Consider the following 82,026-nt stretch of genomic DNA (forward strand, 5'->3'; position numbering starts at 1 on the left):
GGCTACTTCGGTCGTCTAATCTTCCAATACGCTTCTTTCAACAACAGCCGTTCACTGCACTTCTTCCTCGCAGCATGGCCTGTAATCGGCATCTGGTTCACCGCCTTGGGTGTAAGCACAATGGCGTTCAACCTGAACGGTTTCAACTTCAACCAATCAATCATTGATTCTGAAGGTCGTGTAATCAGCACTTGGGCTGATGTAATCAACCGCGCTAACCTGGGTATGGAAGTAATGCACGAGCGTAATGCTCACAACTTCCCTCTCGATTTGGCTGCTGGTGATTCTGCTCCTGTAGCAATAAGCGCTCCTGCTATCAACGGTTAATTCTGAAGTTTAGCTAAATAAGAAAGCGCCCTCCTGTTCGGGAGGGCGCTTTTTAGTTTGAATTGTAAAGATAAACAGCGCTTTCCAAAGGGAGGCGCTTGTCTTTATAAACCAGAACAGAATCCATGATTAAATAAATTAAACCACCAGGTAAACCGTATTAGGCTGCTTCTATTTACATTCGATATTGTCCTAAAAATGTCATCATAGTTAAGGTAAAAACAATTCTGGAGACAAGACAACGGTTTACGCACGCCCTTTAGCACGGTTAATTGAGCAATTGCAACGCCTGCCGGGAGTTGGCCCCAAATCCGCCCAACGACTGGCTTTGCATATTTTGAAGCGACCAGAAGCAGAAGTAGAAGCTTTGGCACAAGCTTTAATTGAAGCAAAAAAACAGATAGGCTTGTGTTCTGTTTGCTTTCACTTATCTGCTGAACCTGTTTGTGAAATTTGCCGCAATGCCAACCGTGACAGCAACACCATCTGTGTTGTTGCAGATCCTCGTGATGTGATTGCATTAGAAAAAACCCGCGAATACAAAGGCAAGTATCACGTTTTGGGCGGGGTGATTTCGCCAATTGATGGAATTGGCCCAGATCAGTTGAATATACTGGCTTTGCAGCGCCGAGTGAGTCAGCAAAAACCTCAAGAAGTAATTCTGGCAATTAGTCCGAGTGTAGAAGGGGAGACAACAACCCTGTATATCGGTCAGCTACTAAAACCATTTACTAAGGTGACGCGGATTGCTTTTGGTTTACCTGTCGGTGGCGATTTAGAGTATGCAGATGAAATAACTTTGGCGAGGGCGTTGGAAGGACGCCGGGAGTTAGATTAAATTTTGTTATTTTGCTGGTTAATGACTTTCTAAACTATTGACTATACATAACATCCGATCGCAAAACGTACTTTCGTCCCTGGATAATAGCAGCGCCCTCATGTACTAGTTCGTGAACAAAGCACAAAGCCATACCTGTTACTGGAAGCACAGCTAGATTAGATAAATCTTCGTAGTATTGAGGAAGATAAAAGCGGGTTTCGCCGCCTTCAAAGCCTTCATTCAGATAAATCATGAAAGTCAATAGGCTTTCCTCACCATTAGGTCGCCGATAAGAACCATCATGGTGAGGTGCAAACCTCTGACCTGGATCGTAGCGATAAAAACGAAAACGCTCATTCAGCCCAACTGGATGCCATCTACCAATGGTGCTGGGAATATAATTTGATACACGCTGCCATAAATCAAAAGCACGCTCCCGGTCATCTAGAATAACGCGCTGATTATTGCGTATGTCAGGACGCATTTCAAAACCTCGGTGGGTAGTAATAGGAGCATCTGCATAGCCAATGTTTTCTGTTAAAGTAATATACTCAACACATTCTGCTGGCGAAAGAATATTTTCCAGCGTAAAAATTTGGTTACGAAGCAAATCTTTCTTGGTCATCTAACATTCCACAGTTACGTAAGTGAGAAATACATTTTTTGACTTGCGGCAGTTGACGGTGTGCTTCTGGTAAGTCAATGTTGTTGAGGGTTTCACGTTGAGAGTGCCGTCATGAATCTCAACTTACTTCTAGAGTAACAATCGCCAAGGGCAACAGCGATCGCACCCGCTTCTTCTACTGCGGTTTCTCACACCTGGCACTGTTGTAGCTCTAACTTAGTCATGATGATCAGTTAGGGGTAAGTAATAGACCTTTTGGCAAAAGTGCTTTTTGCAAGAGAGGGGAAAAGGGTAAAGGTTAAAGGGGAAAGGGGAAAGGGAAAATAACAAACCTTTCCCCCTTTTCCCGACTTTTGCCAAGAAGTCTAATCTCAATAAAAAGCGAGGTAACAATTAAATTTAGGTTTTATAACTTGTAAGAAATTAATAGGTAGTTATAATCCAATGATTACAGTACACAAATAACTTGGTGTGCTTTCAGCAAAAGAGCGTGACAAGATTAAAGAAGACCGAATTCCTCTTAAACTTGGGAGCCGGTTTGGCTAAAGCAAGTAAAAATGATGACTTGAATGTTTTCGGCAGACGCACGTTGCCTCTGAAGTGGTATCTTGTGTTACTCGTGGCAGGGGCTTTACTCCCAGTTGTCCTTTTTGCTGTTGCTGTTGTACACAGACTCTCGCTCAACGAGCGTGCGGCATCAGAGCGCCGCTTAGTTCTAGCGGCACGCAATCTCACCGAAGATATAGAGCGCGAGGTTTCCAGCACAACCAGGACTCTCCAAGCACTAGCAGCCTCTGACCGACTCGACCAAAGTGAATTAAAAAACTTTTATAACGAAGCACAGCGCACAGTGCAGACGCAGCCGACTTGGTTGGGTGTGATCCTCTTAACGCCGGATGGGCAACAGGTCGTGAACACCTCTGTTCCCTTTGGCATTTCGCTACCCCCAGCAAACGAGCTTAAGAGCCTGCGACGTGTTGTCGCTATACGTCAGCCGACAGTGGGGTATCTCGCCCTTGGAAATCTCAAGCGAAAATGGGCTTTCCCCATCCGCGTCCCAGTAATTCGCGGCGGCGAGCTACGGTATGTGCTGACGGCTGTTATCACCCCGAAAGCACTCGCTAGCGTCGTCAAGACTCAGACACCGATCAATGGGGAGTGGACACGTACTGTCGTTGACGGTCAGGGTGTTGTTGTAGCCCGGACTCGCAATCCTGAGCGCTTTGTGGGGCAACGGGGTACGCCATCTTTTCTGAAGCGAATTGCGTTAACAACTGAGGGAATCTACCGCGATACCACCTTGGAGGGAGCGCCAGTGTACGTTGCTTTTAGGCGAGCCAATTTTTCTGACTGGACGACCGCCGTCGTCGTTCCCATTGAAGTCATTGAAAGTCCAGCTCGCCGCGCGATGTGCCTCGTTGTTGGATCTGGCTTGGTATTGCTTGTGGTAAGTGGTGTGGGTGCGCTCATCCTCTCGCAGTGGATTTCTCAAGGCATAGCCTCGGCTGCTTGTGCCGCAGAAGCACTCGCCAAAGGTGAATATCCGCGCATCAGTCCCTCACCTATTAAGGAAGTAGCCTTGTTAGGCCAAGCCTTAGAATTTTCGGCTGACCTTCTTCAAGAGCGTGAGCGTGAGCGGGACGAACACTTAAGGCAGTCTGAAGCAGCCCGAACTGAGGCTGAGGCCGCTAGCCGCCTCAAAGACGAGTTCTTAATTACCGTCTCGCACGAACTCAGAACTCCTCTCAATGCCATCTTCGGCTGGGCCCAGTTGCTGCGTGCTGGAAAGCTCGACCAAGAAAAGACACAGCACGCAATCGAGACCATCGAGCGGAACGCTAAAGCCCAGACACAACTTGTGAATGACCTCCTCGATACATCGCGGATCATCATTGGGAAACTCCGTCTTGAACCACAGCCGCTAAACTTAGCGATCATAATCGTCAATGCGCTCGATTCGGTACGCCACGCTGCTGAAGTCAAAGGCATCGATTTACAGCTACAACTTGCCAATGTGGAACCTGTCTTAGGAGACCAAAATCGGCTTCAGCAGGTATTATGGAACCTGCTCTCGAACGCGGTTAAATTCACGCCTCAGGGTGGACGGGTTGAAGTGCAGCTTCAGCAGGCTAACTCATTTGTTGAGGTTATAGTGCGCGACACTGGTGTGGGTATCAACGCAGAATTTCTGCCACACGTCTTTGAGCGCTTCCGCCAGGCCGACGGCTCAACTACAAGGAAGTTTGGCGGTTTGGGGCTAGGTCTGGCGATCGTCCGTCACTTAGTTGAGCTTCACGGTGGGACAGTGCAGGCCGATAGTGATGGTCAGGGCAAGGGCGCAACTTTCACTATTAAACTTCCCGTGATTGCCCACCAGGAGAGCATTAGCGTTCCACCGATGACATTTGCGGATGGCACGTTTTCACCGTATAAAAGCCTGCACGGACTTCAGAATGTGCGAGTACTTGTGGTTGATGACGAACCTGATGCTCTATGTCTCGTTTCAGCAGTACTTATGCAGCAGGGAGCAGAAGTGCGCGCCTGTGCTTGTGCAGCACAGGCGCTAAAAGAGGTGTTAGCTTGGAAACCCACCGTGATCCTTTGCGACATCAGTATGCCACAAGAGGACGGCTATGATTTTATCCGAAAAGTCAGAGAGTGGGAGATTGAAGTAGGTGGTCAGATACCTGCCGTAGCGGTAACAGCCTTTGCACGGGAAGAAGATAGGCTCAAGGCGATTTCCGCCGGCTATCAAACACATTTCCCCAAACCAATTGAAGCAATACAGTTGGCTGCTGTAGTCACTAGCCTCGTGGAGAAAATTAAGCGGTAAGTACAAGACAACAATTAATTCACACTCAACGAACGCAAACAAGCTGAGGAAGAATTCCGATGCAGTGAAACGCTGTTAGCTACTGCTAAAAATGAGTCTCAAAAACAAATTTGGTCAGCCGAAACCTTCCGCATATTTGGTCTAAATCCGACTCAATCAGCACCGAGGCAAACTGCATTTCTCCAGATAGCCTTTTGATTTTAAATAAAAAACAGTTTTTTCAACATCATCAACTTAAAAAGTAAGGTCTCCTAAACCACAATCCTCTGGATTACTAACATGTTCTGAAGGAGCCTTTTATAAATTTTGTATTTATCAATTTAGGGCAGATTTATTAATTAGCTACCTGCCTTATTTAGCAGTGCCTTTTTTTAGAATTTATGCAGTTTAAAGATACTAAGGGTACGAAAGTTAATCCCCAAATATACGGTTGCAGGATTGATTATTCCTATACCAAAATCTGCAACTGAACTTGATACGATAGACGACTACGAGCAGCTACTATATATTTTGTAAATTGGACAGGATGCTTAACATACAATAATAGTGCTATACCTTCGTAGTTAAAAATTTTCATAAACTACGAAGGCTTAAAATAATCACAAAGCCGACTTTTGCAACACAACCGTATTTGATGGCTAATTCAATTGTTTCAACAAAACGGCTCAGTAGCCAGTTAATCCACTGGTTGCTTGAAGAAGACCGACGACGAGAGAAGAAAGGGCCTTACCGCAAAGAAGAACCACATCGCCAGCATTCTTGGTGGCAGGTGATGTGCTTGACTGGTGTAGATTATTTCTCCACCCTTGGCTATCAACCTGGGATTGCAGCACTGGCGGCTGGCGCTCTTTCTCCTATAGCTACCCTGATTCTGGTTTTGCTGACGCTCTTTGGAGCATTGCCAATCTATCGGCGCATTGCTGCTGAAAGCCCTCATGGTGAAGGGTCGATCGCAATGTTAGAGCGTTTACTTCCCTGGTGGCAAGGTAAATTACTTGTACTGTGCTTACTTGGCTTTGTGGCAACTGACTTTATTATTACCATTACCTTGTCAGCAGCTGATGCCACAGCCCATATCATCGAAAATCCGCTTACACCAATTTGGCTTCACAATCAGACGATCGCAATCACCCTGATATTAATTGCATTACTAGGTGCAGTTTTCTTGAAAGGTTTCCGAGAAGCCATTGGGATTGCAGTAGTTTTGGTGGCAGCTTATCTGCTGTTAAACTTTATTGTCGTTGGCGTCGGTGTGTATCAAATATTAACTCACACAGAAGCGATCGCAAACTGGGAAACTGCACTTTTTGCCCGCCATTCCAATCCTTTGATCCTAATCGGCATCTCTCTTTTGATATTCCCTAAATTAGCGCTGGGATTGTCAGGCTTTGAGACTGGTGTTACCGTTATGCCTCTAGTTAAAGGTAGCAGTAACAGCACTCCGCAGCATCCCAAGGGGCGGATTCGGAATACACGCAAGCTGCTTACCACTGCGGCTCTGATTATGAGCTTCTTTTTGCTTACCACTAGCTTTATAACCACTCTACTAATTCCAACGGCAGAGTTTGCATCGGGAGGCAAAGCTAACGGCCGGGCCCTTGCTTATTTAGCACATCTGTACTTAGGTAATGGCTTTGGCACAATTTACGATTTAAGTACTATTTCTATTTTGTGGTTTGCAGGTGCATCTGCAATGGCAGGGCTGTTGAATATTGTGCCTCGCTACCTACCACGCTATGGTATGGCACCCAATTGGGCACGAGTAACGCGACCTTTGGTGTTAGTCTACACAGCGATCGCTTTTGTTGTCACAATTATCTTCAGAGCAAGTGTAGAAGCCCAAGGTGGGGCTTACGCAACTGGTGTGCTTGTATTGATCACCTCAGCCGCCTTTGCCGTCACCTTATCAGCCCACCGTCACAGACAGAAGCGGGCAAAACTCGTCTTTGGCATCATTACACTGTTATTTTTATATACCACTATTGTCAATATCATTGAAAGACCAGAAGGGATTAGGATTGCTGGGTTTTTCATCGGTGCGATCATTTTTACCTCGTTGGTTTCTCGGGTTTGGCGTTCAACGGAACTGCGAGCAGAGCGGATTGAAGTTGACGAACTTGCTAGCCAATTCCTTGCCGAAGAGAGCCAGGGAGCAATCCGACTGATTGCAAATCGGTTGAATAAGGGTGATGTCCTAGAGTATTTTATGAAAGAGAAAGAGGTACGCGAGGATAACCATATTCCCCCCAACGATCCAATTCTGTTTCTAGAAATTCATGTATCCGATGCTTCAGAATTTGCAGATGTAATCAAAGTAAAAGGGGTGCAAGTTGGTGATTATCGCATCCTCCGAGCTGAAAGTGCAGCAGTACCTAATGCGATCGCGGCTTTACTACTTTATATTCGCGATCAAACAGGTAAAATTCCCCATGCTTATTTCGGCTGGGTTGAGGGAAATCCCATACAATACCTACTGCGTTTTATCTTGTTTGGTGAAGGTGACATTGCTGTAGTTACCCGTGAAGTACTGCGTCGAGCTGAAAAGAATCCCCAGATGCGTCCTGGTATTCATGTTGGAGGTTGAGTCACAGAGGCGACAAGTTTACCCTTGTCCTATAAAGGTGTGGCAAATAAACCAGTCATAGAAGTAGCGATCGCGATCAAGTCTTAGCAGCTTAACTGGTAGGAATTCATAACTAATTATTCAGACATATATAACGCCCCACCCCCAGACCTTTGCAGGCTGGATGGGGTTCTTTTTTTGATTTATCCAAGAAGTCTATTGGATTTTAGGCTTAACTCAACTAAATATAAAAATTTACCTTGTGCTTTTTCTAAAATCAATAATACTGGAAAAAAGAAAGAGCCTGTCCAATCATCAATCTAATCACTACTATAGGACTCATATCAATACTACTCACTCGGGTTTTGCATTTTCAACTCAGAATTTGGTTTGGGGAAAAGGTTACTGGGTTTGGGTTAAAAGTTTTTTATTTCCCTTTTCCCCTTCCTCTTTCCCCCAAAACCCGACAAGTATTGGGACTCATATTTGATTGCGTGAAAAAATTCAGTACAACTCAAAGAGGCTTCTTGCCTATTGCCTATTGCCTTTTACGCAAGCCAATCAATAAATAATCGGTGCAGGCTGACTGCACCGATTATCAAGTGTCACTCGAATTGAACATCCCATTGTTTCACGCCAATGCTGAAGCTTGGGGTTTGGCAAAAATCATTCTTCCTGCTGTAGTTTGCAAAGCACTGGTGACTACTACTCGCAGTTCACCACCCACATAACTGCTACCTTCTTCAACAACTACCATTGTGCCGTCATCTAGATAGCCAATGCCTTGACTTGGTTCTTTGCCTTCCTTGAGAATTTTCAAATCCAGGTTATCACCAGGTAAATAACTGGGACGGACGGCATTCACTAAATCATTCACATTCAAAACAGGTACTTTCTGAACACTGGCAACCTTAGACAAGTTGTAGTCGTTGGTTAGCAATGTACCGCTAATTTCTTGAGCAAAACGCACTAACTTGGCATCGACTGTGGGAATATCTTCGTAGTCAATTGTATTAATCAGGATGCGATCGGGGTATTGTTCTTTAATGCGGTTAAGAATTTCTAGTCCTCGTCTTCCCCGCACCCGTTTTTGGTCTTTGCTAGCATCCGCTACTTGTTGGAGTTCTTGCAAAACAAACTGTGGTACAAGAATTTGCCCTTCCAGAAACCCTGTTTCTAGTAAGGCTTCAATACGACCATCAATAATGCAGCTAGTATCTAAAACTTTGGTATTGGCTGGTTTTAGCGTTCCTTCCACTACCATCGATTCGACGGTGTTGGGATTAATGAACCGCAATAAACCTCGCCCGTGGGTATCTGCCAAATTCATACCAGTGACGGAGAGGATAATACTGCCGACAACTGCCACCAGTGGCTTAATAAATCCAAAATCTGCCGGGATCGGTAGCAAGAATAGTGGGGCTAGCATCAGGTTAGCTAGTAATAGCCCAATCACTAAGCCGATGGCACGAGTTAAAATAACCTCTAGAGGCATTTCTTTGACTTGTGTCTCCAAGCGACGATATGTCGTCTGGAAACTCAGCCCGATCGCACCACCAATAATAGCGGCAAAGACGGCAACAACTAAGCGTAAAGCTTCTAGATTTGTTACTTGATCTAACGTGCCATTGGGTAGTAGTTCAATGCTGTAGAACCCTATTCCCGACGCTGCTAGGATGAATGAAAAAATTATAATGGCGTCAAGCATGGTTGTCTTGTTTTCCTGCAACTGTGTTCACCGATAAAGTTAAGTATTTTTTATTTCATCGGTAAGATAAACTCATCAATATTGACTTACACTAAGGGTTTAGTAGGACAATATCTGCAATTATTATAACCAAAGGCTTTTATCTTAATATTTTTCATTGTTTCGTTGTAAAACAACAAAAACTCGTAAATAAACTACTCATTTTGTAAGAATTCAGAATCCAGAATCCAGAAGTCAGAATTAAGAAGACTTTGATACCCAAACTTAATAATTTTCATAAAATCAAGAAGTTATTGCAGGCTTGATCTGACAATTATTCTGGCTCCTGACTCCTGATTTCTGAATTCTTTCTTCATTTTCATTGTCTGGAATTTGCAGTTGGTTAACTTAAAACTTTTCTCCAAATGAGTCAAAAATTTCGGATTTCTGGAATTGCGAGTTCTGCTTATGTGCATATTCCCTTTTGCAGACGGCGGTGTTTTTATTGTGATTTCCCGGTGTCTGTTGTAGGCGATCACTTGCGCGGCGAAACATCTGGTACGATCTCCCAATACGTTGAGGTGCTATGTCAAGAAATTGCCATTACATCAGCATTTGGTCAACCCCTAAAGACAATTTTCTTCGGTGGTGGGACTCCTTCGCTACTATCAACGGAGCAGCTACAACGTATACTCAGAGAGCTAGAGAAGCATTTTGGTATTGCGTCTGGGGCAGAAATTTCTATGGAAATTGACCCAGCCACCTTTGATTTAGCCCATCTAGCAGGCTATCGTAATGCAGGCGTAAACCGGGTAAGTCTGGGTGTACAAGCCTTTCAAGCAGAATTATTGCAAAGGGCTGGGCGATCACACTCAGTTGAAGATATTTTCGCAGCTGTAGAACTAATCCACCAAGTCGAGATTCCCGAATTTAGCTTAGACTTAATTTCTGGGTTGCCGCATCAGTCTTTGGAGCAATGGCAAGATTCTCTCTTAAAAGCGGTGGCGATTTTACCTACTCACATCTCCATTTACGATCTTACCATCGAACCAGGTACAGCCTTTGGTCGTTACTACAAACCTGGCGATACTCCTTTGCCTACGGATGAAGCCACAGTCAAAATGTACCAGATGGGGCAGCAAGTTTTGACTAGTGCTGGTTATGAGCATTATGAAATTTCCAATTATGCCCAACCTGGTCATCAGTGTCGGCATAATCGAGTTTATTGGGAGAACCGCCCTTATTATGGCTTTGGCATGGGTGCTGCAAGTTATGTTGAAGGAAAACGCTTTACTCGTCCGCGTAAAACTAAGGAGTATTATCAGTGGGTACAAGCTGGTGGTCTGATTGATTGTGATGTGACTCCCCTAAAGGAAGTATTGTTAGAAACATTAATGTTGGGGTTGCGTTTGGCAGAGGGTGTAAGTTTGGCGGCGTTGGCGGAAGCTTATGGCGAAGAGAAGGTAGAGGAAATTTGCAGCTGTTTGCAAGAGTATTTTGATAAAGGTTGGGTGGAAGTTGTAGGGGGAAGGTTGCGTTTGATTGATCCCCAAGGGTTTTTGTTTTCTAATGTAGTGTTGGCGGAGTTGTTTGAAAAGTTGGGAGAATGAATCACAGAGGCACAGAGAGAAGAGAGATTAGGGACTTCCAACTAAAAAAATATCCTATCGTGGTGTGGGCAGGGGGCAGGGGGGGAAAGAAAAATTTTCCTTTCACCCCACTGTCAATATGGTTCGGATAAGCAGGGCAGGAAAGAGGGTTATTGTTCAGCAATTCTTCTCTTCCCCTGCTTCTCTTCTCCCCCCGCCCCCCTGCCTGCCTCAACCAAAAAATTCCTTAACCCAACGGTATTGTCCCCACTCCCTACTCCTCTAAAACGGACTAATAATTTATGCAGAAAAATAAAGTTAGAAAAGCTGTGATCCCAGTAGCTGGTTTCGGTACTCGCTTATTTCCAGCTACCAAAGTTGTGAAAAAAGAACTTTTTCCGATTATTGATCGAGATGGCAGGGCAAAACCTGTCATTCTCGCAATTATTGAAGAGGCAATCAGTGCTGGAATAGAAGAAGTGGGGATCGTAGTGCAGCCGGACGATCAAGAAATATTTGAATATTTGCTAAAAAATCCACCCAAAAAAGAACTTTTAGATAAACTTTCACCGCAAAATCAAGAATATAGCCGATATCTCGAAGATTTAGGTAGCAGAATTACTATCCTATTGCAAGAGGAGCAATTAGGCTATGGCCATGCGGTATTTTGTGCCAAAGATTGGGTGCAAGATGAGCCGTTTTTGCTAATGTTGGGCGACCACATTTATGCATCTGATATTGACAAATCTTGTGCTAGTCAACTTTTAGATGTTTATGAACAAGTTAATCAAAGCGTTGTTAGCTTAACTACAACGCCAGCAGAAAATCTTCATACATCTGGATGTATAACAGGAGTTTGGCAAGAGTTAAACTCGATTCTGGAAGTTACACAACTCTATGAAAAACCTACCATTGAGTATGCACGACAACATTTTCGTGTACAGGGAATGGCACAAAATGAGTTTTTATGTATATTTGGTTTGTATTTATTAACGCCAAAAATTTTTGATTTTTTAGGAGAACATATCAACCAAAATTTCCGAGAACGAGGCGAATTTCAGTTAACATCCTGTCTTGATAGATTACGTCAGGAAGAGGGGATGACAGGATACGTTGTCAAAGGTAAGTGTTTTGATACAGGATTGCCAGATACCTATCGCCAGACAATGATTGATTTTAGAAATTTCTAAATAAATCTTAGTTCCAAAAGTCAATACGCTTGGGTTAAGCATTTTTCTTTCCCTCTGCCTGCCCTGCCTCCCTCAACAGATTATTTTCTTAACTGAATTGTATTCGGGTCTAGGGGGTTAAGTTTGGTAACATTTAAGGTTCCCAAAAATACTTTTCAAACATCCCCTAAAGAGCGTCTTGATTTTGACTCCTGAATTTTGACTTCTGAATTATTCTTTAATGAAATTTTATATAAGGATATCTAAGTTTTCCCGGCTTAGATATCCAATAGCAACATAACCTACTTTAAATAGATTGTTAACTCTATTCTAATTACTAATTTTGATTTTTCAATGCTTCTTGGGATAGTTATAAATTCATCCTTAAGCAGGATGTCAAAATTAGATAAAAGTTTTACTTTTCTGAAAGTATATTTTGGATAAAAAATCTAGTTCTGCAATGGGGTATTTTTTGCTAGTCACTGACTATACCATATTTAACTGTTACCAGAGAAATTCATCTTATTTTTCCCTGAAAGTTTTTTATTGAGCCTAACTTATAAAAAGAATGAATTATCACAATAATGGAATAGAAGCTATGTGTAGGTGCGTTAACGCAGTGTAACGCACGCTACTTTCTAAGATAACTTAGCAACGCTAGACTTTTCTAAAGTCGCTACTAATTTCACTCCAAATTCTTCCTCAAACACTGCTTTTTTATAATCTAAGCTCCAGAGTTCTAAAGCACAGTCATCATCAGATTGAGATGGATGAATTAGTAGATTGACCTGGCGAAATTGTGGATAATACTCACATTGGACTTGAGCGATCGCACCAATTTGTCGTCTATCTAATGCCACTGCCAATCTTAAAATTGCACTCAATTGACTGACCATTTGTCGCTGTTCTTTAGTCAGCAAACTCTGGTAATTCTCATGTTTTTTCTTGGGCGGCGATTTGCGATGATAACGTGCTAAATTGGCAATAATTTCAATCTCGGTTTCTGTATAACCGAGTAATTCACCATTGCGAATTAGATAGTAAGAATGCTTGTGGTGAGAGGAATGGCTGATATAGTGACCACAATTGTGTAATATTGCAGCTGCCCACAGTAGTTGTCGCTCATCGCTTCCCCAGTGGTGTAGAGTACCTTGAGTTTGGTCAAATAAACTCTCGGCAAATTTTGCCACGCGATCGCTATATTCTAAGTTAATGTGGTACTTATTAGCGAGTTTAAGAACATTCCGTTCCCGAACTGAACTTTGGTAGCGTAGCTTGTCTTCAATTAAACCGTGGGTGAGCATCCAGTCTACGATTACGCCTTCTCTGAGAGAACGCTCACAAACTGTTACCGATTCACTACCCAAGAGGGTCATTGCTTCCTGTAATATTACTGCCCCAGCGAGTATAACTTCAGCCCGCTTATCTGGCATACCGGGAATAGTAGCCCTTTCGGAATTACTCAGTTTCCGCAAGCGATTCACCAACTCTCGCAAGTCTTTAAGACTAAACTGGTAGCCATTGAGGGTAGAAGGAATAACACCCGATTTTTCTCGTGCATGAATCATCGCCAGGGTTTCAATTGTACCCGCCGTACCCACTAAACGCGGAGATTCCCCAAACTCTAGGTTGGCTAACACTTCTTCTACAGAACGTTCCAGCATCCCGCGTGCATAAGCTTGCAGATACTGAAACTCGGTGTGGCTGATCGGGTCAGTGGTAATTAACTCGCCAGTGAGTCGCACTGCACCAACTTTGGTACTGGTGAGAGTGCGCGGTTGTTGACTGTCGCCCAAAATTAACTCTGTGGAACCACCACCAATATCAATAATGGTATGGGGCTGGTTGTGAAATTCCATCCCTGACAGCACGCCAAGATAGATTCGTCGCGCTTCTTCTTGACCAGAAATCAAGTCAACGCTTAAACCCAACTCCGTTTCTAATCTGGACAAAAAATCTTTACCATTGGGGGCTTCGCGCACAGCACTAGTTGCCACAGCGATGATCGTTTCAGCGTTGATAGTTTTGGCAACTTCTTGGAAACGTCCACAAGCCGCGATCGCCTTTTCAATTATCTCTGGTTTGAGTTCCCCAGTTTTAAGATTGCGATCGCCAAGTCTTACAGTTTCTTTTTCTCTAGCAATAATGCTGAAAGCTGGTAGTGTGGGGTCAATTTTCACTACTACCATGTGTAGAGAATTTGTTCCCAAGTCAATGGCAGCAATAATCCGATCTTGCTTAGGTGGTTGAGTTGGAACACTCTCCCAGTTAGCCGAAGCTACTGAATTCAGCATCTAGTTTTCTCTCTTTATTAAGAAATGATGACAAACGGTGGTATGTCGGGGTAGCTGGCACTGATATTTGTTGCAACACACTTGCTCAGACTGAGTATTGAGTACTCAGCACTGAGTAATTAATACTCTTTATCTTTGGTCGAGGCTAACTGAGCTAAGTATATTCGCCCTACTGCTTCTAACCGAAGTGACTATTTAAAGATATTTAAAGTTGCCACTTGAGGTTATGTTTTTACAAATAACAAATAACGTTATTCTATAGATGTAAAGATGTGTGAACTAAAGAATGGGGTATGGGGCATAGGAACAAAGAAGCAAGGCGAGAAATAACTAATTCCTAATTCCCAATACAACTTTTGGAGAGGCTGCGCCCGAAGCGTAGCTATGCCGCAGGCTTTACGCCAACACTTAGTACAAGTGCCCCATGCCCCATCCCCCATACCCAATGCCCCTTGCCCAATCACTATGTTAACAACGCCAGAACGCCCCCATTCACCAATTTGGCTTGTAATTATCCGGCTTTTGCGCTGGCATAAACCAGAAGGACGGTTAATTTTAATGATTCCTGCCCTTTGGGCTGTGTTTTTAGCAGCTTCTGGGAAACCGCCTTTACCTCTGGTTGGTGTAATTATATTGGGTACTCTAGCCACAAGTGCGGCCGGGTGTGTTGTCAATGATTTGTGGGATCGAGATATTGATCCAGAAGTGGAGAGAACACGCGATCGCCCCCTCGCTTCTCGCGCCTTATCGGTGAAAGTTGGGATTGTAGTCGCGATCGTATCGCTAGCATGTGCAGCGATCCTGGCTTTTTATCTTAACCCCCTAAGTTTCTGGTTATGTGTGGCAGCAGTACCCGTGATTCTCCTTTATCCAGGCGCAAAGCGGGTGTTTCCTGTACCGCAACTGGTACTTTCTATCGCTTGGGGCTTTGGGGTATTGATTAGCTGGAGTGCAGTAACACAAACGATCTCCCAAGCCACTTGGTTACTTTGGGGCGCAACTGTACTGTGGACATTGGGATTTGATACAGTTTACGCCATGAGCGACAAGGAAGACGATCGCCGCATTGGTGTTAATTCTAGTGCCCTATTTTTTGGTAATTATGCCCCTACAGCCATTGGAATTTTCTTTGCTGGCACAATCTTGTTATTGGCTTGGTTAGGCGTACTTATACATCTGCATTTAGCCTTCTGGATTAGCCTTGCAGTTGCAACTATTGGCTGGGTTTGGCAATCTCTACGATTAAGAAAGCAAGACTTACCAAATCCTGTTTATGGTCAGATGTTCCGGCAAAACGTGTGGATTGGTTTTATTTTACTTGCTGGGATGATTGCAGGATCTTTTTAACTTCACCAGATATCTAATGCGTGCTTGTACTGGATAATTGAATCGCAATCTAAAATTTGCATGAATGTCAAACATTTTGGAAGTTAGCAAACCACTTCGCATTTGCTGACTTGCTTGTGCGATCATTTTCAGGATAGAATCTGCTTGCATATAGGAATAATATTTGATTTCTGAAAAAATTCAGTACAACTCAAAGAGACTTCTTCCCTAATTGCCTATTGCCTCTTCCCTATTGCCTCTTGCCTCTTGCCTCTTCCCTATTGCCTCTTCCCTCTTCCCTCTTGCCTATTGCCTCTTCCCTATCTACGCAAATAAATTCAGAAATCAAATCGGATTGCTATATTATAATACCGATTCTCTCTGTACCCTTCATGTAAGAGATTGCCGTTTGAGACGCTTCTGTGCGTACATTAATTCGTCAGACCTGGCGATTAGTTCTTCTAGTGACATATTGCTTTCTGGTGAGCAACACTCTATTCCCATACTCATCGAAAGTTTATAGCTACGGTTTTGCTGTTGATTGAAGTTGGCGATATTTGCTTGCAGATACGCTTGGATGCTATCAGCATCCTTAAAGTAGCTGGAACTGAAAACAATAAACTCATCTCCACCCAAGCGGGCAACAATATCTGAGTTGCGAAAACTTTGCTTGAGTAATCGACCAGCATCAATAATCAAGGAATCTCCCATATCATGACCAAGGGTGTCGTTAATCTGTTTTAGCCCATCCAAATCAATGAAAATAACCCAGCACAACGTTTTCATCCGGTAAGCAATTTTTAACTCTTGTTCTGCGATCGCAAAGAAACCACGTCGGTTATGCAAACCTGTTAGTTCATCAGTCAGCGATGCTTGTTTGCGGTTGCGAACTTCCTGAATCAGTTCCATCTGAGCGATCGCCTGACGACCCAGGCGGCGCAGTGCATCTAACTGCTGGTAACTTAGGTGATGAGGAATGGTATCTAGAACACACAACGTCCCAATCGGAAGACCATCGGGGGTAATTAAAGGCACACCAGCATAAAAACGAATTTTGGGATTGCCTTTGACTAAGGGATTGTTATTAAAGCGATCGTCCTTGATCGCGTCGGGAATCACTAATATATCTTCTGATTGAAGAATCGCATGAGAGCAAAAAGCCCAATCTTTGGTTGTTTCACTACCTTTTAGTCCAACCTTAGATTTAAACCATTGGCAATCGGCATCAACTAAGCTAATTAAAGCAATTGGAGTCTTACAAATGTATGCAGCCAAAGCAGTCAGGTCATCAAATGCTTGTTCGGGTAGAGTATCCAGAATATTGTAGTCCGCCAGGGCTTTGAGCCTTTCTGCTTCATTGTCAGGTAGAGGAACAGGTTGGATTTTCACAGATGGGTGTCTGAGTTTTAGCCAAGAAAGTCTGGGACGCTGAAAATGTTGCAACAACCACAGGATTACTTTTCCAGCAGCAAGCCTGCATGACATAAACATCTGTGCAACGAAAATCAACGTTCGCTTGGATATACAGAAAAATTGTATTACATGATGTTGTTCATGCCTTTGGTTTGCTCTGTTGTTCATGTCACCCTAGCTTTCACTGTGCAAATTCCCTGAATATGTAGATACTTACAAGGTCTTTTGCCCAAAGCCAGGTTGAAAATTATCAATATCAGGTAAAATTTATCAAAACTTATCATACTATCAGAGTCATTTGTCAATCCTTAATTTTTTATACTTATAAATTAAATATATACACATAAGTACCGAGAGCTGGCTTCCAACCCTCGGTACTTTTTTTGCTACCAGCAACGATTTCAATAGACTTCTTGGCATTTGTCGGGAAAAGGGTAAGGGGGAAGGGGAAAAGGTTCTGTATTGTCCCCTTCGCCTTTAACCAAAACCTTTTCCCCAAGAGTGCAAAAAGCACTTTTGCAAGAGGTCTAATGTTTCCTTTGGCGAGTGCTTCTAGTGCTTCGCCTTGGGAATTTTCTGATCGTCTGCTTGAGCGATCACGTGTAGTGGAGGCAATCGCTTAATTTTGCAGCACAGTTTCGATTGTCTCTGCGCGTCTGTGCAGAGATGAGCCGATAAAGCCGTAGCGGATTTAACTAAATCTACCAAGGCAAAAGCAGAATCTTTGAATGTATACCATTTTTACTCAAAGATATTTTGTGCGATGGCGTACCCGCCCGTCGTAGGCGATCGCACTCTTGATTGCCTCTAAAACCAGAATATCATAAATATTGCAAATTATCTTGCTACCTGCAAATATTTTTGCTGTAAGTCATCTGTCGCTTGCACAAGAGTCATTCTAGCTGCTGAATTCTTTTTTCAGTAACTTTGCTTTATACCAATTAATTTGGTTGAAAGCAGCGATTGATACAGTTTTAGCAATCGGTTTCAGCTTTGATGCTTGATAGGAAAGTAACATCAGCCGTAGAAAACTTACGAACAAATTCTGCCGCATGGGGAAATTTTAGCCAAACTAAAAATTGTTAATTTTACTCAGATAAAAATGCATACAGCATTAACAATGCTGCGTCACCTTTACTATGCAGAAATGAGATGAAATTACAGTTTTTAGGTAAGAATTCAGCATCCAGTAGTCAAAAGCCAGAATTTATCAAGAATCTAGAATGATTGGTATATTGCATCAAATATTATCTTGATTCTTTAAGTATTCTGAATTCATAATTCTGACTCCTGAATTCTTACATTTTTAGCACAATAATAATGGAGAAAGTAATGATTACCGAAGAAGACTTAGCCCGACAATTTACCCTTATTATTGAGCAAGCTCACCCAGAAGTGTGGAAATTACTACGGTACTGCTATGTAAAAGTGCTAAATTCTAGCTCAAAAGGAGCATATATCCCTCATGCCAAATATATAAAGATTTATTGTCCCGACAGGCTGATTGCTGCTGTAGTAGCAGAAAAAAAATTACTGATAGAAGTGGCAGAATATATGGGACTAGTTAAAGTTGTTTGCGTGAATGCTACAAATTTGTTGCACGACCCCAAATTGCAGATTAAGAAGGTTTATCCTCAATTGTGGTTAGATTTGATGTGGATTGTTACGCAAAAGCAAGAATTATGAAAATGGGAATATCATGTAATATTAAACCTGCAAATCCATCAGTTTTTTAATGTCTGAAAGCACTAAATAATATTATGAATCAGCCGTATCTTTCTCCAGACGATTTGCCTTCAAATCTGACAATTCAATTGAGTGAAATTCTCTTTAGACAACTAGAAGAAGCAACGAAACAAAAATTTTTTCTAGCAGGCGATCGCATCACCCGTATTTTGTTGTCAAGTTGCCATTGGTATTTCAAAATTAATAGTGGGATTTTAATGTTAATCATGATTTGCCCTGATATAGAAAGTTATCAGAACATCATGACAACTGTTCCCCAATTCACCGAGATGTTGAAAAGATTTACTAACAGAGGTAGGATTACTGTCAGCCCTCCACCTGGCAAAGGTATACCTTGGGTACTCAGTATAGATGAAATCTTGCCTGAAGAAGATTCACCTACTGGCTGATACAGCAGAATTCAGAATTCAGAATTCACGAGTAAAACACGCTTTCTACCTGGAAAACAGACGCAAGCTTGTGTACCTCATTTTCCTTGAAATTTGCTGTATACAAACTGGAAATTATTCCAGGAAAACCGCTAGATCAGCAGTATTAATTGCTAAATAAACTTTGCTGCTATATCTCTGAACACGGCGGAATAATTTTCTCTACCTGGAGTAATTTCCAGTATTACATCAAGCTTAAACTACTCTTTATACGATTCTAAAATTCCACTGCGAATCATTAGTTGTGGCCAAAACAACACAAAAAATACCATCCACGTTCCTATCGGGATGGAAACGAGAACTGTTAGCCAGATAGTTTTAAATAGTAACCAGCTACCACCAATCAGTGTTACACCTGTGAGAACTATAGACCAGGGTTGACACCACCAAGGTTTGTAGTTCCAAGGATTTATGGGCTTTTGTTCAGACATTAGTTTTATTTAATCAAACTCCAAATATTATTTTAAGAATTATGATTTGTTTTGCCAGATTAAGTTTTATCGTACTCTATTTTGCCATAGTCAAGTTTGATAATTCGGTCTGCTAAATGAAAATAGCGATCGTCATGGCTAATTACCAGCACTGTTTTACCCTGCGATCGCAGTTCTGGGAGAAGTTGAGTGTAGAATATTTCTTTGAATACTGGATCTTGATCGGCTGCCCACTCATCAAACAGATAAATTGGTCGATCTTCCAAGTAGGCTGTGAGTAAAGCTAGCCGTTTTCGTTGTCCTTGAGAAAGAGCGGTGGTAGAAATTTGTCCATTTTCAACTTTCACTTTATGGTCTAGTTGCAGTTTTTGTAAATATTTTCTGGCTTGAGCATCCAAGTAAGAATTTTTTAATCCTAAAAGTTCTTCAAATAAATAAAAGTCGGAAAACACTACGGAAAAATGCTGGCGATACCATTCTCGATTCTTGTCGCTAATTAACTCATCATCAAACCATATTTCGCCGTTATCTGGGATATAAAGCCCAGTAATTAATTTAGCTAATGTAGATTTACCGCTACCATTCCCGCCAACAATGAAGACTAATTCTTGAGGATAAAGTGTTAAATCGACGGAGCCAAAAATAAAGCTATTGTCTTCTTGCTCTGTGTAGTAAGTGTGGGTAACACTTTGAAACTTTAACTTTTGCCAGTCAGATTTCAGAGCAGGTGGAACAGTGGATATTTCCGTTCGACTAGCTAGAGATAAACCCAGTGATTCGATTTTTTGTAAGGCAATGCTAGCTTTGCTTAATAGAGGAAGTTTACTGATGATGTTATCCATTGGTAACACCAAGTAAGTGAAGGTCAAAATGTAGCCAGAGAGAGTTTCGGGATTGATAGTAAACAGATTAGGCAACACGAATAATACAAAACCGAGAGCAAAAAAGAATATGAGTTGACCCCAACTTGAAGTTATGGCAAAAAGGCTTAGACCGTGAACGTTATGATGACGGAACTCGTTAGCAGTTGATTGTAATTTCTCTTCTAAAAAATCTTCACGCCGCTTGTAATTTAGTTTAAGTTCCTTGACTCCTTCGGTAATAGTGCGAAAATGTTTAAACAACTGATCTTCATCTTCACGAGCTAAAGTAAGTAATTTACCGCCTCTGTTGAGTAACCACTGACAACTAGCGATCGCAACTACTGAAATCCCACAAACCATCAACAATACTAACCAAGAAAGCCAGGTTATATATGTTATACAACCAAGGACGATCGCTAAATTAATAAAGATAAAAGGCATCTGATAAACAGCATTAGCAACCGCCTGAATATCTTCTGTTAAAGTTGCCAATAATCGAGGATTCCCTAAGCGTTCCAGATGACTCAACTCGGAAGCGAGAATCTGGCGACTCAAACGCATCCGTAATTGCAAGACTGCATTCTGAGAAAGGCGAATCAGCATCACTTGAGAAACGATACTGGTAATTAGTGCAACTATAGCCAGCCCCGCAAAACCCCAAATTATCGATGTGAGGCGGGAAGCATTACCGTTACTTGCAGCATGGCTAATTAAGGCAATCAAGCCAGCACTACTACCGCCGCTCAAAAATCCGGTAGCGATCGCGATCGCCACCATCCCCCACGAAGAACGCAAAAGAAAGTAAATCAAATTCATGACAGATGCCTATACCCAGTTGCACACAACCAAAAATGAAAATCTTTCTTTTTATGTCCCATGCGCGATTTCCATAATAGTTGTTTGCCAACCAATTAAATTTGCATTGCTAGGGTAGATTTTATCAAACAGAATTCAGGAGTCAGTCGTCAGAATTCAGTATAAATTCTGTGCAACTGGCAGATGAATAAACGGCGTTTTTGCACCCCGCTAAATTTTTAATTTAGCAGTCTACAATTAGTGGCGGGTCTGAATCCCCCATTTTCTTGTTCTGACTCCTGAATTCTGACTTCTGGATTCTTCTTCAAATTTTACCAGTTAAACACCCTTTCAAATATGACGATGAATCAGGCAGAAGGCAACATTGGGCGATCTGTAATCTTTAGGACTTTGTTTTGAGCAAAAATACATTTATAATTCCTTCTGCCTTCTGCCTTTCTTTGGTAAGCTAGTTGGAATTACAGCTAATTCTGTCAAGAAACTGTCAAATTACCTGCTCAGTTTTCCAGGGTGAAATTTGCAATGACTGTGAATTTAAAGTCTTTAGAGAATCAAATTAATGTAGCCGGCAATTCTCAAACCGCTTCTGTCACTCAAGGAACCCGCTACGTTCCTTCGCACCATCGACGTATTCTGTGTATTTTTCCCAAGTACAGCCGCTCCTTTGGTACTTTTCATCATGCTTACCCACTTATGGGTAGTGTCCGGGCTTTTATGCCACCCCAAGGTATTTTAATTGTGGCTGCTTACTTACCTAAAGAATGGGAAGTGCGGTTTATTGATGAGAATGTCAAATCAGCAAGTAGGGCTGATTACCAATGGGCTGATGTGGTGATTGTGAGTGGAATGCATATCCAAAAACCACAGATTAATCAAATTAATGAACTTGCCCATCGAGCGGGGAAAATTACCGTTGTCGGTGGCCCTTCGGTATCTGGGTGTCCAGAATATTATCCTGATTTTGACATTTTACACTTGGGTGAGTTGGGAGATGCTAGCGATCGCATGATCGAATATCTAGACCAAAACCTCGAACGTCCGCAACAACAAATTCGCTTTGAAACCAAGGAACGCCTACCCTTAACAGAGTTTCCCACCCCAGCTTATCATTTGCTGAATATCAATGATTATTTCTTGGCAAATGTGCAGTTTTCTAGTGGTTGCCCTTATCGCTGCGAGTTTTGCGATATTCCCGAACTCTATGGCAACAGTCCCAGGATGAAAACACCAGAGCAAGTAGTCGCGGAGTTAGATGCAATGCGACAATCTGGCAATTTGGGGGCAGTATATTTTGTCGATGATAACTTTGTTGGCGATCGCCGCGCCGCCATGAAGTTACTTCCTCATCTGATTGACTGGCAAAAACGCAATGGCTATCCTATCCAGTTTGCCTGTGAAGCAACGCTCAACCTAGCTCAAAGTCCAAAGCTGCTGGAAATGATGCGCGAAGCTTATTTCTGCACAATCTTTTGCGGTATCGAAACACCAGAACCAAATGCCCTTCATGCGATTTCCAAAGACCAAAATCTGAGTATGCCAATCTTAAAAGCGATTCAGGTTTTAAATAGTTATGGTATGGAAGTAGTTTCAGGAATCATCATCGGGTTAGATACAGATACACCAGAAACAGCAGACCGAATTATCGAATTTATGCGGGCATCGCAAATTCCCATGTTGACAATTAACCTGCTTCATGCATTACCGAGAACTCCATTATGGCGGAGATTAGAAGCAGAAGGGCGACTCGTTTTTGATGAAAGCCGGGAATCAAATGTTGAATTTTTGATGCCCTACGAGCAAGTTGTTGAGATGTGGCGGCGCTGCATTACAACTGCTTATGAGCCAGAATTTTTATATCAGCGATTTGCCTACAACATGGAACACACCTATCCAAATCGCATCGAAGTTCCTAACAGCCCCTCTCGAACTTCTGCGGCTAATATTCGCAAGGGTTTAACTTATTTAACTAATATTTTGGTGCGGATAGGCTTATTTAGTAACTATCGTCAGACTTTCTGGAAAATGGCCAAGCCAGCACTAAAAGCAGGTAATATTGAAAACTTGGTTCACGTTGGACTTGTCGGACATCATTTGATTAAGTTTGCCCAAGATTGCGCCAAAAATGAAGAATCGGCTTCATTTTATTCCCAAAAAATCGTGACGAAAGTTCGTAGCTAAGGTATAGCAGGGGACAGGGGACAGGGGACAGGGTCAAAAGTCGCTTGTTGTCTAGGTTTTATATTAGGTTTATGTCCTAAACTACTTGGCGACAGCTATAACAATTAAAATAAGTTTTGAGAGCTTGAAAGTCTGTTAGAGGTATATACAGAACTGTAAAAAAGTAACCTTGAAGATACACTCGCGATACTTCCTGGGAAAGACGCGATCGCACTGCTACCTACCTAAGATTGTAAGGGTTGAAAGCCCACAGTCCATGCAATTATTTGGTAGTGAGAAAACTATCGCCAGCGAGTGTGGAGCAGTTACATAGGAATTTTAGATGGTTATGAACAGTTCAGTGACCCGACCCTTGGCTGTCGTGACAGGTGCCTCTAACGGCATCGGTTATGAACTTGCAAAACAGTTTGCTCAAAACGGCTTCGATCTTCTAGTTACAGCCACCGGATCGAGCATTGACGAAGCGGCTCAAGCTTTTGAGGAGCTGGGTGCTAAAGTTGAGACGGTGCAGGCCGATCTGGCTAGCTATGACGGAGTTGAGACACTCTACAACCAGATTAAAGCAACTGGGCGACCAGTGGATGCGATCGCCATCAACGCAGGTGTTGGTGTCGGCGGTGATTTCGCCCGTGAAACCGACCTAAAGGACGAACTCAATCTGATCGATCTAAATGTCGTATCCTCTGTACATCTTGCCAAACGAATGGTAAAGGATATGGTTGAGCTTGGCAAGGGTCGAATCCTTTTCACGTCGTCGATTGCCGCTCTGATGCCCGGCCCGTTTGAGACAGTTTACGCCGCCTCCAAGGCTTTTGTGCATTCCTTTTCAGAAGGGTTACGTAACGAATTGAAGGACACAGGCGTTACCGTCACCGCCCTGATGCCGGGGCCCACCGATACCAACTTCTTCCACCGCGCGGGTATGGACGACACAAAAGTGGGCACGGATCAAAAGGACGATCCGGCTGAGGTCGCCAAGCAGGGTTTTGAGGCTTTGATGGCAGGAAAGGATCACATCATCGCCGGTTCCCTCACAACGAAACTTCTGGCGAATGTTAGTAAGGTTTTACCTGATACAGTCAGTGCTGAACAGCACCGCAAGCTCAGTGAGCCGGGGTCAGGCAACAACTAATTTGCACCTAGTCAAAACTCATTTTAAGCGGGGTGCGATCGCCTGGGCTAACAGACTTGCAAAAAAGAAATTATCCCAAATTATTTGCACATCTGTAGGGGCGCACAGCTGTGTGCCCCTACTTACTTTCACCGTCAAAGTCGTAACGGAGGATTCATGCAAATTCATCATCTCAATTGCGGCTGTATGTGCCCGATTGGCGGGGCCCTGTTCGATGGCTTCAGTCGCGGCCCGAAGGCTCACCTCGTCTGCCACTGTCTGCTGATCGAGACAGAGCAGGGACTTGTTCTGATTGATACCGGCTTCGGGCTGCGCGATATCAACTCGCCTTACTCCCGCCTCAGCCCGTTTTTCATTCATTTCAATGGCATCCAGTTTGATAAAAAATACACAGCAGTCGATCAAATTGAAAAGTTGGGATTTTCCGCGCAAGATGTGCGTCATATTGTGCTTACCCACCTTGATTTCGATCATGCCGGTGGTCTGGAAGATTTTCCAGAAGCAACCGTACACGTAATGCAAACTGAGATGGAAACCGCCCAGGATCGGCGCGGATTCATTGCCAAAAGGCGCTTTCGTCCACAACAGTGGGATGAGGTTAAGCATTGGAAGTATTATTCAGCCGGAGGCGAACCTTGGTTCGGCTTTGAAGCAGTACGTAACCTCGACGGACTACCGCCAGAAATTCTCCTGATCCCCCTTGTCGGTCACACACGAGGTCATGCTGGTATCGCCATTGATACACCAGAGGGTTGGCTTTTGCACGCAGGTGATGCCTATTTTTATCGGCACGAGATGGACTCAGCCAAAAAAAGTTGCACGCCAGGTTTACGCGCCTACCAATGGATGATGGAAGTGGATCGCAAAGCTCGATTGCTCAATCAAGATCGGCTACGCGCATTATCAAGCGATCGCAATAAAGATGTACGCTTGTTCTGTAGTCATGATGCTGTCGAGTTTAAAGCATTCGCTGACCAAAGAGGGGGGAAGGAGGAAGGGGGAAAGGGGAAAGGGGAAGGGGGAAATTAGTTATGGAATTCCCTTTCCCCTTTCCCTTTAACCTTTTCCCTGCCCGAAGGGCTTGACGAGAGAGAAATAGAAAATTTAATGAATGATTTAGAACTGCGATCGCATCTGTTGCCCTTTAGGTTTTATCCTAAAAAAGTGTTAGCTAAAACCTGCAAAGGGAAATCTACCTGTGAAAAAAACTTTGTTTCTCAGTCCTCCTTCCTTCGATGGGTTTGATGGTGGTGCAGGTTCCCGATACCAAGCCAAGCGCGAAATTACTTCTTTCTGGTATCCGACATGGTTGGCGCAACCCGCAGCCCTTGTGCCTGGTAGCAAACTTATTGATGCACCCCCACACGGTCAAACAGTAGAAGATGTCATCGAAATTGCTCAAGATTACGAGCTAATTATCATGCACACCAGCACGCCTTCGCTGGCTAATGATGTCAAGTGTGCCGAGACAATCAAAGCTCGAAACCCTAATGTCAAGATTGGCTTGATTGGAGCGCACGTTGCAGTATTACCAGAACAGACGTTGCTTGAAAACCCAATTATTGACTTTGTTTGTCGTCACGAATTTGACTATACCTGCAAAGAAATAGCCGAAGATAAATCTTGGGAAGAAATCACAGGTTTAAGCTACCGCGATCGCCAGGGTAATATCCATCATAATCAAGATCGTCCCTTAATTCACGATTGGGATTCGATGCCCAGTGTATTGCCGATTTATCATCGCGATCTAGATATTACCAAATACTTTATTGGCTACTTATTGCATCCATACATTTCCTTTTATACTGGGCGGGGCTGTCCGGCAAAATGTACTTTTTGCCTTTGGCCGCAAACAATTGGCGGACACTTATACCGCACAAAAAGCCCCGAAGCTGTTGGCCGCGAGATGGAAGAAGCGAAAGCGATCTTCGGTGACAAAGTGCGGGAATATATGTTTGATGATGACACATTTACTATAGACAAACAGCGAGCGATCGCCATTAGCGAACATCTGCGGCGACTCAAACTAACTTGGAGTTGCAACGCTCGCGCCAATCTAGATTATGACACCCTGAAAAAACTACGCGATAATGGCTTACGCTTACTTTTAGTCGGGTTTGAATCTGGAAATCAGCAAATTTTAGATGGAATTAAAAAAGGAATCAAGCTGGAAGTAGCGCGAAAGTTTATGGAAAATTGTCATAAGCTTGGCATTACCGTACACGGCACATTTATCATTGGTTTACCCGACGAAACTCCACAAACAATTGAAGAAACAGTCCGGTTTGCTTGCGAGATTAGTCCGCATACAATTCAGGTTTCGATCGCAGCTCCATATCCTGGAACAGAACTTTATCGTCAAGCACAAGAAAATAATTGGTTTAGCAACACTTCTTTAGTTGCTAGTTCTGGAATTCAAATGTCTACACTGCAATATCCAAATCTCTCCAGCGCTGAAATTGAGGATGCAGTTGAAAGGATGTATCGGAAATTTTACTTCCGTCCCAGAGCGATTATTCCAATTGTTGGTGAAATGCTCACCGATCCCCAAATGTTAGTGCGCCGCTTGCGTGAAGGGCGGGAATTTTTCTCTTACTTAAAAGACCGTCGCACCCAAGCAACTGCGAAAGCCGAATCAGTAGTTGTTGGTTAGTTGTTGGTTATTTTTATGGAGGAATTGACGATAACCCAGCCAAATAAGTAAATGCACAAAAATAATTTACTGCGATCGCACCGTGTAATTAATTCTGTCTGACTACTTATCAACAAGTTAAAAATTATTCAGCCATGAAAATAGGAAGCAAAGAACACAAAGAGCTTTTTTGTCGTAGCTTTCTTGAAAGTCACTTGGAGTATGAACCAGAAAGTCTTCCTTGGCCGAATCTGGATCGTGTTGCTCTCGAAAGCTTGCAAAGCATTCCATTTTGGAGAGAAGCACTCAACACAGAACAAGAAGCAGGAGTGATGGTAAACGCTTTTGCAGCTACAATTAGCGACCCTTTATTAAAAGAAGCGATCGCTCTCCAAGGGATGGAAGAAGTTCGTCACGGGAGACTAATTAAATTTCTCATTGATCGCTACGATATTCAAATTTGCCCGCCTCCTGAACCTGTACTTCCTAATAATATTAAAACCGCCTTCCTTGACTTTGGTTTTGGTGAATGTCTTGACTCGTTTTTAGCCTTTGGCTTGTTTGGGCTTGCTCGTCGTCATATCAACTACATCCCAGAATCATTATTTGATATCTTCGATGCAGTTCTTAATGAAGAAGCTCGCCATATCATGTTTTTTGTGAATTGGGTAACATACCAGCAAATTCAGGAAAACAAAAGTAGTTGGTTACGAGGAATTAATGCTCTTGTACATTACAGCAGAGCCTTACAAGATAAGATTAAAGCCTTTAGTGGTTCTAACGAAGAACAACAAGAGGGTTTTACAGCCACCGGTGCTAGCAACTTTATAGATAATTTAACTCCAGAGTTATTGTTATCTACTTGCTTGCAAGAAAACACTCGACGGCTTGGTGTTTTTGATAAAGAATTACTCCAACCGCAACTGATACCTAACCTGGCTAAAACTGCCTTAGCGACTCTCAGATTTATACCTCGGCGTCAGTCTAATTCAATAGCTCAATTATCGGAACCTTAAAAATCCAAAACTTATGCAAGCACAGCGATTCGCCATCATCAATGGTGATGATTTTGGTTTCTCAAAAGGAGTTAATCAAGCAATTATCAAAGCACATAAAGAAGGAGTGCTAACTAGTACCAGCCTGATGGTGAGCGCTGATGCTGCAAAAGAAGCTGTCACTTTGGCAAAGGCCAATCCAAACCTGGCTGTTGGACTACATCTTGTATTGGTATGTGGTCGTTCTGTTTTACCGCCAGAACAAATTCCCCATTTAGTTGACAAACAAGGTAACTTTTCCAACAGTCCATTTTTCGCCGGTTTGCGCTATCAATTTGTTAAGGAAACCCATCAAGAACTGCGCCAAGAAATTCGCGCTCAATTAGAAAAATACCGTTCTACTAATTTACCTCTTTCTCATGTCGATGGACATTTGCATTTGCACATACATCCAGTAGTCTTGCAAATTTTAGTTGATTTGGCAGCAGAATTTGATATTAAAGTAATTCGTCTTCCCAGTGAAGAACTGAGAATGAATTTAAGAGTTAATCGCAGTCATCTACTGACAAAACTAGTTTGGTCAGGAGTATTTGGCAGACTACGCCGCTATGGTGAGAAATTGCTAGACTCCCAAGGTATTCACTTTACCCAAAGAGTTTACGGTTTATTGCAAACTGGAGGCATTACAGAGGAATATTTACTTAAATTGATACCCCAAATTCAGGCAAACTTGGTTGAAATTTACTCTCATCCAGCGATGCCTGCGGTGGTCACTGAGCGCAGCCGAAGTGCGGGCTTCTCTACGAGAGGCTACGCCAACGCCAACGCAAATGGAAAACTAAGCACAGGAGAAGCAGAACTGGCTGCATTGTTAAGTCGTCAGGTACGGGAAGCGCTCCTGAGTAACGGCTTTGAACTTACTAACCATCATTTCCTATCCCAACATACTGGCGTGTCCAGCCTTAAATAATTTTGAATTTTGAATGCGTGAATTTTGAATTGGTATAACTTTGTCATCTAAATCCCATCTAACGTACATACAAAAATCCTAAACTTATCGGCAGTGAATCTAGAAAATGCTAATACTAATTGCTGGTAATAAATGGCTATGTTTGCATCTACCTTCTTAACAAATCTTCATGCGATCGCTAGTTATTTTTTCCTAATTTTGTGCATAGCATCTGTTTTGTTTTATTGCTATGCAATTTATGCAGCAATAACTTTTTTTGCTGCTCCCCAGGCAATTAATCGAGAGTTTCATCCAGCTGTTACTATTCTCAAACCCATTTGTGGGCTTGATAGTAATGCTTATGAAAACCTAGCCTCATTTTGTCAGCAGGACTATCCCAAATATCAAATTATCTTTGCAGTACGAAACTCTCAAGACCCTTGTATAGAGATTGTAGAAAAAATAATTCACAATTTTTCAGATTTGGATATTTTGCTGATTGTAAGCGATCGCGTCATCGGTACAAACCTGAAAATTAGCAACTTAGCCAATGCCGCAGCCAAAGCTAAATACGAAATTCTAGTCCTTGCTGATAGTGATATTCGAGTTGGAGGTGATTATTTGCAAAGAGTTATCCAGCCGTTGCAAGATAAAAACGTAGGCGTAGTTACTTGTATGTATCGAACCGTAACTCAAGGATGGATATCGATATTAGAAGCTATTAGTACTACTACTGAATTTCACGCCGGGGTTTTAGTCAGCAATATTAAAGAAAATGGTATAAAATTTGCCTTTGGTTCCACCATTGTGATCCCGAAAAAAGTACTAGAAGCTATCGGTGGATTTGAAGCGATCGCTGATTATCTGGCAGATGATTTCCAACTAGGCTATTTACCTGTCCAAGCAGGTTACAAAGTTGTACTTTCTGACTACATAGTTGAACACGTACAAATAAGCAACAACTTAGTTGATGCCATCAGACGACAGATTCGTTGGGCGCGTGGTAAACGAGTTTCTCGTCCTTGGGGTTATTTAGGACTAATTTTTACCTATGGTGTCGTCACCAGCTTGTTGTTGTTGATTGCCACTAATGGTTCAATATTAGGATGGCTAGGATTATCTATCTGTTGGATAACAAGATTGGTGATGGCTTGGGTTGTTGGTACTATCAGTTTGAAAGATCCAATAGTCAAAAAGTTTTTGTGGCTCGTTCCTGTGTGCGACTTGTTAAGCTTTGTTATTTGGTTTTTTGGCTTTATTGGTAACACTATAGAGTGGCGAGGACAACAACTGAAGCTAACTAAAGATGGAAAGCTATTAGTACCAGAAGACAAAAATTATGAATTATCAATTAAGGTTTTGACTAATAAGGGCGCATAGCGCCTGTTGCATCCAAATCAGAACCGCTATATATATATTCCAAGACCAAATCAAATTTAAGTTTATCTATGATTGCAAAGCCTTGGGATGCTCAACTTGCTTACTGGCTAATTAAACCTCTCAAAGACAGTTGGGTAAACCCCAATCATCTTACTACAGTGCGACTTCTGACAGGGTTGGCGGCGGCTGTCGCCCTTGCAGTTGGTGATATCATTTGGGTTAACATTGGGGCATGGCTATTTGCTTTATCTAATTTTCTCGATCATACAGACGGTGAATTAGCTCGTTTGAGTGGGAAAAGTAGCAAATGGGGACATCAGTATGACCTTGCTAGTGACGCTATCATCCATATTCTATTATTTGTGTGTATTGGATACGGTCTTAGAGAGGGAAAATTTGGTTGGTGGGCGTTGGTGATGGGGATAGTATCAGGCATGTCTGTTGCTTGCATTTTTCATTTGCGAAACCAAATGGAACAACGTTTAGGTAAAGATGCCAGCCGTCAACCAAATTTCGCCGGCTTTGACATTGAAGACGTGCTATATTTGTTTCCCATAGTTCCTTTACTGAATGGACTAGAGCCGTTATTAATGGCAGCGACGATTGGAGCGCCAACCTTTGCAGTATGGGTAATTTGGCAATTTTGGACACTCCCGCAGCCGGAATCAAACTAGATAAGGAAGCAGTGAGAGAATAAATAAATAATTATCAATGGACATCAATGGAGCTTCAAACTGAAATTGATAAAGCTATAGCAGCTATTAATTACCAGAAACTTCAAGCAGAGTTTCAAGCACAGAATGAATTATTGGTGGTTGAAAACTTTCTCCCTAACTCGATTATTGAGCAGTTTTTGGCGTTGTTGCCGTCTTTGCAACCTGCTATCAACCGCAACTATATTCCCAATCATAAAAAGGGCGGTAGTATCAGCCGCTATAGCTTAGACAGTCTTGCTCCGATTTTTGGAGAATTTTATCAACTCAGTGCCTTTTGCGATTTCCTGAACCAAATTACGGCAGAAAAACTCCTTTCCTGCCCTGAAGCTGATCCCCATACTTACGCGCTGTACTATTACACTGAGCCTGGAGACCATATCCAGTATCATTACGATACTTCTTACTATCGCGGGAAACGCTATACAGTTTTGCTTGGTTTGGTTGATAATTCATCCAGTAAGTTGGAATATCAACTCTACAAAGATATTCCAGAACGGGAGACACAAACGCGATCGCTCTCCTTAACTCCTGGTACTCTAGTCTTATTCAACGGTGACAAACTTTACCACAGAGTTACTCCTTTGGGTAACAATGAACAGCGCATTGTCTTAACTCTGGAGTACGTCACTGACACCCGTATGGGTATGTTAAAACGTTTTGTCTCAAATATGAAAGACGCGATCGCCTATTTTGGTTTTCGTCAAGTGTTTCGCACTTAAAGTAACTAGTACTTGGCTTCTACCCAATACTTTTCGGATAAGCCTTAACAATCTCTCTTTTGGTCTGGGAAAAGGTTAAAGGGTAAGGGGGAAAGGTGAATTAAAACCTTTCCCTTTCCCCTTTCCCCCAAAACCCGAAAAGTATTGGGCTTCTATCTATATTCCAATACGCTTGGGTTAAGAAATTTATCCGTTGAGGCAGGGGGAGAACTCCATCAATAAATTTATTGGCGGTAAAACCCTTTATTGCTGCGGAATTACAGCATCTTTCTCCCCTGCTTGCCTACCTCTCTGGTCTGAATTATCAAAACGCCTTACAGCTTCGTCCCACACTCAGCACAGAAGTTATGAGTAGGAGGATTTTTGGCATCGCAGTTACTACAATAAACTGGCTCGGCTGCGGCTTTGGGCGGTTGCTTCTGCAAACCGACCATTTGAGCGTTGCTCTTACCAGGGGCTACCATTGGATAGCAGTTTTCGTCTCTGGTGACGTGGACATTTAAGATTACTGGCCCGTTGTGTGCTAGCATTTCGGCGATCGCATCTTTTAATTGACTGCGATCGCTGATTATCATGCCTTTAATGCCATAAGCTTTTCCCAATAACTCTACGTCTGGCATTCCTATTTCCATGTCGGAGCATGAGTAACGTTCACCATAGAAGGCTTGCTGCCACTGGCGTACCATCCCTTGCCAGCCGTTATTGAGGATTATTGTCTTGACATTTATGCCATACTGTGATATCGTTCCTAGTTCCTGTAAACACATTTGGAAACTAGCATCACCGCTAATACAGATGACTTCTTCATCAGGAAACGCCACTTTCGCGCCCATTGCCGCAGGTAAGCCAAAACCCATCGTTCCCAAACCAGCGCTAGAAATCCAGCGCCTTGGGCCATTCTTCAGGAATTGTGCTGCCCACATTTGATGTTGTCCGACATCTGTGGTGTAGAAAGCGTTGGGTGCTTGGCTATTGACTTCTACAATCACTTCTTGGGGTGAAATGCTGTCGGGATGCTGCGGCACGATTAGAGGATACTCTTCGCGCCAACGGTTGACTAGGTTTAACCACTCTTGGTTTTGATTAGGTGTAGCCTTAACGCCTGTTTCTTTACAGCGACGCAGTAAGTCTACTAACACGTTCCGCACATCGCCGACAATGGGCACTTCGGGAATACGGTTTTTGCCGACTTCTGCTGGATCGATGTCGATATGAATTACTTTGGCGCGGGAGGCGAATTCGTCTAATTTACCTGTAACGCGATCGTCAAATCTCGCGCCGACGCAAATCAGCAAGTCGCAATCACTAACAGCAAAGTTAGCGTAAGCAGTGCCGTGCATCCCCAACATTCCCAAAGCTAGGGGATGATGTTCGTCAAAGGCACCGATCCCCATTAAGGTTGTGGTGACAGGGATATCGAATAATTCAGCTAGTTGTTTGATTTCTTCATGAGCGCCAGCTGCGATCGCACCACCACCCACATACAATAGCGGACGGCGACTTTCAGTAATCAACTGAATTGCTGCATGAATTTGCCGGGGATTTCCCTTCACCGTGGGACGATAACCGCGTAGTTTAACTGAACCTGGTTTTACAGGTATGTAGTCAAATTCTTCTAAAGCGACATCTTTAGGGACATCAATCAAAACTGGCCCCGGACGCCCAGTGCTAGCGATGTGGAATGCTTCGGCGACAATTCGCGCCATATCTTTGGGATCGCGCACCACATAGGAGTGCTTGACGATTGGGAGGGTAATCCCGTAAATATCAGTTTCCTGAAACGCATCTGTACCAATCGACGGACGTGCCACCTGTCCTGTAACCACAATCATCGGGATTGAATCCATGTAGGCTGTGGCGATGCCTGTCACCAAGTTAGTTGCTCCTGGGCCAGAAGTACCAAAGCATACTCCTACTTTGCCTGTAGCACGGGCATAACCATCAGCAGCGTGGGCTGCGCCTTGCTCGTGTCTCACGAGAATGTGCTTCATAGCACCAGTTGCTTCCACCTTATACAGGTCATCATAAATTGGGAGAATTGCCCCACCAGGATAACCAAAAATGTAATCAACGCCGTGGCGATGAAGGCTGTCAAGTAGAGCAAAACCGCCAGATGCACGTTTGGGCACGACTGGCGGATTAGAAGCACGAGACTGTTTGTGATTCTCGGTTTGTGGGAGACTAATTGGGGAAAGCGATCGCACGTTCAAACCTCAGACTATAGCTAAAGTTAATGCTGAATTCTGTAGTTAAGATTTCATTTTAATGGAAAAGTCCAATTAAATTCTGAGAATTTTATATATTAGATATAAAGCTAGATTATTAGCCTACATTAATTAAATTACGTCTTGCAAGACATTGCGGGTATTTTTCCAAGCCCAAACACCGACGACCACGATAACAATACTCATTCCTACTAGTACAAATCGCAAGCCTAGAGCATCAGTTAATGGCCCAGTAATCGCCAGAGGTAATGCCAGAGCGATGTTGACGGCATGATTTTGAAAGCCAAATACTTTACCGTGCATGGTCGGTGGTGTTTGCTGTTGAATTAAAGTTTGCATGGGGACACCAATTAAGGCAGCACCTACACCCAAAAATGCACAGAGTCCTAGCGCCAGTAACAAGTTGTGCGTAAAAGTGAACACTCCTAAAACTAGTGCGATCATCAAAAATCCAATTAAAGGTAGAGGCTTGTGACGCAATTTATCACCCCAGTGGCCTAAAATCGCTGCACCAGATACCATACCTACTCCTGCTGCTGCCAAGAAAAAGCCAAACTGTTTTTCTTTTAGACCAAACTCCTCAGCTAATCGAATCGTCAGTACTGTTAAGGCTGCAAACACACAATATAAAGTTGTCAGTTGCAGCATCGCGTTCAAAATCAAAGGGTTTTTCTTGAGATAGCGCAGACTCTCAGTGAATTCAGCCCAAGGGTGATTTGATGCCCGATGTTCCCGGTGAGGTTTGTCTTCTTTAAACTTAATTGGCTGCATAATTGCGGCCGATAATATGTATAATCCACCAACCACAAGCTCTTGACCGTATTCTTCTCCCATCCAGCTTTTCGCCAAACTCAAAATCGGCTCTCCAATAGCAAAACCAACAATTAAAGCTCCCATCATCGTGCTAGTAAACAGCGCATTGGCTGCCAACAAATTCTCTCGCTTCACCAACAAGGGAATTGCTGCTTGCTCGGCTGGTGCAAAAAACTGCGTCACCGTGGAAATGGCAAAAGTCAGGATTAACAGAATCAGGAAGTGTCGGGGTAACAAGGGAAGACACAGCGTTAATATTCCCCGCACGACATCTGAGCCGACCATAATCAGCTTTTTTGGCAAACGGTCAACAAAAATGCCACCAGCAGAGCCGAACAAAATTGCTGGGATTGTAAAGGAGAGCATCAAGGTTGAGTACATCGAGTTTTGTGCCAACCCAGGAAGCGGTGGGTAGTTCTCCAGCAGAGCAATCAGCAAAACGAAGAAGACCTTATCTGCTAACTGGGACAGGAGTTGCCCAATCCACAGGAGCATAAAACCACGGTTTTTTAGCAGTGCGCTAAACCCGTTATTAACAGCAGCCGGTTCAGTTGGAAACATTAGATACTTTGGGTAGATGGGGCATAGGGGAAAATAAATGCTAACTCCAAACTCTGTACAGACGCGATTAATCGCGTCTCTCCTCACTCCTAACTCCTGTTTACTTAATCCATTGTCCGGATTAATTTGCTTCATAGTGCTTTAACAGCATAAGCAAAAATTCAGCTGCTGTCAGACGACCTTTGGGTGGAATAATCTCGATGGATGGATCTACCCAACAGCCTTGTACAGTTTGGGGAGATTTCCAGATGGACAAATGATCAACTGCTGGTTCTGCATAAAAGTTATTTTGCCCGCTACCAAGTAAACATGAACTCCAATGAGTGAAATAATCATGACTTATTCGATGAATCGGGAAATTTCCCTGTAATGGGACTCCCCATCCATCTATAGCAATAAACGCTTTCACACGACCACCCAAGAGTTGCCACAAATGTGCTGCCCCTATTGCCCCAACTACGCCAGCACTAAAGCTTATGAATATAATTGGTGATTCTAAAGAGTCGGTCAAGCGATACCTGCGGTGAGCTACGCTAACGCGCAAAAACTGCAAAATGTGGAAGGCTGATAAAACCAAAACATCTTTACCCGGATAAACCAGTATATTTGGGGGATTGTGTGCGATCGCGCCATGAGAAACTAAATCTAACAATCCGACTCTAAAGCTTTCAGTTAACTCTGGCTCATGAATTCCAGGGCAAATAATTATATTCATCCGTAAGACTATTTTTGATTTTTTCCTTTTCTAATGTACAGAGCTTTTTGAAAAGTTAAGCAATATTATTGTATAATACCTTATTTTTACTGAGTAAATTATAGTTGCTTCATATATTATCCCGAAATAATACTATTTCAAAAAATGATTAATTTTGGTTATAAACAATATCAGATTAATCTAATCAATTAAATGTTTATTTTTATAATTATTTTTATTGTTTTATTTTTAATTCTTTTGGGAGCTTCATACAATAGCTTGATTCAAAAAAAGAATCAAGTTGATAATGCATTTTCTAGTGTTGATGTAATTCTGCAAAAAAGAAGCGATTTGATCCCTAGACTTGTTACCTTAGCTCAAATATATATGCAATTTGAGCAAAAAACATTGATAGAAATTAGCAGACTCAGAAGTACTATCACTTCAAAAAATTTAAGTAATAATAGCCGAGTTGCTGTAGAAGACCAAATTTCGAGAATGTTAAACAAAATTATCGTAGCAGTAGAAGCATATCCCGAATTAAAAGCAAACGATCATTTTATCCAACTACAATATTCGTTGAGTGAAGTAGAAGAACAACTTTCCGCCGCTAGAAGATTTTATAACTCTGCCGTAACTGAATATAATAATGCTGTAGAAATGTTTCCGACAAACCTTATAGCTTGGTGGATGAAATATCAACTAAAATTACAGTTTAAAGCTAATCTACAAGCTAGAGAAAATGTAATTATTCAAATAAATTCTAAATAAATTTAAAGTTTAAAAAATATGTCCAAACTTAATTCTGCACAAAATCAGGAATTATTAAACGCAATAGTGAAATTGTTAGAACATAAAAACTACAATTTAGCGCTTCAGACATTGGAAAAGTTTTTCCAAAATAATCCAGAAACCAATACAAAAGAATATTTGTATGCACGAGTATTGCTTTTAGACACATACCTCTATAATGGACGCTTTGATAAAGCAATTAACTTATGCAAAGAATTGAGTAATAGTAAACATCAAACTACTCAGATTTTAGCACAATACTATCTTGCCGAGATTCTGCCAGAAGCTAAACTTACAGAGCCAAAATCATCACTAAATTCAACTAAAGGTTCACTCACTCCTGCACAAGCGACTGAACTTATTCATACTGGTTATGAAGCTCTTATTAAAAAACGTTATAAAGAAGCAATTCGAGCATTGAAGATTTGTTGTCAAGCTGCTTATCCAGCCACAAAAGAATATTTAAAAGCACACAAATTACTGATAAAAGTATATCAGGAAAATGGGCAAATTAATCAGGCGATCGCTCTTTGTCAGCAACTCCTGATTAATAAACACGAAGCAACGAGAAAATGGGCAAGACAACTTTTATTTACAGACCTATTTACAGATAATATTGATGTATCCGCAACGGCACAAAACCCCAACAAATTAGAAGTTAAGCTACAAACACCAATCGAAACCTTACCAGAAGAACCGGAACCACCTATTCAAAAATTTCCCCCAAAAACATTAAATGAATTCAAAATATTTTGTCAAAAAAATCTCTTGAGCGAATTGAAAATATTTGAATCTCGTAGAAAACAAGCTTTATTATCTACTATTACTCTTCATCTGCTTTTTTTATCTTTTTTAATTATAACGTTCAAGCTTCTCTCAATGATATCTTTTGATATAAACGATTATATTTATATTGAAAAAATTCAATATAAATCTTCATTAGTTGAAAATCACTATACACCAATAGCCGTAGTATTTATATGTAAAATTATAATTTTTCTTTTTTTATCTTTCAATTATTTATTGTGCTTTTTATTGATTTTTTGGATTTGGATATTTTTTTATTCGACAATTTATCAGGGCTTTTCCGCAGGTTTTACATACAAAACATCTGAAAAAATATTTACTTTCGTAAATAAAAATAAGAATTTAAAATATCTTAGTTCTTGTTCCAAAGAAGATAGTGAAAGTACTATCAATTGTTTTCAACACAGTCAACTATTTAAAGGGATTATCAACCCAAATAATATTGAACATGACATTTATATTTATGGTAAAATTAATAATCTTGATATCTGCTTCTCAAATATTCGTGCAGAATTAAAATTAAAACATGATTGGACTAATTTTTTAGATATTATCTTTTTTATTGCTCGGAGATATGAAACAGTAATTCAATCCCATATAGGTTATCTGTTTGTATTTTCAACTTTACGTGTTTTATCTTTATTAATCTTTGTTATACCATTTACATTTAGCGCTTTAACTTTCAGAATAATCAAAATGATTCCATATATAATTAATAATATTTTACGTGGTAAAAATATTGAGTATAAAAAATTTGAATCTGAAGTTTTAAAAAATCAATTTACCCGAACAAGCTTAATCTTTAAAGGATTATTTTTTAAAGCTAAGTTTAACAAAAATCTGCGAACTGTTACAATTGTTCAACCAAAAGCTATCAACGCTAATATTCATGCTCTTAATCATGCTAAGAAACAGGTAATTAAATTAGAAGACCCAGAATTTGCTAAATTTTTTACTGTTTATGGTGATGACCAAATAGAAGCACGCTATGTTTTATCTACTAATTTAATGGATAAAATAGTTAATTTTCGTAAAAAAACCAATAGAAATATCTATATTTCTTTTGTTGATGACATGATATATATAGCCATTGAAGAAGCAGTAGAAAATAATATACTTGAACCTAATCTCTATAAAAGTGTGTTAAGCTTTGCGCCTTTAAGAGAATATTTTGAAACTCTCAATTTGATGTTGGGCATTGTTGAAGATTTAAATCTTGATAGACATATTTGAGACAAAGCTGCACATATTAATTTCACTGAGCAGCTTTTCGGCATCTTCATAGCTTTCGTTATTCCAGCGATATAGCTATTTTAAATTGAATGAGGTACGCAGATAGACTTAACCCCCTAACCCCCTTCCCGACGCGGGAAGGGGGAAGAATTTAAAGCCTCTTTCCTTTTAGGAGAGAGGTCAAAAGTACACTTTTGATTCAATTTCCCATACCCAATGCCCCACAAAAGTCTTACTTTTGATGTATTATTTTGATTTTCCCACCTATCCTATCCCCCTGGATGGGATAATAAGTTACAAGTAGGGAAAATGTGCAAACTGTTCCCTAACGTTATATTTCTCTGCACTCTGGTTATATTGAGGAATTAATTGTGGTTGCCACGCCGGAAAAAGTACAACACACCCACGAGCATCTATCAGGTAAAGACCGTGTAGCCGTATTGCTTATGGGCTACGGCGAAGTCGAAAGCTACGAAGATTTCGCCAACTATAACGAACAGGCTTTAAATCTACTGACAGCAAAATTCGCACCAGTACCAACCTGGATTTATCCGCCTCTGGCAAAGCTTTTGGCGCTATTTGACCGCCATGAGTGGGGACACACACACCACGATTTTATTTCCCCACACAATGCCATCTTTGAACAGCAACGGGCTGGAATTGAGAAGAATTTACAAGAAAAATGGGGCGATAAGGTTCAAGTTTTCAAGGCTTTCAACTTCTGCGCTCCTTTTCTACCCAATCAAGTTTTAGCAGAAATCAAAAACCAAGGCTTCGAAAAGCTACTAATCTACCCACTGCTGGTTGTTGATTCTATCTTTACTAGTGGGATTGCGATCGAGCAAGTTAACAATGCTCTCGTTGAGTTGACTGATGGTGAGGAACACTGGGTTAAAGCACAGCGCTACATTCCTTCTTTCTTCAACGAACCAGCTTACATCGATTTAATGGCTCATTTGGTTGAGGAGAAAATTGCTGAGTTAGCCGGAGCTTATCTCCCTTCTCAAATCGGTATTGTGTTAATGAATCACGGCTGTCCCCACAAAGCCAAAGGCTTTACTTCTGGGATTGCCGAAAGCGAAGCAATGTACGACTTGGTTCGGGATAAATTGATTAACCGCTATCCCTTAATCTCCGTGGGTTGGCTGAATCATGACACACCCCTAATTGATTGGACACAGCCAAATGCAGAGCAAGCTGCAAATAACCTGATCCAATTGGGTGCGAAAGTAGTGATATTTATGCCAATTGGCTTTGCTACAGAAAACCACGAAACTCTGTTGGATGTACACCATATCATCCATGCTTTAGAGAAACAGCATCCTGGCACAAACTACGTGCAAATGGCTTGCGTCAATGACCATCCCGAATTCTTGGCAATGGCGGCTCAATGGGCTGATACTCATATAGCAGAGTTGTTGTCAGAGCAACCTTTAGCAGTTAATCCCCAACTTGCAGGCGATCACCATCATCACCACCATCATCATTAAGTAAAGTTTGAGTTTAATAGGGTGGGCAAAGCTTTGCCCACCCTCAACTAATTTACGCCCCGTAGTTTGCGAGTATTATCAACTAAACTCTGAGCAAATTGATCGAATCTTTGAGAGAGCTTCTCATCTACGAGTTTGCCTTCAGGACTGAAAGCACCCCAAGCTTGTCCGATCGCAATTTGTTCAGGGATAGACCAACAATGCACCCATCTGGTAATTAACCGTAGTTCGTTTAGAGCGTTGCTATTAGACTGACCACCCAAAACACTGATAAATCCTGCTACTTTATCAGATAGTTGATCGAAGCTCATTAAGTCCAGAGCATTTTTTAGGACACCACTAACGCCACCATGATACTCAGGTGTCGCTAAAATTAACCCATCGGACTGACTAACTGTTTCTTGCAACCTCTGAACATCTGGATACTCTGGATACTCCTTTGCGCCAGTGCAAAATGGTAGCTTCAACTGTCGTAAATCGAGAATTTCTACCTCTGCGCCTATAGCTTCAACCCTTTGCGCTGCAACTTCTAAAGCAAGCTGGGTATAAGAGTTGGGTCTTAAGCTACCACCAATGCCAATAATTTTCACCATAATTAACCCACAAACCATTAACTAGCTACTATTACCAGATTTCTTAAAAAGCGGAATCGTTATGACTATGTTTATCTTAGCGATTTGTGTCAGAATGTGTCAAATTGATATCAAGGGGGCTGGGGACACTTCGACTGCGCGGTAGTTGAGCGTAGTCGAAACTCAGTGCCTCGCTGGTGGCTGGGGACTTGGGACTGGGAAAGAATTATTTTAATCCTAATCTCTAATACCCAATCCCCAATCCCCAATCCCAAATCCCCAATCCCCAATCCCCAATCCCAAATCCCCAATACCTAGTCTGGAAGTTAGACTAGATAAGAAAAGTGTAATTTCCAGTTATTACAATTTTTGATAGAAGAATAGGCATAAAACCATAGGTCAACTTGTGCCAGCAGACAAAGGGTAACTATTATGACAAATTTGGGAAAAAAAGCATTGATAAAAAGGCAGTCCTCAAAGCGTGGTGCTTGGGTTGGTGCGATCGCTGCTAGTTTGATTATGTTGCCAGGAATTTTCGCTAGTACTCCTGTCATGGCACAAAAAGCAGAAACCACCTCTCTAAATTATGGCGACTTGATCAAGAAAGCGAAGGCGGGAGAAGTTCAAAAAGTAGAGCTTGACGAAACTGAACAGATAGCAAGGGTTTATCTCAAGGGACAAAAGGATGATGCACCACCTCAACAGGTGAGACTTTTGGCGCAAAACACAGAGTTAATCAACATCCTCAAAGATAAAAATATTGATTTTGGCGAAGTTTCCTCTGCCAACAGTCGAGCTGCTGTTGGACTGTTGATTAATCTCATGTGGATTGTGCCACTGCTGGCTTTAATGCTATTGTTCCTGCGGCGCTCTACTAATGCTTCTAGCCAAGCGATGAATTTCGGCAAATCCAAAGCTCGCTTCCAAATGGAAGCAAAAACTGGAGTGAAATTTGAAGATGTCGCTGGGGTTGAAGAAGCTAAAGAAGACCTTGAAGAAGTTGTTACTTTCCTAAAACAGCCAGAAAGATTTACTGCTGTAGGCGCACGTATTCCTAAAGGAGTGCTGTTAATTGGCCCTCCTGGTACTGGTAAAACTTTACTAGCAAAAGCGATCGCAGGTGAAGCTGGTGTACCATTCTTCAGTATTTCCGGCTCAGAATTTGTAGAAATGTTCGTTGGTGTGGGTGCATCTCGCGTGCGCGACCTCTTCAAAAAAGCCAAAGACAATGCTCCTTGCCTAATATTTATCGATGAAATTGACGCAGTAGGTAGACAACGGGGTGCTGGTATCGGTGGCGGTAACGACGAGCGCGAACAAACCCTCAACCAACTGCTCACCGAAATGGATGGTTTTGAAGGTAACACAGGCATCATTATTATTGCTGCCACTAACCGCCCAGATGTTTTAGATACAGCATTACTTAGACCGGGACGCTTTGATAGACAAGTAATGGTAGATCCACCCGATCTCAAAGGGCGACTAGAAATTTTGAAAGTCCACGCGCGGAATAAGAAAATCGATCCTAGCGTATCATTAGAAGCGATCGCTCGCCGCACTCCTGGTTTTACTGGCGCAGATTTAGCTAACTTACTCAACGAAGCCGCTATTCTCACCGCTAGAAGACGTAAAGAAGCCGTCACTCTTTTAGAAATTGATGCTGCTGTAGACCGAGTTGTTGCAGGTATGGAAGGTACCGCCTTAGTAGACAGCAAGAGCAAGCGCTTGATTGCCTATCATGAAGTTGGACACGCTTTAGTAGGCACATTGCTCAAAGAACATGATCCCGTGCAGAAAGTTACATTAATTCCACGGGGACAAGCACTAGGATTAACTTGGTTTACTCCTAACGAAGAACAGGGGTTAATTTCCCGTTCCCAACTCAAAGCCAGGATTACTGCTACTTTGGGTGGTCGCGCCGCCGAGGAAATCGTTTTTGGCAAGCCAGAAGTGACCACAGGTGCAAGCAATGACTTGCAACAGGTGACTGGGATGGCGCGGCAGATGGTGACACGCTTCGGGATGTCAGAATTAGGCCCATTGTCCTTAGAAAATCAGAGTGGAGAGGTATTTTTAGGACGCGACTGGATGAATAAATCAGACTATTCTGAAGAAATTGCTGCCAAAATTGATTCGCAAGTGCGTGAAATTGTTAGCAATTCCTACATTAAGGCTAAAGAATTGTTGGAAGAAAACCGGATAGTTTTGGAACGTTTAGTAGATTTGCTAGCAGAACAGGAAACAATTGAAGGTGATTCATTCCGCAAAATTGTTGCTGATCATGTTCAGGTAGCGGATGAACAATTGGCTGTACCTCATTAAAAATATGAGTGAGAAATAATGTAGAGACGTAGCAGTGCTACGTCTCTACAAGGGTTCTGGATTAAGCATATTTAATTTCTGGAGATGACTATTAAGCAAAAGTCAATAGTCTATCAATTTTAAACTACTGAAAATCCAAAGGCTCAGATTCCCGACTTCTTAAAAAACGTTGGGAAATTTTTTTTTGGAAAGAGTTAGAAGGCTACCTCGGCCTTCAATACGGTTCGGATAAGCATTTTTCATTTTCTTTGTGGTCTGGGGAAAGGGTAAGGGGTAAGGGGTAAAGGGTAAAGGATGTATTCAAAACCTTTCCCCTTTAACCGAACCGTATTGCCTCGACCTTTGCACAAAGTAGCACACCTAAAGTCTTCTCACTGTCAAGCTTAGGCTATTGTATTATATATACCCAAATAATGTACTACAAGTAAACATAAACATTATGAAATGTAGATTTTGGGCAAGTTATCTGCTTGCTGCTTTAGCATTTCTACCCTTTGAGCCTGTAAGCACTACTCAGGTTTTGGCGACATCAGTTTACCAACTGGCACAAGCAAAATCTGCTTACACCCAATATATGCAGCTTGGTTATAACGAAACCAAACGGAGAAACTATAGAAAAGCTTTATTGAATTTTCAGCAAGCAGAACGGTTACGTCCTGGAGATAGGTATGCTACTGCTGCAATTAGAAATGTTACTGGTTATATTCAACGCGGTAGCAATAGAAATCGGATCGCCTTCGTCCCAGGTAGACCTGGTAGGGTAAGGTCAGCAGGAACACGGGGAAATTGCTTTCAAACTGGACAATATCTTATTCCCTTGACACCAACAGATAAGGAAGCTCAACGAACCACAGCAGAGCATCCCACATTCTTTTTCTACCTTCCTCAAACCTCGACAACAGTGCAAGCACTAGAATTTGTTTTGCGAGATGGTGATAGCATTGACCCATTATATAAGGGAACTTTCAAACCTGTTGGGCAAAATGGTATTGTTAGTGTAGATTTACCTGTCGATCAGCCATCTCTACAAATCGGCAAAGAATATAATTGGACTTTTTCGATGATTTGTGATAGGAGTAATCGCGATAAAGATTCGTATGTAGAAGGTACAATTGTGCGATCGCAAGATGAAAACCTATCTCTTCAGCTAAATCAACCAAACACAGACTTAGATCGAGCAGTTTTATTTGCCACAGCTGGATTTTGGGAAGATGCTCTGAGAACTTTAGCTAATTTACGCCGCCAGCGTCCTAATGATCCTGAAGTTCAGAAGTATTGGGAAGATTTGTTAAATTCAGTAGACATAAAAGAAGTTGTAAACAAGCCTTTATTGCCCTGTTGTACTGCCCAGAAATAAATTAACAATTACTTAAAAACCCGGTTTTCATAGAGAAGCTGGGTTTTTTACCTTTTAATTTAAGAGTAGCAATAATTGGTTAAAGATGCTAAATTATAAGATTATTTTTAACGTGTACAGATGTACTGTTATTAAGGTATGCAGCATAATAAACGCTTCCACCGGAGGATTGGCGGTTTTGTTGCAATTACCAGTTTATTGCTCAAAATCTAGAACGCAGTTGCTATGATCAAACGCCTGCTTGTAGTCGAGTCTCCCGGAAAAGTTAAAAAACTCAGTCAAATTCTGGGTTCCGATTGGAAAGTTCTCGCAAGTTTTGGTCATATCCGAGAACTCAGCAATGAAGGGGACGATTCCTTGGGCTTTGTCATGGACGGTAGTAATGTTAAATGCAATTACGTTCCGCGTGACCAACGAGCGAAGGAAACAATTCAGAAGCTCAAGTCTGCGGTGAAGCAAGTTGATGAAGTTGTTTTAGCAACTGACCCAGACCGGGAAGGCGAGACAATCGCTTGGCATCTCAAAGAAACGCTGGGTTTAAGGGAACCGAAACGAGTAATTTATACTGAGATTACAGCATCGGCGGTACAGAGTGCGATCGCTAATCCCAGAAAGCTAGACCAAAATTTAATCGGTGCTGGGTTGTGCCGAGATTGCCTAGATAAGTTGGTGGGTTATAAAGGTAGCCCTTTAGTTTGGGCATTGAATAACGGTGCTAAGAGTGTTGGTAGAGTCCAAAGCGCCACATTGCACCTGATTTGTCAGCGAGAAAACGAAATATTGACTTTTGTCCCCCAAGATTACTGGAGTGTTTGGGTAGATTATGCGGAAGGATTTCGGGCTTTTTACAAAGGGACGGTCGATTCTGCAAAAGATGCAGCAGAACAAGAAACTGAAACTCATGATGACGCGAAGGTAGGTAATAGTCCAGAAACACCGGAGTCTAAGCGCGTTCTTTCCGAAGCAGAGGCTACACGTTTAGTTGAAGAAGCACAGCGACATCCTCATCAGGTGATTCATTTTGAAGGAAAAATCGTTAACCGCCAGCCACCGCCGCCATTTACAACTTCCAGCCTTCAGCAAGCAGCCGGTTCAAAGCTGAGGTTTGCTCCCGATAAAACTATGGTTGTTGCCCAAAAGCTCTATGAGGCTGGGCTGATTACATATATGCGAACAGACTCAGTAATGCTGAGTCCAGAATTTTGTGCCAGCGCCCGTAAATGGTTGGAGCAAAATGATCCGCCGAATGTACCGTCGCAAGTCGCCAAGCATCGCAGTAGCAAATCGGCTCAAGAAGCACATGAAGCGATTCGTCCAACCGATGTGTTTCGTCCCTCAGTTCAGTTGCGTTTAGAACTTCCTGATGATGAGTTTAATTTGTATGTGATGATTTGGAAACGCTCAATTGCTTCTCAGTGTCGGGCTGCCCAATTGCGTAAAACTCTGGTGATTACTCAGTCTGGTTCTTTACTGTGGTCAGCTAGAGGGCAAGTGATTGAATTTTATGGTTATGCTCGGTACTGGAATAATCTCAGTAAGGATAGTGTTTTACCTTCATTACAACAGGGACAAGCATTGAAACTGGAGAATGCGGGACATGACAAGAAGCAGACGCAGCCACCACCCCGTTATAGTGAACCAAAATTGGTGCAATTGATGGAACGTAAAGGAATTGGTCGCCCAAGTACTTATGCTCCTACTGTTGCTACCTTAAAGAAACGAAATTATGTTGAGTTGAAAAAAGACCATCTGCAACCGACAGCGTTAGGGTTAGAAGTTGATGCATTTTTGCTCAAAGCACTGCCGGATTTACTAGAGGCGGAATTCACAGCAAAAATGGAGGATGCCCTTGATGCAATTTCCGAAGGAAAAAACTCTTGGCAGCATTATTTAACTAGTTGGAATCAGAATTACTTTGTACCAGCGCTCTCCAAAGCTAAAACTGTAGTTGCGAGTTCCCCAACAGGTAAAGCTAATGTGATAACTGAGCGCAAATACGAAACTTCCAAGACTCGATGTCCTGAATGCAAAAATTTTCTCGCCAAAATTCCGAGCAGTAAGGTCAAAAAGAAATATTTCCTCAAATGCACAAAAGGCTGTGAAAATGTCGTGCTATTTTGGAGCGACTTTAACAAAACTTGGCAGCCACCACAAACTAAAACAGTCCAAGCTGAAAATCAACAAAAGCCTCCTGTGAAGATGACGGCATATCCCTGTCCAGTATGTAAGAAACCTCTAGAGGAGTACAGTTACATCAAAGAGGGGCAGAGTAAAACAATGTTGCGATGTTCTAATTCACGATCCCGTAAGGATACCAAACATAAAAATGTGGCTTATTTCAATACGCAAAAAGGGTGGTGGAGTCCTAAGTTTGGGGAGTTAGTAGTTAAGAGTTAATAACAATTCTGTATGAAGATGCGCCAAAATATATGAGGAACGTAGACGCGTTAGCGAAGCGGTAGCGACGTTCGCGTAGCGTCTCGCAGAGAAGGAGCGTCAGGGGCTTGCCGCAGGCTACCGCAAAGGCACAAAGGACACAAAGAAAGAAAGTCAGATGTTTTTATAGCTTAGAAGTGTGACATTCGTCTATAGTCGATTTTTGGTGGGAATCACAATCATTGAGAAATAGGGTACTTCGGCTGGATCAACTTCATCCAGGGGGATGATGCGTTGCTGTGATGTTGATGCCCGCTCAATGTATCTTGCTCGTGATGCTAGCCCTAATTTATGCAGGATATTTCGTACTTTGGTAAAGTGACGACCTAGCTTCATAATTGCGGCGGCATCAGTCATTAGCAGATGTGTAGTTAGTTCTTCTGCTGGCAATGGGGCGGGTAGAACTGTGAGAATATCGGTGTAGTAGGTGAAAGGTACGCCCAAGGCTACCGGACAAGCCATTAGCGAGGAAACTCCGGGGACAACTTCTGTTTCGTATTGGTCACATAAGCGCGTGAACAGGTACATGAACGAACCATAGAAAAATGGATCGCCCTCGCACAGTACTACGACATCTCGTCCTGCTGCTAGATGCTCGGCGATTGGTTCAATTTCCTGGTCATAAATAGATTTTGCCTTTTCTGGCTCCAAAGCGCGGGGGAGGTGAAATAGCACCTCAATTTGATTGCCAGGAAGATACTCTGCTACGATCGCTCTGGCGATACTTTCTTTATCTGTGGCTGATTGATAAGCTACCACAGGAGCCGCACGTAATAGCCGCAGTGCTTTCAGAGTCAATAGTTCTGGATCGCCTGGGCCGACACCAATTCCATAAAGCCGACCTTTGGGTTGCATATTCATTCTTCCTCCGTTGCCAGGGCGTTAACTGCTGCTGCCGCGATCGCACTTCCACCGCGCCGACCGTGCAAGGTCAAAAATGGTACATTTCTGCTGTCTGCTGCCAATGCTGCTTTCGATTCTGCTGCACCAACAAATCCTACTGGAAAGCCCAAAATTATAGCAGGTTTGGGTACTCCTTCATCAAGCATTTCTAACAGCCTAAATAGTGCTGTGGGCGCATTCCCAATTGCGATTACCGATCCTTCTAGGTGCGATCGCCATAATTCTAAAGCTGCCGCCGACCTTGTAGTACCCAGACTCTGAGCAATTTCTGGCACTTTTGGCTCGTTGAGGGTACAGATAACTTGATTGTTTGCAGACAACCGCCGTCTGGTAACGCCATCGGCAACCATCCGGCAATCGCACAGAATTGGCGCTCCATTTGCCAATGCTGCCCTTGCGGATTGTATTGCTGTTGGTGAATATCCCAAGTCTGTGACAATATCCGTCATTCCACAGGCATGAATTAGACGGACGGCAACTTTTGCTACATCTGGCGGCAGGACATCTAGGTTTGCTTCTGACCGGATGATTGCAAAGGAATGACGGTAAATTTCGTTGGCATCTCGGATGTAGTCGGGCATTCGATTTGAGATTTTAAATTTTGGACTTCGGCTCCTTTCGGCTCCGCTCAAGGCAAGTCGCTCAGTCGAACGATTTTGGATTAATTTGTTAGTTAATATGGATACTTCTTTTTCACTAGAAGAATACCTAATTTAATTAACCGCAGAGGCGCAGAGAACACAGAGTCAGAGAAACGGAGGAATCAATCATCTGTATTTATCTGTGCTTACATCTTCTAAATATTTATTAAATAACTGCTGTAATTGTGCTATTGGATAGCGATTAGCAAATTCCCCGAAGGACTCATCAGAATTTAGGCGTTGAATTTTATATACATATAGCATCCGCTCTATTAATGCAGGTAGTTCGGCAAAATTTACATATTGATATAGTTCACGTCCGAATTTCTGCTTGCTGTCACCAACATAAATGTGATAGGTTTCCACAGTTTCATTGTCAGCTTCAATGCTGACACCGAGGAGAGCAATATCACTTTTGCTATGCTGGGCACAAGATTTTTCGCAGCCGCTAAAGTGGATATTAACTGGGCAATCCAGAGTAAGGCGAGTTTCAAGATACTCTGCTAATGCCAGCGCATGACTTTTAGTGTCTGTGGCAGAAGCGGCGCAACCCTTTTTTCCCGAACAGGCAACTAATCCACCTTTGATGTTGGTTGGGGAGGAATCTAATCGTAATAAAGCTATTTCACTTTGGACATCAGCAACCCATTGCTGAGGAATATCTGTAAGGAGCAAATTTTGCCAAGGGGTTAGCCTGAGAGTTTCACTACCGTATTTTGCTGCTAAATCTGCTAAACCCCGCATCTGTGTACTCTCCAATCGCCCAAGGGGCAAGACGACACCAATGTAAAATAAGCCTTGCTGACGTTGGGGATGGATACCAATATGCTGATATTTCGCATCTGACCTTTCCCCCAACCCCTCTCCTACAAGGAGAGGGGAGAATTTCTCTCCCTTCCCTCTCTTCGAGACGCTGCGCGAACGTAGGGGGGGTTGGGGGGTTAGGTCACTGGATAAAAGAGAAAAAGGTAAACGCTGTTCAACTTCTTGGAGATAATTTTCACAACCCAAAGTATTCAATAACTCTAAGAGACGTAGCCGCCGCTTACTGGTAGTATGACTATGAGTTAGATAGACCTCCGCTAAAGCTGCCAAGACGGGCAAACATTCCTCTGGTGGTAACAAAATTCCGGTATCGCTGGGCGGTTGACCCTTCTCGCCGACACTGAGATGGAGGCGAAAGTAAACATTACCATCAACTAAGACAGCTGCAAAGGCGATATCATTTAAGCGATCGCACACCCGAATTATCCCACCACCATCAAAGCAAACGCTAAATTTTGCCGATAGTCCCGCAAGCGCCGGATGTGCAGCAATATAATCATCCCAACTTTGGACAAAAGGGCGAGTGTCGATTAATTCTTGGGGATCGATACCAGCAGTTGGACTGGTCATGATATTACGGATGTGGTCTACAACACTATTGCCAGAACCCAATCCCATAAGCTGTAGGTATTTCAGAACCTCAGCATTTATCCCCGTGCGAATTTCACGAACTTGTAGGTTAGCTCGATTAGTTACATCCACATAACCGCCACCGTGCTGTTCTGCTATATCTGCGATCGCACGGCATTGCTGACTACTAATAATTCCACCTGGGATTCTAACGCGAGATAATATCCCATCTGCGGCGGCTGTAGCATAAAACAAGCCAGGACAAGTGGCAAATCCAGAAACCAAACTTAGAACTCCTTCCCCGTGCAACGCAGGGAGTAGATGGTAAGTGTGTCTTGAGGACATCCTGAGAGTTGGCATTCTGACTTGGGCGATCCCATCACAGCTGCGGCACAGTCCCGGAATTTCACCGGAGTTTCCCAACTCTCAGCTTTAGTAATTTAGACTTTGTTTAGGTTAGAGATATTAACCAGACATCATCCAGATAATCATTTTACATTACTATAGCCAGAAATTTTACTTGAGCTTATGCACTGCCGTTTTAAGTGGTTGATGGTTACGTTGGTGCGATCGCGCAGAAAGCCGCGATCGGCTTTTCGTAGAAAACGACGGTGATTTTTTTTGTTTTCATCCCCGTTAGGGGAAGTGGTTATGTAAAGTCGAGGTTCACGGTTGTTCCCGAAGCCAGCCTCATTTGGAGTTTCCATCCCCGTTAGGGGAAGTGGTTATGTAAAGGGTTGTTTGGGCACTATTACCTGAACCACAGAAAAGTTTCCATCCCCGTTAGGGGAAGTGGTTATGTAAAGCCAACAATTGATCGCCAACGAACATCCGTCAGGAGACGTTTCCATCCCCGTTAGGAGAAGTGGTTATGTAAAGTTGAGAAGTACTTGAACAAGCCAATAGACATAAAGTTTCCATCCCCGTTAGGGGAAGTGGTTATGTAAAGAAGGTATAGTTTTGTCCCAACCGGGAGACGTAGTTCAGTTTCCATCCCCGTTAGGGGAAGTGGTTATGTAAAGCCGACAAATTTTTCTACTATTCCATCGCCATTAGCGTGTTTCCATCCCCGTTAGGGGAAGTGGTTATGTAAAGTGAGCAACATCGGAGGCGCGTATGCATGGGATGCAGCGATGTTTCCATCCCCGTTAGGGGAAGTGGTTATGTAAAGAATCTGTATTGCAATAGTTGTCTCTCATTGTTTTTTGTTTCCATCCCCGTTAGGGGAAGTGGTTATGTAAAGAGTTGGCGAATGGGTTCGGCAACCCGGCGCTGGTCGGAGTGTTTCCATCCCCGTTAGGGGAAGTGGTTATGTAAAGTGTTTGGGCCACAACAAATTTTCTCAGTGGATTCGTCGTGTTTCCATCCCCGTTAGGGGAAGTGGTTATGTAAAGAATTTGCAGAGCATTAATCACACATATTTTGTTGTTAGTTTCCATCCCCGTTAGGGGAAGTGGTTATGTAAAGAGTTACCTTTTGGAAACCTTACTGAGTAAGGGTTTGAGATACCCAAATCGACACCACTTTTAAAATTGTCAACAACTCTCAAATAATTCTCAATAAGCGATTGATTTTGTAGCCTGAAACCCTTACTGTGGAAACAATCGACACCAGTCAACGAAGTTATGCAGTTTTCAAGGTTCTGGCGAGTGGTGTCGATGAGTTCAACACACTTGAGAAAACGGTATAGCAGTTTACCTGGGATTGTCAAGATTTTGTCAAAACCCTTAATAATTGTGGGCGAGAATCTCGGTAAATTCAAAATCTTAACAACTTTCTCCTGATGTTTCACAAGCACCAATACTCACCCAACTGCTAGAACCATCTTCCCAATGTTCTTTCTTCCATATCGGGGCATTGTGTTTGAGGGTATCAATAGCATATTGACAAGCTTCAAAAGCCTCACTTCGATGAGGACAACCTACAGCTACTAAAACGCTGATTTCGCCAACTCGCAAACGTCCAACGCGATGATGAATCGCGACTCGATTCACATCAGACATAGATAAGCGAATATCAGCAGCAATTTGATAAAATATCCGCAATGCCATCGGCTCATAAGCTTGATACTCTAGAGCAATCACTGGTTTACCATCGGTTTGATTGCGAACCATACCACTCATCACAACCACAGCACCATTGGCTGGATCGTCAGATTTGCTATAAATTTCTTCCAGAGATAATGGTGCAAAGGTAATGGCAAAACTATCTTCAGCTCTTGGTTTAACAGCAGAGGCAAGTGTGGTTGTCATAACAGCGTTGATATTATGTGGGCTTTTTCTATTGTCTCTGATTTACCTAAACCCTACACAACGCAAGAATTATTGAAAACCCTACATACAGTTATTAGTCATTAGGTGTTGCTGAATCGAGGTATGAATTTGGATGTAGAGACGTTGCAATTGCTAGTCTCTACAAGGATTTTGAAATAACGCAAAATTATTTTTCATACCGCAATCAGCAACGCCAGTCATTAATCTGCACAATCTAGACGATCGCAGTCATATCTACCTTTAATCTCTTGATTGAAAAAGCTGCCAATTGAGTCCGAGGAATGTAAATCTTCCCAAGTATCCTCGTCTACGCCTAAGTACTGATAAACAGCTCCACTTTGAAACTCAACTTGCAAAATCTGTTCCTTGTGATCATAGCCTACAGCCATAGCCATTGAGGAGACAACTGGTAGCATGACAATTGGTTCTTCTTCAAAGGGCAATGCAGGTGTTTCCGCGATTACCTCGTTGAGTTCTTGCAATCCTTCATAAGCTTGTATCGGTGCTGGAATTTCCAAAAACTCTAATTCGTCGCCTCGGTCGAGCAATAACTGCAAATATCCATCAGAGTGAGCGATCGCTACTAAACTGCTCAAGTCTACCTTAGATAGCTTCATTTATTTTTTGCTCTCCTATTGGCGTAGTCGGGAGTGTTAAAGTTTACTTTTATAGTACATTTGTATCATAAAAGCATTTAGCTGTCAAGTTTTTTTCCCTTGGGAGAATTTGAGGTGTGTAGAGACGCGAAAGCATTACGGCACAAAATACTCACGACTAGGCTTCGGTTAATGGGTGTGTTTGAGTCAGCGATCGCGGCAATTTCTGCTTTGTTGGGGGAACTCAAGAAACGAATGAAAAAATTGCATAAATGTTCAATTCGCCTCAGTTAAGTACTTGAAAATTTCAACTAATCTTCTCTATATCTAGACTTAACTAAACCTTCATGGCTGTTTGTATCGCTCGATTAGCTCATCCTTTCGGGTGAGTCAGAGATCAACCGATCAGATGACCTGACTGAAGGAAGCTGAGATTAATAATAAAGAGGAATCTATTAGTAAAGAACACCGATTGCATTTTACCTAAGTATAACTTATGAAACTCGCTACCGTAATAAATTCTGCACTTATTTTAGCTTCTATTACTCTTGTACCTGGAATCGCAGGCGCTCAAACAGCTACTACTAACAACAGTGAAACAATAGCTGTTAACTCGAATAATTTATCTAGTAACTCGACATCTGTGAATTACCTTCAGCCTTTGAATTTAGTTACTTTTGCTTATCAAGGAGGTTTGCAAAAACACGGGATTCCTAGTGGAGAAGCGTTAATACTTAAAACTCAGAATAGAAAGATTATTGCGAAAGATTTGGTGAAAGCTGCTGTTAATGCAGATAAATTACCATCACAATTTTTAAACGACCAAAATTATCTAAGTGCTGTTAATTTACAACTCAACGTGTTGCCAGATTATGCTGCTGCTGATTGATTTGGTTTTTCTTACATTAAAAGCTTTTTATACACAGTCGAACTGCGTATAAAAGAAAATTTGATATTGAATGAAGAACAATTTCTAAGTTTTAAGATAAGTTCTGCCTATAAGTTGCAACAATCCTGTGCTAAAGGCGTAGAAAATTGTATAATCAACAGTTTATTGAGCAAAAATTTTGTTTTCTATAGAAAATGACAGAAGTAATTAGATCCGGGGGCCTAAATAATATTGAGTCCATTGAGTTTGAAGAGCAGTGCTTAGAAAAAGCTAGAGAAACAGGCGATCGCAACAGAGAAGTGATTTCTTTGGGAAGTTTGGGCAATGCTTACCAGTCACTAGGCGAGTACCACCTAGCAATTGAGTTTTATCAGCAATGGTTGGATATAGCTAGAGAAATAGGCGATCGCTTAGAGGAAGCTAAATCTTTATCTGGGTTGGGTAACGCTTATCAATCACTGGGAAAATACCAGCGAGCGATTGAATTTTATCACCAGTGGTTGAGTATTACCAGGAAAATAGGCGATCATACTGGCGAAGGCATAAGCTTGGGAAGTTTGGGCAATACTTATGAATACCTCGGCAAGTACGAGCAAGCGATAGAGTTTTATCAGCAGTGGTTGAGTATAACCAAAAAAACAGGCGATTGGACTGGGGAATGTATAAGCCTGGGAAGTTTGGGCAATACTTATGAATCTTTGGGAAATTACCAACTAGCAATTGAGTTTTACCAACAATGGTTAGGGCTGACAAAATTCATCAGCGATCGCAATGGACAAGCCATGGCCTTGAGTGGGTTGGGCAGTGCTTATAAAGCTTTGGGACAGTATCAAAGGGCGTTTGAGTTTTATCAGCATTCATTAGAGATCAGAAGGGATCTTGACGATCAAAATGGGGAAGCAAACGCCTGGTTTAATTTGGGTTTGGTGTTAGAAAAAATCAATCGAGAATCAGAAGCGATGAATGCCTTTTGCAATGCTCGTGAAATCTATCAGGCAATGGGACTTGATGCTAGCCTGCAAGATTGTAACCATGCCATTGAGCTTCTTTCTCAAAATATTGCAAATTTCGCATCTGGCTTCTGGTTTGAGAGATGGTTAAATAATTTGTCGCAGTTGATCAAAGCTAGTTCTAAATAATCAAGAGTCCTGATACCAAGTTGCGTTCAAAAATATTAGTTTTGACTCAAAGAGGCTTCTTGACTATCGCCTATTGCCTCCTGCCTATTGCCTATTGCCTATTGCCTATTACCTATCGCCTATTTCCTATTGCCTATTGCCCCTACCCCCTGCCTTTCTTTCTAATTCACTCAAGACTCAGCACGATACTTATTGAATACTGCAACTGAGTCATTGCGATCAAAAGAAAGCACAGAAAACGGGTCTTTTCGATTCCCCATCTCCATCCCAGGAGTGCCTACAGGCATTTGAGGAACAGATAAACCAACAACATTTGGTTTTTCTTGAAGCAGACGTTTAATATCATCTGCTGGGACGTGTCCTTCGATCACATATCCATTAACAATTGCTGTATGGCAAGATGACAAGTTATCCGGCACGTTGTACTTTTGTTTGACTGTTTCGATGTCAGTTGTAGAAAAATCTGTAATTTTAAAACCCTGTGCCTTTAAGTGATCAATCCACCCACCACAACAGTTACAATCGGGACTGTGATATACAGTAGCATTTAGCACTGTTGAGTTTAATGGTGTTTGTTGCTCCTGGATGTGCCTAGTGCTACTTACGAGTTGAGTATTACTTGCAACAGAAGCTAGAGCATAACTCAGATCGGCAGTGCTTCCCAAGATGCCCAACATTGCTGTTGTTAGACAAATCATGACCACTACTCGCACAGCAGCAGGTACTAAGATGGGAAGTAACCATTTTTGCCAACAATAAATCAATTTTTTGGGCGACATCTGAAGACTTCCTGACTACAACATTGCATAAAATTGTAACGAATTCTCTTCAGAAAAACTCTGCGTTTAAAAACACTACGATTTTATGCCAAACGATACTACATCCGATAAACTAAAAGCGATTTATTATCAGTTATCATAACTGCTAAAAAGGTTGTAATATTAACGCTTATAGCCATTTTTCAGGAAAACTGACAGAGCGATGTCTACGACGGGCGGTTCCTGAGCGCAGCCGAAGGGCTACGCCTACGCTTTTTTTGAGGCGATCGTTGCATGACTCGTATTTTGATTCAGCAACGCTTACTTTTTAGCTTTATTTCCCTACCAGTTTGGTGTTTTGTGAATAGTCTGTATAGCCTTGAATATTTTCTGGTTCAAATGGACGCAGTAGGCGCGTAGCTTCGCGTATTAAATCCTCACTTCCGGTAACTGCAATTAAGTATTTGCCAGCATTCAAACGGTTACGATAGGGTAAAGCATCGCCACTGCTAACTGTTAACCCGACTCCTCGACCGATTAAACCAGCGCCCAAAGCACCGGCAATAGCTCCTAAGATCCCCGCAAGAAATTCATTGCCAAATCGAGCAAATTCGGGAAATATTTCAATTTCTGTGAGATGGTTGAAGGCATAACCTGCAACAAATCCAAAGGGTACAAGCCACCAAAAGAGCCGATTTGATTGTTTGCGGGCTTGCTTGTCAGGATCAACTAGTCCAAATTCATCAGCACTTAGATAACCATCGCCTAAAATATTGACTTGTGAAGTTGGCAAGCCTGCTTTTTCCAGAGCAGAGTAGGCGGCTTCAGCTTGTATTCGATCTGATAAAACTGCAACAAGATAATTCATAAGACTTCGCGGAAAATATGAAAGATGAAGTAAACAATATATAGCTTTTTTGTGCAGAATTAATAAAACTGCTTAATACGAGCCGAGCTATTCTGCCTTTTTGTGCCAATGCCCATCATCGCCTTTTTCGTAATCGCGCTTTACCGCACTCCACGCAACCCGAAAGGCACTTTCTTCTTCCTCATATTCTTCTAGAGCATTGTTAAATGCAGCCCGAAAAATTTCTTGGGCGTGCTTGGGTAAGTGTTCTTTGACTGAATCAGGTAAGTCTGCAATCCGTTTGTAAGGCATAAATTTCGTTTCCTTAATTGATGCCAGTAAAGCAACTATAGCGCTTCTCTGTTGAGTGCAATACAGACCGTATGTGCGTAAGTTTTAACTTAGATCGTTTGGGATAAGCACAAGCCATAAATGCCCCTGCTTCTTCATGTCGCACAAAGATGCAGAGGGGAAAAATGACTGTACTTCTCCCCTACTCTCCAACTCAGGTTGGCACTTGGCTTTGAGGTGGAAAGCCATGTTGGATTCTGCCTTCATCAGCATCAAACTGCTTGGAACTTTTAAAGAGTTCAAAACGCCCATCGGCAGCATATTGGGCACAGCGATCGCGCAACGCTTGCATTTCTTTTGCCTGCATCGGTTGAAAGCCACGGGCGATCGCTAAATTTTGCCGCAGTACTTCTAGAGAATCAATACCACTGACAACTGTAGCGATCGGTAAACTCATGGCATACCGGATGGCTTCTTGAGGAGTCACTACACCTTTTTTGACTGCATCACCATTCCCACTGAGACTTTTCATACCAATGGCCGCTATTTGGCGTTTGTTGAGTTCTGGTAACACCTGCCGCTCAAAACTGCGGAAGCTGGCATCAAAACAATTAAGCGGCATTTGTACTGTATCAAATGGGTAATTGTAAGAGAGCATTTTTAGATGAATAGCTGGGTCTTTGTGACCCGTAAAGCCAACGAATCTGACTTTACCCTCTTTTTTGGCCTGATCCAGAGCTTCAATTGCCCCGTTGGTACGAAAAATCCTTTCTGGATCGTTGTCGTAAACAACTTCGTGGATTTGCCACAAGTCGAGGTGGTCAGTTTTGAGACGACGTAGGGATTCTTCAAGTTGCTGCATTGCCACTTTGCGATCGCGTCCGTGGGTGCAAACCTTCGTCATCAAAAAAACTTTGTCTCGTCGTCCTTGCAACGCCTCTCCCATCCACTCTTCACTACGATGCTTGTTGTATTCCCAAGCGTTATCCATGAAGGTGATGCCGTTGTCAATAGCTTCGTGGGCGATGCGAATTGCTTCTTCCTTGCTCTTTGCTTGCCCTAAAGTTGAACCTCCCAAACCGATCGCCGACACTTTTACCCCTGTTTTTCCCAGTGGACGCAGAGGAATTTCACCACTGTTTGTCCTATTCGTTGGAGTTGCAGATAATGCTGGAACCTGTACCGCTTCCACCTCAGAATTAACATTGAGGATGTGGTCAGCGAAAATCGCCCCCGCGCCTGCACCGATAAACCCTATTCCTTTTAAAAAATGTCGCCGCTTTAGCTCTAAAGGCAGATGCTTTTGGGCGGCTTCATCATTGTTTTGATCTGCCATTTTTTTGCAATTATATACTTAATATTTGCCAATTTTGTCCAAAAATTACACGCTTGAAAATAATTCCTAATTTAATTCTTAACTACGAATTACTTTAGCGGGTTCGCTTACTCTGTAAGAGTTGCAAACTACGTTTTTAGCATTTCGTAGAGAGCGTCATTAGTGATTACTTAAAAGCGTGATAGTGTCTACAAACTAATTATTTGTGGCTTAAAACTTGATGTACTATCCCAATAATTAACCTGGTTAATATTCACCTTCAGCAAAGCAATATCCGGTTCATCCAATCCTTTAGGAAACCAAGTTTGAAGTTCCGGCTTCCATAGTTCTCGCATCTTGTTGCGGTCTTTCACGAGTTCTGCATCACCTGAGATAGAAACATATCGCTGCTGTTGAGCTGACGAGAAAGTAACATTCACCTGCTGATGGTGTTCAACTTCACTCACCTTATAGGAACTAGCGTATGTAAAGAACCAGAGTATGGCTTCCGAGCTAATTTCACCACTTTTTGACATGGGACAACTATGCAAAGTGCCATCATCATCGACTGTGGTAAACATCCCATAATCAATATCTTTGATCAGTTCATGTAGTTTTTGAATCTCTTGCTCACGCCCTGTAGAAGTTGCCATTATTTGTACTCTTTTCTCTATTTTGCAATCTTGACTGTAATTGTTTGATACAGCCAGATTTAATACTGGTAAAGTTATTTTCAGTATTAACCTTTTTAGTTTCAATTACGTGAGTCTAAAGGTGTAATTATAATAAATTTAATTTTATTCTTTTAGTTATATCTATAGAGATATTGATTGAGAGTCACTGCTTCATTTATCTATGACTTGTATGCATATCAATATAAATTTTGCATTACTTCTGTAGACATAAATTTTATATTTGTTGCACTCAACCAGATTGAAAGCGATCGCACTCTAAAAATCAAATCAATTTGGTTTTTCGGCTGCTCTATAATTTCACTGTTTAACCCTCAGTATCTCCGGTACAATACAAGTAAATAGAAGTTTCAAAACTCCTTGATTTTTCAACATTTTTCTTCTTAGAAGAAAGTTTCTATTAATTAACCCTTTCAAATTTTGCATCCACAAAATAAAAACTCCACTTTTTTTAAAATTAGTGGAGTAATTAATTTAATACTCTTAGTAATGAGGAATAGCTAATATTGCTATTATCACTGCGAAAACTCAATTATTGTAAAGCTTTCTTAACTTCATCTTTAACGTTTTCTACAGTGTGAGAAACTTGGGCTTCAGCTTGCTTTGCTTGCCCTTCAGCTTTAGCTTGTGGATTACCGGTTATTTCACCCACAACCTCTTGAATTTTACCTTCAATATTTTTTGCAGTAGCTTCTACTCTTTTTTCAGCACTCATGGTTTTTATCTCCAACTTGTAGTTGATTCAGCTATTACATAAACTAACATTTGGGTATTTTTTTTTACCTCCATCAAGGGATGGAATAATTCAGTAAGTTATATTAACCTAAGATAGATGCCAAGTGTTGCAGAAACACGCAGTGCAAAAAAATGAAATTATAGCAATCCGATTTGATTTCTATTCGTGTAGCGTGGCGTAGCCATACTTATTTGCGTAGGAGGCAATAGGGAATAGGGAATAGGCAAGAGGCAAGAGGCAACGGGCAAGAGGCAAGAGGCAATAACCTCTTTGAGTTGTACTAAATTTTTTCGGAAATCAAATATGAGTCCTATATGATTAGGAAACGCATAAGTAAAAGCTAATTTTCAACAAAAGGAAACTAAAGGAGTGGCAACAAAACGTCAAAAAAATGTATGGATGAATGAGATTAATGACATCATTCGGGGTGCTTGTGGAGGTTTTTTGTTTGGCATCCCTTTACTGTACACAATGGAGGTTTGGTGGATAGGATCGCTGGCAAAACCACAACTGATGATGACGGCGATCGCATTGATGTTTATTGTGGTTTACTTGCTCAATCAGATCGAAGGCTTTCGGAAACGCAGATATAGCTGGCTAGCTGATCAAACTGTAATGGATACCGTAGAAGCGATCGCGATCGGACTAGCTTGCTCTACCTTTGTGCTGTTACTATTGCGAGAATTGACACTAGAAACTTCCCTCAAGGAATCTTTAGGTAAAATCATCTTTGAAAGTGTGCCCTTTGCTCTCGGTGTAGCATTAGCGAATCAGCTGTTGGGAGATAGTGCAAACAGCAATGCAAAAGAACAAGCAAGCGATCGAGGAAACAACACAACCAACAATAAAGAGGATGAGTTACACGCCACCTTCACCGATTTAGGTGCAACTCTAATTGGTGCAACTGTAATTGCATTTAACATTGCTCCAACAGATGAAATTCCCATGCTTGCAGCCGCAGCCTCGCCACCTTGGCAATTAGCAATGATTGCCACATCCTTATTGATTTCTTATGGCATTGTATTTCAGGCAGGCTTTTCTGACCAACAAAAGCGCAAACAGCAAAAGGGAATTTTCCAACGACCATCGAGCGAAACCATTATGTCCTATCTAGTGTCGCTGTTAGCAGCCGCTTTTATGCTGTGGTTCTTTCAAAAGTTAACTTTTAGCGACCCCTGGACAATGTGGTTAGATCACACATTGATGCTGGGCTTACCTGCAACTATTGGTGGTGCAGCCGGAAGGTTAGCAATATGACTAAAACAGAACAACCAAAGCGCTCAATAGCTGAGTGGGTAACATTCAGCATCGCCTCATTCATTTTAGCAATCATTGTGAGTCTGGTAGGCTACACTTGGCTGAACGAAAAAAATCAACCTCCGATCCTTTCTGTGACTAAAAAACAAACAATTCGGGAAATTAATGGTCAATTTTATGTTCCCTTTGAAGTTGTCAATAGTGGAGGAGATACAGTTGAGTCAGTTCAGATTATGGCTGAATTAATGATTGACGGCAAAGTTACAGAAACAGGAGAGCAACAGATCGACTTTTTATCTAGTGGAGAAAGTGAAGAAGGCGCATTTATATTCAGCCATAACCCGCGTCAAGGTCGGCTAAATCTGCGTGTTGCTAGCTATAAATTACCATAGTGAAGATAATAACAAATTGAGCGTCTTCGCGGTTCAATAATTGGTGTTGCTGAATTGAAGTATGAATCTAGATGTAGAGAGTAGCACTGCTACGTCTCTACAAGGATTTTGGTATTATGCAAAATCGTTTTCATACATGGAATCAGCAACCCCAATAATTTATCCCTGTTTTATGCAACGCCCGTTCTTTATTTCTGCACTATAGGTGCATCTTCTATAGGGGCCTACAGTTGCACGCCCTTACCCTACTCCATAATATATATGCAAGAAACCTCCACTCATCCTGCCTGCTGTATTTAAGATTTACTCTATAAATAGCCTTTAATTGTGCATTACCTGATTGTATGGACACTATTAAATACATTTTGACTGAAAACCAGATGCCAAAAGCTTGGTATAATATCCAGGCTGACTTGCCACAAGCCTTACCACCAGTTTTAAATCCTGGTACTGGAAAGGCAATTACACCAGATGAATTATTACCTCTGTTCCCATTGGCGTTAATTGAGCAAGAAGTTAGTCAACAAAGATGGATTGAAATACCAGATGCAGTACGCTCTATTTATTGCCAGTGGCGACCAACTCCTCTTTATCGTGCCCGTCGTTTAGAACAAGCTTTAGATACGCCTGCCAAAATTTATTACAAATATGAGGGTGTTAGTCCCTCTGGAAGCCACAAACCCAATACTGCGGTTGCTCAAGCATTTTATAACAAACAAGCTGGAGTAAAAAAGCTAACTACTGAAACGGGAGCCGGACAGTGGGGATCATCTTTAGCTTTTGCTGGGGCGCTATTCGGTTTAGAAGTCCTAGTTTACATGGTAAAGGTCAGCTATCAGCAAAAGCCTTACCGTCGGGCTTTAATGGAAACCTACGGCGCGAGGGTAGTTGCTAGCCCAAGTGCTGAAACCCAAGCCGGACGTAAAATTCTTGCACAATATGCCAATAGCACTGGCAGTTTAGGAATTGCGATTAGTGAGGCTGTAGAAGTAGCTGCGGCTGATGAACAAACTAAGTATGCTTTAGGTAGCGTTCTCAATCACGTGCTGCTACATCAAACCGTGATTGGGTTGGAAGCACTTACTCAGTTAGAGATGGCAGGAGATTACCCTGATATTGTCATTGGTTGCACAGGTGGCGGTAGTAACCTTGCTGGAATTGCTTTTCCATTTATCGGTGCTAAACTGCGAGGAGAACGAGATGTACAAGTAATAGCTGTCGAACCTGCTGCTTGTCCATCATTGACTCGTGGTAAATATGCTTACGATTTTGGTGATACTGCCCACTTGACTCCACTCACCAAGATGCATACTTTGGGCAGTGAGTTTGTGCCAGAAGGAATTCATGCGGGAGGTTTACGTTATCACGGTATGGCCCCGCTTGTGAGCCATGTTGTCAATTTGGGATTAGTTCAATCGCGTGCTGAATACCAACTCGGTTGTTTTGCTGCTGGATTAACTTTTGCCAAAGCAGAAGGAATTCTACCAGCACCAGAAGCCAATCATGCAGTCAAAGCAACAATCGATGAAGCAAAGCTTTGTAAAGAAGAAGGTATAAGCAAAACTATCCTGTTCAACCTTTGCGGTCATGGACATTTTGATATGCAAGCTTATATTGATTATCAAGCTGGACGACTTATTGATACAGAATATAGTGCAAATGAAGTGGCGATGGCACTGGCAGGATTACCTGTACTTGAGTAGTGACTGATTCGCTATTCAAATGTGGTCGTTCCGACCACATTTTTTTGTGCGCCGCCCTGTCTTATATCATGTCCGCATAATTAGTTATGCTAACCACAGTCATTGCACCCCTCCCCGCAGGCGGGGCTACGGTGTACACACAAGTTTTTATCACCTGCACCTTTGTTGCATCAACTTGCACCTTTGTTGCATCGACTTGCACCTTTGTTGCATCGACCTGCAAAAATTAGACTTCTTAGAGGATATTTGAAAAGTCCTCTTCTTGGTAGCAAAACGTTCTAGATCCCCCTAAATCCCCCTTAAAAAGGGGGACTTTGAAAGGTTTTGCCCCCCTTAAAAAGGGGGGTTGGGGGGATCAATAAGTGCCTAAAATCACAGCCAACCACTTTTCAAACAACTTCTTGGCATTTGTCGAGAAAAGGGAAAGGGAAAAGGTTCTGTATTGTCCCCTTTCCCTTTAACCTTTACCCTTTTCCCCCTCTTGCAAAAGTGCTTTTTGCAAGAGGTCTATTAACCTACTCTACGTTACGCAGTAATTCTACAAAACTTGTGTGTACACGGTAGCGCAGGCGGGGGTGGGGTGATTCGGGTTTAATAAGCAATCAAGCGGACATGATATTACGTATTTTTCTAAATACAGAATTGCGGTTGCTGCTGAATAATTTTACTCCCATCTGAGAATTACTGCGCTCAATGGCGGCTAGTTTCCGCAGGCTCCTTCGGTTGTGTGGGGGTTAGGTTTTGTTTGGTTTTAGGTGGAATAACATATCCTACTGCACCAATCCCCACCATTCCACCGCCGATGATATACATAATATTTCTAGTGAAGTATTGGGAGCCGATGTATCCAAAGGTGATTGCTGCAACTGTTGTGACGATCATTTGAGGTAGTTTCATATTTAAAATGCCGTTGTTTGCTTAATCAAAAAGTGATTCCTACTCCTGAGAATCGGTACTATTCATTGCTTTGTCGCTGAGGTTTTTCATCCAATGAAGCACTAGCAGCAAAGCTGGAAAAACTAATTAGCATCCAGCCCAAGCAGATATGCTTTCGTTTGTGCCACTCATCCTGCTTGCTGAGAGTAACTGATTTTATGTTTGGCTCAATAATCTCTAATCCCCAAAACCAAAGCGTGCCGATCGCAAACAAGCAACTACTTGCAATAGAGGCAACCGCAATTGTGTTTAGAATCCGAACAGTAAAACTCGGATTTCTTACAAAAGGCTTTTGCTGACGGCGATTACGGAACAGGGCTAATTTATCAGTGTCTATATACTCTTGTTGAATCAAGGGGTAAGCAATTTGTTGATTATTAGTCATTTGTTGTCACCAGCACGTAGTCTTGATCGCATCCATATCAGGCAGTTACCAATAATAAAATGCACTGCTGGCGCTTTGCTTTCGCCCCCAGAGGGGCATTTTATTTATTGGATCTCCCTCAGTGAGGACATAATAAGCTTCCGCTACAGGTTGTACTAGATTCCGCAGAGGGGTATCAAATTTTCTTTGGTAAGAAGTTAGGAGCGATCGCCCGATCTAGAGTTTTTCTTGTTTGAGTTTTGCGATCACTTTTTGGAACACGATCAGCAGGGTTATCTTCCTTTACAGATATAACCTGTTATGAGAGCAACCGTGAAGCCCCTTAAATAGTTTGTTATAATCTAAGTAACAGTATTACAACATACCTCTAGTCTGGTTTTTGACAACTCAAACTTGTTGAGAAAAAAGTTTCGTTTGCAACGCAAAGGTTCAGTTGCTCAAAAAGCTCTAAGATGCAATGAATAATAAGTAGTATTTTTACTTTTAACTTTATTAGATAAAGTTATATTCCTTTAGTAGAAGTCAGACTAATCAAAATATTTTTATACTATTAACCAAGCAAAAATGTATAAAAATTTCCATTGAATGTAAGCAAATAGAAAAGAGGTTTCAATGAGCTTATTAAATATTAATGATACTGGAGTCACATTATCAGTTAAGAATGATGACGAGAATGCTATTGACTGGAAACAAATAACACATCCACGTCCACAGTTGCAGCGATCGCCTTGGCAAAGCCTAAATGGTTTGTGGAAGTTTGCATTTGATGACGAAGGAAAATGTGTTCAACCCAGTGACCTAAAGCAATGGACTCATTTGATAGAAGTTCCGTTTGCTCCTGAATCAAGTAAAAGCGGGATAGATGACAGGAATTTCCACTCGAACTGTTGGTACGAACGGGAATTTGCAACACCAGAAGGTGATGGTAGATTGTTGTTACACTTTGGTGCGGTGGACTATCGTGCTCGTGTATGGGTTAACGATCAATACATAGCTGAACATGAAGGCGGACACACCAGTTTCTCGCTCGATATTACTCACGTTTTGAATGACACTGGGACAACAAAAGTAACAGTATGGGCGCAAGATGATCCGCAAGACCTCGCCAAACCTCGCGGTAAACAAGATTGGCAATTGAAACCACACAGTATTTGGTATCCTCGCACTACCGGCATTTGGCAGACAGTCTGGATTGAGCGAGTCGGTAAGACTTATCTGGGCCATCTGTGCTGGAATTCTGATTTTGAACGATGGGAACTTGGTTTTGAAGCGGTGCTGGCAGGTGATGTGCCTGTTTCCGGCGTACAAATCAAGATGAAATTGAGCATTGGCAGTAATGTATTGGTGAATGATACATACGAAGTGCTGAACGGAGAAATTAACCGCCGTATTGCTCTTGGCGATCCTGGGATTGATGACTTCCGTAATGAATTATTGTGGAGTCCAGAAAAACCAACGTTAATTGATGCCAAAATTGAATTGTGGAGCAACGGTCAGTTATTAGATGAAGTAAAGTCTTACACAGCGATCCGAACAGTGAGCGTACAGCGCGATCGCTTTATGCTCAATGGTCGCCCCTACTATTTACGCCTTGTTCTCGATCAAGGCTACTGGCCAGATACACTGATGACTCCACCCAGCGATGAAGCGTTGCGACGTGATGTAGAACTCGTCAAAGCAATGGGTTTCAATGGAGTACGCAAACACCAAAAAATTGAAGACCCCCGATTTTTGTATTGGGCAGATGTTTTAGGGTTATTGGTATGGGAAGAAATGCCCAGCGCCTATCGCTTTACCCGTAAAGCCGTAGAACGCATGACGCGCGAATGGACTGAAGTGATCAAGCGAGATTCCAGCCATCCATGTATTGTTGCTTGGGTGCCGTTTAATGAATCTTGGGGAGTACCGAATTTAGTGGAGACAGCAGCTCACCGCAACTATGTTTTAGCCATGTATCACTTAACCAAAACCCTTGACCCAACTCGTCCAGTGATTGGTAACGATGGCTGGGAAAGTACGGATACAGACATTCTGGCAATTCATGATTATGATACCAAGCCACTGCAATTACTCCGTCGTTATGGGCCAGAGGTGAAGTTGTCAGATATGCTCAATCATAAACGCCCCGGAGGACGTATCCTCACACTCGACAACTATCCACATCAAGGGCAACCAGTTATGCTCACAGAGTTTGGTGGTATTGCTTATGCTCCAGAAGACGAGCCAAATACAGATAAAGCTTGGGGATATGAGCGTTGCTGGAGTATCTCCGAGTTAGAAATGAAATATGCTGCTCTACTCGAAACCATCAATAACATTGAACTGTTTAGCGGCTTCTGTTACACACAATTTACCGATACTTTCCAAGAAGCTAACGGTTTATTGTACAGCGATCGCACCCCCAAATTTCCCCTTGAGGCAATCCGGGCTGCAACCATTTCAGGAGGCGGATTTTGCACTCCTAGTAGATGTTAAAGTTGGGAATTTGAGACTGAGATTTTTGGTGTTGCTGAATCGAGGTATGAATTTGGATGTAGAGACGTTGCAATGCAACGTCTCTACAAAGATTTTGAAATAACGCAAAATTATTTTTCATACCGCAATCAGCAACGCCAGATTTTTTTACTGTTAGGTAAATAAAGAAAGTGCCTGAATAGGTTTTAGCTATTCAGGCGATGGCATTTATATTCGCAGTCACAACTAGATTACGACAGCCACATCCACAACTCAAATATTAAGCATTACAACTACCTATGAAAACCATCAAAATCAACAACAGCCTTTTCTTAACGTGAGTTCGATGAACCTCTCCCCAACCCCTCTCCGAGGCGGAGAGGGGCAGAAATATTTTTAGTTGACAACGAAAAAATTAGAGTTTCAAAGCCTCTCTTCCTGTGGGGGAGAGGTTTGGAGAGGGGTTTTTAGAGCCGTCGAACTCACGTTTTCTTAATCTCCCCTAGACAGCCCAAACTACAAGCTCATCAAACCACTGGAAATAATTACGGCGGTTCCTAAAATCACAGACATCCTTCCCAAAGACTACCGATTTCGGAATGCTCAAGTCTAATCTTGAGTCTTTTGTTGATAAATTTGCGGCGCAAGAATCACTTGAATTTGCTTCTCGTGGCATCTTTCAGAAAAAATGCTAAGTTTATCTGACTCGTCTCCTTCAATTAACAAAGATCGCAAAAATCCTTGAAATCCTAAAAAAGCTAATTCGTAGATAGCTTTTTGACTAAAATTACCTTCAAAATAGCCCGTGTGGGTATCAACACCTTGAGGATCTCTATTGTTAATAGATTTCCGAATAAATGCTAAGGTTAGAAAAATATAATTACCAAAATTTATTGCTGGTTTTTTGATGGCAGAACTAACAATTCCTATCTTATTAAACCTATCATCTTTATAATCTGTACAGTCAAAATATGTAAATAAATCTGCGGGTTGTACTAACTCTTCTGAAATTTCAGTTATCTCTTCAAGTTTTCTATGTTCGCTACTAGAAGAACGAATTTCTAAATATTTATAAGGGTTATCAAGTCTGTAACCCTTGCCATCATCTTGTTTGGATAAATTAACAACTCCATATCTGGGTGTGTGACCCACTGAATCATTTTTATTGTTGAAATGCTTAACGGTTATATTACCAAGTCTGTAGCCACTAATCCGAGTTCGCGCTGGGAAACTAAAATAATTTGCGGCAGTAGAGGTAAATCGTAATGCTAAGTCTCCCTCATTACAAAATATATAAGCTTCTTCGCAACGACGTAAAGAAGAACGAAGAAAATTAGCACGTCCTGGCAAGATACTTTCTATAGGAATATCAGGTGCAACTAGCACAAGTCTGCCTAAGCGAAATACATTGCCAATATCCGAATTTGGTTTTTTATTAATAGATTTAACGTCAAAAACATCAGAGAGAATACGAATTACATCTGTAACTACAAAACACCCCATACTATGACTAATAAAAGATAATTTAATCCGTTTGTTTGGGGGCAAATTCACAGTATGATCGAGTTGTCTAATCAATTCAACTAAATCTGTAACTCCATAATTACTTGCTCTATAAGTATCACGAAAATAAGTAGACATCCTGAGAATAATTAATGTAAAAAGAATTGAAGATACAATGCCAGATAAAATTAATATTGCTGTATAAAAGTGGACAGCACTATTACTCAAAATATTTAGGAACAATAAAGCTATAGCAGACCATATACTGATTGTTAGTCCCAGAACTAAATTGATAGCTAGTAAAATTGGTAGAGAAGAAAGTGCGTTGATTAGCTTTTGTCCAAATGAACCAGACTCATCTGTTTTTACGGGATTTTCTGATGGCCATCTATATCCTATAAAAATATACTTATTTGGTTGCTGAATGTGCGTATTAACATATTCATAAATCTTTTTACAACCTATCTCTGTATCAGATGGTGTAGAACTATATCCATGAATATTTATAATAATTTCTGGTTCGGAGCTTGATTGTAAACTTTGAGCAATTTTCTGAATCATTTCTTGGGCTGAAGGTTCAGCTTGTCCATCATTTAGATTAAAAAAATTTTTGTTAGCAACAGATGATAAATAGCTATTAGAATTCTGTTCTTCTGTTTCAACGTTTAGCTTGGCAGTACTAACTACTAAATAACCAGAGATGTTTTCTTGATTATTTTTTTTAAATTCGTAAATTTTATACGGTTGATTGTCTGCCAAATTCTTCTTATCAGGAGAGTTCATTAGCTCTATTTCCTTTTACAATTTAGGTTCAGTATATCGCAATCGCTTTTTGTTGGTGTAAAGTCAGGCTGCTTAGATACTGAAAAGATTCACTCAGTAGTTACAGCAGATTCCAAGGAAAGTGAGTTACACAAGCTTGCGTCTATTACCCAGGTAGAAAACGTCTTTTACTCCTGAATTCTGAATTCTGCTGTATAAGATTTATCTATAGAATTCCTATTTGATTTTTGAAAAAGAAAAACTCCGTACAGATCGAAAAGGCTGGTTTCCAACTCCGGCTCTACTGTAGCAAAATCTTGAAATGGTATTATTGTCAAGACTACTTTATCCGGTGCTGGTTAACTAAACTACTCCATAGCTCTTTGAGCGATCGCAGTGGGAACTGTGTGGAATCCGTTGAACTCACGGTATGCTGCACAATCCGGCGACTGCATCGTTCAATTGGTAACACCAGAATCTAACTTCCATCAGAGATGGACAGACGCGGTTTGCGAGATGTCTAACAGGAGCTATGAATCCGGGTGAAAAGGCAATAATGTGGGTATCAAAAATGGCGAATTTAACTGAATTTACATTATTTGCTCCTCGCAACAAAGGAGCAGCTTTAATTGGGTCTTTTTCAGATTGGAAAGAAATTCCAATGCAAAAAGGTGAAGATGGTTATTTTCGTACTCAAATCAACTTGGAAGACGGGATTTATGAATATAAATTTCGTATTCAAACCAAAAGTCCAAATTTTGCACCGGATGAATGGATAGATGTCATCGATCCGAAAGCAACAGATGTTAATGAAACCGAAAAATATAGCCGAGTACGCATTCATAATGGACTACGCATTGTTGATACTTACCTTTGGTTACACGATGAAATGCCGTTGCCTGATAATCGGGAATTAGTCATATATGAAATGCACGTTTCGGATTTTACTGATGATGAAATTGGCTCAGACAAGGCAGGCAAATATTTAGGAATAATTGCTAAATTAGATTATCTTTGTGAATTGGGAATTAATGCAATTGAATTAATGCCAGTTAATGAGTACCCTGGGAATTATAACTGGGGCTATAAAGTTCGCCATTTCTTTGCTACAGAATCTAGTTACGGTTCAACAGAAGATTTAAAGCGGTTGATTGACGAGTGTCATGGTAGAGGGATTCGCGTATTTATGGATGGAATTTATAACCACACAGATGAAGAATGTCCCTTAATAATGATTGACCGAAACTATTGGTACTACGAACACAAGCATTATCCTGAAGACCCAGATAATTATTGGGGGCCAGAGTTTAACTATGATTTTGACGATAAAAACTTAAATATTAAGCCTGCATGGGAATACATCGGCGATGTAGTAAAGTTTTGGATTGAAGAGTATCATATTGATGGAATTCGCTTTGATGCAGTGCGGCAATTGGCTAACTTTGAATTTCTCAACTGGCTGACTATACAAGCGAAAAACTATGCTGCACCCAAGCAGTTTTACAATATTGCTGAACACATTCCCGATACAAACACTGTAGTCAAGCCTAATGGCCCCTTAGATGCTTGTTGGCATGAGAGCTTTCGCTACTTTTTAGTTCCATATATTTGCGGGAAATCGTTTGAATTAGAACAACTCAAGCAGATTTTAGATCCTAAACAGCAGGGTTATGCGATCGCTACCAATGTGATAAATTATTTGGCAACGCACGATCGCGAACGTGTATTACGAGAATTAGGCAATTGCGGCATCTTTAATGCAGCAGCATTTGAACGAGCCAAGTTAGCAGCTGTTTTATTAATGACAGCAATGGGTATACCGATGCTGTGGATGGGAGAAGAGTTTGGCGAATACGAGCAAAAAAGTGAAGATGTGACTAAGCCGCAGAAAATTACTTGGTCTTTGTTGTCAGGCGACCAGAATCATGATTTATTTGAGTATTATCAAAAGCTTATTGCTTTACGCCTACAAACTCCAGCTTTGCAAAGTGACAATATTAAGTTTTTCTACGAAAATGCAGATCGGAAAGTGCTGGCTTACACCCGTTGGGATGAGCAAAATTCTCATGTCGTCGTTGTGACAAATTTCTCCGACCAAAATCTAAATCAATATAAAATTTCCGACTTCCCAACTACTGAGTATTGCCGAGATTGGATTAGCAATCAAGAAGTGAAACCTGGAGAAGATGGTTTAGTCACTGACTTGCCAAGCCATACAGCTAAGATATTCGTTTTGCAAACATGACCAACAAAAGGTGGGATGAATAGGAACAAGGGAGGCAGGGGAGGGAATTTTAGGGCGTTGCTGATTGCGGTATGAAAAATAATTTTGCGTTATTTCAAAATCCTTGTAGAGACGTTGCAATGCAACTTGTAGAGACGTTGCATTGCAACGTCTCTACATCCAAATTCATACCTCGATTCAGCAACACCGGAATTTTAGAAGTTACCAAATCATCCTGCTTTCTCTGCAATGCCAAAGAAGCTTTAAGGGACTTGTCATAAGTCAGTTGACTAAAGTGTACCCGATCGAGGTCTATAAGCATTCCACTACTTAGCCTATATTAGCTTTAATCTCAACAACACTTTCACATGAGAATCAAGAAATAAAATTGCTCATACGTCTTTGTATGGCGCAGTCTATCGCCCACCCATCATTAGAATCAGCAAATTTAAGAGGTATAAATGACGCAAGAGGCAATTTTCAGTCCTTTTTTTGCAACAGTGTTTCTGACACTCATAGTCTGGGTGTATATGTACATCCGCCGTATCACTTTCTTCACTTATGCAAAGATCCGTCCACAGGATCTTGGTGTATCCAGTACACTAGCGCAGATATCACCACCAAATGTATCCAATCCATCAGATAACTTCAAGAACCTATTTGAAATTCCGGTACTTTTTTATGCACTCGTTTTATACCTCTTCATTACAAAACAGGTAGATGCAGTGTATGTTAACGCCGCATGGGTCTTTGTTGTGTTTCGCGTATTGCATAGTGCTGTCCATTGCACATTCAATCTGATCATGCTTCGGTTCTATCTCTATCTATTTGCTACGCTTGCGGTGTGGTTCATCGCCATCCGCGCAGCTTTTACATTCATTCAATCCCACTAACTAATACTACAGGCTGCTAATTTGACGGCTAAAGCATGGGGGTATCGCCACGGTTGAGAACCACCAATCCAAATACGTGAAGGTAAATGACCTATTGGTGCTTTGAGACTAAAATCGAATTCCGAGTTGGCAGAACTATAATTGTATATATACCAACCAACTTGATTACAAAAAATTCCATAGTCTCCATTCACGTTTTTGTAAATAAGTGTCTGTACACTAAAACCAAAGTGTCCATGACTGTAATTCACCCATAAAAGGTTAATGGTCTGCAAATCTTGACAGGGAATTTTCTCAACATCGCTACTAAATATATAGCTACCTCTAGGCTTTGCTAGTAATTGACACATCAGTTCCCAAGTCTCTCGATCTGCTAATTGCCATTTTCCTTTTGCTAATAAATTACGCAAATGTGTATAATCAATAGTATTTACTGTATGATAATTAGAAATATTTAGCAATTTATTTGGTTGTTGCTCTAGTTTTTGTAATGCTTCTGTTGCAGATTGGAAGCGTTGAGAAACGGCATTTTGTAAAAGTTTATCTAAGATTTCACAGAGGTGAACGCTAACAGTATTGTCTGCTGGTAAATGTTTTTGCCATACCCAGCGATCGCTAACAATATCGAACAAATCAAAGGGAGAAATATCGGTGAGTAAGTAAATACATGTTACACCCAAGCTGTAAAGATCGCTGGCTGGTAATGCCTTTCCTCGCATTTGTTCGGGAGCAATATATTCTGGACTACCTACTATTGTGCCTGTACGAAGTTGCCTGATATCAGTGGCGAATTTAGCAACTCCGAAATCTATTAAAACCAAGTCTCCTCCAATCGAACGGCGCATAATATTTTCCGGTTTAATATCTCGGTGGATTACTTGTCGTGAATGGATAAATTGCAATGTAATCAATAAACTTTTTAATATCTCCCAAATTTGCGGTTCTTTAAAAACGCCTTGGTGTTGTAATTCCTGGGCGAGTGTTTGTCCCTCCACTAATTCTTCGACGATATAAAACTTTTTATTTTGTTCAAATTGCGCTAGTAGTTTGGGTATTTGCGAGTGTTCTAATTCATTGAGACGAAGTGCTTCCTCGTGAAATAATTTGACTGCTTTGTGCCAAATCTCAGTGTTTTCCTCTTGGAAACATAGCTGTTTGATTGCACATTTTGGTTTATCTGGAAGATGTTCATCAATAGCTAAAAATGTTCTTCCAAAGCCACCACGTCCAATAACAGAAAGTGGGCGATATCGCTGTTTGAGTAATAATTCCTGACCACAACTATTACAAAAACGAGAGATGTCAGAGTTTTGCGGACGCTGGCAATCAATATTGGTACAGTAGCTCATACTATAGAAGTTCTATTTTTTGCAATTACTATATATAAAGTATTCCCATAGGAACGCTCCTTTTACTAACCCTAAACGTGAAAGCCTTAGCAGCGATTTTGTAGAAACCGTAAAAAGATGACCTACTGGCTGTTTCAAAACAACCCCGGCATCCGCAACTTTGAGTAGATGCTTTGGCGGGTAACAGATATGCTTGCTGTTGATGACGTTTTGAGTAACTTTCATTACTTTTGCGTTACTCAAGTTTGTAAATTCTGAACTATATAGTTGCTCAACTTAAGTATTAAATAAAATTATTACCAATAGTCTAGGAAAAGCAAAGACGTGAACCGTTTCAAAAAGCTATCCTCAATTGTGTTTCTGCTATTAGTTTTCATTTATCCACCTAGTTTGGCTGAAGCCAAGGATAATACTGTAAATAATGTTCTCAATGAACAGAGTGTTGACGCACAGACAAAATTAGTTGGAGAGCAAAGTGAAGAACTTTTGTTAGCTCACCGATGGACTCAACGACGTTATCATAGACGGCAACGGGCTAGACAATATTATTATCAACGCCAGAGGAATCGACGACATCATTATAGACGACGTTATCGCTCTGTAGGTTATCACGGACAACCATATCGTCATGGAGAATGGGAACTTGTGCGCGATCGTCATGGAAGATTAATGTATGATTGGCAGCGTTAATAGTAAACTTTACACCCAATTTTGCTAGATAATTTTTATGCGTAAATCCTCATGTAGATTGACTTATTTAAGATAACTAAAACGACTTGAAAATGGAAAAAACTGTATGCCGATGTAAAGTTAAACAACACTCGCCAAGGCTGGAATTCTTTACTCAGTACTCTTCATCCAAGCCCAAGCCAAAATTGCACCAGACGTTATTCTGTATGAAGGTGCAGCTATGGTGTAAGAAATAAAGAACGAACCGCTTTCTCTTCTCCCAAGGGGAGATGCTACGCGAATGAGAGGCTTCCGCCAACGCACAGCGTCTCGTTAGAGAAGAGCGCCAAATAGGCTAAACTACGTGTATATTCTGGCAGAATATTAGTAATACTCTAGAAAAAGTTTTAATATATAGTTTAAGAATACATAGATTTTATCAGCATATATCAAATGATGTTAAGGAGACAAGTATCATGCAAAAAGAATATATGGAAGTTTTAGAAGCATTAATTAATAAATTGACATTATCTGCAATATTAGAAATGTTAGAGCGAATATGTCACAAAAAAGCGGAAAATCTGAGAACTCATTGGCAAGATGAGACTTCAGCAAAGCTTTGGGATAAAGCTGCAAGACAAATAGAACAAATAAATGTTGATGTTTGAGTGAATAATAAAGCGTGGTTAATAAAAGGGATTGAGTACTATAGCAATCCGATTTGATTTCTGTATCCCTCACGGGAGGGTAGGCATAGTTATTTGCGTAGGAGGCAAGAGGCAAGAGGCAAGAGGCAATAGGCAATAGGCAATAGGCAATAGGCAATAGGCACTCTTGCAAGAAGCCTCTTTGAGTTGTACTGAATTTTTTCAGAAATCAAATATGAGTCCTATAGAAAGATTTGCAGTATTTACAATAGCGAAATGTGCGGCTAATCTTTATTCTTTAAAAGAGAGTGGAAACTCTAGGGATCAAGGGCTGTTTTGGTTTATCTGTGGATTAACTGAATCTGCGATCGCTCCGGGCAAATGCACTTTAAAATGGGATAAAAGAGATGTTCGCTAACTATCTGAAATTTACACGCTTATAACTGTACTATCAATCGGTAGTGACAAGTCACGAGACCATTCATTCCAAGAGCCAAAATAATTTCTAGCAGAAATTCCCGCCTGTTCAAGGGCTATTAATGTATTAGCAGCTCTTGAACCTTTAAAGCAGTAGATATAGACAATGGAATCGGAAGTAATATTTAGTGACTGACAAATTTCTCGGATTTCATCTGGCGATCGGAATGTGGGGATTTCTAATTCAGAATTCATCAGATGATGCCATTCTAACCATACTGCGTTAGGAATTCTACCTTTGCGGGGACAATAATCAGGGCTGTAGGGAGAAGAACTCAACCCAAGCCATTCGTTGCGATCGCGCACATCTAATTTAATAATTGCTGGATTGTCAATTGCTTGCAACATCTCGGCTGTAGTCACCATCATATCAGCGTTGGGATGCAATCTAAATATGCTGCTTTCACGTAATGAGATTTCATTGGTAGTAGGTAATCCCTCTATGAGCCATGCTCTATATCCTCCTTGTAAGATAGATACCTGAGCGCAACCCAAATACTTTAGTAAAAAAGCTGCTCGGCAAGATTGACCATAACCTTTATTTAAAGTATCTTCATACACAATTAACTGTTCCGCACCCGATATTCCCAGGTTGCTCAGAATTTTTGCAAAATACTCTTGTAATTCCTTTAATCCTGCTGAGTCGGAATTATCTAAAAGATAGGTGAAAAAATCCCTAATATTTATAGATTCAGGAATATGAGAAATAGCATAATCTTCGGGAGTTCGCGTATCGACAATAACAGCCCGTGATGACTTTTCTGCTAACAGGGACGTGAGTTCTTGAGGCGAAATGAGGAGTTTTGTATTCACGTTTTCATGCTTCTGTTATCCTACCATTAGACATTATCGCGTTCGTATATTTATATTTTGAAATGCAGGTAACAGAAGATTGAATGTTGAATGTTATAAGAAAACTTTTATGGCTGTGTTGTTTGAAAATGGGAACATTCCAATGAATGTAAAAATACACTTACCCTAGTGAATAAGTTTGCAGCTATAGGACTCATATTTGATTTTTGAAAAAGCTCAGTACAACTAGGAAGCCTTCTTTCCCCTTACCTATTACCTCTTGCCTATTCCCTGTCTACACAGATCACTTCATAAATCAAAGCGGATTTCTAGTTTTCAGTAAAACGATCGCTTGTTGGCAATGCTTCGAGCGATCGCGTAGCGTGTGCAAATCACAATCGCCAAATTTTGTCAACTTTCTGTTCGTTGCTTACACCGATGATAACTAGAATTATGAATGCGATCGCTAGCAATGCACCAATACTCAACAAAACTTTGGTAAACAAGACGAGAATGCTGAAGAGATGGATAGGGTAGCACAACTGTGCCACCCTACGAGGATCTATTTTTTTGTACCTCACCGATGCGCGAAGCGGTATAAGACATCTGCGAAAAAGAATATAAAAGCCTTATGCAGTGAGGGTTGATACCTCATTGTAGAGATGTTTATAGATATGAACTTAATGCGATCGCGAACTTAATTCCGAAATTCATCTCAACTAGACTGTAGCATTTCCAAGAGAATCAATGGAGTAATTGCACCATGAAAAACTTCAAAATTGTGACATTAGGGGCATCAGGCGCAGGAAAAACTGTATTCCTAGCTAGTATGTTTAAGGCATTATCAACTCAGAAAAACTCTAATTTTAAGCTTGATGTTGAAGATCCAAACAAACGAAAATTACTAAACTCCACCTATACACAGATACTGACTGGAGATACTTGGCCTCCTGGAACAAAAAACATTTCCGAATGGACATTTACTTGCCAAATTCAAACAGAAGATTTTGATAAGTATAATGCTTGTCAATTCACTTACTTTGACTACGCTGGAGGTCGTCTAACTGATATAGAGAAAGATGAGGATTTGGAAAACGTCGTACAGCAAGCTGATACAGTTTTAGGATTACTAGATGGTCAGAAAATATATGCTTGGCTAAATGGTAGCGATCAACTACGAGCCAATGTATTTTTAAGTACGGATTTACCCAATATTCTCAAACGGATGCAGAAGCTTACAGTTCCAGTTCACTTTGTTATTACTAAGTGGGATGTTCTGAATCAGAAGTTTACCCTATCTCAAATACGTGAAAAACTTCTCACTATTCCTGCTTTTGCACAATTAATCAAAAGTCGAGGCGAAGCAGATTCTATTGTCCGAATCATTCCAGTTAGTGCTATAGGTTTGGAATTTGCTACTCTGCAACCAGATGGAAGTATGAGAAAGAATCCAGGTAAAATTCCATTTCCTTTTTTGCTAGAAGCGCCTATATCCTGTGTTTTGCCAGATAGACTACAACAATTACATAATCAAAAACAAGCACAAGAAAAACAACTAGAACAACAAATTCAGAAGATAGATGATGGCAATATTTTGCTTGGCGCATTAGTTGGTGGTCTAGATTTTTTAGGAATTGGATTAGATGGATTGGGACTATTGCTAGAGATTGATGATACGGCTGAAATCAGAATGGCTAGATTCTTTACTAAAGCAACTTCAATGGTTACTTCTTTAGTGAAAGGTGGAATAAAAGGAATTAATGAAAAAATAAGTAAAGGCTCTCGTAAAAAGAAAGAAACTACGCTCAAATCCGTTAAAGACGAACAGTCTGCTCTAATACACGCAATGAACGTCTTTTATGATTTTGAAAAAGATTTAATAGATAGTTTTCCAGACTCTAAATTAGTTTAGCCCTATATCAATAAATCTTATAAAGGTGCAATGAATAACTACAGTATTATTACTCTTGGAGCATCTGGCTCTGGTAAAACTATATTTTTAGCTAGTCTTTTCAAGGTATTTTCAACACAAGGAAAGTTTGGCTTTTCTCTAGATGTTCAAGACAATTCTAAAAGAATGGTTTTGAATAAGATATTTGCAGATTTGACTACAGGAGAACAATGGCCTTTAGGCACTAGAAATATTTCTGAATGGGCATTAACTGCCTATGTAAATAACTCAGGAATATCTAAGATTCCCGCCTGTAAAATCACCTATGTTGATTATAAAGGAGGTCTAATCACTGACGTATCAACAGAGGATGAAGAAAATTACGGCGGTTACAACAATTTGGAAACCTACGTTAAAGAAGCGGATGCAGTTTTAGTAATCTTAGATGGTCAAAAGCTACTTTCTTTGATGCAGGATTGCGACTTAACTAATAAGGTTGTTTTCAGATGGCTAAATGAAGACCTATCGGCCCTCATGCAAATGGTTGATAAATGTAATAAATATATTCCCGTTCATTTCATCATTAGCAAGTGGGACTTACTTGAAGGTAGCTACTCTCTAGCAGATGTAAAAAAACGCTTGCTGAATAATGTTTCTGAATTTTATAACGTAGTTGACAATAGGAGAAAAGTAGGTTGTCCGGTACGTTTGATTCCTGTCAGTTCTTTAGGTAAGGGTTTTGCAATCCTACAACCTGATGGACAGATGAAAAAGCTTTCAGTAAATCCACATCCAATGAATGTAGAGTGTCCCCTAGCTTTTGCTTTGACGGATAAGCTACCAAATCCAGGCAGACCAAAACAAAAGCCTTTCAAACTCACACTATGGGATTGGATTGTCATTGGACTTTGTATTGTTTTCATTCAACCTAGCAACGGGTTAGTGCTGGTTATTGCCATTGGTTATTTTGGCTATCGTCTATTGAGGAACAAAAAGCAAAGATTAGATGAAATTTCATCGAGCGAAGAGGCATTTGAACAAATTTTGAGTAAATGTGAAGAAATTAAAAAACAATTCAATGCTGATTTTCCTGACTCTGATCTTGCTAAAATACCCTCTTTTAAATCTAGGTAATAAGTATTATGACAATTCAAGCTTGGACTTTTCTTATTAGCCGAAATCAGTCAATCGACTACAAAACTGTAGTCGCACCTGATTTTATTTCTGAAGCTAAAATTCGTAGTTTGCTCACTAAAGTTACAGAAGAAGATTTTACTGAAAGTGGGCAAATAAGTATTCGTGAGGTAAATGGCTCTGAAGTTGGCAACTTTACTGTTGTTTTTCGTTCGGTTAAAGCTAGAAACAACGACATAGGAGAGGAGGGTAATGAAGTATTAAAAGATGCATTTGGGAGAGAAATTTATTGGGTGGAGGGACTCGTTTTTCAGAAAAAATTGCCCGAAATTCAGTGTAAAATTGGAGAAAGTCATCTCGCTCAAGCACATCGAGAACTACAAAAGAAGTATCGGGAGTTTTGGTATGAGGATCAGCTCAGTATTTCCTATGCGATTGATTTGGTAAAAGTTACATCTGAGCCAGACAATAAGTTTAGAGTGCTAGAGCCATTGGTGATTACACCAAGACCTCAATTAGCAGAGTATCAAGTACCAAAAAAAAAAGAACTTAAAAACTATAAATATCCTCCCAGCAAATCTGTGAAAAACAAAACAAGTTTATTTAGACTGGTTTTGATTGCAATTACAGCATTATTATTGACTGGGATAGTTTGGAAAGTGTGGTCGGACTCGCAGCCAAAGATATGCCTGTATGTTACTCGAGATGTACAAATTGAATTTAATCTGCCAAATCAAACTCCCTCATCACCAAAGGTATTATCTGGAATTGAGGATCTTAAAAAATTAAAAAAAGAAAACGAAGCAGCTTGGATATTGCTAAACGGTTCTTTGGACGTAGAAAAATCTCTTGCCAATCAGATTAAAACAGAAGTAGACAAACAAAAAGAAAGAACAATAAAAGCCGGGAGTATTACAATAGTTCCAGATGGAAAGACCCCATTAAAATTAAACATCAAGAATCACCCGATTGACTTAGCGATCGCCCTACTTCAAAATAAAAAGGTTACTAGCGGCAAACTTCAGGCAACAATAATTGAACCAGTTTCGCAAAAAGCATTGTCCTGTAATGCTTTACAAATGTAATTATTTACTCAAATTGGGAATGTTTTTGTTAACTCTAGGTTTTCTATAGCAATCCGCTTTGATTTCTGTTCGCGAAGCGTGGCGTAGCTATAATTATTTGTGTAGGAGGTAAGAGGTAATAGGCAATAGGCAATAGGTAAGAGGTAAGAGGCAATAGGTAAGAGGCAAGAGGCAATAGTTAAGAGTTAAGAGGCAATAGGCAATAGACTTCTTGCATAAGTAGGGAAAAGGGTAAGGGGAAAGGGGGAAAGGTTCTGTATTGTCCCCTTCCCCTGGTTGGTGAGCTTGCCGAACCATAACCTTTAGCCTTTTCCCCCTCTTGCAAAAAGCACTCTTGCAATAGTCAAGAAACCTCTTTGAGTTGTACTGAATTTTTTCAGAAATCAAATATGAGTCCTATACTCCAATACAGTTCAGTTAAGCTTTTTTCTCTCCCCCTGCTTCCCCTGCCTCCCCTACTCCCCCTGCCTGCCTTAACAGATAAATTTGCTTAACCCAAGCGTATTGTCCTAGACTCTGTATCGTTCTTGTCTATTAATTCTCTAATCTTTCTTTCTTCCCAGCCTGAACCGAGAAAACCTGTAATACCGAACACGGTAATGCGTGAGCAACAACAGCAATTCTCCATCCTAAGTAGAGGCGACTTCCTCATTACCGTTGAGAAAACCGAGCGGTTCGTTAAGCACTGCTGATGTCTACAGAGTATGCAGCGATCGCTATTCCTTCTAAAACTCGATAAGGATCGCTCTCTACAACACTCCGATCCATAAATGCGTCGCGATCGCCTTCATCACAACCTTAAGGTGAAACGGTATAAGTGGGTGTAACTTCAAGGAAAATGTCAATTTTTCGGGTGTACAAATTGACTGTGATTTAATCCTCACCAACGCAGAGATAAGTTCTAGTTTGGAAATAAAAGCTTCATGGAAGCTAAAGAGCTTTGAGCGGATACATATTTAAGGGATCTTAAATGCTAGGGGATTAAAATCTAAAGTGGTGTTAAACCTTAACAACGGTTAACGATCGCATTCACTGCGGTACAAATACCTCGGAAAGGCTGAAAGCGTACTTTTTGGTGACTTAATGATATCAGTTTAACGGGTTAGGCTAAATACTTCCCTATTATTCTGTTTCAGATTGTTTTCTGTCAAAATCAGATTAGGCATCTCTTGCCAGCATTGGCGGCAGAACCAGTAGGTTTCTTGTAAACGAATGTGACGAAGCATTTTGTTTGAACAGCAAGGGCAGTTTGTCCGAGATTTCATAGAATTGTTGTTTTATTAAAAAAGTTAAACACAAACAGGTAATTTGCTCTTGGCTTCACTACCAACAGTTTTAATCTATAAACAGAAAATAAAGAACTAATAAAGAAATAAAAGTAGTTAACAAGTTTTAAAAAATCTCAACAAACACTTAATTCGCATAGACATCGCTCATTTTTTAAGACAGTCTATTTATACAAGAACGATTACGCCCATTTGCTTTAGCTTGATAAAGGGCTTGAGCTGCTGCCTCGATCAAATCCAAAGGAATCATATTAGGCATAGGAATAACCGTGGCAATTCCGATACTTAAGGTGACGTGATGCTTCACAGCCGATGCAGTATGAGGAATATTTAGCTGTTCTAGAGCTTGATGAATTTCTTGGGCAACGTAAAAAGCCCCATCACTAGCAGTATTAGGCAAGATGACAACAAACTTTTCTTTGTCATAACGAGCAGCTAAATCTCTAGAACGTTTGACACTTTGTTCAAAAGCTTGGGCAATCAAGCGCAAACAATCATCTCCGATCGCATGACCATAAGTATCGTTATATTGTTTAAAATAATCAATGTCGCATAAAAGTAATGAGATAAAACCTTGTTCTTGTAAAAGATATTGCCAAATAGAATTAAGCTTATTATTAAAACATCGACGATTGGCAATTTGAATTAATTCATCTACTATCACCATATTTTTAAGTTGGTGTTGGCACGCTGCCATTTTTGACAGGACTTACGCAACTGGCACAGCGTGATCGCTATTTTATAGTATTTATGTACTATATAAAGTGGCTGACCCATAG

Annotated in this window: 67 protein-coding genes, 1 pseudogene, 1 CRISPR repeat array and 1 riboswitch; of the genes and pseudogenes, 38 read left to right on the forward strand and 30 right to left on the reverse strand. The window is 41.3% G+C overall.

Features of this window, described 5'->3' with window-relative positions; genetic code table 11:
* Positions 1-327, forward strand: a pseudogene (locus RMX98_RS23235) (photosystem II q(b) protein); the annotation flags it as partial.
* A 280-nt stretch (positions 328-607) separates the two neighbouring features.
* The gene (recR, locus tag RMX98_RS23240) at positions 608-1,165 is read left to right on the forward strand and encodes a recombination mediator RecR (RefSeq protein WP_322680813.1); all 558 of its coding nucleotides are present in this window, start codon (positions 608-610) and stop codon (positions 1,163-1,165) included.
* Between the two features lie 34 nt (positions 1,166-1,199).
* On the opposite strand, the gene RMX98_RS23245 is transcribed toward recR, so the two are convergent.
* Positions 1,200-1,772, reverse strand: coding sequence for a 2OG-Fe(II) oxygenase (locus tag RMX98_RS23245; RefSeq protein WP_322680812.1), 573 nt, complete (start codon positions 1,770-1,772; stop codon positions 1,200-1,202).
* A 490-nt stretch (positions 1,773-2,262) separates the two neighbouring features.
* On the opposite strand from RMX98_RS23245, the gene RMX98_RS23250 reads away from it, so the two are divergent.
* Together RMX98_RS23250 and RMX98_RS23255 are read left to right on the forward strand one after the other, a co-directional pair.
* Positions 2,263-4,605 carry an ATP-binding protein gene (locus RMX98_RS23250; protein WP_322680811.1) on the forward strand — a complete coding sequence of 781 codons (2,343 nt, stop codon included), beginning with the start codon at positions 2,263-2,265 and terminating at the stop codon, positions 4,603-4,605.
* Between the two features lie 634 nt (positions 4,606-5,239).
* Positions 5,240-7,189, forward strand: a complete 1,950-nt coding sequence (locus tag RMX98_RS23255) for an amino acid transporter (protein ID WP_322680810.1) — start codon at positions 5,240-5,242, stop codon at positions 7,187-7,189.
* Positions 7,190-7,799: 610 nt separating this feature from the next.
* On the opposite strand, the gene RMX98_RS23260 is transcribed toward RMX98_RS23255, so the two are convergent.
* The gene (locus RMX98_RS23260; RefSeq protein WP_322680809.1) at positions 7,800-8,876 is read right to left on the reverse strand and encodes a PIN/TRAM domain-containing protein; all 1,077 of its coding nucleotides are present in this window, start codon (positions 8,874-8,876) and stop codon (positions 7,800-7,802) included.
* A 404-nt stretch (positions 8,877-9,280) separates the two neighbouring features.
* Here RMX98_RS23260 and hemW point away from each other — a divergent pair, with 404 nt between their 5' ends.
* Positions 9,281-10,465, forward strand: a complete 1,185-nt coding sequence (gene hemW, locus RMX98_RS23265; RefSeq protein WP_322680808.1) for a radical SAM family heme chaperone HemW — start codon at positions 9,281-9,283, stop codon at positions 10,463-10,465.
* Positions 10,466-10,746: 281 nt separating this feature from the next.
* Positions 10,747-11,634 (forward strand): UTP--glucose-1-phosphate uridylyltransferase, encoded by an 888-nt coding sequence (locus RMX98_RS23270; protein WP_322680807.1) that lies wholly within the window; start codon positions 10,747-10,749, stop codon positions 11,632-11,634.
* A gap of 617 nt (positions 11,635-12,251) precedes the next feature.
* Here the strand turns inward: RMX98_RS23270 and RMX98_RS23275 are convergent.
* Positions 12,252-13,907, reverse strand: a complete 1,656-nt coding sequence (locus RMX98_RS23275) for a Ppx/GppA phosphatase family protein (protein ID WP_322680806.1) — start codon at positions 13,905-13,907, stop codon at positions 12,252-12,254.
* 465 nt (positions 13,908-14,372) lie between these two features.
* On the opposite strand from RMX98_RS23275, the gene RMX98_RS23280 reads away from it, so the two are divergent.
* Positions 14,373-15,254, forward strand: coding sequence for a 4-hydroxybenzoate solanesyltransferase (locus tag RMX98_RS23280; protein ID WP_322680814.1), 882 nt, complete (start codon positions 14,373-14,375; stop codon positions 15,252-15,254).
* 369 nt (positions 15,255-15,623) lie between these two features.
* Here the strand turns inward: RMX98_RS23280 and RMX98_RS23285 are convergent, their stop codons facing one another.
* Positions 15,624-16,718, reverse strand: a complete 1,095-nt coding sequence (locus RMX98_RS23285) for a sensor domain-containing diguanylate cyclase (RefSeq protein ID WP_322680805.1) — start codon at positions 16,716-16,718, stop codon at positions 15,624-15,626.
* A gap of 1,260 nt (positions 16,719-17,978) precedes the next feature.
* On the opposite strand from RMX98_RS23285, the gene RMX98_RS23290 reads away from it, so the two are divergent.
* Positions 17,979-18,332, forward strand: coding sequence for a hypothetical protein (locus RMX98_RS23290; RefSeq protein ID WP_322680804.1), 354 nt, complete (start codon positions 17,979-17,981; stop codon positions 18,330-18,332).
* A gap of 74 nt (positions 18,333-18,406) precedes the next feature.
* Positions 18,407-18,781, forward strand: coding sequence for a hypothetical protein (locus RMX98_RS23295; protein ID WP_322680803.1), 375 nt, complete (start codon positions 18,407-18,409; stop codon positions 18,779-18,781).
* A gap of 239 nt (positions 18,782-19,020) precedes the next feature.
* On the opposite strand, the gene RMX98_RS23300 is transcribed toward RMX98_RS23295, so the two are convergent.
* Positions 19,021-19,251, reverse strand: coding sequence for a DUF6737 family protein (locus RMX98_RS23300; RefSeq protein ID WP_104906287.1), 231 nt, complete (start codon positions 19,249-19,251; stop codon positions 19,021-19,023).
* A gap of 59 nt (positions 19,252-19,310) precedes the next feature.
* Entirely contained in the window at positions 19,311-20,930 is a 1,620-nt protein-coding gene (locus RMX98_RS23305) for a cyclic peptide export ABC transporter (RefSeq protein WP_322680802.1), read from the reverse strand.
* 522 nt (positions 20,931-21,452) lie between these two features.
* On the opposite strand from RMX98_RS23305, the gene RMX98_RS23310 reads away from it, so the two are divergent.
* The 9 genes from RMX98_RS23310 to RMX98_RS23350 all read left to right on the forward strand — a co-directional run bounded on the left by RMX98_RS23310 (position 21,453) and on the right by RMX98_RS23350 (position 31,631).
* Positions 21,453-23,108 (forward strand): B12-binding domain-containing radical SAM protein, encoded by a 1,656-nt coding sequence (locus tag RMX98_RS23310; RefSeq protein ID WP_322680801.1) that lies wholly within the window; start codon positions 21,453-21,455, stop codon positions 23,106-23,108.
* Between the two features lie 322 nt (positions 23,109-23,430).
* Entirely contained in the window at positions 23,431-24,240 is an 810-nt protein-coding gene (locus RMX98_RS23315; RefSeq protein ID WP_322680800.1) for an SDR family NAD(P)-dependent oxidoreductase, read from the forward strand.
* A gap of 186 nt (positions 24,241-24,426) precedes the next feature.
* Positions 24,427-25,269, forward strand: coding sequence for an MBL fold metallo-hydrolase (locus RMX98_RS23320; protein ID WP_409881625.1), 843 nt, complete (start codon positions 24,427-24,429; stop codon positions 25,267-25,269).
* Positions 25,270-25,438: 169 nt separating this feature from the next.
* The gene (gene hpnJ / locus RMX98_RS23325) at positions 25,439-26,893 is read left to right on the forward strand and encodes a hopanoid biosynthesis associated radical SAM protein HpnJ (protein ID WP_322680798.1); all 1,455 of its coding nucleotides are present in this window, start codon (positions 25,439-25,441) and stop codon (positions 26,891-26,893) included.
* Between the two features lie 134 nt (positions 26,894-27,027).
* On the forward strand, positions 27,028-27,888 hold the full coding sequence (locus tag RMX98_RS23330) for a ferritin-like domain-containing protein (protein ID WP_322680797.1): 861 nt from the start codon (positions 27,028-27,030) through the stop codon (positions 27,886-27,888).
* Positions 27,889-27,901: 13 nt separating this feature from the next.
* On the forward strand, positions 27,902-28,837 hold the full coding sequence (hpnK, locus tag RMX98_RS23335; protein WP_322680796.1) for a hopanoid biosynthesis-associated protein HpnK: 936 nt from the start codon (positions 27,902-27,904) through the stop codon (positions 28,835-28,837).
* 138 nt (positions 28,838-28,975) lie between these two features.
* Positions 28,976-30,196: a bacteriohopanetetrol glucosamine biosynthesis glycosyltransferase HpnI gene (gene hpnI, locus RMX98_RS23340; RefSeq protein WP_322680795.1), complete on the forward strand. Its 1,221-nt coding sequence runs from the start codon at positions 28,976-28,978 to the stop codon at positions 30,194-30,196.
* A 68-nt stretch (positions 30,197-30,264) separates the two neighbouring features.
* Positions 30,265-30,870: a CDP-alcohol phosphatidyltransferase family protein gene (locus RMX98_RS23345; RefSeq protein ID WP_322680794.1), complete on the forward strand. Its 606-nt coding sequence runs from the start codon at positions 30,265-30,267 to the stop codon at positions 30,868-30,870.
* 47 nt (positions 30,871-30,917) lie between these two features.
* Positions 30,918-31,631: a 2OG-Fe(II) oxygenase gene (locus RMX98_RS23350; RefSeq protein ID WP_322680793.1), complete on the forward strand. Its 714-nt coding sequence runs from the start codon at positions 30,918-30,920 to the stop codon at positions 31,629-31,631.
* Positions 31,632-31,945: 314 nt separating this feature from the next.
* On the opposite strand, the gene ilvB is transcribed toward RMX98_RS23350, so the two are convergent.
* The 3 genes from ilvB to RMX98_RS23365 form a co-directional block, all read right to left on the reverse strand.
* Positions 31,946-33,835: a biosynthetic-type acetolactate synthase large subunit gene (gene ilvB / locus RMX98_RS23355; RefSeq protein ID WP_322680792.1), complete on the reverse strand. Its 1,890-nt coding sequence runs from the start codon at positions 33,833-33,835 to the stop codon at positions 31,946-31,948.
* A 132-nt stretch (positions 33,836-33,967) separates the two neighbouring features.
* Positions 33,968-35,230, reverse strand: a complete 1,263-nt coding sequence (locus tag RMX98_RS23360) for an MFS transporter (protein WP_322680791.1) — start codon at positions 35,228-35,230, stop codon at positions 33,968-33,970.
* 121 nt (positions 35,231-35,351) lie between these two features.
* On the reverse strand, positions 35,352-35,945 hold the full coding sequence (locus RMX98_RS23365) for a hypothetical protein (protein WP_322680790.1): 594 nt from the start codon (positions 35,943-35,945) through the stop codon (positions 35,352-35,354).
* 192 nt (positions 35,946-36,137) lie between these two features.
* Here RMX98_RS23365 and RMX98_RS23370 point away from each other — a divergent pair, with 192 nt between their 5' ends.
* The 3 genes from RMX98_RS23370 (at position 36,138) to RMX98_RS23380 (ending at position 40,246) form a co-directional block, all read left to right on the forward strand.
* Positions 36,138-36,695: a LemA family protein gene (locus tag RMX98_RS23370; RefSeq protein ID WP_322680789.1), complete on the forward strand. Its 558-nt coding sequence runs from the start codon at positions 36,138-36,140 to the stop codon at positions 36,693-36,695.
* A gap of 18 nt (positions 36,696-36,713) precedes the next feature.
* The gene (locus tag RMX98_RS23375; protein ID WP_322680788.1) at positions 36,714-38,756 is read left to right on the forward strand and encodes a DUF3137 domain-containing protein; all 2,043 of its coding nucleotides are present in this window, start codon (positions 36,714-36,716) and stop codon (positions 38,754-38,756) included.
* Positions 38,757-39,127: 371 nt separating this feature from the next.
* Positions 39,128-40,246, forward strand: a complete 1,119-nt coding sequence (locus tag RMX98_RS23380; protein ID WP_322680787.1) for a ferrochelatase — start codon at positions 39,128-39,130, stop codon at positions 40,244-40,246.
* A 47-nt stretch (positions 40,247-40,293) separates the two neighbouring features.
* Here RMX98_RS23380 and RMX98_RS23385 read toward each other — a convergent pair whose 3' ends face one another.
* Complete coding sequence (locus tag RMX98_RS23385) at positions 40,294-40,839, reverse strand: NADPH-dependent FMN reductase (RefSeq protein ID WP_322680786.1); 546 nt, start codon at positions 40,837-40,839, stop codon at positions 40,294-40,296.
* 411 nt (positions 40,840-41,250) lie between these two features.
* On the opposite strand from RMX98_RS23385, the gene ftsH reads away from it, so the two are divergent.
* From ftsH to topA, 3 genes are all read left to right on the forward strand, one after another.
* Positions 41,251-43,140, forward strand: coding sequence for an ATP-dependent zinc metalloprotease FtsH (ftsH, locus tag RMX98_RS23390; protein WP_322680785.1), 1,890 nt, complete (start codon positions 41,251-41,253; stop codon positions 43,138-43,140).
* A 439-nt stretch (positions 43,141-43,579) separates the two neighbouring features.
* Positions 43,580-44,497 carry a DUF928 domain-containing protein gene (locus tag RMX98_RS23395; protein WP_322680784.1) on the forward strand — a complete coding sequence of 306 codons (918 nt, stop codon included), beginning with the start codon at positions 43,580-43,582 and terminating at the stop codon, positions 44,495-44,497.
* 225 nt (positions 44,498-44,722) lie between these two features.
* Entirely contained in the window at positions 44,723-46,894 is a 2,172-nt protein-coding gene (gene topA / locus RMX98_RS23400) for a type I DNA topoisomerase (RefSeq protein ID WP_322680783.1), read from the forward strand.
* 189 nt (positions 46,895-47,083) lie between these two features.
* Here the strand turns inward: topA and RMX98_RS23405 are convergent, their stop codons facing one another.
* From RMX98_RS23405 to RMX98_RS23430, 5 genes are all read right to left on the reverse strand, one after another.
* Entirely contained in the window at positions 47,084-47,788 is a 705-nt protein-coding gene (locus RMX98_RS23405) for a precorrin-2 C(20)-methyltransferase (protein ID WP_322680782.1), read from the reverse strand.
* A gap of 2 nt (positions 47,789-47,790) precedes the next feature.
* The gene (locus tag RMX98_RS23410) at positions 47,791-48,417 is read right to left on the reverse strand and encodes a precorrin-8X methylmutase (RefSeq protein ID WP_322680781.1); all 627 of its coding nucleotides are present in this window, start codon (positions 48,415-48,417) and stop codon (positions 47,791-47,793) included.
* A 186-nt stretch (positions 48,418-48,603) separates the two neighbouring features.
* Complete coding sequence (gene cobG, locus RMX98_RS23415) at positions 48,604-50,232, reverse strand: precorrin-3B synthase (protein WP_322680780.1); 1,629 nt, start codon at positions 50,230-50,232, stop codon at positions 48,604-48,606.
* Positions 50,206-50,337: riboswitch (cobalamin riboswitch) on the reverse strand. Its footprint overlaps the gene before it by 27 nt.
* Before the next feature lie 157 nt (positions 50,338-50,494).
* Positions 50,495-51,339: a CRISPR direct-repeat array (repeat unit 37 nt; unit sequence TGTTTCCATCCCCGTTAGGGGAAGTGGTTATGTAAAG).
* A gap of 299 nt (positions 51,340-51,638) precedes the next feature.
* Positions 51,639-52,124, reverse strand: coding sequence for a molybdenum cofactor biosynthesis protein MoaE (locus tag RMX98_RS23425; RefSeq protein WP_322679662.1), 486 nt, complete (start codon positions 52,122-52,124; stop codon positions 51,639-51,641).
* Positions 52,125-52,345: 221 nt separating this feature from the next.
* Positions 52,346-52,762 carry a KTSC domain-containing protein gene (locus RMX98_RS23430; protein ID WP_322679663.1) on the reverse strand — a complete coding sequence of 139 codons (417 nt, stop codon included), beginning with the start codon at positions 52,760-52,762 and terminating at the stop codon, positions 52,346-52,348.
* A 475-nt stretch (positions 52,763-53,237) separates the two neighbouring features.
* Between RMX98_RS23430 and RMX98_RS23435 the strand changes: the two genes are divergently transcribed.
* Together RMX98_RS23435 and RMX98_RS23440 are read left to right on the forward strand one after the other, a co-directional pair.
* Positions 53,238-53,630: a hypothetical protein gene (locus RMX98_RS23435; RefSeq protein WP_322679664.1), complete on the forward strand. Its 393-nt coding sequence runs from the start codon at positions 53,238-53,240 to the stop codon at positions 53,628-53,630.
* Between the two features lie 194 nt (positions 53,631-53,824).
* Positions 53,825-54,769 carry a tetratricopeptide repeat protein gene (locus RMX98_RS23440; protein ID WP_322679665.1) on the forward strand — a complete coding sequence of 315 codons (945 nt, stop codon included), beginning with the start codon at positions 53,825-53,827 and terminating at the stop codon, positions 54,767-54,769.
* A gap of 170 nt (positions 54,770-54,939) precedes the next feature.
* Here the strand turns inward: RMX98_RS23440 and RMX98_RS23445 are convergent, their stop codons facing one another.
* From RMX98_RS23445 to RMX98_RS23470, 6 genes are all read right to left on the reverse strand, one after another.
* Complete coding sequence (locus tag RMX98_RS23445; RefSeq protein ID WP_322679666.1) at positions 54,940-55,548, reverse strand: DUF411 domain-containing protein; 609 nt, start codon at positions 55,546-55,548, stop codon at positions 54,940-54,942.
* Positions 55,549-55,861: 313 nt separating this feature from the next.
* Positions 55,862-56,395, reverse strand: a complete 534-nt coding sequence (locus RMX98_RS23450; protein WP_322679667.1) for a hypothetical protein — start codon at positions 56,393-56,395, stop codon at positions 55,862-55,864.
* A gap of 87 nt (positions 56,396-56,482) precedes the next feature.
* A complete protein-coding gene (locus RMX98_RS23455) occupies positions 56,483-56,686 on the reverse strand; it encodes a ChaB family protein (RefSeq protein WP_322679668.1) in 204 nt (67 codons plus the stop codon).
* Between the two features lie 193 nt (positions 56,687-56,879).
* The gene (locus tag RMX98_RS23460) at positions 56,880-58,001 is read right to left on the reverse strand and encodes an aldo/keto reductase (protein ID WP_322679669.1); all 1,122 of its coding nucleotides are present in this window, start codon (positions 57,999-58,001) and stop codon (positions 56,880-56,882) included.
* A 188-nt stretch (positions 58,002-58,189) separates the two neighbouring features.
* Positions 58,190-58,633: a pyridoxamine 5'-phosphate oxidase family protein gene (locus RMX98_RS23465; protein ID WP_322679670.1), complete on the reverse strand. Its 444-nt coding sequence runs from the start codon at positions 58,631-58,633 to the stop codon at positions 58,190-58,192.
* Positions 58,634-59,204: 571 nt separating this feature from the next.
* Positions 59,205-59,387 carry a CsbD family protein gene (locus tag RMX98_RS23470; protein ID WP_322679671.1) on the reverse strand — a complete coding sequence of 61 codons (183 nt, stop codon included), beginning with the start codon at positions 59,385-59,387 and terminating at the stop codon, positions 59,205-59,207.
* Between the two features lie 390 nt (positions 59,388-59,777).
* Between RMX98_RS23470 and RMX98_RS23475 the strand changes: the two genes are divergently transcribed.
* The 3 genes from RMX98_RS23475 to RMX98_RS23485 all read left to right on the forward strand — a co-directional run bounded on the left by RMX98_RS23475 (position 59,778) and on the right by RMX98_RS23485 (position 62,760).
* The gene (locus RMX98_RS23475) at positions 59,778-60,665 is read left to right on the forward strand and encodes a TIGR02587 family membrane protein (protein WP_322679672.1); all 888 of its coding nucleotides are present in this window, start codon (positions 59,778-59,780) and stop codon (positions 60,663-60,665) included.
* Positions 60,662-61,057 carry a TIGR02588 family protein gene (locus tag RMX98_RS23480; protein WP_322679673.1) on the forward strand — a complete coding sequence of 132 codons (396 nt, stop codon included), beginning with the start codon at positions 60,662-60,664 and terminating at the stop codon, positions 61,055-61,057. Before RMX98_RS23475 ends, RMX98_RS23480 begins: the two co-directional genes overlap by 4 nt.
* A gap of 344 nt (positions 61,058-61,401) precedes the next feature.
* A complete protein-coding gene (locus tag RMX98_RS23485) occupies positions 61,402-62,760 on the forward strand; it encodes a TrpB-like pyridoxal phosphate-dependent enzyme (RefSeq protein WP_322679674.1) in 1,359 nt (452 codons plus the stop codon).
* A gap of 690 nt (positions 62,761-63,450) precedes the next feature.
* Here the strand turns inward: RMX98_RS23485 and RMX98_RS23490 are convergent.
* Positions 63,451-63,657 carry a hypothetical protein gene (locus tag RMX98_RS23490; RefSeq protein WP_322679676.1) on the reverse strand — a complete coding sequence of 69 codons (207 nt, stop codon included), beginning with the start codon at positions 63,655-63,657 and terminating at the stop codon, positions 63,451-63,453.
* A gap of 58 nt (positions 63,658-63,715) precedes the next feature.
* A complete protein-coding gene (locus RMX98_RS23495) occupies positions 63,716-64,081 on the reverse strand; it encodes a hypothetical protein (RefSeq protein ID WP_322679677.1) in 366 nt (121 codons plus the stop codon).
* A 612-nt stretch (positions 64,082-64,693) separates the two neighbouring features.
* Here RMX98_RS23495 and RMX98_RS23500 point away from each other — a divergent pair.
* A complete protein-coding gene (locus tag RMX98_RS23500; RefSeq protein WP_322679678.1) occupies positions 64,694-66,556 on the forward strand; it encodes a glycoside hydrolase family 2 protein in 1,863 nt (620 codons plus the stop codon).
* Here the strand turns inward: RMX98_RS23500 and RMX98_RS23505 are convergent.
* The 3 genes from RMX98_RS23505 to RMX98_RS23515 all read right to left on the reverse strand — a co-directional run bounded on the left by RMX98_RS23505 (position 66,543) and on the right by RMX98_RS23515 (position 69,272).
* Positions 66,543-66,677, reverse strand: coding sequence for a hypothetical protein (locus tag RMX98_RS23505; protein ID WP_409881780.1), 135 nt, complete (start codon positions 66,675-66,677; stop codon positions 66,543-66,545). The genes RMX98_RS23500 and RMX98_RS23505 overlap by 14 nt on opposite strands.
* A 467-nt stretch (positions 66,678-67,144) precedes the next feature.
* Complete coding sequence (locus tag RMX98_RS23510; RefSeq protein WP_322679679.1) at positions 67,145-68,821, reverse strand: alpha/beta hydrolase; 1,677 nt, start codon at positions 68,819-68,821, stop codon at positions 67,145-67,147.
* A gap of 319 nt (positions 68,822-69,140) precedes the next feature.
* A complete protein-coding gene (locus tag RMX98_RS23515; RefSeq protein ID WP_322679680.1) occupies positions 69,141-69,272 on the reverse strand; it encodes a hypothetical protein in 132 nt (43 codons plus the stop codon).
* 99 nt (positions 69,273-69,371) lie between these two features.
* On the opposite strand from RMX98_RS23515, the gene RMX98_RS23520 reads away from it, so the two are divergent.
* Entirely contained in the window at positions 69,372-71,045 is a 1,674-nt protein-coding gene (locus RMX98_RS23520; RefSeq protein WP_322679681.1) for an alpha-amylase family glycosyl hydrolase, read from the forward strand.
* Between the two features lie 94 nt (positions 71,046-71,139).
* Here the strand turns inward: RMX98_RS23520 and RMX98_RS23525 are convergent, their stop codons facing one another.
* A complete protein-coding gene (locus RMX98_RS23525; RefSeq protein WP_322679682.1) occupies positions 71,140-71,346 on the reverse strand; it encodes a hypothetical protein in 207 nt (68 codons plus the stop codon).
* Between the two features lie 139 nt (positions 71,347-71,485).
* On the opposite strand from RMX98_RS23525, the gene RMX98_RS23530 reads away from it, so the two are divergent.
* Entirely contained in the window at positions 71,486-71,917 is a 432-nt protein-coding gene (locus RMX98_RS23530) for an MAPEG family protein (protein WP_322679683.1), read from the forward strand.
* Here the strand turns inward: RMX98_RS23530 and RMX98_RS23535 are convergent.
* Positions 71,914-73,266: a serine/threonine-protein kinase gene (locus tag RMX98_RS23535; protein WP_322679684.1), complete on the reverse strand. Its 1,353-nt coding sequence runs from the start codon at positions 73,264-73,266 to the stop codon at positions 71,914-71,916. The two genes, RMX98_RS23530 and RMX98_RS23535, sit on opposite strands and share 4 nt — an antisense overlap.
* A 324-nt stretch (positions 73,267-73,590) precedes the next feature.
* Between RMX98_RS23535 and RMX98_RS23540 the strand changes: the two genes are divergently transcribed.
* The 3 genes from RMX98_RS23540 (at position 73,591) to RMX98_RS23550 (ending at position 75,000) form a co-directional block, all read left to right on the forward strand.
* Complete coding sequence (locus tag RMX98_RS23540) at positions 73,591-73,956, forward strand: hypothetical protein (RefSeq protein WP_322679685.1); 366 nt, start codon at positions 73,591-73,593, stop codon at positions 73,954-73,956.
* 455 nt (positions 73,957-74,411) lie between these two features.
* Positions 74,412-74,603: a hypothetical protein gene (locus RMX98_RS23545; protein ID WP_322679686.1), complete on the forward strand. Its 192-nt coding sequence runs from the start codon at positions 74,412-74,414 to the stop codon at positions 74,601-74,603.
* A 214-nt stretch (positions 74,604-74,817) separates the two neighbouring features.
* Positions 74,818-75,000, forward strand: coding sequence for a hypothetical protein (locus RMX98_RS23550; RefSeq protein ID WP_409881783.1), 183 nt, complete (start codon positions 74,818-74,820; stop codon positions 74,998-75,000).
* A gap of 11 nt (positions 75,001-75,011) precedes the next feature.
* On the opposite strand, the gene RMX98_RS23555 is transcribed toward RMX98_RS23550, so the two are convergent.
* On the reverse strand, positions 75,012-75,872 hold the full coding sequence (locus tag RMX98_RS23555) for a sulfurtransferase (protein ID WP_322679687.1): 861 nt from the start codon (positions 75,870-75,872) through the stop codon (positions 75,012-75,014).
* Positions 75,873-76,614: 742 nt separating this feature from the next.
* Here RMX98_RS23555 and RMX98_RS23560 point away from each other — a divergent pair.
* Genes RMX98_RS23560 through RMX98_RS23570 form a run of 3 tightly spaced genes read left to right on the forward strand, consistent with a single transcriptional unit; the run spans position 76,615 to position 79,961 of the window.
* Positions 76,615-77,763, forward strand: coding sequence for a hypothetical protein (locus tag RMX98_RS23560; RefSeq protein ID WP_322679688.1), 1,149 nt, complete (start codon positions 76,615-76,617; stop codon positions 77,761-77,763).
* Positions 77,764-77,793: 30 nt separating this feature from the next.
* Positions 77,794-78,876, forward strand: a complete 1,083-nt coding sequence (locus tag RMX98_RS23565) for a hypothetical protein (protein WP_322679689.1) — start codon at positions 77,794-77,796, stop codon at positions 78,874-78,876.
* A gap of 8 nt (positions 78,877-78,884) precedes the next feature.
* Positions 78,885-79,961: a hypothetical protein gene (locus tag RMX98_RS23570; protein WP_322679690.1), complete on the forward strand. Its 1,077-nt coding sequence runs from the start codon at positions 78,885-78,887 to the stop codon at positions 79,959-79,961.
* A gap of 1,440 nt (positions 79,962-81,401) precedes the next feature.
* Here RMX98_RS23570 and RMX98_RS23575 read toward each other — a convergent pair.
* Positions 81,402-81,914 (reverse strand): diguanylate cyclase, encoded by a 513-nt coding sequence (locus RMX98_RS23575; RefSeq protein WP_322679691.1) that lies wholly within the window; start codon positions 81,912-81,914, stop codon positions 81,402-81,404.
* Positions 81,915-82,026: the final 112 nt, after the last annotated feature.

This window comes from Nostoc sp. DedQUE02 (assembly GCF_034531035.1).
In the GTDB taxonomy this organism is placed as follows: Bacteria; Cyanobacteriota; Cyanobacteriia; order Cyanobacteriales; family Nostocaceae; genus Nostoc.

Bases quoted from the DNA above. Each gene is read 5' to 3' on its own strand.
- RMX98_RS23395 (WP_322680784.1), top strand. From the start codon at position 43,580: ATGAAATGTAGATTTTGGGCAAGTTATCTGCTTGCTGCTTTAGCATTT.
- topA (WP_322680783.1), top strand. From the start codon at position 44,723: ATGATCAAACGCCTGCTTGTAGTCGAGTCTCCCGGAAAAGTTAAAAAA.
- RMX98_RS23345 (WP_322680794.1), top strand. From the start codon at position 30,265: ATGATTGCAAAGCCTTGGGATGCTCAACTTGCTTACTGGCTAATTAAA.
- RMX98_RS23550 (WP_409881783.1), top strand. From the start codon at position 74,818: ATGAGTCCTATAGAAAGATTTGCAGTATTTACAATAGCGAAATGTGCG.
- RMX98_RS23370 (WP_322680789.1), top strand. From the start codon at position 36,138: ATGTTTATTTTTATAATTATTTTTATTGTTTTATTTTTAATTCTTTTG.
- RMX98_RS23365 (WP_322680790.1), bottom strand. From the start codon at position 35,945: ATGAATATAATTATTTGCCCTGGAATTCATGAGCCAGAGTTAACTGAA.
- RMX98_RS23305 (WP_322680802.1), bottom strand. From the start codon at position 20,930: ATGAATTTGATTTACTTTCTTTTGCGTTCTTCGTGGGGGATGGTGGCG.
- RMX98_RS23560 (WP_322679688.1), top strand. From the start codon at position 76,615: ATGAAAAACTTCAAAATTGTGACATTAGGGGCATCAGGCGCAGGAAAA.
- cobG (WP_322680780.1), bottom strand. From the start codon at position 50,232: ATGCCAACTCTCAGGATGTCCTCAAGACACACTTACCATCTACTCCCT.
- hpnI (WP_322680795.1), top strand. From the start codon at position 28,976: ATGTTTGCATCTACCTTCTTAACAAATCTTCATGCGATCGCTAGTTAT.
- RMX98_RS23465 (WP_322679670.1), bottom strand. From the start codon at position 58,633: ATGGCAACTTCTACAGGGCGTGAGCAAGAGATTCAAAAACTACATGAA.
- RMX98_RS23255 (WP_322680810.1), top strand. From the start codon at position 5,240: ATGGCTAATTCAATTGTTTCAACAAAACGGCTCAGTAGCCAGTTAATC.
- RMX98_RS23435 (WP_322679664.1), top strand. From the start codon at position 53,238: ATGAAACTCGCTACCGTAATAAATTCTGCACTTATTTTAGCTTCTATT.
- RMX98_RS23300 (WP_104906287.1), bottom strand. From the start codon at position 19,251: ATGTCTGAACAAAAGCCCATAAATCCTTGGAACTACAAACCTTGGTGG.
- RMX98_RS23530 (WP_322679683.1), top strand. From the start codon at position 71,486: ATGACGCAAGAGGCAATTTTCAGTCCTTTTTTTGCAACAGTGTTTCTG.
- RMX98_RS23315 (WP_322680800.1), top strand. From the start codon at position 23,431: ATGGTTATGAACAGTTCAGTGACCCGACCCTTGGCTGTCGTGACAGGT.
- RMX98_RS23275 (WP_322680806.1), bottom strand. From the start codon at position 13,907: ATGCTGAATTCAGTAGCTTCGGCTAACTGGGAGAGTGTTCCAACTCAA.
- RMX98_RS23485 (WP_322679674.1), top strand. From the start codon at position 61,402: ATGGACACTATTAAATACATTTTGACTGAAAACCAGATGCCAAAAGCT.
- RMX98_RS23450 (WP_322679667.1), bottom strand. From the start codon at position 56,395: ATGAATTATCTTGTTGCAGTTTTATCAGATCGAATACAAGCTGAAGCC.
- RMX98_RS23405 (WP_322680782.1), bottom strand. From the start codon at position 47,788: ATGCAACCCAAAGGTCGGCTTTATGGAATTGGTGTCGGCCCAGGCGAT.
- RMX98_RS23385 (WP_322680786.1), bottom strand. From the start codon at position 40,839: ATGGTGAAAATTATTGGCATTGGTGGTAGCTTAAGACCCAACTCTTAT.
- RMX98_RS23575 (WP_322679691.1), bottom strand. From the start codon at position 81,914: ATGGTGATAGTAGATGAATTAATTCAAATTGCCAATCGTCGATGTTTT.
- RMX98_RS23285 (WP_322680805.1), bottom strand. From the start codon at position 16,718: ATGTCATGCAGGCTTGCTGCTGGAAAAGTAATCCTGTGGTTGTTGCAA.
- RMX98_RS23480 (WP_322679673.1), top strand. From the start codon at position 60,662: ATGACTAAAACAGAACAACCAAAGCGCTCAATAGCTGAGTGGGTAACA.
- RMX98_RS23460 (WP_322679669.1), bottom strand. From the start codon at position 58,001: ATGGCAGATCAAAACAATGATGAAGCCGCCCAAAAGCATCTGCCTTTA.
- RMX98_RS23535 (WP_322679684.1), bottom strand. From the start codon at position 73,266: ATGAGCTACTGTACCAATATTGATTGCCAGCGTCCGCAAAACTCTGAC.
- RMX98_RS23425 (WP_322679662.1), bottom strand. From the start codon at position 52,124: ATGACAACCACACTTGCCTCTGCTGTTAAACCAAGAGCTGAAGATAGT.
- hpnK (WP_322680796.1), top strand. From the start codon at position 27,902: ATGCAAGCACAGCGATTCGCCATCATCAATGGTGATGATTTTGGTTTC.
- hemW (WP_322680808.1), top strand. From the start codon at position 9,281: ATGAGTCAAAAATTTCGGATTTCTGGAATTGCGAGTTCTGCTTATGTG.
- RMX98_RS23280 (WP_322680814.1), top strand. From the start codon at position 14,373: ATGTTAACAACGCCAGAACGCCCCCATTCACCAATTTGGCTTGTAATT.
- RMX98_RS23565 (WP_322679689.1), top strand. From the start codon at position 77,794: ATGAATAACTACAGTATTATTACTCTTGGAGCATCTGGCTCTGGTAAA.
- RMX98_RS23360 (WP_322680791.1), bottom strand. From the start codon at position 35,230: ATGTTTCCAACTGAACCGGCTGCTGTTAATAACGGGTTTAGCGCACTG.
- RMX98_RS23320 (WP_409881625.1), top strand. From the start codon at position 24,427: ATGTGCCCGATTGGCGGGGCCCTGTTCGATGGCTTCAGTCGCGGCCCG.
- RMX98_RS23470 (WP_322679671.1), bottom strand. From the start codon at position 59,387: ATGAGTGCTGAAAAAAGAGTAGAAGCTACTGCAAAAAATATTGAAGGT.
- RMX98_RS23445 (WP_322679666.1), bottom strand. From the start codon at position 55,548: ATGTCGCCCAAAAAATTGATTTATTGTTGGCAAAAATGGTTACTTCCC.
- RMX98_RS23505 (WP_409881780.1), bottom strand. From the start codon at position 66,677: ATGAAAAATAATTTTGCGTTATTTCAAAATCTTTGTAGAGACGTTGCA.
- RMX98_RS23495 (WP_322679677.1), bottom strand. From the start codon at position 64,081: ATGACTAATAATCAACAAATTGCTTACCCCTTGATTCAACAAGAGTAT.
- RMX98_RS23510 (WP_322679679.1), bottom strand. From the start codon at position 68,821: ATGAACTCTCCTGATAAGAAGAATTTGGCAGACAATCAACCGTATAAA.
- RMX98_RS23430 (WP_322679663.1), bottom strand. From the start codon at position 52,762: ATGAAGCTATCTAAGGTAGACTTGAGCAGTTTAGTAGCGATCGCTCAC.
- RMX98_RS23520 (WP_322679681.1), top strand. From the start codon at position 69,372: ATGGCGAATTTAACTGAATTTACATTATTTGCTCCTCGCAACAAAGGA.
- RMX98_RS23310 (WP_322680801.1), top strand. From the start codon at position 21,453: ATGACTGTGAATTTAAAGTCTTTAGAGAATCAAATTAATGTAGCCGGC.
- RMX98_RS23270 (WP_322680807.1), top strand. From the start codon at position 10,747: ATGCAGAAAAATAAAGTTAGAAAAGCTGTGATCCCAGTAGCTGGTTTC.
- RMX98_RS23245 (WP_322680812.1), bottom strand. From the start codon at position 1,772: ATGACCAAGAAAGATTTGCTTCGTAACCAAATTTTTACGCTGGAAAAT.
- RMX98_RS23570 (WP_322679690.1), top strand. From the start codon at position 78,885: ATGACAATTCAAGCTTGGACTTTTCTTATTAGCCGAAATCAGTCAATC.
- ftsH (WP_322680785.1), top strand. From the start codon at position 41,251: ATGACAAATTTGGGAAAAAAAGCATTGATAAAAAGGCAGTCCTCAAAG.
- RMX98_RS23330 (WP_322680797.1), top strand. From the start codon at position 27,028: ATGAAAATAGGAAGCAAAGAACACAAAGAGCTTTTTTGTCGTAGCTTT.
- RMX98_RS23290 (WP_322680804.1), top strand. From the start codon at position 17,979: ATGATTACCGAAGAAGACTTAGCCCGACAATTTACCCTTATTATTGAG.
- RMX98_RS23350 (WP_322680793.1), top strand. From the start codon at position 30,918: ATGGAGCTTCAAACTGAAATTGATAAAGCTATAGCAGCTATTAATTAC.
- RMX98_RS23410 (WP_322680781.1), bottom strand. From the start codon at position 48,417: ATGCCCGACTACATCCGAGATGCCAACGAAATTTACCGTCATTCCTTT.
- RMX98_RS23500 (WP_322679678.1), top strand. From the start codon at position 64,694: ATGAGCTTATTAAATATTAATGATACTGGAGTCACATTATCAGTTAAG.
- RMX98_RS23260 (WP_322680809.1), bottom strand. From the start codon at position 8,876: ATGCTTGACGCCATTATAATTTTTTCATTCATCCTAGCAGCGTCGGGA.
- RMX98_RS23375 (WP_322680788.1), top strand. From the start codon at position 36,714: ATGTCCAAACTTAATTCTGCACAAAATCAGGAATTATTAAACGCAATA.
- RMX98_RS23295 (WP_322680803.1), top strand. From the start codon at position 18,407: ATGAATCAGCCGTATCTTTCTCCAGACGATTTGCCTTCAAATCTGACA.
- RMX98_RS23490 (WP_322679676.1), bottom strand. From the start codon at position 63,657: ATGAAACTACCTCAAATGATCGTCACAACAGTTGCAGCAATCACCTTT.
- RMX98_RS23525 (WP_322679682.1), bottom strand. From the start codon at position 71,346: ATGCTTATAGACCTCGATCGGGTACACTTTAGTCAACTGACTTATGAC.
- RMX98_RS23455 (WP_322679668.1), bottom strand. From the start codon at position 56,686: ATGCCTTACAAACGGATTGCAGACTTACCTGATTCAGTCAAAGAACAC.
- RMX98_RS23440 (WP_322679665.1), top strand. From the start codon at position 53,825: ATGACAGAAGTAATTAGATCCGGGGGCCTAAATAATATTGAGTCCATT.
- RMX98_RS23545 (WP_322679686.1), top strand. From the start codon at position 74,412: ATGCAAAAAGAATATATGGAAGTTTTAGAAGCATTAATTAATAAATTG.